The sequence below is a fragment of the Variovorax sp. GW822-FHT04E09 genome (assembly GCF_058800845.1).
Map to the genome: position 1 here is coordinate 277770 of NZ_JBXAMR010000005.1, position 112851 is coordinate 390620.

Annotated in this window: 98 protein-coding genes (2 of these 98 running past the window's edge); 54 read left to right on the forward strand and 44 right to left on the reverse strand. The window is 68.7% G+C overall.

The genetic code is table 11. From position 1 onward, the window contains the following. The 3 genes in view from otsB to otsA are tightly spaced (each overlapping or abutting the next) and all read left to right on the forward strand, a layout consistent with a single transcriptional unit that may run on beyond the window. Positions 1-597: the 3' portion of a trehalose-phosphatase gene (otsB, locus tag AC1RL8_RS21480; protein ID WP_447741195.1), read on the forward strand. The gene continues 195 nt to the left of window position 1, outside the view; only the last 597 of its 792 coding nucleotides appear in the window; the start codon falls outside the window, past its left edge; the stop codon is at positions 595-597. Continuing rightward, on the forward strand, positions 594-2516 hold the full coding sequence (locus AC1RL8_RS21485) for a glycoside hydrolase family 15 protein (protein ID WP_492686264.1): 1923 nt from the start codon (positions 594-596) through the stop codon (positions 2514-2516). Before otsB ends, AC1RL8_RS21485 begins: the two co-directional genes overlap by 4 nt. Beyond that, complete coding sequence (gene otsA, locus AC1RL8_RS21490; RefSeq protein ID WP_062481194.1) at positions 2513-3898, forward strand: alpha,alpha-trehalose-phosphate synthase (UDP-forming); 1386 nt, start codon at positions 2513-2515, stop codon at positions 3896-3898. The genes AC1RL8_RS21485 and otsA overlap by 4 nt, the downstream gene beginning before the upstream one ends. A gap of 18 nt (positions 3899-3916) precedes the next feature. On the opposite strand, the gene AC1RL8_RS21495 is transcribed toward otsA, so the two are convergent. After that, positions 3917-4399, reverse strand: a complete 483-nt coding sequence (locus tag AC1RL8_RS21495; protein WP_139705322.1) for an Lrp/AsnC family transcriptional regulator — start codon at positions 4397-4399, stop codon at positions 3917-3919. Between the two features lie 141 nt (positions 4400-4540). On the opposite strand from AC1RL8_RS21495, the gene glmS reads away from it, so the two are divergent. Next, a complete protein-coding gene (gene glmS / locus AC1RL8_RS21500; RefSeq protein ID WP_062481190.1) occupies positions 4541-6421 on the forward strand; it encodes a glutamine--fructose-6-phosphate transaminase (isomerizing) in 1881 nt (626 codons plus the stop codon). 245 nt (positions 6422-6666) lie between these two features. Here the strand turns inward: glmS and AC1RL8_RS21505 are convergent, their stop codons facing one another. Together AC1RL8_RS21505 and AC1RL8_RS21510 are read right to left on the reverse strand one after the other, a co-directional pair. Then, on the reverse strand, positions 6667-7473 hold the full coding sequence (locus AC1RL8_RS21505) for a DUF1266 domain-containing protein (protein ID WP_492686263.1): 807 nt from the start codon (positions 7471-7473) through the stop codon (positions 6667-6669). A gap of 3 nt (positions 7474-7476) precedes the next feature. Beyond that, positions 7477-7998, reverse strand: a complete 522-nt coding sequence (locus AC1RL8_RS21510) for a hypothetical protein (RefSeq protein ID WP_095743658.1) — start codon at positions 7996-7998, stop codon at positions 7477-7479. Between the two features lie 315 nt (positions 7999-8313). Here AC1RL8_RS21510 and AC1RL8_RS21515 point away from each other — a divergent pair, with 315 nt between their 5' ends. The 5 genes from AC1RL8_RS21515 to AC1RL8_RS21535 all read left to right on the forward strand — a co-directional run bounded on the left by AC1RL8_RS21515 (position 8314) and on the right by AC1RL8_RS21535 (position 13159). Next, positions 8314-8700: a hypothetical protein gene (locus tag AC1RL8_RS21515; protein ID WP_492686262.1), complete on the forward strand. Its 387-nt coding sequence runs from the start codon at positions 8314-8316 to the stop codon at positions 8698-8700. A 233-nt stretch (positions 8701-8933) separates the two neighbouring features. Beyond that, the gene (locus AC1RL8_RS21520) at positions 8934-9617 is read left to right on the forward strand and encodes a response regulator transcription factor (RefSeq protein ID WP_159274070.1); all 684 of its coding nucleotides are present in this window, start codon (positions 8934-8936) and stop codon (positions 9615-9617) included. After that, positions 9614-10987 (forward strand): sensor histidine kinase, encoded by a 1374-nt coding sequence (locus tag AC1RL8_RS21525; RefSeq protein ID WP_492686261.1) that lies wholly within the window; start codon positions 9614-9616, stop codon positions 10985-10987. The genes AC1RL8_RS21520 and AC1RL8_RS21525 overlap by 4 nt, the downstream gene beginning before the upstream one ends. A gap of 138 nt (positions 10988-11125) precedes the next feature. Beyond that, positions 11126-11614 (forward strand): tripartite tricarboxylate transporter TctB family protein, encoded by a 489-nt coding sequence (locus AC1RL8_RS21530; protein WP_062481184.1) that lies wholly within the window; start codon positions 11126-11128, stop codon positions 11612-11614. Between the two features lie 33 nt (positions 11615-11647). Beyond that, positions 11648-13159, forward strand: a complete 1512-nt coding sequence (locus AC1RL8_RS21535; protein ID WP_070060062.1) for a tripartite tricarboxylate transporter permease — start codon at positions 11648-11650, stop codon at positions 13157-13159. A 29-nt stretch (positions 13160-13188) separates the two neighbouring features. Here the strand turns inward: AC1RL8_RS21535 and AC1RL8_RS21540 are convergent, their stop codons facing one another. After that, a complete protein-coding gene (locus tag AC1RL8_RS21540) occupies positions 13189-13701 on the reverse strand; it encodes a bacteriohemerythrin (RefSeq protein ID WP_307695548.1) in 513 nt (170 codons plus the stop codon). Positions 13702-13819: 118 nt separating this feature from the next. Between AC1RL8_RS21540 and AC1RL8_RS21545 the strand changes: the two genes are divergently transcribed. Then, a complete protein-coding gene (locus AC1RL8_RS21545) occupies positions 13820-14251 on the forward strand; it encodes a YbaN family protein (RefSeq protein WP_492686260.1) in 432 nt (143 codons plus the stop codon). Here the strand turns inward: AC1RL8_RS21545 and AC1RL8_RS21550 are convergent, their stop codons facing one another. Continuing rightward, positions 14252-14659, reverse strand: coding sequence for an outer membrane protein assembly factor BamE (locus tag AC1RL8_RS21550; protein ID WP_062481176.1), 408 nt, complete (start codon positions 14657-14659; stop codon positions 14252-14254). It abuts the gene before it with no gap. A gap of 53 nt (positions 14660-14712) precedes the next feature. After that, positions 14713-16182 (reverse strand): YadA family autotransporter adhesin, encoded by a 1470-nt coding sequence (locus AC1RL8_RS21555; RefSeq protein WP_492686259.1) that lies wholly within the window; start codon positions 16180-16182, stop codon positions 14713-14715. Between the two features lie 166 nt (positions 16183-16348). Here AC1RL8_RS21555 and AC1RL8_RS21560 point away from each other — a divergent pair, with 166 nt between their 5' ends. Further along, positions 16349-16741, forward strand: coding sequence for a carboxymuconolactone decarboxylase family protein (locus tag AC1RL8_RS21560; protein ID WP_062481171.1), 393 nt, complete (start codon positions 16349-16351; stop codon positions 16739-16741). Between the two features lie 6 nt (positions 16742-16747). On the opposite strand, the gene putA is transcribed toward AC1RL8_RS21560, so the two are convergent. Further along, on the reverse strand, positions 16748-20488 hold the full coding sequence (gene putA, locus AC1RL8_RS21565) for a trifunctional transcriptional regulator/proline dehydrogenase/L-glutamate gamma-semialdehyde dehydrogenase (protein WP_492686258.1): 3741 nt from the start codon (positions 20486-20488) through the stop codon (positions 16748-16750). A 159-nt stretch (positions 20489-20647) separates the two neighbouring features. On the opposite strand from putA, the gene AC1RL8_RS21570 reads away from it, so the two are divergent. Genes AC1RL8_RS21570 through AC1RL8_RS21580 form a run of 3 tightly spaced genes read left to right on the forward strand, consistent with a single transcriptional unit; the run spans position 20648 to position 22213 of the window. Then, positions 20648-21250, forward strand: a complete 603-nt coding sequence (locus tag AC1RL8_RS21570) for a helix-turn-helix domain-containing protein (protein WP_492686257.1) — start codon at positions 20648-20650, stop codon at positions 21248-21250. A 2-nt stretch (positions 21251-21252) separates the two neighbouring features. Further along, a complete protein-coding gene (locus AC1RL8_RS21575) occupies positions 21253-21783 on the forward strand; it encodes a GNAT family N-acetyltransferase (RefSeq protein WP_492686256.1) in 531 nt (176 codons plus the stop codon). Between the two features lie 46 nt (positions 21784-21829). Next, positions 21830-22213: a PaaI family thioesterase gene (locus tag AC1RL8_RS21580; protein WP_095743667.1), complete on the forward strand. Its 384-nt coding sequence runs from the start codon at positions 21830-21832 to the stop codon at positions 22211-22213. A gap of 7 nt (positions 22214-22220) precedes the next feature. Here the strand turns inward: AC1RL8_RS21580 and AC1RL8_RS21585 are convergent, their stop codons facing one another. Beyond that, a complete protein-coding gene (locus AC1RL8_RS21585; RefSeq protein ID WP_492686255.1) occupies positions 22221-23195 on the reverse strand; it encodes a DMT family transporter in 975 nt (324 codons plus the stop codon). Positions 23196-23338: 143 nt separating this feature from the next. On the opposite strand from AC1RL8_RS21585, the gene AC1RL8_RS21590 reads away from it, so the two are divergent. The 4 genes from AC1RL8_RS21590 to AC1RL8_RS21605 all read left to right on the forward strand — a co-directional run bounded on the left by AC1RL8_RS21590 (position 23339) and on the right by AC1RL8_RS21605 (position 31082). Next, entirely contained in the window at positions 23339-24217 is an 879-nt protein-coding gene (locus AC1RL8_RS21590) for a LysR family transcriptional regulator (RefSeq protein WP_492686254.1), read from the forward strand. Positions 24218-24298: 81 nt separating this feature from the next. Beyond that, the gene (locus AC1RL8_RS21595; RefSeq protein ID WP_492686253.1) at positions 24299-29086 is read left to right on the forward strand and encodes a CapA family protein; all 4788 of its coding nucleotides are present in this window, start codon (positions 24299-24301) and stop codon (positions 29084-29086) included. Beyond that, positions 29083-30033, forward strand: a complete 951-nt coding sequence (locus AC1RL8_RS21600) for an alpha/beta hydrolase family protein (RefSeq protein WP_492686252.1) — start codon at positions 29083-29085, stop codon at positions 30031-30033. Before AC1RL8_RS21595 ends, AC1RL8_RS21600 begins: the two co-directional genes overlap by 4 nt. Then, entirely contained in the window at positions 30030-31082 is a 1053-nt protein-coding gene (locus AC1RL8_RS21605) for an aldose epimerase family protein (protein ID WP_492686251.1), read from the forward strand. Before AC1RL8_RS21600 ends, AC1RL8_RS21605 begins: the two co-directional genes overlap by 4 nt. Positions 31083-31089: 7 nt before the next feature. Here AC1RL8_RS21605 and AC1RL8_RS21610 read toward each other — a convergent pair whose 3' ends face one another. Beyond that, on the reverse strand, positions 31090-31335 hold the full coding sequence (locus tag AC1RL8_RS21610; protein WP_070060049.1) for a DUF2798 domain-containing protein: 246 nt from the start codon (positions 31333-31335) through the stop codon (positions 31090-31092). Positions 31336-31576: 241 nt separating this feature from the next. Here AC1RL8_RS21610 and AC1RL8_RS21615 point away from each other — a divergent pair, with 241 nt between their 5' ends. Continuing rightward, positions 31577-32491, forward strand: coding sequence for a LysR family transcriptional regulator (locus tag AC1RL8_RS21615; protein WP_492686250.1), 915 nt, complete (start codon positions 31577-31579; stop codon positions 32489-32491). Here AC1RL8_RS21615 and AC1RL8_RS21620 read toward each other — a convergent pair. Next, a complete protein-coding gene (locus tag AC1RL8_RS21620; RefSeq protein WP_492686249.1) occupies positions 32488-33432 on the reverse strand; it encodes an SMP-30/gluconolactonase/LRE family protein in 945 nt (314 codons plus the stop codon). The genes AC1RL8_RS21615 and AC1RL8_RS21620 overlap by 4 nt on opposite strands. A gap of 135 nt (positions 33433-33567) precedes the next feature. On the opposite strand from AC1RL8_RS21620, the gene AC1RL8_RS21625 reads away from it, so the two are divergent. Next, on the forward strand, positions 33568-34341 hold the full coding sequence (locus tag AC1RL8_RS21625; protein WP_492686248.1) for an SDR family NAD(P)-dependent oxidoreductase: 774 nt from the start codon (positions 33568-33570) through the stop codon (positions 34339-34341). Here AC1RL8_RS21625 and AC1RL8_RS21630 read toward each other — a convergent pair whose 3' ends face one another. Continuing rightward, positions 34342-35301 (reverse strand): LysR family transcriptional regulator, encoded by a 960-nt coding sequence (locus AC1RL8_RS21630; protein WP_062480583.1) that lies wholly within the window; start codon positions 35299-35301, stop codon positions 34342-34344. Between the two features lie 144 nt (positions 35302-35445). Between AC1RL8_RS21630 and AC1RL8_RS21635 the strand changes: the two genes are divergently transcribed. The 10 genes from AC1RL8_RS21635 to AC1RL8_RS21680 are packed head-to-tail and all read left to right on the forward strand — an operon-like array spanning position 35446 to position 47989. Beyond that, entirely contained in the window at positions 35446-36900 is a 1455-nt protein-coding gene (locus AC1RL8_RS21635; RefSeq protein WP_062480581.1) for an aldehyde dehydrogenase family protein, read from the forward strand. A gap of 37 nt (positions 36901-36937) precedes the next feature. Then, complete coding sequence (locus AC1RL8_RS21640) at positions 36938-37903, forward strand: ABC transporter substrate-binding protein (RefSeq protein ID WP_492686247.1); 966 nt, start codon at positions 36938-36940, stop codon at positions 37901-37903. 12 nt (positions 37904-37915) lie between these two features. Then, positions 37916-38986: a multiple monosaccharide ABC transporter substrate-binding protein gene (gene chvE / locus AC1RL8_RS21645; RefSeq protein WP_492686246.1), complete on the forward strand. Its 1071-nt coding sequence runs from the start codon at positions 37916-37918 to the stop codon at positions 38984-38986. A gap of 32 nt (positions 38987-39018) precedes the next feature. Beyond that, the gene (mmsA, locus tag AC1RL8_RS21650; RefSeq protein WP_492686402.1) at positions 39019-40545 is read left to right on the forward strand and encodes a multiple monosaccharide ABC transporter ATP-binding protein; all 1527 of its coding nucleotides are present in this window, start codon (positions 39019-39021) and stop codon (positions 40543-40545) included. After that, on the forward strand, positions 40532-41740 hold the full coding sequence (mmsB, locus tag AC1RL8_RS21655; protein WP_492686245.1) for a multiple monosaccharide ABC transporter permease: 1209 nt from the start codon (positions 40532-40534) through the stop codon (positions 41738-41740). The genes mmsA and mmsB overlap by 14 nt, the downstream gene beginning before the upstream one ends. Positions 41741-41744: 4 nt before the next feature. After that, the gene (locus tag AC1RL8_RS21660; protein ID WP_492686244.1) at positions 41745-43265 is read left to right on the forward strand and encodes a sugar ABC transporter ATP-binding protein; all 1521 of its coding nucleotides are present in this window, start codon (positions 41745-41747) and stop codon (positions 43263-43265) included. Beyond that, on the forward strand, positions 43262-44296 hold the full coding sequence (locus tag AC1RL8_RS21665; RefSeq protein WP_492686243.1) for an ABC transporter permease: 1035 nt from the start codon (positions 43262-43264) through the stop codon (positions 44294-44296). The genes AC1RL8_RS21660 and AC1RL8_RS21665 overlap by 4 nt, the downstream gene beginning before the upstream one ends. Then, positions 44293-45315, forward strand: coding sequence for a galactofuranose ABC transporter, permease protein YjfF (yjfF, locus tag AC1RL8_RS21670; protein ID WP_492686242.1), 1023 nt, complete (start codon positions 44293-44295; stop codon positions 45313-45315). The genes AC1RL8_RS21665 and yjfF overlap by 4 nt, the downstream gene beginning before the upstream one ends. A gap of 10 nt (positions 45316-45325) precedes the next feature. Next, positions 45326-47062: an IlvD/Edd family dehydratase gene (locus tag AC1RL8_RS21675; protein ID WP_487848028.1), complete on the forward strand. Its 1737-nt coding sequence runs from the start codon at positions 45326-45328 to the stop codon at positions 47060-47062. Between the two features lie 9 nt (positions 47063-47071). After that, a complete protein-coding gene (locus tag AC1RL8_RS21680; protein WP_492686241.1) occupies positions 47072-47989 on the forward strand; it encodes a dihydrodipicolinate synthase family protein in 918 nt (305 codons plus the stop codon). A 48-nt stretch (positions 47990-48037) separates the two neighbouring features. On the opposite strand, the gene AC1RL8_RS21685 is transcribed toward AC1RL8_RS21680, so the two are convergent. The 5 genes from AC1RL8_RS21685 to AC1RL8_RS21705 all read right to left on the reverse strand — a co-directional run bounded on the left by AC1RL8_RS21685 (position 48038) and on the right by AC1RL8_RS21705 (position 54517). Next, positions 48038-48307: a hypothetical protein gene (locus AC1RL8_RS21685; RefSeq protein ID WP_062480564.1), complete on the reverse strand. Its 270-nt coding sequence runs from the start codon at positions 48305-48307 to the stop codon at positions 48038-48040. Positions 48308-48455: 148 nt separating this feature from the next. Further along, on the reverse strand, positions 48456-48947 hold the full coding sequence (locus AC1RL8_RS21690; protein WP_095747442.1) for a hypothetical protein: 492 nt from the start codon (positions 48945-48947) through the stop codon (positions 48456-48458). 47 nt (positions 48948-48994) lie between these two features. Further along, positions 48995-49411, reverse strand: coding sequence for a hypothetical protein (locus tag AC1RL8_RS21695; RefSeq protein WP_062481303.1), 417 nt, complete (start codon positions 49409-49411; stop codon positions 48995-48997). 207 nt (positions 49412-49618) lie between these two features. Continuing rightward, positions 49619-52186: a cyanophycin synthetase gene (gene cphA, locus AC1RL8_RS21700; protein WP_492686240.1), complete on the reverse strand. Its 2568-nt coding sequence runs from the start codon at positions 52184-52186 to the stop codon at positions 49619-49621. Positions 52187-52273: 87 nt separating this feature from the next. Further along, a complete protein-coding gene (locus tag AC1RL8_RS21705; protein ID WP_260685188.1) occupies positions 52274-54517 on the reverse strand; it encodes a cyanophycin synthetase in 2244 nt (747 codons plus the stop codon). A 139-nt stretch (positions 54518-54656) separates the two neighbouring features. On the opposite strand from AC1RL8_RS21705, the gene AC1RL8_RS21710 reads away from it, so the two are divergent. From AC1RL8_RS21710 to queC, 3 genes are all read left to right on the forward strand, one after another. Further along, complete coding sequence (locus tag AC1RL8_RS21710) at positions 54657-56945, forward strand: cyanophycin metabolism-associated ABC transporter (protein WP_492686239.1); 2289 nt, start codon at positions 54657-54659, stop codon at positions 56943-56945. Beyond that, complete coding sequence (locus tag AC1RL8_RS21715) at positions 56945-57427, forward strand: cyanophycin metabolism-associated DUF1854 family protein (RefSeq protein ID WP_492686238.1); 483 nt, start codon at positions 56945-56947, stop codon at positions 57425-57427. The genes AC1RL8_RS21710 and AC1RL8_RS21715 overlap by 1 nt, the downstream gene beginning before the upstream one ends. Positions 57428-57513: 86 nt before the next feature. Further along, positions 57514-58218 carry a 7-cyano-7-deazaguanine synthase QueC gene (gene queC / locus AC1RL8_RS21720; protein WP_095743689.1) on the forward strand — a complete coding sequence of 235 codons (705 nt, stop codon included), beginning with the start codon at positions 57514-57516 and terminating at the stop codon, positions 58216-58218. Here the strand turns inward: queC and AC1RL8_RS21725 are convergent. Continuing rightward, entirely contained in the window at positions 58200-60011 is a 1812-nt protein-coding gene (locus AC1RL8_RS21725) for an ABC transporter ATP-binding protein/permease (RefSeq protein ID WP_492686237.1), read from the reverse strand. The two genes, queC and AC1RL8_RS21725, sit on opposite strands and share 19 nt — an antisense overlap. A gap of 115 nt (positions 60012-60126) precedes the next feature. Further along, complete coding sequence (locus AC1RL8_RS21730) at positions 60127-60687, reverse strand: phosphonate degradation HD-domain oxygenase (RefSeq protein WP_492686236.1); 561 nt, start codon at positions 60685-60687, stop codon at positions 60127-60129. A 207-nt stretch (positions 60688-60894) separates the two neighbouring features. Here AC1RL8_RS21730 and AC1RL8_RS21735 point away from each other — a divergent pair, with 207 nt between their 5' ends. From AC1RL8_RS21735 to AC1RL8_RS21760, 6 genes are all read left to right on the forward strand, one after another. Next, on the forward strand, positions 60895-61929 hold the full coding sequence (locus AC1RL8_RS21735) for a putative 2-aminoethylphosphonate ABC transporter substrate-binding protein (RefSeq protein ID WP_095948258.1): 1035 nt from the start codon (positions 60895-60897) through the stop codon (positions 61927-61929). Between the two features lie 118 nt (positions 61930-62047). After that, positions 62048-63121, forward strand: coding sequence for an ABC transporter ATP-binding protein (locus tag AC1RL8_RS21740; protein ID WP_070060031.1), 1074 nt, complete (start codon positions 62048-62050; stop codon positions 63119-63121). A 327-nt stretch (positions 63122-63448) separates the two neighbouring features. Then, complete coding sequence (locus AC1RL8_RS21745) at positions 63449-65158, forward strand: putative 2-aminoethylphosphonate ABC transporter permease subunit (protein ID WP_159278489.1); 1710 nt, start codon at positions 63449-63451, stop codon at positions 65156-65158. After that, positions 65158-66291 (forward strand): TIGR03364 family FAD-dependent oxidoreductase, encoded by a 1134-nt coding sequence (locus AC1RL8_RS21750; RefSeq protein ID WP_223301286.1) that lies wholly within the window; start codon positions 65158-65160, stop codon positions 66289-66291. Before AC1RL8_RS21745 ends, AC1RL8_RS21750 begins: the two co-directional genes overlap by 1 nt. 40 nt (positions 66292-66331) lie before the next feature. Then, positions 66332-67165, forward strand: coding sequence for a phosphonoacetaldehyde hydrolase (gene phnX, locus AC1RL8_RS21755; protein WP_492686235.1), 834 nt, complete (start codon positions 66332-66334; stop codon positions 67163-67165). 81 nt (positions 67166-67246) lie between these two features. Next, entirely contained in the window at positions 67247-67396 is a 150-nt protein-coding gene (locus tag AC1RL8_RS21760; RefSeq protein WP_167394971.1) for a hypothetical protein, read from the forward strand. 40 nt (positions 67397-67436) lie between these two features. Here AC1RL8_RS21760 and AC1RL8_RS21765 read toward each other — a convergent pair whose 3' ends face one another. Further along, the gene (locus tag AC1RL8_RS21765) at positions 67437-67889 is read right to left on the reverse strand and encodes a GNAT family N-acetyltransferase (protein ID WP_492686234.1); all 453 of its coding nucleotides are present in this window, start codon (positions 67887-67889) and stop codon (positions 67437-67439) included. A 98-nt stretch (positions 67890-67987) separates the two neighbouring features. Here AC1RL8_RS21765 and AC1RL8_RS21770 point away from each other — a divergent pair, with 98 nt between their 5' ends. After that, complete coding sequence (locus tag AC1RL8_RS21770) at positions 67988-69256, forward strand: MFS transporter (RefSeq protein ID WP_492686233.1); 1269 nt, start codon at positions 67988-67990, stop codon at positions 69254-69256. A gap of 21 nt (positions 69257-69277) precedes the next feature. Here AC1RL8_RS21770 and AC1RL8_RS21775 read toward each other — a convergent pair whose 3' ends face one another. After that, a complete protein-coding gene (locus tag AC1RL8_RS21775) occupies positions 69278-69643 on the reverse strand; it encodes an Imm1 family immunity protein (RefSeq protein ID WP_492686232.1) in 366 nt (121 codons plus the stop codon). A 46-nt stretch (positions 69644-69689) separates the two neighbouring features. Further along, positions 69690-70079, reverse strand: a complete 390-nt coding sequence (locus AC1RL8_RS21780) for an energy transducer TonB (protein WP_492686231.1) — start codon at positions 70077-70079, stop codon at positions 69690-69692. 224 nt (positions 70080-70303) lie between these two features. Here AC1RL8_RS21780 and AC1RL8_RS21785 point away from each other — a divergent pair, with 224 nt between their 5' ends. Further along, the gene (locus tag AC1RL8_RS21785; protein WP_354345540.1) at positions 70304-70726 is read left to right on the forward strand and encodes a tripartite tricarboxylate transporter TctB family protein; all 423 of its coding nucleotides are present in this window, start codon (positions 70304-70306) and stop codon (positions 70724-70726) included. A 10-nt stretch (positions 70727-70736) separates the two neighbouring features. Beyond that, on the forward strand, positions 70737-72260 hold the full coding sequence (locus tag AC1RL8_RS21790) for a tripartite tricarboxylate transporter permease (protein WP_492686230.1): 1524 nt from the start codon (positions 70737-70739) through the stop codon (positions 72258-72260). 51 nt (positions 72261-72311) lie between these two features. Here the strand turns inward: AC1RL8_RS21790 and AC1RL8_RS21795 are convergent, their stop codons facing one another. After that, positions 72312-73733: an aminotransferase-like domain-containing protein gene (locus AC1RL8_RS21795; protein ID WP_492686229.1), complete on the reverse strand. Its 1422-nt coding sequence runs from the start codon at positions 73731-73733 to the stop codon at positions 72312-72314. Between the two features lie 99 nt (positions 73734-73832). Between AC1RL8_RS21795 and AC1RL8_RS21800 the strand changes: the two genes are divergently transcribed. The 3 genes from AC1RL8_RS21800 to AC1RL8_RS21810 are packed head-to-tail and all read left to right on the forward strand — an operon-like array spanning position 73833 to position 76049. Further along, entirely contained in the window at positions 73833-74021 is a 189-nt protein-coding gene (locus tag AC1RL8_RS21800; protein ID WP_056573062.1) for a DUF2970 domain-containing protein, read from the forward strand. Beyond that, positions 74021-74743, forward strand: coding sequence for a c-type cytochrome (locus tag AC1RL8_RS21805; RefSeq protein ID WP_492686228.1), 723 nt, complete (start codon positions 74021-74023; stop codon positions 74741-74743). The genes AC1RL8_RS21800 and AC1RL8_RS21805 overlap by 1 nt, the downstream gene beginning before the upstream one ends. A gap of 7 nt (positions 74744-74750) precedes the next feature. Further along, positions 74751-76049: a c-type cytochrome gene (locus AC1RL8_RS21810; RefSeq protein WP_492686227.1), complete on the forward strand. Its 1299-nt coding sequence runs from the start codon at positions 74751-74753 to the stop codon at positions 76047-76049. Positions 76050-76070: 21 nt separating this feature from the next. Here AC1RL8_RS21810 and AC1RL8_RS21815 read toward each other — a convergent pair whose 3' ends face one another. The 19 genes from AC1RL8_RS21815 to gspG form a co-directional block, all read right to left on the reverse strand. Further along, entirely contained in the window at positions 76071-77507 is a 1437-nt protein-coding gene (locus AC1RL8_RS21815) for an 8-oxoguanine deaminase (RefSeq protein WP_492686226.1), read from the reverse strand. Beyond that, positions 77504-78919, reverse strand: coding sequence for a nucleobase:cation symporter-2 family protein (locus AC1RL8_RS21820; protein ID WP_369631325.1), 1416 nt, complete (start codon positions 78917-78919; stop codon positions 77504-77506). The genes AC1RL8_RS21815 and AC1RL8_RS21820 overlap by 4 nt, the downstream gene beginning before the upstream one ends. A 119-nt stretch (positions 78920-79038) precedes the next feature. Further along, positions 79039-79941 carry a LysR substrate-binding domain-containing protein gene (locus AC1RL8_RS21825; protein WP_492686225.1) on the reverse strand — a complete coding sequence of 301 codons (903 nt, stop codon included), beginning with the start codon at positions 79939-79941 and terminating at the stop codon, positions 79039-79041. Between the two features lie 48 nt (positions 79942-79989). Then, the gene (locus tag AC1RL8_RS21830) at positions 79990-82233 is read right to left on the reverse strand and encodes a phosphocholine-specific phospholipase C (RefSeq protein WP_492686224.1); all 2244 of its coding nucleotides are present in this window, start codon (positions 82231-82233) and stop codon (positions 79990-79992) included. Between the two features lie 15 nt (positions 82234-82248). Further along, positions 82249-84468 carry a phosphocholine-specific phospholipase C gene (locus AC1RL8_RS21835; RefSeq protein ID WP_492686401.1) on the reverse strand — a complete coding sequence of 740 codons (2220 nt, stop codon included), beginning with the start codon at positions 84466-84468 and terminating at the stop codon, positions 82249-82251. A 32-nt stretch (positions 84469-84500) separates the two neighbouring features. Continuing rightward, positions 84501-84677, reverse strand: a complete 177-nt coding sequence (locus AC1RL8_RS21840) for a hypothetical protein (RefSeq protein ID WP_159273959.1) — start codon at positions 84675-84677, stop codon at positions 84501-84503. Positions 84678-84727: 50 nt separating this feature from the next. Beyond that, positions 84728-86785, reverse strand: coding sequence for a LamG-like jellyroll fold domain-containing protein (locus AC1RL8_RS21845; RefSeq protein ID WP_492686223.1), 2058 nt, complete (start codon positions 86783-86785; stop codon positions 84728-84730). A gap of 492 nt (positions 86786-87277) precedes the next feature. Next, entirely contained in the window at positions 87278-88177 is a 900-nt protein-coding gene (locus AC1RL8_RS21850; RefSeq protein ID WP_070060017.1) for a 5'-nucleotidase, read from the reverse strand. 22 nt (positions 88178-88199) lie between these two features. After that, a complete protein-coding gene (gene gspF, locus AC1RL8_RS21855) occupies positions 88200-89444 on the reverse strand; it encodes a type II secretion system inner membrane protein GspF (protein WP_144004530.1) in 1245 nt (414 codons plus the stop codon). A gap of 9 nt (positions 89445-89453) precedes the next feature. Beyond that, entirely contained in the window at positions 89454-90845 is a 1392-nt protein-coding gene (locus AC1RL8_RS21860; protein ID WP_062472610.1) for a GspE/PulE family protein, read from the reverse strand. Positions 90846-90872: 27 nt separating this feature from the next. After that, positions 90873-93206 (reverse strand): type II secretion system secretin GspD, encoded by a 2334-nt coding sequence (gene gspD, locus AC1RL8_RS21865; protein ID WP_492686222.1) that lies wholly within the window; start codon positions 93204-93206, stop codon positions 90873-90875. Positions 93207-93213: 7 nt separating this feature from the next. After that, positions 93214-94017, reverse strand: a complete 804-nt coding sequence (gene gspN, locus AC1RL8_RS21870) for a type II secretion system protein N (protein WP_492686221.1) — start codon at positions 94015-94017, stop codon at positions 93214-93216. Between the two features lie 23 nt (positions 94018-94040). Then, positions 94041-94592 (reverse strand): type II secretion system protein M, encoded by a 552-nt coding sequence (locus tag AC1RL8_RS21875; protein WP_095948277.1) that lies wholly within the window; start codon positions 94590-94592, stop codon positions 94041-94043. Beyond that, positions 94589-95800 (reverse strand): type II secretion system protein GspL, encoded by a 1212-nt coding sequence (gspL, locus tag AC1RL8_RS21880; RefSeq protein ID WP_492686220.1) that lies wholly within the window; start codon positions 95798-95800, stop codon positions 94589-94591. Before gspL ends, AC1RL8_RS21875 begins: the two co-directional genes overlap by 4 nt. 131 nt (positions 95801-95931) lie before the next feature. Continuing rightward, entirely contained in the window at positions 95932-96978 is a 1047-nt protein-coding gene (gene gspK / locus AC1RL8_RS21885; protein ID WP_492686219.1) for a type II secretion system minor pseudopilin GspK, read from the reverse strand. Continuing rightward, the gene (locus AC1RL8_RS21890; protein ID WP_062472621.1) at positions 96975-97655 is read right to left on the reverse strand and encodes a PulJ/GspJ family protein; all 681 of its coding nucleotides are present in this window, start codon (positions 97653-97655) and stop codon (positions 96975-96977) included. The genes gspK and AC1RL8_RS21890 overlap by 4 nt, the downstream gene beginning before the upstream one ends. Continuing rightward, positions 97655-98035 (reverse strand): type II secretion system minor pseudopilin GspI, encoded by a 381-nt coding sequence (gene gspI / locus AC1RL8_RS21895; RefSeq protein ID WP_492686218.1) that lies wholly within the window; start codon positions 98033-98035, stop codon positions 97655-97657. Before gspI ends, AC1RL8_RS21890 begins: the two co-directional genes overlap by 1 nt. Beyond that, positions 98032-98538 carry a prepilin-type N-terminal cleavage/methylation domain-containing protein gene (locus tag AC1RL8_RS21900; RefSeq protein WP_492686217.1) on the reverse strand — a complete coding sequence of 169 codons (507 nt, stop codon included), beginning with the start codon at positions 98536-98538 and terminating at the stop codon, positions 98032-98034. The genes gspI and AC1RL8_RS21900 overlap by 4 nt, the downstream gene beginning before the upstream one ends. Then, entirely contained in the window at positions 98513-98953 is a 441-nt protein-coding gene (gene gspG, locus AC1RL8_RS21905; protein ID WP_056573020.1) for a type II secretion system major pseudopilin GspG, read from the reverse strand. Before gspG ends, AC1RL8_RS21900 begins: the two co-directional genes overlap by 26 nt. A 50-nt stretch (positions 98954-99003) precedes the next feature. Between gspG and AC1RL8_RS21910 the strand changes: the two genes are divergently transcribed. After that, a complete protein-coding gene (locus AC1RL8_RS21910; protein WP_492686216.1) occupies positions 99004-99636 on the forward strand; it encodes a type II secretion system protein N in 633 nt (210 codons plus the stop codon). 33 nt (positions 99637-99669) lie between these two features. On the opposite strand, the gene ilvA is transcribed toward AC1RL8_RS21910, so the two are convergent. Next, positions 99670-101235 carry a threonine ammonia-lyase, biosynthetic gene (gene ilvA, locus AC1RL8_RS21915; RefSeq protein ID WP_493196605.1) on the reverse strand — a complete coding sequence of 522 codons (1566 nt, stop codon included), beginning with the start codon at positions 101233-101235 and terminating at the stop codon, positions 99670-99672. Positions 101236-101308: 73 nt separating this feature from the next. Here ilvA and AC1RL8_RS21920 point away from each other — a divergent pair, with 73 nt between their 5' ends. Next, positions 101309-102439 (forward strand): site-specific integrase, encoded by a 1131-nt coding sequence (locus AC1RL8_RS21920; RefSeq protein WP_492686215.1) that lies wholly within the window; start codon positions 101309-101311, stop codon positions 102437-102439. A 94-nt stretch (positions 102440-102533) separates the two neighbouring features. On the opposite strand, the gene AC1RL8_RS21925 is transcribed toward AC1RL8_RS21920, so the two are convergent. Continuing rightward, positions 102534-103817 (reverse strand): porin, encoded by a 1284-nt coding sequence (locus AC1RL8_RS21925; RefSeq protein ID WP_492686400.1) that lies wholly within the window; start codon positions 103815-103817, stop codon positions 102534-102536. Positions 103818-104089: 272 nt separating this feature from the next. Here AC1RL8_RS21925 and AC1RL8_RS21930 point away from each other — a divergent pair, with 272 nt between their 5' ends. Then, positions 104090-104539 carry an OsmC family protein gene (locus AC1RL8_RS21930; protein ID WP_062472691.1) on the forward strand — a complete coding sequence of 150 codons (450 nt, stop codon included), beginning with the start codon at positions 104090-104092 and terminating at the stop codon, positions 104537-104539. Positions 104540-104567: 28 nt separating this feature from the next. On the opposite strand, the gene coq7 is transcribed toward AC1RL8_RS21930, so the two are convergent. Next, positions 104568-105197 carry a 2-polyprenyl-3-methyl-6-methoxy-1,4-benzoquinone monooxygenase gene (gene coq7 / locus AC1RL8_RS21935; RefSeq protein ID WP_095948284.1) on the reverse strand — a complete coding sequence of 210 codons (630 nt, stop codon included), beginning with the start codon at positions 105195-105197 and terminating at the stop codon, positions 104568-104570. A gap of 282 nt (positions 105198-105479) precedes the next feature. On the opposite strand from coq7, the gene AC1RL8_RS21940 reads away from it, so the two are divergent. From AC1RL8_RS21940 to AC1RL8_RS21965, 6 genes are all read left to right on the forward strand, one after another. Further along, positions 105480-106724: a porin gene (locus tag AC1RL8_RS21940; RefSeq protein ID WP_492686214.1), complete on the forward strand. Its 1245-nt coding sequence runs from the start codon at positions 105480-105482 to the stop codon at positions 106722-106724. Between the two features lie 184 nt (positions 106725-106908). Further along, positions 106909-107889 carry an ABC transporter permease gene (locus tag AC1RL8_RS21945; protein ID WP_056573001.1) on the forward strand — a complete coding sequence of 327 codons (981 nt, stop codon included), beginning with the start codon at positions 106909-106911 and terminating at the stop codon, positions 107887-107889. Between the two features lies 1 nt (position 107890). Continuing rightward, positions 107891-109165, forward strand: coding sequence for a M20 aminoacylase family protein (locus tag AC1RL8_RS21950; RefSeq protein WP_492686213.1), 1275 nt, complete (start codon positions 107891-107893; stop codon positions 109163-109165). A gap of 31 nt (positions 109166-109196) precedes the next feature. After that, positions 109197-110777, forward strand: coding sequence for an ABC transporter substrate-binding protein (locus AC1RL8_RS21955; RefSeq protein ID WP_070060000.1), 1581 nt, complete (start codon positions 109197-109199; stop codon positions 110775-110777). Positions 110778-110881: 104 nt separating this feature from the next. Beyond that, positions 110882-111793: an ABC transporter permease gene (locus AC1RL8_RS21960; protein WP_062472638.1), complete on the forward strand. Its 912-nt coding sequence runs from the start codon at positions 110882-110884 to the stop codon at positions 111791-111793. Between the two features lie 20 nt (positions 111794-111813). Next, a protein-coding gene (locus AC1RL8_RS21965; protein ID WP_492686212.1) for an ABC transporter ATP-binding protein crosses the window boundary here: on the forward strand, positions 111814-112851 show its 5' portion. 33 nt of this gene lie beyond the right edge of the window; only the first 1038 of its 1071 coding nucleotides appear in the window; its start codon is at positions 111814-111816; the stop codon falls past the right edge of the window.

The window sequence follows — 112851 nt, forward strand, 5'->3', positions numbered from 1 at the left end:
CGCCAGATCGATGCCATCGACCGCTTTCTCGCGCCGCTGCGGCTGCCCGCGGCCGGCGAGCACGGCGTGCAGCGCCGCGATGCCAAAGGCGGCATGCAGGAGCAGCGCCCGCCCGACCTCGTGCCGATCCTGGACGTGGCCAACGAACTCGCGCGCATCCACGAAGGCCTGCTGGTCGAACGCAAGCACGGCGCCATCGCGCTGCACTACCGGCTCGCGCCGCAGCTGGAGGCCGTGTGCCGCGACGCGATGGCGCGCGCCATCGAAGGCCGTCCGCAGCTCGAGCTCATGCACGGCAAGTTCGTGTTCGAAGTGAAGCCTTCGGGCGTCAACAAGGGCCTCGCGATCGAAGCCTTCATGACCGAAGCGCCGTTCGCGGGCCGCACGCCGGTCTTCGCGGGCGATGACACCACCGACGAGAGCGGCTTTGCCGTCGTGCAGCCGCGCGGCGGCGTCGCGATCAAGGTCGGCGCCGGGCCGAGCCTGGCGCTGCACCGGCTCGAATCGCCGCGCGCGGTCTACGAATGGCTGGTGCAGGCCCGCGACCTGCTGGCCGCACCCGACCATCCCCAGACACCACCGAGGAGCCCCGCATGAGCGAACAACAACTGCCGGTGGCCCCCGAGGACCGCGCGGGCAACGCCCTGGCCGGCGCGGCGGGCCCTGACGACCAGGCACCGATCGATGCGGCGAAAGTGGCTGCGGCCCCGCCGCGCGGCTTCGCGCCGCCGGCCGAGCCTTCGCTCAATGTCGGCGTGATCGGCAACTGCGCCTACAGCGCGCTCATCGATGCCCGCGCCCGCGCCGTCTGGTGCTGCCTGCCGCGCTTCGACGGCGACCCGGTCTTCAACGCGCTGCTGCACCCCGGCGAGGAGGCCGGCGCCTGGGCCATCGAGATCGAGGACTTCGCCTCCAGCAAGCAGTGGTACGAGCCCAATACCGCCGTGCTGCGCACGCAGCTGTTCGACAGCGCGGGGCAGGGCATCGAGATCACCGACTTCGCGCCGCGCTTTCACAGCCGCTCGCGCTACTTCCGTCCGCTCATGATGGTGCGCCGCGTGCGCCCGATTGCCGGCGCGCCGCGCATCCGCGTGGCGCTCGACCCGCGCTTCCAGTGGGGCGCCTCGGCGCCGACCGAGGTCACGCGCGGCAGCAACCACATCCGCTACGTCGGGCCCGACGTGACCTTGCGGCTGAACACCGACGCGTCGATCTCGCACATCCTGTCGCGCCAGCCCTTCGTGATCTCGCGCGAGTACAACTTCATGTTCGGCGTGGACGAGACGCTGCTCGAAGGCATCGCCGACACCGCGCGCAAGTTCGAGCAGGAAACCATCGCCTACTGGCGCACCTGGAGCAAGCGCCTGGCCATTCCCTTCGAGTACCAGGACGCGGTGATCCGCGCGGCCATCACGCTCAAGCTCTCGCTGTACGAGGACACCGGCGCCATCGTGGCCGCCATGACCACCAGCATCCCCGAGGCGCCGGGCAGCCAGCGCAACTGGGACTACCGCTACTGCTGGCTGCGCGACGCCTTCTTCGTGGTGCGCGCGCTCAACTCGCTGAGCGAAGTGGGCACGATGGAAGACTACCTGCGCTGGCTCGGCAACGTGGTGATCGGCTCGCACGGCGAGCACATCCAGCCGCTGTACGGCATCGGGCTGGAGCGCGAGCTGCCCGAGTCCTTCGTCGAGGGCCTGCCCGGCTACCGCGGCATGGGCCCGGTGCGCGTGGGCAACCAGGCGCAGGAGCACTTCCAGCACGACGTGTACGGCAACATCGTGCTCGGCGCGGCGCAGGCTTTTCATGACCACCGGTTGCTGAGCCGCGCAGGCGTGGCGGAGTTTCCGCACCTGGAAGCGGTGGGCGAGCAGGCGGTGCGCGTGTACGGCACGCCCGACGCCGGCATGTGGGAGCTGCGCACGCGCGCCCGCGTGCACACCAGCTCGGCGCTCATGAGCTGGGCCGCCTGCGACCGCCTCGCCAAGATCGCGCGCACGCTGGAGTTGCCCGAACGCGCCGCCTACTGGCACGGCCATGCGGCGCGCATGAAGGAAGAGATTCTTGCCAAGTCATGGTGCGAAGAGCGCCAGGCCTTTGCCGAAAGCTTCGGCGGGCACGAGCTCGACGCGAGCATCCTGCTGATGGTCGAGGTGGGCCTGATCGATGCGCGCGACCCGCGCTTCATCTCCACCGTCGACGCCATGGAAAAGTCGCTCTGCGACGGCCCCTACATGCGCCGCTACGAAGCGGCCGACGATTTCGGCAAGCCCGAGACCGCCTTCAACATCTGCACCTTCTGGCGCATCGACGCGCTGGCCAAGATCGGCCGCAAGGCCGAAGCGCGGCAGATTTTTGAAACCATGCTCGCCGCGCGCAACCCGCTGGGCCTGCTGTCGGAAGACACGCACCCGGTCACGGGCGAGATGTGGGGCAACTTCCCGCAGACCTATTCGATGGTCGGCATCATCAACGCGGCCGTGCGCCTGTCCGCTCCCTGGGATTCGTGCATATGAGTCGTCTCGTCGTTGTTTCGAACCGCGTGGCCGACCCGCGCAAGCCCGCCGCCGGCGGCCTGGCCGTGGCCCTGGGCGAGAGCCTGCAGCAAAGCGGCGGCCTGTGGTTCGGCTGGAGCGGGCAGATCGTCGAAGGCGGCCCCACGGGCGAAGGTGAGCTGCACAAGCAGCAGGCCGGCAAGGTGACGCTGGCCACGCTCGACCTGAGCCGCGACGACCACGACAGCTACTACCTGGGCTACAGCAACGACGTGCTCTGGCCGGTGTTCCACAACCGCCTGGACCTGGCGCATTTCGATGCCGGCTTCATCGGCGGCTACCGGCGTGTGAACCAGCTGTTCGCGCGCAAGCTGATGCCGCTGCTGAAGGACGACGACATCATCTGGATCCACGACTACCACCTGATGCCGCTGGCCGCCGAGCTGCGCGCCATGGGCTGCAAGCAGCGCATCGGTTTCTTTCTGCACATTCCGCTGCCGCCGCAGATCATCATCGCGGCCATTCCGCAGCACGAATGGCTGATGCGCTCGCTGTTCTCGTACGACCTGATCGGCTTCCAGGCGCAGCAGGACGTGCAGCACTTCGAGCACTACGTGCGCAACGAGGCCCACGGCGAGTACCTGGGCAACGACATGTACCGCGCCTACGGGCAGACGGTGCGCTGCAACGCCTTCCCCATCGGCATCGACGTGGACGAGTTCGCGGCGCTCACGCACGCCAAGGAATCGCGCGACATGTACGAGACCATGAAGCGCGAGTACTCGAGCCGCCGGCTGTTGCTGGGCATCGACCGGCTCGACTATTCGAAGGGCATCCCGCAGCGCGTGCGCTCGTTCCGCGAGCTGCTGGCCAACTACCCCGAGAACCGCCGCAGCGCCACGCTGATCCAGATCGCTTCGCCCACGCGCGAGACCGTCGATGCCTATGCCGACATCCGCAAGGAACTCGAATCGCTGTGCGGCGCCATCAACGGCGACTACGGCGAGCTCGACTGGATGCCCGTGCGCTACATCCACCGCATGGTGGCGCGGCGCCGCGTGCCCGGCCTGTGCCGCGCGGCGGCCGTGGGGTTGGTGACACCGCTGCGCGACGGCATGAACCTCGTGGCCAAGGAATACATCGCGGCGCAGGACCCGGCCGACCCCGGCGTGCTGGTGCTGTCGCGCTTTGCCGGCGCGGCCGAGCAGCTGAAGGAAGCGCTGCTGGTGAATCCGTACGACACGCACGGCACGGCGGAGACGGTGCAGCAGGCGCTGCAGATGCCGCTGGAAGAGCGGCGCGAGCGGCACCAGAAGCTGCTGTCGCGCATCCGGGCGCAGGACATCCACTGGTGGCGGCGCACGTTCCTCGAAGCGTTGCGCGAGGCGGCGAGCGAGCGCTGATCGGGTCGGGAACCCGCGTCAGCCCAGCGGCACGCGGGCCCCGAACTTCGCGCGCTTGAGGCTGAAGAACGCCTTCACGTTGCGCACGTTGGCGTCGGCCGTGAACAGCCGCTGCGTCAGCGCGCCGTAGCCGGGCATGTCGCGCGCCACCACCACCAGCACGAAATCGGGCCCCGGCGACACGCGCCAGCACTGCTGCACCGCGTCGTCCGCGATCACGCGGGCCTCGAAGGCGTCGAGCGCGGCGGCGTCCTGCCGGTCGAGCGAAATCTCCACCACCGCCTGCAGGCCGTGGCCCAGCACCGTGGCGAGCCGGTCGGGCGAGAGCAGGGCGACCTGGCGCTCGATGAGCCCTTCCTGGCGCAGCCGCTGCACGCGGCGCAGGCAGGTCGGCGGCGAGATGCCCACCTCGGCGGCCAGGCGCTGGTTGGTCTGCGAGGCGTCGTTCTGGAGCGCGTCGAGCAGCTTGAGGTCGATGGCATCGAGGGAGATTGATTCCATATTGGTTGAAATTATGAAATAAAACGCCATCTATGGGTTTCGGTGAAATAAAAGTCCGAAACTGAAGAAATTTAGACGCCATATTTCTTGGTCGTCTCCCTACCATCGAGCCCTTCTGTTCTTCAAGACAAGGTACATCCTATGTGCGGCATCGTCGGCGCAGCCTCCCATCGCGACATCGTTCCGGTCCTGGTCCAGGGCCTTCAGCGGCTCGAATACCGCGGCTATGACTCCTGCGGCGTCGCGGTGCATGCCGGCGGCCTGAGCCGCGCACGCACCACCTCGCGCGTGGCCGACCTGCTGACGCAGGTGCGCGACGACAAGGTCGAAGGCCTCACCGGCATCGCCCACACGCGCTGGGCCACCCACGGCGCACCGGCCGTGCACAACGCGCACCCCCACTTCAGCCACGGCGTCGGCGCCGACGCGCCCGCCGCGCGCCCGGGCCGCATCGCGCTCGTGCACAACGGCATCATCGAGAACCACGAGCCGCTGCGCGCTGCGCTCGAAGCCAAGGGCTACGTGTTCGAGAGCCAGACCGACACCGAGGTCATCGCCCACCTCGTCGACAGCCTCTACAACGGCGACCTGTTCGAAGCCGTCAAGGCCGCCGTGCTGCAGCTGCACGGCGCCTACGCCATCGCCGTCATCTGCCGCGACGAACCGCAGCGCGTGATCGGCGCGCGCGCCGGCTCGCCGCTGATCCTGGGCGCCGGCAAGGACGGCACCGAGAACTTCCTGGCCAGCGACGCGATGGCGCTGGCCGGCGTGACCGACCAGATCGTGTACCTCGAAGAAGGCGACGTGGTCGACCTGCAGCCGGGCAAGTACTGGATCGTCGACAAGAACCACAAGCCCGTCACCCGCACCGTGCGCACCGTGCACGCCCACAGCGGCGCGGCCGAGCTGGGCCCGTACCGCCACTACATGCAGAAGGAAATCTTCGAGCAGCCGCGCGCCATCGGCGACACGCTCGAAGGCGTGGAAGGCATCGTGCCCGAGCTGTTCGACGGCATCGGCCAGGACGGCGCCACCGGCGCGAGCGCGCACCGCGTGTTCCAGGACATCGACAAGATCCTCATCCTGGCCTGCGGCACCAGCTACTACAGCGGCTGCACCGCCAAGTACTGGCTCGAGAGCATCGCGAAGATCTCTACCCAGGTCGAGATCGCCAGCGAGTACCGCTACCGCGACTCCGTGCCCGACCCCAAGACGCTGGTCGTCACCATCAGCCAGTCGGGCGAAACCGCCGACACGCTGGCCGCGCTCAAGCACGCGCGCTCGCTCGGCATGGAACAGACGCTGACCATCTGCAATGTCGCCACCAGCGCCATGGTGCGCGAGTGCAAGCTGGCCTACATCACGCGCGCCGGCGTCGAAATCGGCGTGGCCTCGACCAAGGCCTTCACCACCCAGCTCGCGGGCCTGTTCCTGCTCACGCTGGCCATCGCGCAGTCCAAGAACCGCCTGAGCGCGCTCGACGAGGCGCGCTACCTGAAGGAAATGCGCCACCTGCCCGTCGCGCTGCAGTCGGTGCTCGCGCTCGAGCCGCAGATCATCGGCTGGGCCGAAGACTTCGCGCGCAAGGACAACGCCCTGTTCCTGGGCCGCGGCCTGCACTACCCGATCGCGCTCGAAGGCGCGCTCAAGCTCAAGGAAGTGACCTACATCCACGCCGAGGCCTATGCCGCCGGCGAACTCAAGCACGGCCCGCTCGCGCTCGTCACCAGCGAGATGCCCGTGGTGGCCGTGGCACCGAACGACGCGCTGCTCGAAAAGCTCAAGAGCAACCTGCAGGAAGTGCGCGCCCGCGGCGGCGTGCTCTACGTGCTGGCCGACGGCGACACGCAGATCGCCAGCGGCGAAGGCCTGCACGTGATCCGCATGCCCGAGCACTACGGCGCGCTGTCGCCGCTGCTGCACGTGGTGCCGCTGCAGCTGCTGGCGTATCACACGGCGTGTGCGCGCGGGACCGACGTGGACAAGCCGCGGAACCTCGCTAAAAGCGTGACGGTGGAGTGAGCGTGCGTGGGTGGCGCGATCCTGATGTTCTCGCCAAATAAAGTCTTGAACACGCAAATAGCGTCGTAAATACTTTGAATTTGTTGATTTCCGTTTACGAGTAATCCAGTCCTCCATGCGAACAACGGCCGCAAGACATTGCGGCCGGTCAGTTCGCGACGGACAGGTGGATCAAACGTCCACGGAAATCAGCATGGAGCGATCCGACGAACTGGATCTTTTTCAGCGCTGTCGTCGAATGCGACTCACAGAGGCGACAGCACCCAAGGGCTCCGTTCATCGGTCATGAGATCTTCGGCAATACCGATGATTCCGCCCAGCGTCATATTCTGACCCGCCCAGCTGGCCCGGCCGATGATGTAGCTCTTTGCAAACTGCGGCCAGGACGAAAAATTCGAGCGCAATTCTTTGTCTGCATGCGAAAGAATGCGATCGAATTCAGCCTGCTCGATGTATTTGCGGTCCAATGACATTCTTGCAACCGTGACGAGGCGGCCCAGATCCCAGGCGAGAATTCCGGCGCTGTAATCCTTGGGAAGGTACGAGCCATTGACCTTGTCTTCGAGAAGACGAAAAACGGATCGCAGATTCTCCAGCATCTCCATCGCCTGCGCCAAAGCCGAGAAAACGAGGTCTTTTTTCTCGCTCGGCCCCTGCACAGCAATCTGCTCGCGCACCGTTTCCGGGGAGCCGTACCGCCCGCTGGCTATCAAGGCCTCGAGAACCTCCTGGCGCTCGTCTCCCGAAGCACCATCGCTGTAAATACGAAAAACAATGTCGTAAAAAAAGCGATGGCCATGGCGGCCGAGTGACGCCAGGGTTTCAGCAGCCTCCTGGGGCGAGCGTATGCCCCAGTGCGAGCCAAGTCCCTCGGCGAGCGCATCGTCAGACAACCCCGTTGCGTAGCTGTCGCAATACGCCATGATCTGTTCGGAGTTGATGAGCCCTGCTTGAAGTGCGCGCTGCGCCGCCGGATCCGCTGCGGCCCCATCGGGGCAGTTTCTGTATTTTTTGCCAGAAACTATCTGGAACAACTTCTTCAAGAAACCCATGGGTCAGATTTGCTTGAAGGTGGCATTGACGGCGCGATGCTTGAGCGCATTCACAAGAACTTCAAAGTCTGAATCCTTCACCATGTGAATGGCATCGAACTCATGCTTCTTGGGTGCCATCGACGGCGTGCTGATTTCTATTGTTTTCTCTGCACTCGATGTGGAGGTTTCCGGGATGTCCGTGATGGTGACTTGATTGATGGCGTCATAGCCCACGGTGGTCAGTACGCCCGAAAATTTCTTGACGGTCGTGAAAGACATGCCTTTCTCGTCAAGAACAATGCTGGCGCCCTGGCTGTTGGCTGCGCGTTTCTTGAAAAGTGTTCCCACCGTAAGATACGTGACATAAGCCCCGATCAACATGAGAACGCCATTGGCCACGCCGGTCGGCAGGTGAAGCCGAAGGGTGCCTATTTTCAGATCTGCAATCGGATAAAAAATGGCGGCAATGATAATTGCCGGGCCAATCAGGCCGAAAACGTACTCGAGAATCGAGTACTCCATCTTGTAATTGATGGTGTGCATGTAGCATTTTTCCTTATAGTTGATTTGGCCGGGCGATCGCCCGGTAGGTAGTCGGTCCTGCAAAATTCCTCCAACCCCCGGACTAATGTAACAAATCGCGTCTTGGTGCCGCCGGCCTGCTTTACTTCCAATGCGCCTGCAGACGCTTCGCCTGCCTTCGTGCGCAACACGTGCATCGCGATGGCGGTAAGCGCACTTCTGGCTGCTTGCGGTTCACACGATTCCCAGCCGCCCGAGCGAACGCGACCCGCGCCTGCTGCCCCCACCACGGTGATGCTGCCGTCCGTCGTGTACGGGCATGACCAGGGCCGCCGGATGTCCGAAGCCGATGACGCGTGCGGCGTGCCGGACCCGCTGCGTCAGGCCGTGCAAGATCAGTTGACGGCGCGGTATGAGGTTGTGCGCCCTGTGCCGGGTCCCGGCAGGGAGGCCGCCCTTTTGCTGAAGATCGACATCATGGACATCGTGACCGTCAGCGCAGGCGGCCCCACGATCGTGGTCATCCGTGCGGTGCTTGAACGACCGGGACTGCCCACTGCGCAATTCAAAGCTCTGCGCCAGGTGCACACCCCGTACGCTGATATCACGGCGGAGACGACCGAATGCAGCGCAATGGATGCAGTGATTCAGGGGTTGGGCGTGGACGTTGCGAAATGGATGCGCAAGCCGGTGGACGGGGTGTCTCTGGTGAACGGAGAGTGAGCGTGGTCTTCGATTTGATGGGGCCAGATCAGCTCCTCGCACACGCGACCCCCGACCGCGCGGCTTCATGGACAAACGGTAATGAAACGTGGGTCTTTCCCGCTTCCAGCTGGGCTAGGATTTGTGTCGCACGCCCCTGCATTCCAGGGGCCGCAATGTGAGCACAACCGCACCGCCATCCATGGGTATTTCTTGCCGTGGCCGCACCGACTGACGTGCTCGGCCCCACCGTCATCTGGAACTGCCTCATCGTCGAGGACGATGCCGACAACGCGCGCTACATCGCCGAAGGCTTCCGTTCGCTCGGCCATGTGGCGGTGATCAGCCGCGACGGCGCGGATGCGTTCGCGCGTGCCACGGGCGAGACGTGGGACCTGGTCATCCTCGACCGCATGCTGCCCAACGACGTGGACGGCCTGTCGATCCTCACCACGATGCGCGCGCTCGGCAAGAAGACGCCGGTGCTGGTGCTCAGCGCATTGAGCGCGCTCGACGAGCGCGTGCGCGGGCTCAAGGCCGGCGGCGACGACTACCTGGCCAAGCCCTTCGCCTTCTCCGAACTCGCGGCGCGCGCCGAGGCGCTGGTGCGCCGCTCGCGCAGCGGGCCCGAGATCCGCACGCTGCAGCTGGCCGACCTCACGCTCGACCTGGCGCGCCGCCACGTGGAGCGCGGCGGCCGGCCCATCGCGCTGCAGCCGCGCGAGTTCAGGCTGCTGGCCTATCTCATGATGCATCCGGGCCAGGTGGTCACGCGCACCATGCTGCTCGAAGCCGTGTGGGACTACCAGTTCGATCCGCAGACCAACGTGATCGACGTGCAGGTGAGCCGCCTGCGCGGCAAGCTCGATGCGGGCGGCGCGCCGACGCTGATCCACACCGTGCGCGGCGTGGGCTACACGCTGGCCGCGCCGCAATGACCTGGGCCCTGCGCCAGCTGTGGCGCTCGGTCGGCTTTCGGCTCGCCTTCTACTACGGGCTGCTCGTCGCGATCACCATGCTGGCCGCGCTGGCCATCGTCTACATGCAGACCGTCGGCGTGCTGCAGCAGCGCATGGTGCGGCAGGTGGCCGCCAGCGTGCAGCAGCTGGTGGTGCGCTACGAAGCGCGGGGCGCCGAAGGCGTGGCGGGCGAGATCGCCCATGCGCTTTCCGACGGCCGCAACTCCGACAACGAGATCTACCTGCTCACCGACCGCGAGGGCCGCAAGCGCGCGGGCAACCTCGACCAGATGCCCTCGCTGGCGCCCGACGCCGGCGACGGCGTGCACCGCCGCGTGGTGCGCGCGGGCCAGACCGTCATCGCCTACCTCGTGATGCGCCCGCTGCCCGACGGCGGCATGCTCGTGGTGGGGCACGACCTGCGCGACCAGGAGTCGATCGAATCATTGGTGGCGAGCGCCAGCGCGGCGGCGGGCATCGTGGCGGTGCTGCTGCTCATCGGCGGCACCTTCGTCTTCCGCCAGGAGCTGGAGCGCAGCGTGGGCGCGGTGCGGCGCACGGCCGCGCGCATCGCGGCGGGCGAGCTGCAGGAGCGCGTGGCGCCTTCGGGCCAGGAGGACGAGTTCGCGCTGCTGGAGGGCGACATCAACGCGATGCTCGACCGCATCCAGTCGCTGATGGACGGCGTGCGCCATGTGTCCAACACCATCGCGCACGACCTGCGCACGCCACTCACGCGCGTGCTGGTGCGCCTGCGTGCGGTGGAGGCGGGGCTCGGCGACGCCCACCATCCGCAGCGCGAGCCCGTGGCCACCGCCATCCGCGAGCTCGAGGAGCTGGCGGTGATGTTCGAGAAGCTGCTGCAGATCGCCGAGGTCGAGGCCGGTGCGCGGCGCCAGCAGTTCGCGCCGGTGGCGCTGCATGTCATCGCCGACGACGTGGCGGAGCTGTACGAGGCGGTGGCCGAGCTGCGGGGCATCGCGCTGCTGCGCGAGCCGGCCGACCGCGCCATCGCGCTCGGCGACCGCGACCTGCTCGCGGGCGCGGCGGCCAACCTGCTCGACAACGCGCTGAAGTACGGCGGGGCCGGCGCCACCGTGCGCATCGGCACGCACACGGTCGACGGGCGTGCGCAGCTGTTCGTGCAGGACGACGGCCCCGGCATTCCGAGCGCCGAGTACGAGCGCCTGGGCGTGCGCTTCCACCGGCTGGACCACAGCACGCCGGGCCACGGCCTGGGGCTCGCGAGCGTGCAGGCGGTGGTGGCGCTGCACGGCGGTCGCCTGCAGTTCGGCGATGCCCGCCCGGGCCTACGCGCCTGCATCGACCTGCCGACGGCGGACGCCTGAGCGGCGCCTTCTTCGCCTCGTCGCGCCTCGAACATTGCCGAATGGCAATGCTTTGTTCATACACACCGCGGCGCTGAATTCCTAGGATCGCTGACGCACATCCTGTGCCGATCAACGCAGTTCCAGGAGACATCAACGGTGAGAATCAAGAGTCAGAGAGACTTCTGCTCGGGCGTGCTTTTCAGCGCCTTCGGCGTGGCCTTCGCATGGGGCGCCACGACCTACAACGTGGGCACCGGCGCCCGCATGGGCCCCGGCTACTTTCCGCTCATCGTGGGCATCCTCATCGCGTGCATGGGCGTGCTGATCACGTTCAAGGCCCTCACGGTCGAGACCGCCGACGGCGAACCGGTGGGCCGCATCGCATGGAAGCCGCTGCTGTTCATCATCGGCGCCAACCTGGTGTTCGGCGTGCTGCTCGGCGGGCTGCCGAGCATCGGCCTGCCGTCGATGGGGCTCATCGTCGCGATCTATGCGCTGACCTTCATCGCGAGCCTGGCGGGCGACAGCTTCGGCTGGAAGGGCGTGACCCTGCTCGCGACCGTGCTCGCGCTCGGCAGCTACCTGGCCTTCGTGGTGGCGCTGAAGCTGCAGTTCCAGGTGTGGCCCACCTTCATCGCCGGCTGACCCGCGCAGAACAACAAGAAATCCAAGAGAACAATGGACCTGATTACCAACCTCTCGATCGGCTTCGGCGTGGCCTTCACCGCGCAGAACCTTGTCTATGCCTTCGTCGGCTGCCTGCTGGGCACGCTGATCGGCGTGCTCCCGGGCATCGGCCCCGTGGCCACCATCGCGATGCTGCTGCCCGCCACCTACGCGCTGCCGCCCGTGTCGGCGCTGATCATGCTGGCCGGCATCTACTACGGCGCCCAGTACGGCGGCTCGACCACCGCCATTCTGGTGAACCTGCCGGGCGAATCGTCGTCGGTGGTGACCGTGATCGACGGCTACCAGATGGCGCGCAAGGGGAGGGCCGGGCCGGCGCTCGCCGCGGCGGGCCTGGGCTCGTTCTTCGCGGGCTGCGTCGGCACGCTGATTCTTGCGGCCTTCGCGCCGCCGCTGACCGAGCTGGCTTTCAAGTTCGGTCCGGCCGAATACTTCTCGCTGATGATCCTGGGCCTGATCGGCGCCGTGGTGCTGGCCTCGGGATCGCTGCTCAAGGCCATCACGATGATCCTGCTCGGGCTGGCACTGGGCCTCGTGGGCACCGACGTGAACTCGGGCGTGGCGCGCTACAGCTTCGACATTCCCGAGCTCACCGACGGCATCGGCTTCATCGCGATTGCGATGGGCGTGTTCGGCTACGGCGAGATCATCGCCAACCTGGCCGTGCCCGAGCACGAGCGCGAGGTGTTCACCGCCAAGGTCAAGGGCTTGTGGCCCACCAAGGAAGACTTCCGGCGCATGACGCCTGCGGTGCTGCGTGGCACCGCGCTGGGTTCGGCCCTGGGCATCCTGCCGGGCGGCGGCGCGCTGCTGTCGGCCTTCGCGGCCTACACGATCGAGAAGCGCATCAAGCTCAAGCAGGGCGAGGTGCCCTTCGGCAAGGGCAACATCCGCGGCGTGGCGGGGCCGGAGTCGGCCAACAACGCCGGCGCGCAGACCTCGTTCATTCCGCTGCTGACGCTGGGCATTCCGCCCAACGCGGTGATGGCGCTGATGGTGGGCGCGATGACCATCCACAACATCCAGCCCGGCCCGCAGGTGATGACCAGCAACCCCGAGCTGTTCTGGGGCCTCATCGCCTCGATGTGGATCGGCAACCTGATGCTCATCGTGCTGAACCTGCCGATGATCGGCATCTGGATCAAGCTGCTGACCATTCCCTACAAGTGGCTCTTTCCGTCGATCGTGCTGTTCTGCGCGGTGGGCGTGTACTCCGAGAACAACAACACCTTCGACGTGTGGATGGTCGCGATCTTCGGCATCGTGGGCTACCTGTTCCTCAAGCTCAAGTGCGAGCCCGCGCCGCTGCTGCTGGGCTTCATCCTCGGGCCGATGATGGAAGAGAACCTGCGACGCGCACTGCTGCTGTCGCGCGGCGACTGGAGCGTGTTCGTCATGCGGCCGCTGTCGGCGGGGCTGTTGGCCGCCGCGGCGCTGCTGCTCATCGTGGTGCTGCTGCCTTCGGTGAAGGCCAAGCGCGAAGAAGCCTTCGTCGAGGAGTGACACGGCCGGGGCGCGGCATCAGGGCCGCGTCACCCGCCGAACAAGCGCCGCATCCAGCCCATCTTGACCTGCCCCGCGGCGCCGCCTTGCTGCACTGCCTTGCGCACCTGCGCATGCACCAGCACTTCCGCTGAAGAATCCGTCGTGTGCAGGTGCGCCTTCACGGTCGGCACGTACGCGCCGTCTTCATGGCGGATGTGATTGAACAACCAGCGCGAGAGCATGTCGTGCAGCTCGGCCAGCACCTCTTCGCCGTGCTCGAAGCGCGTGCGGAATTCGGTGACGCGGCGCACGAAGATCTCGTGCACCTTCCGGTGCGGGCCGGTGAAGGGGTAGCCCGCGTCCTCGATCATGGCCTCCTCGAACGCGAAGTGCGAGGCGGTGTAGTCGATGGTCTCTTCGATGATCCGGCCCACGACCTTGCGGTCGTTCGTGCGGCGGGCATCGTCCAGCGCATTGATGTACTGCACGATGCGCTGGTGCTGCGTGTCGATCTCATGGATCCCCGTATTGAGCTCGGTCTTCCATACAAGGTGGGCCATGGTCTTCAGAACTTTGCAGGTGGATGTAAAAGTCCAGTATCGGCAGCCGAAAGCGGCGCGCGGTTGATCTGAATCAAGCGCGTCGGTGCGGTGAAAGAGAAAGAAAGACAATCGGCCCGTGACCCCCGCCGAAGACCCCCAGAACCCGCCCGCTGTCGTGGAGCCCCGGCCGTTGCCGCTGGTCGTGCGCTGGCTGCTGATGGTCTTTGCCGCGCTGTGCCTCGTGCTGGCCGCCATCGGCGTGGTCGCGCCGGGCATGCCGACCACGGTCTTCGTGCTGATGGCCGCCTGGGCCGCGGCGCGCAGCTCGCCGCGGCTGCACCGCTGGCTGCTGAACCACCGGCTCTTCGGGCCGCTGCTGCGCAACTGGGAGAACGGCCGCACGGTGAGCCGGCGCGCCAAGTGGAGCGCCACCGCGGCGATGGCGTTTTGCGCGGTCGTCATCGTATTGACGGCGCACAAGCCGTGGCTCGCGTGCGTCGCCATCGGCTCGATGGCGGTCGTGCTGGCGTGGCTGTGGCGGCGGCCGGAGCCGCCACAGGGCGGCTGATCAGCCCTTGGCCAGCTCGGCGCAGATCGCCGGGTTCCAGTGGAAGCTGCGCGCCTTGTAGGCCGTGTCGAAGATCACCTTGTAGCGGCAGCTCGTCGCACCGCCGCCCGAGCGGAAGTGAAAGACGTAGTCCCACTCGCGCACGGCGGCCATGCCTTCGTCGAAGTGCGGGCGGCCGATGAGCGCGTACAGCTGGTCCTTGGTGGCGCCGGGGCCGATGGCGCGCAGGTTCTCGCGGTTCGGAAAGCTGCCTTCGGTCTGCCAGGTCTGCTGCTGGTCGGCGCCGGGCCAGACGAGTTCGGTGGCCTTGCCGTCGCTGTCGATGCCGCGGCTCACGTACGAGGTGCAGCCGGCGAGGGTGAGCAAGGCCAGCAGCGCGGCGGTGGGCAGAAAAAAGGTGCGTGTCATGAAGGAAGAATGCGTGGGGCCTGGAGCGATGGCGGTTCTGTGGTTCATGCGGCTCACCACTGGTAGCCCGCGCCGGCCGAGACGCCGACCTTGCCGCGCGAGTTGGCCGAGCCGGTGAACTTCATCACCCACTTGCCGTTGTCCGAGATGCTCGAGAAGCCGACCGCGAGGGCGCTCTGGCCCTCGTAGCCGGCGATGCCGGCCGCGATCATGTTCTTGCCCGGCATGTAGGCCTGCGGCATGCCCGCCATGGCCATCGCACCGGCGGTGCCGGCGTTGGCGTCGCGCTGGTTCACGCGGATGGCGTCGCGCCACTGCGCACTCTGTGCGTTCAGCTGGTTCACGTTCACGGCGTCGGTGCCGGCCACGCCGGGCGCCACGTTGGACACGGTGGTGCCGTTGGGCGCCTGTCCGTTGCCCAGCACGATCTGGTTGTGGTTCACGCTGCCGTCCACGTTGGTCACGTAGTTGACCGCGCCGGCCTGCACGGCCTGCAGCTGGCGCACGTTGACCGCGTCGGTCGCCTGCGTGCCGCCCGCCACGTTTGTGATCTGCCGCTCGCCGCCCGCGCTGCCGACCGAGACCGCGCCCTGCGTGGAGCCCACGGCGACGTTCGAGAAGCGCTCTTGCTGGCCGTTCATGCCCGCGCGGTCGGCGACGGCGCCGGCGCCGAGTGCCACGCCATTGACGGCGCTCGCTGTCGCGCCCGTGCCGATAGCCACGGCGGACGCGGCCGATGCCGTGCTCTGGCGGCCCACGGCCACGGCCGACTCGGCACCCGCGGTGGCGCGGTCGCCCACGGCCACGGCGCTGTCGGCCAGCGCCTGCGTGTTCGCGCCCAGCGCGGCGGCGTTGATGCCGTCGGCGATCGCCTTGTCGCCGGCCGCCAGGCTGCTCTTCTTGCGCGCCTGCGTGTTGGCGCCGAGTGCGGTCGAATTGATGTCGCTCGCGGTGGCGCGGTCGCCCACTGCGACGCTGCTGGTGGCCACGGCCGTGCTGTTGGCGCCGATGGCGGTAGCGTTGGTGCCGAAGGCCTGGGCCACGTTGCCCACGGCCGTGCTGCTGACGCCCGCGGCCACGGTGGTGGAGCCGATGGCGGTGGCGTAGGTTTCGGTGGCGCGCGCGTCGGAGCCCGCTGCCACGCTGCCGAAGCCGGTGGCCTTGGCGGCCGTGCCGCCGAGCAGCAGCGCGTCGCCGCCGAGGTTGCCGCTCACCATGCCTTGCAAGGCCGCGGCATCGGGGCCGCCGTTCACGGGGTCGGTCGGCACGCCGGTGATGAGCGCGAAGCCGCCGCTGCCGTTGGGCACCTGGCAGGCCCACGTGGGACCGGCGCCGCCCGAACTGCATACTGCGCCCGATCCTGTGGTGTAGCTGGTGCCGCCCAGGCTCACATCGGCCCAGGCCGACGGGCCTGCGAGGCCGGCGGCCAGTGCGAGCACGGCGCCCGCGATGCCTCGGGTTTTCTTCTTGCAGACGAATGCGGCGCGCGCACCGCCCCCCACGTGCTGTGTGACGTGTTCCATGGTTCTCTCTTCTCCCTGAGATGGCGCCTGATGGCGCGCTTGATGTGTGACGCTTCGACTGTATGAACCGCAGGGCGCGTGAACCTAGGACCTAATTCACAATAAATGTGAAGGTACCGAAAGCAAATGTTGCTTTGCATCGCACATTCACACTTCAGGAGATCGCATGAAACCCCAGCCCATCGAGCACGCCGCCGCTTCCGACGAGGTCCGCGCGGTGTTCGACGACATCAAGGCGTCGCGCAACGTGCCCGACGTCAACAATTTCTGGAAGTACCTGGCCAACGACCCGGCCACGCTGAAGCGCACCTGGGCCAGCCTCAAGGAGGTGATGGCGCCGGGCGCGCTCGACCCGGTGGTGAAGGAAATGATTTACCTGGCGGTGAGCGTCACCAACAACTGCGGCTACTGCATCGCGAGCCACCACGCGGGCGCGGAAAAGGCCGGCATGACGCCGGCCATGTTCGCCGAGCTGATGGCCGTGGTGGGCATGGCGAACGAGACGAACCGGCTGGTCAACGGCTACCGCGTGCCCATCGACCCGGCGTTCGACAAATAAGCCCGTTCACCCGATCGTCATCAGGCTCGCATTGCCGCCGGCCGCGGCCGTGTTGACGCTCAGCGCGCGCTCCAGCACCAGGCTTTCGAGCGGAATGCCGGTGTCGCCCGGCGCGAAGCCGCGCACGCCGACGAGGGGGCCGGGCCGCGCCGCCACCTGCTGCAGCACGCCGGCAAGGTGGCCGGCGTCGCCGTGGTGCAGCACGGCGTCGAAGACCACGGTGGGCGCGCGCCAGTCGTTGGCGAGCACGACCGCGTGGCGTGCTTCGTCGGGCAATGCGGCCAGCAGCGCGTGCGCGCCGGGCGCATCGGCCGGCCAGATGGCGGTGCTGCCGACCGACAGCACGGCCGCCAGTTGCACGAGCCGGTCGGCTTGCGCATCGGCGAGGCACAGCACGGCCTCGCGCGGCTGCAGCGTGTAGACGTTGCGCTCGCCGGTCGGGCCGGCCAGCGTGCGTGCACGGCCGACGTGCGCCAGGCCGGCGAAGCGGCGGCACTGCGCGGCCAGCGCGTCGCGGCCCGTGTCGCGCGCCCAGCCTTCGAGCGCCGCGAGGCCGGCCGATGGTGAGACGGGTGCGTCGTCCGCCACGGCGCGCGCCAGCACGTCGTCGGGCCGCGCCGACAGCAGGCGCGCCATGTACAGCGGCCCGCCGGCCTTCGGCCCGGTGCCCGACAGCCCTTCGCCGCCGAAGGGCTGCACGCCCACCACGGCGCCGACCATGTTGCGGTTCACGTAGACGTTGCCGGCCTGCGCCTGCGCCACCACCTGCGCGATGGTCTCGTCGATGCGCGTGTGCACGCCCAGCGTGAGGCCGTAGCCACTGCCGTTGATCTGGCCGATGAGCGCGCCCAGGTCGCGGCGGCGGTAGCGCAGCAGGTGCAGCACGGGGCCGAACACCTCGCGCTGCAGCTCGCCCAGGTGTTCCAGCTCGACCAGCGTGGGCAGCACGAAGGTGCCGTGGCGCGTGTCGTGGCCGAACTCGCGGCCCTGGCGGAACACGCGCCGGCCGCGCCCGCGCATGCCGGCGATGTGGCGCTCGATGCCATCGCGCGCCTCGTCGTCGATGACGGGGCCCACGTCCACCGCGAGCCGCGCGGGGTTGCCGATGCAGCTCTCGGCCATCGCGCCCTGCAGCATGGCGACGAGGCGGTCGGCCGCCTCTTCCTGCACGCACAGCACGCGCAGCGCCGAGCAGCGCTGGCCCGCGCTGTCGAAGGCCGAGGCCATCACGTCGGCCACCACCTGCTCCACGAGCGCAGACGAGTCCACGATCATCGCGTTCTGTCCGCCGGTCTCGGCGATCAGCGGCACCGGCGCGCCGTGCGTACCCAGGCGCGTAGCCAGCGTCTTCTGCAGCAGGCGCGCGACCTCGGTCGAGCCCGTGAACATCACGCCCTGCACGAGCGCGTCGCCGACCAGCGCGGCGCCGACGGTCTCGCCGCGCCCCGGCAGCAGCTGCACCGCCGCGCGCGGCACGCCCGCTTCCCACAGCACGCGCACCGCTTCGGCGGCGACCAGCGGCGTCTGCTCGGCCGGCTTGGCCAGCACCGGGTTGCCGGCCGCGAGTGCGGCGGCCACCTGGCCGGTGAAGATCGCCAGCGGAAAGTTCCACGGGCTGATGCACACCACCGGCCCGAGCGGGCGGTGCGTGGCATTGGCGAAGTCGGTGCGCGCCTGCGCCGCGTAGTAGCGCAGGAAGTCGACCGCCTCGCGCACCTCGGCGATGGCATTGGCGCCGCTCTTGCCGGCCTCGCGCATCAAGAGGCCGAGCAGGCGCGGCTGCTGCGCTTCGAGCAGGGCGGCGGCGCGCTCGAGCGCGGCGGCGCGTTCGGCCGGCGGCGTGGCGGCCCACGCGGCGGCGACGGCTTCGGCCCGCGCAATGGCCGAGGCCACGTCGCCCGGCACCGCGTCCTGCACCTGGCCGACGAGGTCGCGGCGGTCGGCGGGGTTGCGCACCTCGGCCCAGGTGCGACTGGCTTCGTCTTCGGCGCGTGGCGCGGCGAGCATCGGCGTCGCGCGCCACGGCTCGGTCGCGCTGGCCTGCAGCGTGGCGGCGAGCGCATGCAGCGTCGCTTCACTCGCGAGGTCCAGGCCCTGCGAGTTCGCGCGCTGCGCACCGTAGAGCGCGGCCGGCAGCGGAATGGCCGCGTGCGGCAGGCCCATCGCACCTTCCTGCGCAGCCATGCGCTCGACGGTCGCGACCGGGTCTTCCACCAGCGTGTCGAGCGGAATCGACGCATCGGCGATGCGGTTCACGAACGAGGTGTTGGCGCCGTTCTCCAGCAGCCGCCGCACCAGGTAGGCCAGCAGCGTCTCGTGCGTGCCCACCGGCGCGTAGATGCGGCAGGGCCGCCCGAGCGGGCCCACCACCTGCTCGTACAGCGGCTCGCCCATGCCGTGCAGGCACTGGAACTCGTACTGGCCCGGCGTGTAGCGCGACGGGTCGGCCATCGTGTAGATCGCGGCCAGCGTGTGGGCGTTGTGCGTGGCGAACTGCGGGTACACCGCGTCGGGCGCATCGAGCAGCCGGCGCGCGCACGCGAGGTACGACACGTCGGTGTAGGCCTTGCGCGTGTAGACCGGGTAGCCCGCGAGCCCGTCGAGCTGCGCGCGCTTGATCTCGCTGTCCCAGTAGGCGCCCTTCACGAGCCGCACCATGAGCCGGTGGCCGCTGCGGCGCGCGAGGTCGATCACCCAGTCGATCACGAAGGGGCAGCGCTTCTGGTAGCCCTGCACCACGAAGCCGATGCCCTGCCAGCCCGCCAGCGCGGGCTCGAAGCACAAGCGCTCCAGCAGGTCGAGCGAGAGTTCGAGCCGGTCGGCTTCTTCGGCGTCGATGTTCAGGCCGATGTCGTAGTGCAGCGCCAGCAGCGCCAGGTCGCGCAGCACCGGGTACAGCTCGGCCATCACGCGCGTGTACTGCGCGCGGCTGTAGCGCGGGTGCAGCGCCGACAGCTTGATCGAGATGCCCGGCCCGCCGTACACGCCGCGCCCGTTCGAGGCGCGGCCGATGGCGTGGATGGCGTCTTCGTAGGCCGCGCGGTAGCGGCGCGCGTCGTCGGCCGTGAGCGCGGCCTCGCCGAGCATGTCGTACGAATAGCGAAAGCCCTGCGCCTCGAGCGTGCGCGCATGCGCCAGCGCCTGGGCGATGGTTTCGCCGGTGACGAACTGCTCGCCCATCATGCGCATCGCCATGTCCACGCCCTTGCGGATCAGCGGCTCGCCGCCCTTGCCGATCAGTCGCGTGAGCGTGGCCGACAGGCCCGTCTCGCTGTGCGTGGCCACCAGCCTGCCCGTGAGCAGCAGGCCCCAGGTGGCGGCGTTGACGAACACCGACGGGCTGTGCCCCGCGTGCGCCTGCCACTGGCCCTGCGCGATCTTGTCGCGGATGAGCGCGTCGCGCGTGTCGGCGTCGGGAATGCGCAGCAGCGCCTCGGCCAGGCACATCAGCGCCACGCCTTCCTGCGACGACAGCGCGTACTCCTGCAGCAGGCCCTGCACGAGGCCCGAGCGACCGCCGCCGTTCTTGCGCTGGCGCAGCTGGTGGGCGATGCGGTGGGCCAGGGCGTGGGCTTCGGCGGCCTGATCGGCCGGCAGCCGGGCCTGCGTGAGCAGCGGTGCCAGCGCCTGCGATTCGGGCGGCCGGCAGGCGGCCGTGATGCGGGTGCGCAGCGCGGAAGGCGCGGAGGGGCCGTCGGCGAAGGTGGCAAACGTCGAGGGCAGGGGGGCGGGATCGTTGGCGCTCATGGTGCGTCGATGGTGGTGATGTGTTGGATGATTTCAGCGATTGGCATGAATATTTCTCCAAAGAACAGTCACTTCGACGAGCAAGTCTCTGCGGCCGAGACGGCCAGCTTTCAGCCTGGGGTTGACTGCATTTCTATTTCATTGGATATTTAATCCAATATGAAAGAAGAATCAGCGTCACCCCCCAGCCTCAACGACCGCATCGCCCAGCGTGTGCGCGCCCTGCGCGCCGCGCGCGATCTCTCGCTCGACGCCCTGGCCACGCACTGCGGCGTCAGCCGCTCCATGATCTCTCTGATCGAGCGCGGCGAGAGCAGTCCGACGGCCGTGCTGCTCGAAAAACTCGCGACCGGCCTGGGCGTGCCGCTGGCCTCGCTGTTCGAGTCCGACGCGCCCACCGCCAGCCCGGTGTCGCGCCGCGCCGACCAGCTCGAATGGCGCGATCCGCATTCGGGCTACCTGCGCCGCAACGTCTCGGCCGGCGGCGACGCCTCGCCGATCCAGATCGTCGAGGTGCTGTTTCCGCCCGGCGCGCGCGTGGCCTACGAAACCGGCGCGCGCGAGCCGCGCATCCACCAGCAGGTGTGGGTGCTCGAAGGCTGCATCGAACTCGCGGTCGGCGACCAGCAGCACCGGCTCGAGGCCGGCGACTGCCTGGCGCTCGTGCTCGACCAGCCGACGAGCTACTTCAACCCCACCCGCGAGACGGCGCGCTACGCGGTCGTCATCACCAGCGCGCCTTCCCACGCCAACCGGAAATGACCATGACTGCTGCCACCACTCCGCGCCTGCGCGCCCTTTCTTCCGTCAGCGAGGCCGAGCTGAACGCGCTGGCCGACGTGCTCATCGATTGCGTCGACGGCGGCGCCTCGGTGAGCTTCATGCAGCCGCTCACGCCCGAGCGCGCGCGGGCCTTCTGGCGCCACGTGGCCGACGGCGTGGCGCGCGGCGAGCGCGAGTTGCTCGTGGCCGAGGACGACGCAGGCATCGTCGGCACCGTGCAGCTGGTGCTGGCGCAGCCCGAGAACCAGCCGCACCGCGGCGAGGTCGCGAAGATGCTGGTGCACCGCCGCGCACGCCGCCACGGCCTCGGCGCGCTGCTGATGAAGGGCGCCGAACAGCGCGCGCGCGACCATGGCAAGACCCTGCTGGTGCTCGACACCTCCAGCCCCGAGGCCGAGCGGCTGTACACCCGCTGCGGCTGGCTGCGCGTGGGCACCATCCCCGGCTACGCGCTGCTGCCCGACGGCACGCCGTGCGGCACCACCTACTTCTACCGCGCGCTCGGCGACTGACGGCCGTGCGGTCTACAGTCGGCCGGTCCGTTCATTTCCCGTCGCCATGAAACACCCCTTCGCCGAACTGATCGACCTGCATTGCGAGCAAGCCACCGCCGGCGCCAGCACCATGACGCTGGTCGTCGCGCCGCAGCACCTGAACCCGCACGAGGTGGTGCACGGCGCCGTGCTGTACGCGCTGGCCGACACGGGCATGGGCACGGCGCTGTACCCCACGCTCGAGGCGGGCGAGATCTGCGCCACCATCGAGATCAAGATGAACTACTTCAAGCCCGTGTTCGAAGGCCAGGTCGTCTGCAGGACCACGCTGCTCAACCGCGGGCGCACCGTCGCCAACCTGGAGTCGCGGCTGTACGTGGGCGAGGTGCTCGTGGGGATGGCGAACGGCAACTACGCGATCTTCCGGCGCAGCCGCGCCGAGGGCTGAGCGCTGTTCATGGCGTGACGCCGCAGGTGCGCTGGCCTGGCGACGGCACGCGAACCGGCGCCACCGGCGTTGCCGCGCGCTTCGCTGCCGCCACATGCAGCAGCAGCGCCACCACCACCATCGCCACGCCGACGATCTCGTGCGTCGCGGGCGGCTTGCCCAGCGCCACGCCCATCAGCAAGGCCGATACCGGCACGAAGTTCAGGAAGGCCGTGCCCGTGACCGCGCCGAGCGCGCGCACGCCGTGGTTGAAGGCCAGCACCGCGAGCGCCGACGGCACCAGCCCCACGTACAGCAGCACCTGCCACGACAGGCGCAGCCCCTGCGCGTCGGGCGCGGGCGAGGCGCCCAGCACGGTCATGCCCACCGCCACGGCCAGCAGCAGCGGCCACGAGGCCAGCACCGTGAGCGCGGTGTAGTCCACCGTGTCCAGCGTCGGGAAGCGCGCCGCGCCGCGCGTGTAGACGACCCAGCCCAGCGTGCCGACGAAGGCGATGGCGTCGCCGAGCAGCGTGTCGTGCGACAGGCCTGCGCCGCCGGGCGACAGCAGCCCGGCCACCGTCGCCACACCGGCCAGCGCCAGCGCGGCGGTCAGCAGCGTCGTGCGCGTCGGGCGCACGCCGTCGAGCCACCAGCGCAGCAGCTGCGTGGTGATCGGCGTGGTGGCGATCAGCACCGCGCCGTGCGAGGGCACCGAGTGCGAGAGCCCGACGAACAGCAGGATGCTGAACACGCCGAAGCCCGCAAAGCCGTGCAGCGCCAGCGGCACCGCATGCTGCCGCAGCTTGTGCCAGCCGCCGTTGCCGCGCAGGCCCAGCAGCGCGGCGAACACCAGCGCCGACAGGGTGTAGCGGATGAGCGTGAGCCACACCGGCGCCACGTGCTGCAGCACGCCCTTGCCGACGAGGAACAGGCTGCCCCAGCTGGCGGTGGCGAAGAGCAGGGCCGCGATGCCCGGCAGGCGTGAGGAAGGGGAGGACACGGGAAGGCCTTTCAAGAAAAAAGAGGGAGCGCGTGGCCTGAAGGATGGGGACGCCTCGCCGCGAAGGCCATTCGTTTCTTTGGACAGGGGCTTCCGAAAAAGCGAACGGACGACCGCGTCGCACGCGCTCACAATCCGCGGTCATGGAGCTGTACCAACTGAAGACCTTCGTCGCCATCGCGAAGGAGGGCAACCTGACCCGCGCCGCCGAACGCGTGTTCACCAGCGCCCCGGCCGCCAGCGCGCAGCTCAAGGCGCTGGAAGACGAACTCGGCGTGCGCCTGTTCGAGCGCACGCCGCGCGGCATGTCGCCCACCGCGGCCGGCCGGCGCCTGCTCGAAGAGGCCGAGCGCACCCTGGCCTCGGCGATGCGCATGCAGTCGGCCGCCGACCAGTTGCGCGGCGCGGCGCAGGGCGTGGTGCGCTTCGGCACGGTGGTCGATCCGGTGGCGCTGCGCCTGGGCAGCGTGCTGGTCACGCTGGCGCAGCAGCACCCGCAGGTCACGCTGCAGCTCAAGCAGGGGCTGTCGTACGAAACCCTGGCGGCCGTGCAGCGCGGCGAACTCGACTGCGCCTACGTGCTCAGCGACGCCGAGCGGCTCGAAGGCTTCGAGCTGCGGCGCCTGGGCGTGGTCGACCTGGCCGTGGGCCTGCCGCTGTCCGTGGCGCAGGCGCACCCCGAGCTCACGCTCGCGCAGCTCACCGACCTGACCTGGGTCGGCACGCCGCCCTCGTGCATCCTGCGCGCGCACCTCGAAAAGCTCTTCGCTTCGGCCGGGCGCGACTACCGCCAGGGCGTCACCGCCGACGGCGAGAGCGCCATCCGCAGCATGGTCGCCAGCGGCATGGGCGCGGGCCTGATGCGGCTGGACCAGGCCGAGCAGGGCGAGCGCCAGGGCGAACTGAAGATCTGGAACGGTTGGCGCTCACACACCTGGCTGTGCTGGATCGCGCCGGCCGGCGGCCAGCGATCGGCGGCGGTCGAGGCCGTGCGCGGCGCGGTGTTCGACGCCTGGGCGTGACCCGGGCCTGATCCGGGTCTGACGCCGCCCCGGATTTCCGCAGTGGCAGGCCGCGCCGGGGCCTGTCATCATTCGCGGCGCATGACTCACCAAGCTCCCGTCCCCCTCGCCGATCTGTTGAACCGCGCCAGGCAGGCCCTGGCCACCCCGGACGGGGCGCTGCCCCCGGCCCCGCCCGCCACCGACGAGGCCGGCTGCGTGGTGTTCCTCGCGATGGGCGAGGGCGAAAGCCGCGCCCGCGTGGTCATGGGCCGCGGCCCCGACACCGAGGCCGCATGGCAGGCCGCGGCCGAGGCGCTGGCCGTGAAGGCCAAGCGCGCCGAGCGGCCCGCGCAACGGCTGCGCGCGGAGATCGTCGAGCACGCCACGCCCATGACCTGGGGCGAACTGAAGGCGCGGCTGGCGCAGACCAAGCGCAACTACTTCAACGAAGGCATCGCGCTCGACGCGCGCTTCGAGACCGCGCTGCTCGCGCAGGAGATGCACGGCAGCGCCGTGCTCTACAACGGCACGGTCGACCACGCGGAGCCCAACAACGGCAACCTGCGCACGCACACCAAGCGCCGCTTCGGCGACGAGCGCGACTTTCCCACCGACGACGCCGCGCCCGTGTGGTGCTTCACCACGCGCGCCGTGTACGTCGACGCCGACGGCGCCTGGCCGCTCACCGCGCAAGGGCAGGCCGCGGGCTTTCGCACGCTCACCGACTGGAACGCGGCGCAGGTGCGCACGCTGGTCGACTCGGCGAGCGACTACCTGGCAGAACAGGTCAAGCCCACGGGCGAGTTCCACTACGGCTGGTTCCCCTGCTTCGACCGCGCGATCCCCACCTACAACACGCTGCGCCACGCCAGCTCCACCTACGCCATGCTCGAAGGCTGGGAGCTCACGCGCAGCGACGTGCAGAAGGCCGCCATCGACCGCGCGCTGACCTTCCTGAGCCAGCGGCTGATCCGCCGCGCCACGCTGGCCGACGGCACGCAGGCCGCGTTCCTGGTCGACATCGGCAACGAGATCAAGCTCGGCGGCAACGCCGTGTGCCTGCTGGCGCTGGTGAAGTACACCGAGCTCACCGGCGATGCGCAGTACCAGCCGCTGATGGAGCAGCTCGCGCTGGGCATCCGCTCCATGCAGGACCCCGAGACCGGGCGCTTCGTGCACGTGCTCAACCACCCGGGGCTCGACGTGAAGGAGCCCTACCGCATCATCTATTACGACGGCGAAGCGGCCTTCGGGCTGATGCGGCTGTACGGCCTCACGCGCGACGCGCGCTGGCTCGCAGTGGTCGAGACGGCCTTCGAGCATTTCATCGCCGCGGGCCACTGGCGCGCGCACGACCATTGGCTGAGCTACTGCGTCAACGAACTCACGCGCTTCAAGCCCGAGACGCGCTACTACCAGTTCGGCCTGCAGAACATGGCGGGCCACCTGGACTTCGTGCTGGAGCGCATCACCACCTTCCCCACGCTGCTCGAGCTGATGATGGCCGCGCGCGAGATGGTGCTGCGGCTCGAAGCCGACCCGGCCCTGCGCCCGCTGCTTGCGGGGCTGGATCGCCACAAGTTCGACCGCGCGCTGGAGCACCGCGCGCGCTACCTCGCCAACGGCCACTTCTGGCCCGAGCTGGCGATGTTCTTCCGCCACCCCGACCGCATCGCGGGCTCGTTCTTCATCAAGCACCACAGCTTCCGCGTGCGCATCGACGACGTGGAGCACTACCTGTCGGGCTACGTGGCCTACCACCGCCTGCTCGAAGCGCGCGAGGCGCAGCAGCAGAGCGCGCAGCTCACGCAGGCCACGGCCGAACCGGCCGCGCCGCGCGGTGCCGAGGGCATCGTGCTGTGGGGCGGCGACGTCAACCTGGGCCGGCGTCAGCACTACCGCATGCACGACCTCGGCGGCCCCGCCCGCATGCTGGGCGACATCGCCGCGCTGCGCGAGGCCGACCTGCGCATCGTGAACCTCGAATGCGTGGTCGCCACCACGGGCGCGCAGGGCGTCGAGAAGGACGAGGGCGGCCCGTATTACTACCGTGCGCGCCCCGAGATGCTCGCGGTGCTGACCGAGGCCGGCATCGACATGGTCGCCACGGCCAACAACCACAGCGGCGACTACGGCCCCGAGGCGCTGCTGGAGCAGCACGGGCTGCTGAACGCCGCCGCCATCGCGTTCGCTGGCACCGGGCCTGATCTCGACTCGGCACTGCGCCCCGCCTTCCGCCAGGCCGGTGGGCTGCGCGTGGCGCTGTTCTCGCTCGACGCCACGCAGCCGCGCTTCGCCGCCACCGCGCAGCGCCCCGGCGCGGCCTGGCTGTCGCTCGATGACCCGGCGGCCTGGCGCGCCACGCTCGCGCCGCGCATCGCCGCCGCGCGCCAGGAGGCCGACGTGGTGCTGGTCGCCGTGCACTGGGGCGAGAACCTGGAGACCGCGCCCTCGCGCGCCGAGATCGCCGTCGGCCATGCCATCGTCGAAGCCGGCGCCGACGCGGTGCTCGGCACCTCGGCGCATGTGCTGCAGGGCATCGAGGTGCACCAGGGCCGGCCGATCCTGCACGACGCGGGCGACCTGCTGTTCGACGCGATCCGCAACGATCTCGCGGACTCCGGCGTGTTCTCGCTGCGCCTCGGCCCGCACGGCGTGGAAGAGGTGGTGTTCACGCCGGTGGGCGTGGGCTTCGGTTTCTCGCAGCAGCTCGCGGGCGAGGCGGCGCAGGCCGCGAGCGCGCGCTTTGCCGAACTGTGCCGCGCGCTCGGCACCGAGATGACGCCGCGGCCCGACGGGCGTTGCGCGCTGCAGCTGTCGCCGCCCGAACGCACCGCGCCGGCCGGGCGCCCGCCGCTGGCGCCGCTGTCGGCCTCGCGCCCGCCCGCGCTGGTCGGCCCCGTGCTCGCGCCCCGGCCCGAGTGGTCGGTCGATGCCGTGCCCGAGGACGCCAGGATTCGCCCGCTGCAGTTCGGCCCGCTGCGCCTCGTGGGCATCCGCCTCGCGCCGACGCAGATCATTGGGCGGCGCCTGCTGTGGGTCGAGTCGTTCTGGACCGCCGATGCGCCCGTGAGCGCCGACCTGCGCGTGCAGTTCCGCGCGCTGCCGATGCGCAGCACCACCATGCCGGCCTGGGGCGAAGCCATGGACCACGACCCCTGCGACTGGATGTGGCCCACCAGCCGCTGGACGCCGGGGCGCATCTACCGCGACCGCTACGGCCTGCGCGCGCCGCGCCTGGGCCTGCTCGAGAACGACGTGCTGCAGATCGAGGTGCGCGTGCGCGGCAGCATGCCCGACCTGCCGGGCGCGCGCCGGCTGCCCGTGTGGTGCGGCCTGCGCGTGCCGAAGTTTCCGACGCCGCTGCCCGAGCGCCCCGCGCCCGTGCTCGCGGCGCTGCGCCCTGGGGCAACGCCGCAGGCGTCGCCCGTGTGGACTGCCGACGACCTGCAGCGCGTCACCGGCGGGCAGTGGCTGGTGCCGCCGCCGCCGGGCTGGTTCGTCAACGCGGTGGTGCGCGGGCCGACGCACATGGCGCGGCTGCCGAAGCCGGCGCTGTTCATCGCGTCCGACTACCGCACGCTCGCCAAGCACGAGAACTACAGCAAGCCGCGCGCCGACAACCCCGACCGCCATGAAGACGTGCCCGTGCTGCAGCACGCGCTCGCGGGCGCCGTGGTCGCGCACCCGGTGGACGGGCTCGACCCGTCGTTCCCGCTGCTGCAGGTGGAGGACCCGATCCGCGCCATGATCGACCTGGGCGTGGCCGCGCGTGCGCGTTTCCAGGGGCGCGTGGTGGGCGTGACCGGCACGGTCGGCAAGTCGTCCACCATCGCCATGCTGCGCGACCTGCTGCCCGAGGCGGCGCGCGTGCACACCACCATCGACAACTACAACTCGCGCGTCGGCGTGCCGGCGATGCTGGCCAACCTCGCGGCCGATGCCGACGTGTGCGTGCTCGAGATGGCACAGAGCGCGCTGTGGATGGACCGCGGACCGATCTCGCTCGTGGCGCGCCCGCACGTGGCCATCCTCACCGAGATCGGCCTGTCGCAGACCCGCCAGACCGCCACGCTCGAACAGACGGCCGAGTTCAAGTCGCGCATCTTCCTCGGGCTGGAGCCCGGCGGCGTGGCCATCGTGCCCGACCACATCCCCTGCCTGATGGAGGTGGTGCGGGCGGCCGCGCGCACGGCGGGCGCCATCTGGGTGGTGGGCAGCAGCCCCGACGCCAACATCCGCATCGTCGACACGCAGCCCGAGCCCGACGGCGGCTGCCGTGTGCGCATCGCGCTGCCGGGGCGCACGGTCGAGTACCTGTTCCCGATCGCGAGCGCCGGGCTGGTGCGCAATTCGGCGCTGGCCTTCGCGGCGCTGCTGGCGCTGGGCTTCGATGCCGAGGCCGCGTGCGCGCGCATGCCTTTCGTGCGCCTGCCGGCCTCGGTGATGCAGCTGCGCCCGCTGCGCACGCAGGGCGGCGTGCAGGCCACGCTGATCGACGACAGCTGGAACGCCGAGGTCATGTCGATGCGCAACGCGATGGAGTTCGTGCGCACCTGCCAGCATGCGGCGCACGGGCCGGTGACGCGCAAGATCGGCGTGCTCGGGCGCATCATCAACCTCGACAAGGAAGCCGAAGCGATGCACCGCAGCCTCGCCGCGCCGCTGCTGGCCTCGGGCATCCAGCACCTCGTGACGCACGGCGCCGAGATGCGCTGGCTGCGCGAGGAGGTGCCGGCCGAGCTGCTCGGCCCGCACTTCGAAGACGCCGCGCAGCTCACCGGCTACCTCGGCGAATTCCTGCGCGACGGCGACCTGGTGCTGGTGAAGGGCGACCGCCAGCAGTCGGACTTCGGCCTCATCTCCGAACTGCTGCAGAAGCTATGAGCCCGCGCGCGCGCCTGGCCTGTGTGCTCCTTGCCCTCGTGCAGACGGCCTGCGCGCAGCGTGCCGATGCGCCGAAGGCCGCAGCGCCGCGCGAGCCCGCAGCCTCCGCGTCGGCCGAGGGCGCACTGCTGCACTGGAACCAGCCCGCCGTGCGCGCCAACTGCCCCGACCGCCCCGGCTTCCTTTGGGTGCAGGCGGTCGAGGGGCCGTCGTGCATCCGCTACTTCGCGAGCCGCGACATCGACGACGCGCGCATCGCCATCGTGCAGTTCTCGGGCGACCGCGACAGCGTAATGAACCTGTCGCCCACGCGCATTCCCGGCAACACCGAACCGCTGCGCACGCTCGACGCGCAGGCCGCGAGCGACCGCGCGGGCATGCCGTGGATCTTCATGGCGCGCCCCGGCACCTACGGCTCGTCGGGCGACCACCGCCAGCGGCGCGAGGCGGTGGAGTTCCATGCGCTCGACGCGGCGCTCGAAGCGCTGATGCAGCGCCACCGGCTGCAGCGCGTGGTGCTCTTCGGCCACAGCGGCGGCGCCACGGCCGGCGCCGCGCTGCTCACGCTCGGGCGCACGCGCGTGGCCTGCGCGGTGCTCACCTCGGGCGCCTTCGACCTGCTGGAGCGCGCGCGGCTGCTCGGCCGCTCGAAGAACGGGCGCACCGACACCACGGGCAGCGCGCAGGTCTACGACCCGCTGGACCATGTGGCCGGCATCCCGCGCGACCCGCAGCGGCGCATCGTGCTCATCGGCAACCCCGGCGACCGCAACACGCCGTTCGCGCTGCAGCAGCGCTTTGCCGATGCGGTGGGCAAGGCGGGCCACCGCGTCGAGGTGATGACGCACGACGCCGAGCCACCGACCTTCCACGACCTGAAAGACCGCATCGGCCTGCGCACCGCATCGCAGTGCGCGCGCGAGGCGCTGCAGTCGCAAGCCCGATGATCGAAGCTCTCACCTCGCGCCCCTTCGGCGCCATGCCCGACGGCCGGCCCGTCACCGAATACACGCTCGACAACGGCCACGGCCTGCGCCTGAGCGCCATCAACCTCGGCGGCATCGTCACCGCGCTGCACGTGCCCGACCGGCAGGGTCGCAGCGCGAACGTGGTGCTGGGGCTGCCCTCGCTGGCCGATTACCTGAAGCCGCATCCGCACTTCGGCACCATCGTCGGCCGCTACGCGAACCGCATCGCGGCGGGCCGCTTCACGCTCGATGGCACCGCTCACCAGCTGGGCCTGAACGACGGCGTGAACACGCTGCATGGCGGCGCCACCGGCTTCGGCAAGCGCTACTGGGAGATCGTGCCGGTGCCTCACGAACTCGCCCTCGAGCTGCGCTACACCAGCGCCGACGGCGAAGAGGGCTACCCCGGCGAGGTGCAGCTGACGGTGCGCTACACGCTGGGCGCCATGGCCAACACCTGGCGCGTCGACTACCGCGCCACCACCGACCGGCCCACGGTGCTCAACCTGAGCCACCACGACTACTTCAACCTCGCCGGCAGCGGTTCGGTGATGGACCATGTGCTGACGCTGCCCGCGAGCCGCTACTGCCCGGTGGATGCCACGCTCATTCCGCTCGGGCTGGGCGAGGTGGCCGGCACGCCTTTCGATTTCCGCACGCCGACGCGCATCGGCGAGCGCATCCGCGATAGCCACGAGCAGTTGCTGCGCGCGCATGGCTACGACCACAACTGGGTGCTTGATCGCAGAGGTAACGGGCTGGCGCTGGCCGCGCGCCTCGCCCACGAGGCCTCGGGCCGCGTGATGGACGTGCACACGACCGAGCCCGGCGTGCAGTTCTATTCGGGCAACTTCCTCGACGGCAGCCTGCTCGGCAGCGCGGGGGCGAGCCTGCGCCAGGGCGACGGCCTGTGCCTGGAGACGCAGCACTTTCCCGATGCGCCGAACCAGCCGGAATTCGCGTCGACCGTGCTGCGTCCCGGCGAGGTGTTCGCCAGCGCGACCGAGCACCGCTTCGGCATCGGCTGACCACGGATCAGCGCTGCGGGCTCTGCACCGTCGCCGCGACGATCCGGCGCACCACCGGCAGCACCACGAGCAGCGAGGGAAACGCGGCCAGCCACGACACGCCCCATGCGGCCATCCACATCTGGAAGAGGCCCGAGGCCAGCCCCACGCTCTTGAGCGTGGAGATGCCCGCCACGATGCACGACATGAAGATCGACAGCAGGAAGGGCATGGCGATGCCCGCATAACGGGCTGGCAGTTTTCGGGTGGTCATGATGGGGAAAGCTCCTGGATGTCGTTGTTGTTCAATGTGCGCGGACGAGGTTGCAGCCCCTCTGCGCCGTCGGCGCCGACCACCCGCACGGTGGGTCTGTGTCGTTGTTTCATGGAATGATTCCTTCGCTTCGTTTGTGGCCATGCGGCCTGCGACCGCGAGGCCTCGAAGATACGAACGGCAGGCACCATCGGGAATCCACGCGCGCCGCCATAGACCTTCATCCAGACCGAGAGAATCCATGGACCAGATTCAGGACATCCGGGCCTTCGTGGCCATCGTCGACCACGGCAGCCAGAGCGCGGCGGCCCGGCAACTGGGGCGCTCGGTGCAGTCCATCAGCCGCTCGCTGAGCGTGCTCGAGCGCAGCCTGGGCGTGCAGCTCCTTCGCCGCACGACGCGGCAGTCGTCGGTCACCGAAGTGGGGTTGGCCTACCACCGCCGCGTGCGGGCCGCGCTGGCGGAGTTCGATGCGGCGGCGGTCGAGGCCAGCAGCCAGCTCGACTCGCCGCGGGGCCTGCTGCGCGTGGCCGCGCCGGTGCAGTTCGCGCCGGCCTTCGTGGTGCCGCTGATCGGCGCGTTCATGCAGCGCTACCCGGACATGGAGGTCGAGCTCACGGCCTCCGACCGTTTCGTGGACCTGATCGAAGGCGAGCTGGACCTGGCCATCCGCATCGGCGAGCTGCCCGATTCCGAACTGGCGGCCAAGCCGCTCGGCGAGCTGCGGCTGGTGGTGTTCGGCTCGCCGGCGTACTTCGCGCGGCACGGGCGGCCGCAGCGGCCCGAAGACCTCGCCGACCACCAGTGCGTGGTGCGCACCACGCACGGCAGCGACGCGCACTGGCCTTTCACGGTCGACGGCACGCTGCAGCGCGTCAAGGTGACGGGGCGCTTCCGGGCCGACAACACGGCCGCGATCTATGCGGCCGTGCTGAGCGGGCTGGGCCTGTTCTTCACGCCGCTGTGGCAAATCCGCGACCTGCTCGACAACGGGCAGGCCGAACTGGTGCTGACCGAGTTCGAGTCGCCGAGGATTCCGGTCCACGCGGTGTGGCCTTCATCCCGTGGCAGCTTTGCGCGGGCCAGGCTGTTCGCCGATTTCGCGGCGGCGCACCTGCCGTCGCTGCAGCCGCGCGAGGGGCCCGGGGCGGGCTAGCCTGCGAACAGCGCCGCCGGCACGCCCGGGCTGTCGATGCGCACCGAGAAGAGCCCACCGGCCAGCGGCTCGCTCTGCAGCTGTGCTTCGGTGCGGCCGTTGCGCGCCGTCGTGATGTAGAGCGTCTGCATGTCCGCGCCGCCGAAGGCGCAGTCGGTCACGTTGCTCGCGGGCAGCGCGATGCGGCACAGCTCGACGGCGCTCACCGGGTCGTGGCAGGTAATGCACGCGCCGTCCCAGTGCGCGATCCACAGCCGGCCGGCCGCGTCGGTGGTCATGCCGTCGGGCAGGCCGTCGCCCTTCGGGAAGCGGTGCCACACACGCTTGTTCGACACCGCGCCGGCGTCCATGTCGAAGTCGTAGGCGTACATCGTGTTGATCGCCGTGTTGTTGAAGTACATGGTGCGGCCGTCGCCCGACCACGTCGGCCCGTTGGTCACCTCGAAGCCGTCGTCGTGCCGCGTGCAGTGGCCGTCGGCGTCGAAGCGGTAGAGCGCGCCGGTGGGCGCCTTGCAGTCGAAGTCCATGCTGCCGGCCCAGAAGCGGCCGCGGCTGTCGCACTTGCCGTCGTTGAAGCGGTTGCCGGTGCGCTCGGGTTCGGGCTGGTGCAGGTAGCGCGGCTTGGTGGTGTCACCGGGCGCGGTGGTGTCGAACAGCGCGAAGCCGCGGCGCAGCGTGAGGAACAGGCCCGGCGCCGACGCGCGCTCGGAAATCGCGGTGATCTCTTCGTCGAAGTGCCAGGTGCGCTGCGCGCCCGTGGCCGGTTCGTAGCGAAACAGGCGCGGCTGCAGGATGTCGATCCAGTACAGCGCCTGCTCGCGCACCGACCACAGCGTGCCTTCGCCGAGGTCGGCGGCGGCCGGCCAGAGGCATTCGGGGGTGCCGAGCGCGCGGGGCGCTGCGAGCGGCGAAGAAGGGGCGCTTGTCTCTTGCATGGTCATTTGTTCTTCCTGTAGGTCATGTCGCCTTGACGCGGCGGATCGTATCAAGGCATATTGATAATAGAAATTGAAAATAACTGCATTGATTGATATGTTTTTTGCAATGTCACGAGATGCCCCCTGGAGACCTTGTCCTTGAATTCCCCCCAGCTTTCCATCCATCCCAGCCTGAAGGGCCGCACCGTGTTCGTCACCGGCGGCGGCAGCGGCATCGGCGCGGCCATCGTCGCTGCTTTCGCGGCGCAGGGCGCGCGCGTGGCCTTTGTCGATATTGCAGAAGCCGCCAGCGCGGTGCTCGCCGCGCAGATCGCCGAAGCCGGCCACGCCGCGCCGTGGTGGCGCGCCTGCGACGTGCGCGACATCGGCGCGCTGCAGCAGGCCATGGCCGACGCGGCCGCCGAGCTCGGCGACTTCGCGGTGCTGGTCAACAACGTGGCCAGCGACGACCGCCACACGCTCGCATCGGTCACGCCCGACTACTACGACAACCGCATGGCCATCAACGAGCGGCCCGCGCTGTTCGCGATCCAGTCGGTGGTGCCGGGCATGAAGCGCCTGGGCTTCGGCTCGGTGATCAACCTCGGCTCCACGGGCTGGCAGACCAAGGGCTCGGGCTACCCCTGCTACGCGATCGCCAAGTCGTCGGTGAACGGCCTCACGCGCGGGCTCGCGGTGGAGCTGGGCCGCGATCGCATCCGCATCAACACCGTGTCGCCCGGCTGGGTGATGACCGAGCGGCAGGTGGCGCTGTGGCTCGACGAGGAGGGCGAGAAGGCGCTGCACCGCAACCAGTGCCTGCCCGACAAGCTGATGCCGGAAGACATCGCGCGCATGGTGCTGTTCCTCGCGTCGGACGACGCGAAGATGTGCACGGCCCAGGAGTTCACCGTGGACGCCGGCTGGACCTGATCAGTCCATCTCGAGCTTGCGTCCGTAGACGCTCATGCTCGCCGTCTTCAGCGCCTTCATCATCACCTTCGCGGCCGGCGACAGCAGCCGGTCGGTGCGCGTGATGATGCCGAAGGCGTCCATGTGGCAGGGCATGTCCAGCGGCAGCAGCGACACGATGCCGTGCGCCGCGTAGTAGCGCGCCACGTCGGTCGCCAGCACCGCGACCATGTCGCTTTGCTGCAGCATGCGCGTGATGAAAAGCAGCGCCGGGCTCTCGATGATGTTGCCCGGCGGCGCCAGGCCTTCTTCCTGGAACATCAGCTCGAAGCGGTGGCGCAGCACGCTGCCCGCGGGCGGCACGATCCAGCCGGCGCCCACCACGTCGCGCAGCGTGAGGCCGCTCACGCCCAGCAGCGGATGGCCGGGGCGCACCAGCGCGCACACGGGCTCCTCGGTGAGCGCCTCGTAGCGCAGCTGCGACTTGTCGTGCTCGGCGAACAGCCGCGCCACGAGGATGTCGAGCTTGCCCTGCTCGAGCCGCTCGAGCAGCACCGGGCTGGTCTCGATCTCCAGTGACACGCGCAGGTCGGGCTGCTCGCGCTTGACCATCGCCACGGCCGGCGGCATCAGCGTGAGGCCCGGCGCGGTGATGGCGCCCACGTTCACCTGGCCGAGGCGCCCGGCCTTCAGCGCGGTGAGCTCGTCGTGCGCCTGGTTCAGGCTGGCCAGCGCCACGCGAGCGTGGCGGATCATGGTCTCGCCGTACCAGGTGGGGCGCATGCCGCGCGGCAGCCGCTCGAACAGCGGCACCTCCAGCACGTCTTCCAGGTCCTTCAGCAATTTCGACGCGGCGGGCTGCGTCATGTTGAGCACCTGCGCCGCGCGGTGGATGTTGCCTTCCTCGGCCAGCGCCACCAGCAACAGCAGCTGGCGGGTCTTGAGGCGGGCACGGATGAACCAGTGGTTGTAGGTGTTCATGAAGCTGCGAACGAAGGTCTGACGGGGTTTTCCAGAATCCACCGATTGATATGCATTTTGTCTAAAAAACGATTGGATCGATATCGAAATCATTCCTAGACTTCCGCCCCAGTCCCATAACAACAGAGACAAGGCAGCGCCACGGTGATCCACGGCGAGCTTCGGCAGAGCGTGCGCCAGTACATCAACGGCCGCTGGGAAACCAGCGCAACCACCGGTGTCAGCGTCAATCCATCGGACACCAGCGAAGTGGTGGCCGAGTACGCACGTGCCGACCGGCGCCAGGTCGAGCTGGCGATCCGCGCGGCCAGCGAAGCCTTTGTGCACTGGAGCCACAGCACGCCGCAGCGGCGTGCCGACGTGCTCGACCGCATCGGCGCCGAGCTGCTCGCACGCAAGGACGAGCTGGGCCTGCTGCTGGCGCGCGAGGTCGGCAAGACCCTGCCCGAGGCCGTGGCCGAGGTGGCGCGCGCCGGCCAGATCTTCAAGTTCTTCGCGGGCGAGGCCCTGCGCGGCGGCGGTGGCGAGAACGTGGCCTCGGTGCGCGCCGGCGTGCAGGTCGACGTGACGCGCGAGCCGGTCGGCGTGGTGGGCCTCATCACGCCGTGGAACACGCCCTTCGCGGTGCCGGCCTCCAAGATCGCCGCGGCGCTGGCGCACGGCAACAGCGTGGTCTTCAAGCCGGCCGAACTGGTGCCGGCCTGCGGCTGGGCGCTCACCGACATCATCGGCCGCGCCACGCTGCCGGCCGGCGTGTTCAACCTCGTGATGGGCAGCGGGCGCGAAGCGGGCCAGGCGCTGGTCGACAGCCCGCTGGTCGATGCGCTGAGCTTCACCGGCTCGGCCGCCAACGGCGAACGCGTGCTGCAGGCCGCGGCCGCACGGCGCGCCAAGGTGCAGCTGGAGATGGGCGGCAAGAACGCGCTGGTGGTGCTGGCCGACGCCGACCTGGACCGCGCCGTCGACTGCGCGGTGCAGGGCGCCTACTTCTCGAACGGCCAGCGCTGCACCGCATCGAGCCGCCTCATCGTCGAAGCCGCCGTGCACGACGCCTTCGTGGCGCAGCTGCGCCAGCGCCTGAAGACACTGAAGATCGGCCACGCGCTGGAGCGCGGCATCGACATCGGCCCCGTGGCCGACGAAGAGCGGCTGGCGCAGAACCTCGCGTGGATCGACATCGCGCGCGAAGAGGGCGCGGAGCATGTGTGGGGCGGCGAAGCACTGCAGCGCGCCACCGCCGGCCACTACATGAGCCCCGCGCTCTTCCTGGCCCAACCCGAACACCGCATCGCGCGCGAAGAGATCTTCGGGCCGCTGGCCTGCGTGCTGCGCGCCGCCGATTACGACGAAGCGCTCGCGCTGTGCAACGACACGCCCTTCGGCCTGTGCGCGGGCATCTGCACCAACTCGCTCAAGCACGCGATGCACTTCAGGCGCCATGCCGTGGTCGGCATGACGATGGTCAATCTGCCGACCGCGGGGGTGGACTTTCATGTGCCCTTCGGCGGCCGCAAGGGGTCGGGCTACGGGCCGCGCGAACAAGGGCGCCACGCCGCGGAGTTCTACACGACGGTGAAGACCGGCTACATGCTGGCCTGACCGAACACATCACAGACTCATCAAGAAGGAGACAACCATGACCATGAATCGCCGCACCCTCAACACCGCGCTCGCCGCCGCAGCCCTGGGCAGCATGCTGCCCATGTCCGCCCTCGCGCAGAAGAAACTCGTGCTCGGCTTCGCGCAGGTGGGCGCCGAGAGCGAATGGCGCACCGCCAACACCGAGTCGATCAAGTCCTCGGCCAAGGAGGCGGGCATCGAGCTCAAGTTCTCCGACGCGCAGCAGAAGCAGGAGAACCAGATCAAGGCCATCCGCTCGTACATCGCGCAGAAGGTCGACGTGATCGCGTTCTCGCCCGTGGTCGAGTCGGGCTGGGAAACCGTGCTGCGCGAAGCCAAGGCCGCCAAGATCCCGGTGGTGCTGACCGACCGCTCCGTGAACACCAAGGACGACTCGCTCTACGTGACCTTCATGGGCTCCGACTTCACCGAGGAAGGCCGCAAGGCCGGCCGCTGGCTCGTCGAGAAGATGAAGGACCAGAAGGGTGACGTGAACATCGTCGAGCTGCAGGGCACCGTGGGCTCGGCCCCCGCCATCGATCGCAAGAAGGGCTTCGAGGAAATCATCAAGGCCGACCCGAAGTTCAAGATCACCCGCTCGCAGACCGGCGACTTCACGCGCGCCAAGGGCAAGGAGGTGATGGAGGCCTTCCTCAAGGCCGAGGGCAAGAAGATCAACGTGCTCTACGCGCACAACGACGACATGGCCATCGGCGCGATCCAGGCGATCGAAGAGGCCGGCATGAAGCCCGCGAAGGACATCACCATCATCTCCATCGACGGGGTGAAGGGCGCCTTCGAAGCCATGATCGCCGGCAAGCTCAACGTGTCGGTGGAATGCAGCCCCCTGCTCGGGCCGCAGCTCATGAGCGCGGTGAAGGACATCAAGGCCGGCAAGACGCTGCCCAAGCGCATCGTCACGGAAGAAGGCATCTTCCCGATGGAAGTCGCGGCCAAAGAGTTTCCGAACCGCAAGTACTGAGGACCGACCGACATGAAACGCAACTTCCTCAAGGCCTCGCTCGCGGGCCTGGCCTTCGCCGTCGTCGGCTTCACGCCGCTGGCCCAGGCGCAGGACAAGGGCCTGATCGCCATCTCGATGCCCACCAAGTCGTCGGCGCGCTGGATCGCCGACGGCGCCAACATGGTCAAGTACTTCAAGGACAAGGGCTACAAGACCGACCTGCAGTACGCCGACGACGACATTCCGAACCAGCTCGCGCAGATCGAGAACATGGTGACCAAAGGCTCGAAGGTGCTGGTCATCGCGGCCATCGACGGCACAACGTTGTCCGACGTGCTGCAAAAGGCGGCTGACAAGGGCGTGAAGGTCATCGCCTACGACCGGCTCATCAAGGGCTCGAAGAACGTCGACTACTACGCCACCTTCGACAACTTCCAGGTCGGCGTGCTGCAGGCGCAGTCGATCGAGGCGGCGCTCGGCCTGAAGAGCGGCAAGGGCCCGTTCAACATCGAGCTGTTCGGCGGCTCGCCCGACGACAACAACGCCTTCTTCTTCTACAACGGCGCGATGTCGGTGCTCGACCCGTACATCAAGAGCGGCAAGCTCGTGGTGCGCAGCAAGCAGATGGGCATGGACAAGGTCGGCACGCTGCGCTGGGACGGCGCGGTGGCGCAGGCGCGCATGGACAACCTGCTGTCGGCCTACTACACGAAGGACCGCGTCGATGCGGTGCTGTCGCCGTACGACGGCCTGTCGATCGGCATCCTCTCGTCGCTCAAGGGCGTGGGCTACGGCTCGGGTTCGCAGCCGATGCCGGTGGTGTCAGGGCAGGACGCGGAGATTCCGTCGGTCAAGTCGATCCTGCGCAAGGAGCAAAGCTCCACCGTGTTCAAGGACACGCGCGAGCTGGCCAAGGTGACGGTCGCGATGGTCGACGCCATGCTCTCGGGCAAGGCGCCCGAGGTGAACGACACCAAGACCTACAACAACGGCATCAAGGTCGTGCCCTCGTACCTGCTCAAGCCGGTGAGCGTCGACGGCTCCAACTGGAAGCAGGTGCTGGTGGACAGCGGCTACTACAAGGAAAGCCAGGTCAAGTGAGCCCGGCCGGCGAAGCGCGCACGATCCTCGCGATGCGCGGGATCACCAAGACGTTCCCGGGCGTGAAGGCCCTGAGCAACGTCAACCTCGCCGTGCGCGCGGGGGAGATCCACGCGGTGGTGGGCGAGAACGGCGCGGGCAAGTCGACGCTCATGAAGGTATTGAGCGGTGTCTACCCGTGCGACTCCTACACCGGCGAGATCCATTTCGAGGGCGAGCTTCGCCGCTTCAAGGGCATCGCCGACAGCGAGAAGCTGGGCATCATCATCATCCACCAGGAGCTGGCGCTGGTGCCGCTGCTGTCGATTGCCGAGAACATCTTCCTGGGCAACGAGATCGCGAGCGGCGGCGTGATCGACTGGTTCGCCGCCTATGCGAAGACGCGCGAGCTGCTTGCGAAGGTGGGTCTGAAGGAGCCGCCCACCACGCTCGTGACCGACCTGGGTGTGGGCAAGCAGCAGCTGGTGGAAATCGCCAAGGCGCTGGCGAAAGAGGTGAAGCTGCTGATCCTCGACGAGCCCACCGCGAGCCTGAACGAGAACGACAGCGATGCGCTGCTCGCGCTGCTGCTCGAACTCAAGCGCCAGGGCATCGCCTCGATCCTCATCTCGCACAAGCTCAACGAGATCGCCAAGGTGGCCGATTCGATCACCGTGCTGCGCGATGGCGCGACGGTGGAGACGATGGACTGCCGCATCGCGCCGATCAGTGAAGACCGCATCATCCGCGGCATGGTGGGACGCGACATGGAACACCGCTATCCGCAGCGCTCGCCGAAGATCGGCGAGACGGTGCTGGAGGTGCGCGACTGGCGCGTGCACCACGCGCTGCATGCCGACCGCGAGCAGATCAAGGGCGTGAACCTGCACGTGCGCCAGGGCGAGATCGTCGGCATCGCGGGTCTCATGGGCGCGGGGCGCACCGAGCTGGCGATGAGCGTGTTCGGCAAGTCGTACGGCCAGCGCATCAGCGGCTCGGTGCTGATGCACGGCCAGCCGGTGGACGTGAGCACGGTGCGCAAGGCCATCGACCACGGCATCGCCTACGTCACCGAAGACCGCAAGGGCCTCGGGCTGGTGCTGGAGGAAGGCATCCGCAAGAACATCAGCCTCGCGAACCTCGATGCGATTGCCGAGCGTGCGGTGATCGACGACGGCCGCGAGTTCAAGGTGGCCAATGACTTCAAGAAGGCATTGAACATCCGTTGCTCGGGCGTCGAGCAGCTGGTGGTCAACCTGTCGGGCGGCAACCAGCAGAAGGTGGTGCTGAGCAAGTGGCTCTTCACCAAGCCGGAACTGCTGATATTGGACGAACCCACGCGCGGTATCGACGTGGGCGCCAAGTACGAGATCTACACCATCATCGACCAGCTCGCGAGCGAGGGCAAAGGCATTCTCATGATTTCTTCCGAACTTCCCGAGCTGCTGGGCATGTGCGACCGCATCTACGTGATGAACGAGGGCCGCTTCGTGGCCGAGTTCACGGCGGCCGAGGCGTCGCAGGAACGCATCATGCATGCGATCGTGAGCGCAGGGAGTTCCGTTCATGTCGCTGCCTGAAGCCAACGCGGTGCAGGGCGCCGCACCAGCCGCTGCACCGAAGCTCCATGTGGGCTTCCTGAAGAACAACCTGCGCGAATACGGCATGCTGATCTCGCTGGTCGCGATCATGGTGCTGTTCCAGGTGCTGACCGACGGCACGCTCTTGCGCCCGCTGAACCTCACCAACCTGCTGCTGCAGAACAGCTACGTGGTCATCATGGCGCTGGGCATGCTGCTGGTGATCGTGGCGGGGCACATCGACCTGTCGGTGGGCTCGGTCTGCGGCTTCATCGGCGCGCTCGCGGCGGTGCTGATGGTGGAGTACGAGTGGCACTTCGTGCCGACCGCGATCATCAGCATCGCGGCCGGCGCGGTGATCGGCGCCGCGCAGGGCTGGTTCGTGGCGTTCCGCAAGATCCCGTCATTCATCGTCACGCTCGCGGGCATGCTGGTGTTCAAGGGGCTCACGCTGGCGCTGCTGGCGGGGCAGTCGGTGGGGCCGTTTCCGGTCGAGTTCCAGCGCCTGAGTTCGGGCTTCATTCCCGATCCGCTCGGCGGCGACACGCTACGCACCACCTCGCTGATCGTGGGCGCGCTGGCGGCCGCGGCGCTGGTGTTCTTCAAGCTGCGCGGTCGTGCCAAGCTCAAGGCGCATGGCATGGAGCAGGAGCCGTATGCCTTCTTCCTCGTGAAGAACCTGTTCTTCGCGGCGATCATTCTTTTCTTCAGCTACCTGCTCTCGACCTACAAGGGCCTGCCCAATGTGCTGGTGGTGATGGCGGTGCTGATCGTGGTGTACGACTTCGTCACCAACCGCACGACCATCGGCCGGCGCATCTACGCGCTGGGCGGCAACGAGAAGGCCGCGCGGCTGTCGGGCGTGAAGACGCAGCGGCTCGCGTTCCTCACCTTCGTGAACATGGGGGCGCTGGCCGCGTTGGCGGGGCTCGTGTTCGCGGCGCGCCTGAACACGGCCACGCCCAAGGCGGGCCTGGGTTTCGAGCTCGACGTGATCGCGGCCTGCTTCATCGGCGGCGCCTCGGCCTCGGGTGGCGTGGGCCGCGTGATGGGGGCGGTGATCGGCGCCTTCATCATGGGCGTGATGAACAACGGCATGTCGATCCTGGGCATCGGCATCGACTACCAGCAGGTCATCAAGGGGCTGGTGCTGCTGGCAGCGGTGTTCATCGACGTCTACAACAAGAACAAGTGAACGCATGACCGACAGCGGCGTCACCCCCGTGCTGGAGTTGCGGGGCATCCACAAGCAGTTCGCCGGCATCCCGGTGCTCAACGGCGTGCAGCTGAAGCTCTACCCGGGCGAGATCCATGCGCTGATGGGGCAGAACGGCGCGGGCAAGTCGACGCTCATCAAGGTGCTCACGGGTGTGCTGCCATCGAGCGGCGGCGAGATGTTCCTGGGTGGCGAAGCCATCCGGCCCGCCTCGCCGCTGGAGGCGCAGAAGCTGGGCATCAGTACGGTCTACCAGGAGGTGAACCTGTGCCCGAACCTCTCGGTGGCGGAGAACGTGTTCGCGGGGCGCTATCCGCGCTGCGGCGCGCTGCAGGGCTTTCGCATCGACTGGGCGTCGGTGAACCGCCGGGCGTCTGAGCTGCTCGCCCGCATCGGGCTCGACATCGACGTGACGCGGCTCCTGTCGAGCTATTCGGTCGCGGTGCAGCAGATGGTGGCGATCGCGCGGGCGCTCGGCGTGTCGTCGAAGGTGCTGATCCTTGACGAGCCGACCTCGAGCCTCGATGACGATGAAGTCGAGAAGCTGTTCGAGGTGTTGCGTCGGCTGCGCGGCGAGGGCCTCGCCATCGTTTTCGTGACGCACTTCCTGAACCAGATGTACGCGGTGTCCGACCGCATCACCGTGCTGCGCAACGGCAACTGGGTGGGCGAGTGGAAGGCTGCAGAGCTTGGTCCGCAGGCGTTGATCGCGGCGATGCTGGGTCGCGAGTTGGCTGCGCAGTCGGCACGACCCGCCGCGCTGCCTGCATTCGATGAAGCAGCGCCCGCGTTGCTGCAATCGGAAGGACTGGGGCAGGCCGGCCAGTTGCAGGCCACCGATCTGCGCGTGCGTGCCGGCGAGGTCGTCGGCATCGCCGGCCTGCTCGGCGCGGGCCGTACCGAACTCGCGCGCCTGCTGTTCGGCCTCGAATCGCCCGACCGTGGCGTGCTGAAGATCGACGGCCGCTCCGTCAGCTTTTCGAATCCGGCCGATGCGATCCGCGAAGGGCTCGCGCTGTGCCCTGAAGAGCGCAAGACCGACGGCATCGTGGCCGAGCTGTCGGTGCGCGAGAACATCGCGCTGGCGCTGCAGGCCAGGCTCGGCACACGGAAATTTCTCTCGCACGCGGAGCAGACCGCGATGGCCGAGCGCTTCGTCGCCTCGCTGGGCATCAAGACGGCGAGCGTCGAAACCCCCATCGGCCTGCTCTCGGGCGGCAACCAGCAGAAGGCCATGATCGCGCGCTGGCTCGCGACCGAGCCGCGCCTGCTGATCCTGGACGAACCCACGCGCGGCATCGACGTGGCTGCCAAGCAGGAGATCATGGAAGAGATCCTGCGGCTCGCGCGCGCTGGCATGGCGGTGATCTTCATTTCGTCGGAGATGAGCGAGGTGGTGCGTGTCGCGCATCGCATCGTGGTGCTGCGCGACCGGCAGAAGGTGGGCGAACTGCCGGGCGGCTCGACCGAGGACGAGGTCTACGAAATGATCGCTGCAGCATGAACCGCCTTTCGTCCCTCATGAGCCACCGGCTCGCCTGGCCCGTCATCACGCTGCTGTTGCTGCTCGCGATCAACACCGCGTTCAACGCGAGCTTCCTGCACCTCGAATGGCGCGACGGCCATCTCTACGGCAGTCTCATCGACATCGTGAACCGCGCGGCGCCGCTGGTGCTGGTCTCGCTCGGCATGACGCTGGTGATCGCCACGCGCGGCATCGACATCTCGGTGGGTGCGGTGGTGGCCATTGCAGCATCGGTCGCGGCCTGGATGATCGGCGGCTCGGTGTCCAGCGACGTGAGCCGCTTCCCGATGCCGCTCGCGATCCTCGCGGCGCTCGGTGTCGCGCTGTTGTGCGGCCTGTGGAACGGCCTCTTGGTCGCCAAGGTCGGCATGCAGCCGATCATCGCGACGCTGATCCTCATGGTGGCGGGGCGCGGCATCGCGCAGCTGGTCGCGGACGGGCAGATCATCACGATCTACTACAAGCCCTTCTTCTTCCTCGGCAGCGGCTACCTGCTGGGGCTGCCGTTCTCGCTGTTCATCGTGGCGGCGGTGTTCGCGCTGCTGTACCTGGCGATCACGCGCACGGCGCTCGGCCTGTTCATCCAGGCGGTGGGCATCAACCCGACGGCCGCGCGCGTGGCGGGCATCCAGGCACGGCGGCTGGTCGTCGGCGCGTATGCGTTCTGCGGCGTGTGCGCGGGCGTGGCGGGCCTGTTGATCAGCTCGAACGTGAAGAGCGCGGACGGCAACAACGCCGGCCAGCTGCTGGAGCTCGATGCGATCCTCGCCGTCACGCTCGGCGGCACGGCGCTCACGGGCGGGCGTTTCAGCCTCGTGGGCAGCGTGATCGGCGCGCTCATCATCCAGACGCTGACCTACGCGATCTACTCGTTGGGCGTGCCGCCGGAGATCAACCTCGTGGTGAAGGCGGTGGTGGTGTTCGTGGTGATGCTGATGCAGTCGCCGGAGTTCAGGGCGGAGGTTCGCACGTTGGTGCAGCGGCCGGTGCATGACGGGGGCAGGGCATGAGCGCGGTGATCGAGGCGGCGCCTTCAGTCCAGACCGCGCCTACGCGCGGGAGCAAGACAAGGCTCAATCCGAAGTACCTGCCGCTCACCGCGACCATCTCGCTGTTCGTGCTGATGGCCACGCTGGGCTCGGTGTTCTACGACGGCTTCTTCTCGGCGCAGGTGTTCCTCAACCTGCTGATCGACAACGCGTTCCTGATCGTCGTCGCGGTCGGCATGACCTTCGTGATCCTCTCGGGCGGCATCGACCTCTCGGTGGGCTCGGTGATCGCGCTCACGACGATGGTGTCGGCCTCGCTGGTCGAGAAGCACGGGTGGAGCCCGGCCATCGTGATTCCGCTGGTGCTCGCGATGGGCACGGCCTTCGGCGCGTTCATGGGCCTGCTCATCGAGCGCTTCCGGCTGCAGCCCTTCATCGTCACGCTGGCGGGCATGTTCCTCGCGCGGGGTCTCTGTTACCTCATCAGCATCGACTCGATCAGCATCACCAACGCGTTCTATTCGGAGGTCTCGCAGATCCGCATTCCGATCTGGGGCGAGGCTTCGGTCTCGGTCAGCGCGGTGATCGCCATCGCCGTGCTGCTGGCCGCGATCTTCATCGCGCACTGCACGCCGTTCGGGCGCGCGGTGTACGCCATCGGCGGCAGCGAGCATTCGGCCATGCTCATGGGCCTGCCGGTGCGCCGCACGCTCGTGGGCGTGTACACGCTCTCGGGTTTCTGCTCGGCGCTGGCGGGGGTGATCTTCACCTTCTACATGCTCTCGGGCTACGGCCTGCATGCGCTCGGGCTGGAGCTCGACGCCATCGCGGCGGTGGTGATCGGCGGCACGCTGCTCACGGGCGGCGTGGGCTACGTGGCGGGCACACTCTTCGGCGTGCTCATGCTCGGGATCATCCAGACGCTGATTTCCTTCGACGGCACGCTGAGCTCGTGGTGGACGCGCATCGTGGTCGGCGCGCTGCTCTTCGTGTTCTGCCTGCTCCAACGCTTCTTCACCTCGCGCGCCCCGCGCCGCTGACCACTTCCCCATGACAAAGAAACTGCGCTCGACCGAATGGTTCGGCTCCGCCGACAAGAACGGCTTCATGTACCGCAGCTGGATGAAGAACCAGGGCATCCCCGACCACGAGTTCGACGGCCGCCCGATCGTCGGCATCTGCAACACCTGGTCGGAACTCACGCCCTGCAACGCGCACTTCCGCAAGATCGCCGAGCACGTCAAGCGCGGCATCTCGGAGGCGGGCGGCTTCCCGGTCGAGTTCCCGGTGTTCTCGAACGGCGAATCGAACCTGCGGCCCACCGCGATGCTCACGCGCAACCTCGCGAGCATGGACGTGGAAGAAGCCATTCGCGGCAACCCGGTCGATGCGGTGGTGCTGCTCACGGGCTGCGACAAGACCACGCCCGCGCTGCTGATGGGCGCGGCCAGCTGCGACATCCCGGCCATCGTGGTCACGGGCGGGCCGATGCTCAACGGCAAGCTCGACGGCAAGGACATCGGCTCGGGCACGGCCGTCTGGCAGCTGCACGAATCGCTGAAGGCGGGCGAGATCAACCTGCACCAGTTCCTCTCGGCCGAGGGCGGCATGTCGCGCTCGGCGGGCACCTGCAACACGATGGGCACGGCCTCCACCATGGCCTGCATGGCCGAGGCGCTGGGCACCTCGCTGCCGCACAACGCGGCGATTCCGGCGGTCGATGCGCGGCGCTATGTGCTCGCGCAGATGTCGGGCGCGCGCGCGGTGCAGATGGCCAAGGACGGGCTCACGCTGTCGAAGATCCTCACGCGCGAGGCCTTCGAGAACGCGATCCGCGTGAACGCAGCCATCGGCGGATCGACCAATGCGGTGATCCACCTGAAGGCGATCGCGGGGCGCATCGGCGTCGAGCTCGAGCTGGAAGACTGGACGCGCATCGGCAGCCACACGCCGACCATCGTGGACCTCATGCCCTCGGGGCGCTTCCTCATGGAAGAGTTCTATTACGCGGGTGGCCTGCCCGCCGTGCTGCGCCGCCTCGGCGAGCACGGGCTGCTGCCGCACCCCGGCGCGCTCACCGTGAACGGCCAGTCGCTCTGGGACAACGTGCGCGAGGCGCCGAGCCTCAATGACGAGGTGATCCGTCCGCTCGACAACCCGCTGATCGCCGACGGCGGCATCCGCATCCTGCGCGGCAACCTGTCGCCGCGCGGCGCGGTGCTCAAGCCCTCGGCCGCCACGCCTGAGCTGCTCAAGCACCGAGGCCGCGCCGTGGTGTTCGAGAACCTGGAGCACTACAAGGCACGCATCGTCGATGAAGACCTCGACATCGACGCGAGCTGCGTGATGGTGCTGAAGAACTGCGGCCCCAAGGGCTACCCCGGCATGGCCGAGGTGGGCAACATGGGCCTGCCGCCGAAGCTGTTGCGCCAGGGCGTGAAGGACATGGTGCGCATCTCCGACGCGCGCATGAGCGGCACGGCGTATGGCACGGTGGTGCTGCACGTCGCGCCCGAAGCCGCCGACGGCGGGCCGCTCGCGGCGGTGCGCGACGGCGACTGGATCGAGCTCGATTGCGATGCGGGGCGGCTGCACCTGGACATCAGCGACGAGGAACTCGCGTCGCGCCTGGCCTCGTTGTCCGCGTCCGATGCGCAGCCGATGAGCACGCGCGGCGGGGGCTACCAGAAGCTCTACGTCAACCATGTGCTGCAGGCCGATGAAGGCTGCGACTTCGATTTCCTGGTCGGCTGCAGAGGCTCGGCCGTTCCCCGCCACTCCCACTGACCCCACACCATGACCCCCCGATACCGCGGCATCTTCCCGGTGGTGCCCACCACCTTCACCGAACAGGGCGCGCTCGACCTGGAGAGCCAGAAGCGCTGCGTCGATTTCATGATCGACGCGGGCTCCGACGGGCTGTGCATCCTCGCGAATTTCTCCGAGCAGTTCGTGCTGTCCGACGAGGAGCGCGAGGTGCTCACGCGCACGATCCTCGAGCACGTGAAGGGCCGCGTGCCGGTGATCGTGACGACCACGCACTACAGCACCCAGGTCTGCGCCGAGCGCAGCCGTCGCGCGCAGGCGATGGGCGCGGCGATGCTGATGGTGATGCCGCCGTACCACGGCGCGACCTTCCGCGTGCCCGAGCCGCAGATTTACGAGTTCTACGCGCGGCTCTCGGATGCGATGACGATTCCGATCATGATCCAGGACGCCCCCGCCAGCGGCACGGTGCTGTCGGCGCCGTTCCTCGCGCGCATGGCGAAAGAGATCGAGCAGGTCGCGTACTTCAAGATCGAAACCGCTGGCGCCGCGTCGAAGCTGCGCGAGCTGATCCGTTTGGGCGGCGATGCCATCGAAGGGCCGTGGGACGGCGAAGAAGCGATCACGTTGATGTCCGACCTCGACGCCGGCGCGACCGGTGCGATGACCGGCGGCGGTTATCCCGACGGCATTCGCCCGATCATCGAGGCGCACCGTTCAGGCGACCGCGACCAGGCCTTCGCGCTGTACCAGCGGTGGCTGCCGCTCATCAACTGCGAGAACCGCCAGGCGGGCCTGCTGGCCTGCAAGGCGCTCATGAAGGAAGGCGGCGTGATCGCCTGCGAAGCGCCGCGGCATCCGCTGCCCGCGCTGCATCCCGAGACGCGCGCGGGCCTCATCGAGACCGCGCGGCGGCTCGATCCCTTGGTGTTGCGCTGGGGGAAATGAAACAGGCGGGCCCGGGTACGCCAGGTACCGGACCGCCATGGGACGGGCTCAGGAAGCGGCGCTGTTGCCCGCTTCGAGCTCGGTGACTTGCAGCGAGAGATCGAACAGCTTGGACTTGCTGGCGTAGTAGCGGTCCAGGCGCCACTCCTTCAGGATGTCCATCGCAAGCTGGAAGCTCTTGTAGTCGAGGCTGTAGAGCGTGATCAACTCGAAGCTGCGTTCGGCTTCGAGCGCCAGCACGAGTTGGGCAAGGATCTTGGCCGATTCGTTGGCCGGGTCCGTTTCAATGAATCGGCGAGCGACCTTGATGGCATTCATGGGAAAGTGTTCCTCGGTTGGCAGGGACCGGGAACTATAGCTAGCACATGCCTGTATTTTGTGACGATTTGATGACAAACGAGGGCATCGCCCGCGAACGTGTCGTCGGTGTTATCACCGAGGCGCATTCCGGGCGATGCGCACCGGGTCACTGCACCGGCACGGGGCGCGGCATGGGCATCGGCATCGGTTCCGCAGGCATCGGTGCCGGCATCGGGGCGGCCATCGGCGGTGGCAATGTTGCGGCCGGTATGTTCACGACGCGGGTCGAGACCGATTCGCGGATCACGCCGCCACCCATCACGCTGCCATCGACATTGCTGCGGATGTTGCCCGCGCTGCCCAGCACGCGGGCCTCGCAGTCGGCACGCTCGGCCGGCGGCTGCAGGCCGCAGCGGGCCACGGCGTTGGCGCGGTAGTCGGGCGCGGAGGTGAGGCCGCCGCGCGCCGCGGCCTGGCGCGCGGCGCCGGCTTCGCGGATGCAGGCGGCACGGTCCTGCTGGTTGTGGCCGCAGACCGCAATCTCCTGCTGGTAGGTGCTGCCGCCGCCGTCGCCACGGGCGGCCGTGGCGATGGTGGTGGTGGCCAGCCCGCTGAGTGCGAGCAGGGCAAAGATCATCGAACGCGCATTGTTTGGCATGGTGTGCTCCTTGTTGGCGTATCGGGGTGAAGGCCGGCCTCGCGCGATCAGCGCACCGGCTGCACGGGCTGCGGCGGCAGCGGGGTGACGGTTTCGCGGATCACGCCGCCGCCCATCACGCTGCCTTCGGTGGAGGTGCGTGCACCGCCGCGGATGCGCGCTTCGCAATCGGCGCGGTCGGCCACGGGTTGTTCGCGGCAGCGTGCGAGCGCGTTGGCGTCTTCGCGTTCCGCACCGGGGGTGGTCAGGCCGTGGCGACCGGCTTCCTGGCGCGCGGCGCCGGCTTCGCGCAGGCAGGCCGCGCGGTCCTGTTGCACGCCGTCACAGGTGGCGCGTTCCTTTTGCATCCGCGCGTCGCTGCCGGGCGCCTGGGCCGAGGCCAGCGGCGCACAGGCCATGAAGAAGCCGCCGAACGCCACGAGGGCGGCGGTCGACACGGTGGAACGGAGGGAATGGGTCGTCATCGGGGCTCCTGGAAAGGCGCGCCGTGCGAGCGGACATGAGGAAGACAAAAGCACGCAGGGCGCGACCGGTCCCCAGTGTGGGGCGGGCGCCCGGGCCGGGCTGTGGGACAAGCCGCACGCCGTGGAGCGGGCCGGACGCGCCCCTGCGTGTGGGACACGTCCGTCAGCGCAAGGAGGGCGGGCCTCCCGCGCTGCGGGGCGGGCGGATCAGCCCTGCGCGATGCGCTGCGCGAGGTGGGCCAGCGCCTCTTCGACCTGGTCGACCAGGATGAGCGACAGGTCGCCCGGCTGCAACCGCGCCAGCGCCGTGTCGATGGCGACGAACTCGCCGCGGATCTCGTCGATCTGGCGCGTGCGCGAGGCGCCCTGCAGGCCCTGGCGCAGCAGCGCCATGACTTCGCCGTCGGCCCGGCCGCGCTGCGCCGCGTCCTGGTACAGGATCACGTCGTCGAAGGCCTGGCCGAGGATCGCGGTCTGGTCGCGGATGTCCGAATCGCGCCGGTCGCCCGCGCCGCTGATGACCACCGAGCGTTTGTTGGCGGGCATGGTGTCCACCGCCGACACCAGCGCCTTCATGGCGTCGGTGTTGTGGCCGTAGTCGGCGATCACGGTGGCGCCGCGGTAGTCCATGACGTTGAAGCGCCCGGGCACGCCGGCCGCGTCGTTCATGAAGCTCGACAGGCCGCTGCGGATGGTGTCCCAGTCCAGGCCCACGGCCCACGCGGCGGCCACCGAGGCCATCACGTTGTCGACCTGGAAGCCGATGGTGCCGCCGCGCGTGATGGGCACGTCGCGCAGCGCGATGCGTTCGCGCCACGAGCCTTCGGCGGCCACCAGCGTGTCCTGGTCGACGTACACGGTGCGCTTGCCCTGCGCGCGGTGCGTGGCCATCACCGGGTGCATGCGGTCGGCGGTGAAGAAGATGACGTTGCCGGGGCAGCCGGCGGCCATGGCGGCGACGTTCACGTCGGCCGCGTTGAGCACCGCGTAGCCGTCGGCGGCCACGTTGCGCACGATCACGCGCTTGAGCACCGCCAGGTCTTCCACCGTGGTGATGTAGTTCAGGCCCAGGTGGTCGCCGCTGCCGATGTTGGTGACCACGGCCACCTCGCAGCGGTCGAAGCCCAGGCCTTCGCGCAGCACGCCGCCGCGGGCCACTTCGAACACGGCCGCGTCGACGTCGGGGTGCATCAGCACGTTGCGCGCGCTCTTGGGGCCGCTGCAGTCGCCGCTGTCGGTCTGGCGGCCGTTGACGTACACGCCGTCGGTGTTCGTCATGCCGGTGCGCAGGCCGCTGGAGGCAATGATGTGGTTGATCAGGCGCGCGGTGGTGGTCTTGCCGTTGGTGCCGGTGACGGCCACCACGGGAATGCGGCCGTCGTCGCCGGGGGCGAACAGCGTGTCCATCACCGCCTCGCCGACCGCGCGGCCGCGGCCGAACGAAGGCGAGATGTGCATGCGCAGGCCGGGCGCGGCGTTCACTTCGACCACGCCGCCGTGCTGTTCTTCGAGCGGGCGCAGCACGTTCTCGCAGACCATGTCGACGCCGCAGATGTGCAGGCCGACCATCTGCGCCGCATCGACGGCGCGCGCCGCCACTTCGGGGTGCACGGTGTCGGTGACGTCGGTGGCGGTGCCGCCGGTCGAGAGGTTGGCGTTGTTGCGCAGCACCACGCGCTGGCCCAGCTCGGGCACGCTCTCGGGCGTGAGGCCCTGCGACTCGAGTCGGCCGATGGCGATGTCGTCCAGGCGGATCTTGGTGAGCGAGGTGGCGTGGCCCTCGCCGCGGCGCGGGTCGAGGTTCACGGTGTCGACCAGCTGGCGCACGGTGGAGCTGCCGTCGCCGATCACCTGCGGCGGGTCGCGCCGCGCGGCGGCCACGAGGCGGTCGCCCACCACCAGCAGGCGGAAGTCGAAGCCGGGCAGGAATTTCTCGACCATCACCTCGCCGTACGCGGCGGCCGAGTCGTAGGCCGAGTTCAGCTGCTCGCGCGTGGTGATGTTCACCGTCACGCCCTTGCCCTGGTTGCCGTCCTGCGGCTTGACCACGACCGGCAGGCCGATTTCTTCCGCGGCGGCCCAGCCGTCGTCGGCACTGGACACGGGGCGGCCCAGCGGCACCGGCACGCCGGCGGCGTTGAGCAGCTGCTTGGTGAGTTCCTTGTCCTGCGCGATCGATTCGGCCACGCCGCTGGTGCTGTCGATCTCGGCGGCCTGGATGCGGCGCTGCTTGGAACCCCAGCCGAACTGCACCAGGCTGCCGCTGGTGAGGCGGCGGTACGGAATGCCGCGCGCCACGGCGGCGTCGACAATGGAGCCGGTGCTCGGGCCCAGGCGTTCCGACTCGTCGAGGTCGCGCAGCTCGGTGATGGCGGCGTCGGCGTCGAAGGCGGTGTCGGCCAGCGCGGCCTGGATCAGCGCTTCGGCCAGCGCGAGGGCGCGGCGGCCCACGTCTTCCTCGGTGTACTGCACGGTGACCTGGTAGACGCCTTCTTCGGTCGTGGGCGCGGTGTTGCCGAAGTTGACGGCGCAGCCGGCCTGGGCCTGCAGCGCCACAGCGGCGTTCTCGAGCACGTGGGCCAGCGCCAGCGGCTGGCCGAGCACCATCGGGTGCAGCTCGCCGATGGTCGGGAAGCGGGCGCGCAGGCGGGCTTCGAACCCGTCGAGCTTGCCGACGGCGTTCTCGTCGCCTTCGCAGGCCACGACGGCCTCGATGGTGGTGTGGCGGCTCCAGAGATTGGGGCCGCGCAGGGCGCGGATGCGGGTGACTTTCATGGGGCTACGGCACGGGGCGCGCGGTTGCGGTGATCTTGCGGTGTGACCAGGGCGCCGGCCCCGCGGGTGGCGGGGCGGCGCATCGTGTCATGCCAGTTGTAGTTGGGGCGAAAGGGGCGAGGCCTGCGACAGCTGCAGCGAGGCCAGGGCCGCCTGCAGGTCGGCTTCGAAGGCCTCGACGCCGGCGCCGATCAGGTTGAGCGGAATGCCCATGGCCCAGGCGGCGGCCACGGCGGCCAGCAGGCTTTCGAGGCTCACGCCGACGTGGGTCGCGCGCCAGATGGTCAGGCGGCCCAGGCCGGGCAGGAACGATTCGCTCGTGCCGTTGGCCAGCACCACGCGGTCCTGGCGCACCAGCACGGCCTTGCCGCCTTCGGCCTGGTGCGCGGCGAGCGCGGCGGCCTGCGGGTCGGCCGCATAGAGGATGACGGCGCCATCGCACAGCGGCGCCAGGGCGGCGATGCGCGGCTCGTCGGCGTTCAGCACGGCCGTGCCTTCGCCCAGCACCACGTCGACCTGGGTGCGCAGCACCTTGACCATCTGGTCGCTCTCGGTGATGTCGTAGTCGGCCAGGGCTTCGCAGCCTTCGAGGTCGGTCACGATGCCGACTTCGCAGCGGTCGTAGGCCAGGCCGTCGCGCAGGATGGTCTCGGCGCCGTTCTCGATCACCACGGCCTCGACGGCGCGGTTCACGAGCAGGCGGTGGCCGGCGTCCCAGTTGGCGCTGTCGCGTGCGTCGACGCGGCGGCGTTCCAGGAACAGGCCGTCGCGGCAGGCCAGGCCGGTGTGGCGCCCGCCGAGGTTGATGAGCCAGGCCACCAGCCGCGCGAGCACGGCGGTGTCGCGCGAACCGGCCACGCCCACCACGGGGATGCGGCCGGGCGCGTCGTTCGGGAACAGGTGGTCGCAGATGGCGCGGCCCACGGGGCGCGGCGAGCCGATGGCCGGCTTCAGGTGCATCAGCAGGCCGGGGCCGGCGTTCACCTCGACGATCGCACCGCCCTGCGGGCCCAGCGGCTTGGAAATATCTTGCGCGACCATGTCGATGCCCGCGATGTCCAGGCCGACCACGCGGGCGGCGAGCACGGCGGCGTGCGCCACCTCGGGGTGCACGAGGTCGGTGCAGTCGTAGGCCATGTTGCCGTTGCGCTGGATCGTCACCACGCGCCCGGCGGCGGGCACCGAGTTGCCGTCCAGTTCCTGGCGCTTGAGCTCCAACTGCAGCTTGGCGTCGGTGGCCAGCACGATCACGTCGAGCGGGAATTCTTCTTCGGCGCCGCGGCGCGGGTCGCTGTTGAGCTGCTTGTCGATCAGCCCGGCCACGGTGCTGGTGCCGTCGCCGGTCACGGTGATGATCTCGCCGCGCGCGGCCGCCACCACCTCGCCGCCCACCACCAGCAGGCGGTGTTCGTGGCCGCGGATGAAGCGCTCGACCATCACGTCGCTGCCTTCGGGCTCGGCGACCGCGAAGGCGGCCATGACTTCCTCGCGCGTGGTCAGCTCGAGCGACACGCCGCGGCCATGGTTGGCGTCCGACGGCTTCACGACCACGGGCAGGCCGATGTCCTCGGCGGCTTCCCAGGCTTCTTCGGGCGACTCGACCACCTGGCCGTGCGGCACGGGCACGCCGCAGCTGGCGAGCAGCGACTTGGTCAGCTCCTTGTCGCTGGCGATCGATTCGCCGATGGCGCTGGTGTAGTCGGTCTCGGCGGTCCAGATGCGCTGCTGGTTGGCGCCGTAGCCCAGCTGCACCAGGTTGCCGCTGTTCAGGCGCATGTGCGGAATGCCGCGGTCGGTGGCGGCGGACACGATGGCCGCGGTGCTCGGGCCGAGGTAGCAGTCCTCGACCTTGGCCTTGACGGCCTCGACGGCGGTCTGCACGTCGGCGGCGGTGAACGGGTCGTTGTTGATGGCCGCCATCAGCAGGCGGTGGCCTTCTGTGAGCGCCACGCGGGCGACCTGCTCGTCACGCGCGCGGAACACCATGCGGTACACGCCGTGCTCCGAGGTGCTGCGCGTCTGGCCGAAGCCGGTCGGCATGCCGGCCAGGTTCAGCAGCTCGATCACGACGTGCTCCAGCACGTGGCCCGACCAGGTGCCTTCGGTCAGGCGCTGGATGAAGCCACCGCGCTCGCCCACGCCGCAGTGGTGCTCGATGAGCGCCGGCAGCAGGGTGGTCAGCCGGTCGGTGAAACCGTCGATCTTGTTGGAGGGGAAGTCTTCCAGTTGACCCAGGTCGAGCCAGACTTCGAGCACCGGACGGTAGGTCCAGAGGTTGGGACCGCGCAAATAGTTGATGCGCAGCAATTGGATGTCGTCGAAACGGGTCATGCAAACGTTCGATGTGCTTTGGCCGAGCACCACGGCGCCTTCAAGCGCACCCATGGCGATCGGTCAGAATCGGCGCCCGACCAAGGACGCCATGACGCGGTCCCAGCGGCCCGCGACGGGCAAGAGTCAAATAAACACAATGCAACATCACGATCCAGTCGGCGCCCAGGCGGGCGAAACGGAGGCGGTCTCAGGCGTGCTGAAAAGCCGACTCGCAGGCGCTGAAAACGTTTCGGTAACACTTGCGGTTGACCTCGACGACCAACTTCGCTTCGCCACCGGCCTCGTCGCCCTGACCGATCAGCGGCTCATCGCCCTGGAACCCGGCGGCGAGTGGCGTGAGTGGCCACTCACCGATCAAGCCTTGGAAATGCGTCTTTCCGACCACGCAGGCGTCGGAACCCTCGACCTCATCGGCCCCGCCGGACAGCTCGCCCGCTGGCGCTACACCCTGGCCGGCCAGCCGGCGGCGCTGAAGCTGCTCAAGCTGTTCGGCCAGCGCGCCGCGCCCGCTGTCGCGAAGGCGACAGAAGAGGTGCCCGAACTTCTCGACGTCGACGGCACCGACACCGAGCTCCAGACCCCGCCCTCGACCTGGGTGCTGCTGCGCCTGGGCCGCTTCGCCGGGCCGTACCGCAAGCAACTGATCCTCGGGTTTGTCCTGACCCTGATCTCCACCGCCGCCACGCTGGTGCCGCCGTACCTGACCATCCCGCTGATGGACGACATCCTGATCCCGTTCCAGAACGGGCAGAAGATCGATTCCGGGCGGGTCGGCCTCTACCTGGGTGGCCTGCTGATCGCGGCGCTGGTCGGCTGGGGGCTGGGCTGGGCGCGCACCTACCTGCTGGCGCTGGTCTCGGAACGCATCGGCGCCGACCTGCGCACCACCACCTACGAACACCTGCTGACCCTGCCGCTGGACTACTTCGGCGGCAAGCGCACCGGCGACCTCATGGCGCGCATCGGCTCGGAAACCGACCGCATCAACGTCTTCCTGTCGCTGCACGCGCTCGATTTCGCCAACGACGTGCTGATGATCGTCATGACGGCGGCCATCCTGATCTCGATCAACCCGCTGCTGGCCGTGGTCACGCTGGTGCCGCTGCCCTTCATCGCCTGGATGATCCACGTCGTGCGCGACCGCCTGCGCACCGGCTTCGAGAAGATCGACCGCGTCTGGTCCGAAGTGACCAACGTGCTGGCCGACACCATCCCCGGCATCCGCGTGGTGAAGGCCTTCGCGCAGGAGCGCCGCGAGGCCGAGCGCTTCCGCGTCGCCAACGCCTACAACCTGCAGGTCAACGACAAGCTCAACCGCACCTGGTCGCTGTTCACGCCGACCGTGTCGCTGCTCACCGAAATCGGCCTGCTCGTGGTCTGGGCCTTCGGCATCTGGCAGGTGGCGCGCGGCAGCATCACCGTGGGTGTGCTCACCGCCTTCATCGCCTACATCGGCCGCTTCTACACGCGGCTCGACTCGATGAGCCGCATCGTCTCCGTCACGCAGAAGGCCGCGGCCGGCGCCAAGCGCATCTTCGACATCCTCGACCACGTGAGCAACGTGCCCGAGCCGGCCAACCCCGTGAAGGTGGAGCGCGTGCAGGGCCGCATCGAGATGAGCGGCCTCGGCTTCCGCTACGGCTCGCGCGCCGTGATCCACGACCTCGACCTGACCATCGAGCCGGGCGAAATGATCGGCCTCGTGGGCCACAGCGGCTCGGGCAAGAGCACGCTGGTCAACCTGATCTGCCGCTTCTACGACGTGACCGACGGCGCCATCAAGGTCGACGGCACCGACATCCGCCGCTTCGCCGTGGCCGACTACCGCCGCCACGTCGGGCTGGTGCTGCAGGAGCCGTTCCTGTTCTTCGGCACCATCGCGCAGAACATCGCCTACGGCAAGCCCGACGCCACGCGCGAAGAGGTGGTGGCCGCCGCCCGCGCGGCCCACGCGCACGACTTCATCCTGCGCCTGCCGCACGGCTACGACTCGCTGGTGGGCGAGCGCGGCCAGGGCCTGTCGGGCGGCGAGCGCCAGCGCATCAGCATCGCGCGGGCGCTGCTGATCGACCCGCGCATCCTGATCCTCGACGAGGCCACCTCGGCCGTCGACACCGAGACCGAAAAGGAAATCCAGAAGGCGCTCGACAACCTCGTGCAGGGTCGCACCACCATCGCCATCGCCCACCGTTTGTCCACGCTGCGCAAGGCCGACCGCCTCGTGGTCATGGACCGCGGCGAGGTGGTCGAGGTCGGGCCGCACGACGCGCTCATGGCCAAGCAGGGCGCCTACTGGCGCCTCTACCAGGCGCAGCTGCGCCAGGGCGACGAAGACGATGTGAGCGAAGGCGCCGCCGACGAGCGCGCCAACGCCCAGGCGCCGCTGGCCGTGAGCCACGCCGCCCATCCGGCAGGGGACGTGTGATGAGCACCAACACCAACAACATGAGCTTTGAACTCGCACGCGACACGTTCGGGCGCCTCGTGCTGACCGACGCACAGGGCGAGCACCATGTGGGCGTGACACCCGTGCGCGCCTTTCCGCTCAGCGCGCCCAACGAGGGCGTGTCGCTCGTCGGCAGCGAAGGCCGCGAACTCGTGTGGGTCGACCGCGTCGACCAGCTGCCCGCGCCCACCCAGGCGCTGCTGACCGAAGAGCTCGCGGTGCGCGACTTCGCGCCCACCTTGCTGAAGCTGCACGGCGTGTCCAGCTTCGGCGTGCCCAGCACCTGGACCGTGAGCACCGACCGCGGCGACACCAGCTTCGTGCTCAAGGCCGAGGAAGACATCCGCCGTCTCGAAGGCGGCGCGCTGCTGATCGCGAGCGCGCACGGCGTGCAGTTCCGCATTCCCGATGCGAAGGCGCTGGATCGCGCTTCGCGCAAGCTGCTGGAGCGCTTTCTCTAGAAGCGCCGCAGAACAGGGCGGCCCGCAGCACCGATCGGCTGCGAAAATCGCGCATTTGCACTACAACGGCCCCGCCGTTGACGGACATGCCCCTGCACACCACCGCCCTCGTTCTCTTCTCCGGCGGCCAGGACTCGGCCACCTGCCTGGCCGAGGCCCTGTCCAAGTACCAGCGGGTCGAAACCCTGGGCTTCGACTACGGCCAGCGCCACCGCGTCGAACTCGACGTGCGCGGCACCGTGCTCGCCAAGATGCGCGAGCGCTTTCCCGAATGGGCGCCGCGCCTGGGCGAAGACCACGTGCTCACGCTGGCCGCGCTGGCGCAGCTCGGCGGCTCGTCGCTCACCGAAGAAGTCGCCTTCGCCATGCAGGCCGACGGCCTGCCCAACACCTTCGTGCCCGGGCGCAACCTGCTGTTCCTCACGCTGGCGGGCGCGCTGGCCTACCGGCGCGGGCTGCAGGTGATCGTCACCGGCGTGTGCGAAACCGACTTCTCGGGCTACCCCGACTGCCGCGACGACACCATGAAGGCCATGCAGCTGGCGCTGTCGCTCGGCCTGGAGCGTCGCCTCGTGATCGAGACGCCGCTCATGTGGATCGACAAGGCCGAGACCTGGGCGCTGGCCCACCGCCTGGGCGGCCAGCCGCTGGTCGACCTGATCGTGGAAGAAACCCACACCTGCTACCTCGGCGACCGCGAGCACCGCCAGGCCTGGGGCTACGGCTGCGGCGAGTGCCCGGCCTGCGATCTGCGCAAGAAGGGCTGGGAGCGTTACGTCGCTGCGGCCTGAGCCGCTGTAGAGGTATCGAGCCGGTAGCGCGCGCCGCCGGCTGCGCTTTCGTCCTGCGGCACCAGCGTCCACCGCTGGCCGTGGAAATCGCCCACCGCCGGACGGTGCGCGATCGACACCATCGCACCGCCGCCCGCGCGCACCGTGTCGGCCAGCCGCTGGTAGAGCACGGCTTCGGCCGGCGCATCGAGCGCGCTGGTCACTTCGTCGGCGAAGAGCCACGCCGGCTTCTTCAGCAGCACCCGCGCGATGGCCAGCCGCTGCTGCTCGCCGCCCGAGAGCTTCTGACTCCAGGCGTCGCTGTCGTCGAGCCGGTCCACCAGGTCGGGCAGCAGCGCATCGGCCAGGGCCTGGCGCAGCTGGTCGTCGCTGAAGCCGGAGGCCGGGTGCGGGTAGGTCAGCGCCTCGCGCAGCTTGCCGTCGGGCAGGTAGGGGCGCTGCGGCATGAAGACCGCGTCGGCCGGGGCCTGCACCTTGCCGCGCGCAAACGGCCAGATGCCCGCAAAGGCGCGGAACAGCGTCGACTTGCCGCTGCCCGAGGGGCCCTGCAGCAGCACGCTGTCGCCGGGGCGCACCGCCAGCGCGGCACCGGCCAGCAGCTGCGTGCCGTTGGGCAGCGCGAGCGTGAGGTCGCTGGTGCCCAGCGTGGTGGCGCCTTCTTCGCGCTGCAGGCCGTCTTCGCGTGCGGCGTGGGCGCGCATCGCGTCGTCGAAGCTGATCAGGCGGTCGGTGGTGGCGCGCCAGACGGCCACCTTGTCGTAGTTTTCGACGAACCAGCTCAGCGATTCCTGCACCTTGTCGAAGGCCGAGGAAATCTGCATGAGGGCACCCAGCTGAATGGCGCCGCTGAAGAAGCGCGGCGCTGACACGAGGAACGGGAAGATCAGCGAGGCCTGACCGAACATCGCGGTGAAGGTGACCAGGTTCTTCCGCTTCTTGATCAGCTGCAGGTAGTTGCGCAGCACCGCGCCGAAGCGCGTGTCGAGCTGGCCACGCTCCACTGTTTCGCCGTGGTCGAGTGCGATCGCTTCGCTGTACTCGCGCACGCGCACCAGGTGGTGGCGGAAGTCAGCCTCGAAGCGCTGCTGGCGGAAGTTCAGGCCGATCAGCGGCCGGCCGATGAAATGCGTGATGACCGTGCCGACCACGCAGTAGACCAGCGCCAGCCACACCATCGAGCCGGCGACCTGGTAGGTGCTGCCGCCCAGCGACAGGTCGAAGGTGCCCGACAGGCCCCACAGGATGCCGATGAAGCTCAGCAGCGTGACCACCGCGTTCAGCAAATCCATCGACAGCACCATCGTGGCATTGGTGAACATCTGCATGTCCTCCTGGATGCGCTGGTCGGGGTTGTCGGGCGTGACGCCGTCGGCCTGGGCGTAGCGCGCCAGCTCCAGGTGATAGAAGGTCCGGTCGGCCATCCAGCGGTCGAGGTAGTTCCGGGTCATCCAGGCGCGCCAGCGCAACTGGAGCATCTGCGTCACGTAGAACTTCGCCACCTGGATCGCGATGTTGAAGAAGGCCAGCACGGCGAACACGCGGATTTCGCGCCAGAAGACCACCGCGTCCTTGTTCTGCAACGCATCGTAGAAGCGGCCGTACCACTGATTGAAGAGCACCAGCGCGTACACGTACGCCAGGTTCAGCGCCACGATGCCCGCGAACATGAGGCGCGCCCGCCATTTCTCCTCGTCCGAGTTGAAGTAGGGCGCCGCGAGCCGCAGCACGCGGCGCACGACCTGGACGAACGTGCTGACACGCGCCGCGACAGTGGGGGATGGAGCAGATGACATGCGGATTTCCTCGCAGGCGCCGATGCGCCGGACCTCGTGAGGCGCCCATCGTAGACAAGTGCGTCTTAAGCGGGGCTGAAGGCGGCTCCTTCCGCCCGGAGCGATGCGCCGGCCCTCAGCGCAGCATCACGCGCGCCGCCGTCGCCAGGAAATGCGCCAGCGGCGGCGTTCGCAGCCCCTCGGCCTTGGCGGCCTCGTCCCACAGCCGAAGCCGCACCGCGTCGCCCGACCACGGCAGGCCCGCAAAGCGCTGCGCCGCGTCATCGTCCATCACGCCGCCCTGCAGCGCCAGGCTGCGCACCGAATCGGGCGAGAGCTTCGACACGTAGCCTGGCCGCGTCGCGCACAGGTAGCGCTTGGCGTCCACGTGCAGCCGGATCGGCTCGCGCACCGCCACGTCGAAGGCGCCGCGCAGCAGCGGCAGCGCGATGTACTGGTGGCGGTCGTCAATGCCCAGTTCGGTGGGCGAGCGCGACAGCGTCTGGTGCTCGGCGATCAGCAGGTGCCCCAGGTCGTGCAGCAATGCGGCCGTCACGAGCGTGTCGCCGGCGCCGGCCTGTTCGGCCAGCCAGGCGCATTGCAACGCGTGTTCGAGCTGCGACACCGGCTCGCCCGCGTACGCCAGGCCGCCGCGTTCGGCGAACAGGCGAGCGATCTCGGCGAGGTCGAGTGTCATGGGATTGCAAAAGAACGGTGTGCGACAGCCTGTACAGGCTCGCGTCGCTCGATGACAACCGTGTGACGAAAGTGCAAACGCCGCGGCGCGGGTACGGCCGTGTGACAAACCTTTGTCACATAGCGCTGCGAGCATCGCTGCGTTCACGGCCCTGGCCGTGTTTTCTTTTTGCGTACACCGCCTGTTCTTACCTCGAGGGAATCTCCCATGCTGCATCGTCGTCTGATGTGGGCCGCCGTGCCCGCCGCCTTGTTCTCGCTGGCTTTCGCCGCCTCGGCCCAAGGCCGCACCGAGCTGCTGGTCTACACCGCGCTCGAAGCCGACCAGGTGCAGGCTTACAAGGCCGCCTTCGAAAAGGAGAACCCGGCCATCGAACTGAAGTTCGTGCGCGACTCCACCGGCATCGTCACCGCCAAGCTGCTGGCCGAAAAGGCCAACCCGCAGGCCGACGTGGTGTGGGGCCTGGCCGCCACCTCGCTGATGCTGCTGGACAAGGAAGGCATGCTCCAGCCCTACGCCCCCAAGGGCCTGGACGCCATCAAGCCCACCATGCGCGACACGGCCAACCCGCCCAAGTGGGTCGGCATGGACGTGTGGTCGTCGGCCATCTGCTTCAACACCGCCGAAGCCACGAAGAAGAACCTGCCCAAGCCCACCAGCTGGGCCGACCTGACAAACCCGGTCTACAAGGGCCAGATCACCATGCCCAACCCGGCCGCCTCGGGCACCGGCTACCTCATGGTGTCGGGCTGGATCCAGATGATGGGCGAGGACAAGGCCTGGAAGTACATGGACGCGCTGCACCAGAACATCGGCGTGTACAGCCTGTCGGGCAGCAAGCCCTGCCGCCAGGCCGGCGCCGGCGAGTTCGCGCTGGGCATGTCGTTCGAATACCGCGCCAACAAGACCAAGCGCGACGGCGCCCCCATCGACATCGTGCTGCCCAAGGAAGGCCTGGGCTGGGACATGGAAGCCACCGGCATCATGAAGACCAGCAAGAAGCAGGACGCCGCCAAGGCCCTGGCCGACTGGGCCGTGACGAAGCAGGCCAACGAGCTGTACGCGAAGAACTTCGCCGTGCTCGCGCTGCCGGGCATCCAGGAAAAGCTGGAGTTCGTGCCGGGCGACGTCGAGAAGCTGCTGGCCAAGAACGACTTCAACTGGGCTGCCGCCAACCGCGACCGCATCCTGACGGAATGGTCGAAGCGCTACGACGCCAAGGCTGAAAAGAAGCCGATGTAATGGGCTCTCCCCCAGTCTTCGCGCACTTCGTGTCGCTACGCCAACCCCCTCACCGGGGGCAACACCAGCGGCCCGGCAAAGCCGGTTCCGCGGTGTTTCTCGACTGGGGCTATTGAATATGACCAGCTTTCTTTCCCTTCGCGGCATCGGCAAGTCCTTTGGCGCCACGCGCGTGCTCGACGGCATCGACCTGGACATCGAGCCCGGCGAGTTCGTCTGCCTGCTCGGTCCTTCGGGCTGCGGCAAGACCACGCTGCTGCGCATCGTGTGCGGCATCGAGCGCGCCGACAGCGGGCAGATCCTGCTCGGCGGTCAGGACATCGCGGGCCTGCCGCCCGCGGCGCGCGGCTTCGGCGTGGTGTTCCAGTCGTACGCGCTGTTCCCCAACCTCACGGCGGCGCAGAACATCGCCTACGGCCTGCACCCCACGGGCGCCCTGGCACGCGAGATGGCCAAGCGCTCGCGCGAAATGCTCGACCTCGTCGGCCTCACCGCGCATGCCGACAAGTACCCCGTGCAGCTCTCGGGCGGCCAGCAGCAGCGCATCGCGCTGGCGCGCGCCCTGGCGCCCAACCCGCGCCTGCTGCTGCTCGACGAGCCGCTCTCCGCGCTCGACGCACAGGTGCGCGCCACGCTGCGCAGCGAGATCCGCGCGCTGCAAAAGCGCCTGGGCATCGTCACCATCATGGTCACGCACGACCAGGAAGAAGCCCTCTCGATGGCCGACCGCGTGGTGCTGATGCACAACGGCCGCATCGAGCAGGCCGGCACGCCCGACGAGCTGTACCGCAAGCCGCGCACCCGCTTCGTGGCGGGTTTCGTGGGCCGCATGAACATGCTGCCCGCCACCGTGCTGGCCGACGGCAAGGTGCGCGTGCGCGACAGCGAACTGTTCTGCGCGCCCGGCAGCCTCAGCGTCGGTTCGCAGGCCACCGTGGGCATCCGTCCCGAGCATGTGGTGGTGAAGCGCTTCGGCTCCGAACTCGGCACCAACAGCTTCGCCGCGCGCCTGCTCGACACCGAGTTCTTCGGCAACCGCACCTCGGCCCGCCTGGCCTGCGAGCCGCTGGGCATCGAGATCGAGGCCGAACTGCCCGCCGATGCACGCAGCGGCGGCGAAGAGCCGCTGGTGCCCAGCAGCATGGTGCACATCCAGCTTCCCTTGAACGCGCTGTCGGTCCTGGCGCAATGAAATGACATCGGGCTTGTCGGTGCCTTGTCGTTGGGAGCGCAGTCCTTCAGGGCGCGCTCCCGCCGACGGGGTACCTTGCTCCGCGAATGTCCCCCGGCCTGCGGCCTCCTCCTTGATTTCGCTGCGCAAGGCACCCCATCGGCGTGAGCGTTGGGCAGTGCGGCTGTTGATCGAACAGCACAACGACCGCGCCCATCATGCGCAGGACACCGGGTGCTTCCCGCAGCGAAATCAAGGAGGAGGGCGAAGCCCGGGGGACATTCGCGGAGGGAAGTACCCGGTGGCCTGTGCACACGCCCTGAACAACGACACCAAAAGAACAACAACATGAGCACCCCTTCCGAAGCCCTCGCCCCGATCGCCATCCCGCGCTCGAATCACTTCGACCGCGAACGCTGGCTCACCGGCGCCGCCGTGCTGCTCGTCGTGCTGCTGCTCGTCGTGATCGTCGCGCTCCCCGTCGGCGCGCTCGTCGGCCAGAGCTTCTACGACCGCGCAGGCAGCTTCGTCGGCCTGACCAACTTCGCGCGCTACCTCGAGAGCCCCGCGCTCGTGCAGTCGGCCTTCAACAGCGTGCTGCTCGCGGTGATCAGCGCCGTGCTGTGCACCGCCATCGCCTACGTGTACGCCTACGGCCTCACGCTCTCGTGCATGCCCGCCAAGGGCCTGCTGCGCGCCGTGGCGCTCATGCCGCTGCTGGCGCCTTCGCTGCTGCCGGCCATCAGCCTGATCTACCTTTTCGGCAACCAGGGCCTGTTCAAGGGGCTGCTGGGCGACCTGTCGATCTACGGCCCGCTGGGCATCGTGCTCGGCTCGGTGTTCTGGACGCTGCCGCATGCGTTGCTGATCCTCACCACCGCCATGGCCACGTCCGACGGGCGTTTGTACGAAGCCGCGCAGACGCTGGGCGCTTCGCGCTGGCGCATCTTCCGCACCGTCACGCTGCCCTCGTCGCGCTACGGCCTCATCGTGGCCGCGATGGTCGTGTTTGTGCTCGTCATCACCGACTTCGGCGTGCCCAAGGTCGTGGGCGGCCAGACCGGCGTGCTCGCGACCGACATCTACAAGCAGGTGGTCGGCCAGCAGAACTTCCAGATGGGCGCGGTGGTCGGCCTCGTGCTGCTGATTCCGGCGGTGCTGTCGTTCCTCGTCGAGCGGCGCGTGCGCCGCAAGCAGGCCGCTGCGCTGTCGGCGCGCGCCACGCCCTACCAGCCCGAGCCCGTGAAGACGCGCGACCGCGCACTGCTCGTGTTCTGCACGCTCACCGCCATCGCCATCGTCGTGATGATCGGCATGGCCGTGTTCGCCTCGCTCGCCAGCTACTGGCCCTACAAGCTCACGCCCTCGCTGAAGAACTACGACTTCAGCAACATGGACGGCGGCGGCTGGGGCAGCTACGGCAACTCGCTGCGCCTGGCGCTGTGCGCGGCCGTGGCGGGCGCGCTCGCCACCTTCGTGTCGGCCTACTTCGTGGAGAAGCCGCGCCACTTCGGCCTGCTGCGCGAGCTGCTGAACCTGCTGGCCAACCTGCCGCTGGCGGTGCCGGGGCTCGTGCTCGGCGTGGGCTACATCTTCTTCTTCAACTCGGCGGCGAACCCGCTGCACGGCCTGTACGGCGGCATGGCGATCCTGGTGATCTGCACCGTGGCGCACTTCTTCTCGGTGGCGCACCTCACCTCGCTCACCGCGCTGCGTCAGCTCGACCGCGAGTACGAGCTGGTGTCCGAGTCGATGGGCGTGCCGTTCTGGCGCACGCTGTGGCGCGTGCACCTGCCGGTGGCGCTGCCCACCGTGCTCAACGTGGCCGGCTACTTCTTCGTCAACGCGATGACCACCGTGTCGGCCGTCGTGTTCCTCTATTCGCCGCAGACCACGCTGGCCGCCATCGCCGTGCTCAACATGGACGATGCCGGCGACGTGGCACCCGCCGCCGCCATGGCCTCGCTCATCATGCTCACGGCCGCCGTCGGCCGCGGGCTGTTCGCGCTGGCCGGGCACTGGGCGCTGAAGCGCACGCAAGCCTGGAGACAACGTTGATGAACCCCAGCATGTCCGTCGACAGCTTCGATGTGATCGTGGTCGGCGCCGGCATCGTCGGCCTGGCCCACGCCTACACCGCCGCGCAGCGCGGCCTGCGCGTGTGCGTGGTCGAGCGCGATGCCGCGTGCCTGGGCGCATCGATCCGCAACTTCGGCTTCATCACCGTCACCGGCCAGGCGCCGGGCGACATGTGGCGCCGCGCCATGCATTCGCGCGACGTGTGGCAGGCCATCGCGCCGCAGGCCGGCATCGACATCGTGCACCGCCACCTCTGGCTCGCGGCCTACCGCCCCGAGGCGCATGCCGTGCTCGAAGCCTTCCTGCGCACGCCGATGGCCGAGGCCTGCGCGCTCATCGACGCCGCCGACGCGCAGGAGCGCGCGCCCGGCCTCAACCTCGCGCAGGCGCGCTCGGTGCTGTTCAGCCCGCACGAGTTGCGCGTCGAATCGCGCACCGCCGTCGGCCTGCTCGCGCGCTGGCTGGCCGAGGTGCACGGCGTCGTGTTCCGCTTCGGCGAGACCGTGCACGAGGTCGAAACCCCGCGCGTGCGCACCTCGCGCGGCACCCTGCGCGGCGAGCGCGTGGTGGTCTGCACCAACACCGAGTTGCACGGCCTCTTCGCCGGCCGCATCGCCGCGCACGACCTCACGCTGTGCCGCCTGCAGATGCTGCGCGTGCAGCCCGAGGCCGGCTTTCGCCTGCCGGGCGCGGTCATGACCGACCTGAGCCTGGTCCGCTACGAGGGCTACAGCAGCTTGCCCGAAGCGGCGGCGCTGCGCGAACGGCTGATGCAGGAAGAGCGCGCCTCGCTCGACCACGGCATCCACCTCATCGTCGTGCAGAGCGCCGACGGCTCGCTGGTGGTCGGCGATTCGCACCACTACGGCGATGCACCCGAACCCTTCGCCATCGAGGCGGTCGACCAGCTCATCCTGCGCCACCTGCGCAGCACGCTCGACCTCGAGACCGCGCAGGTCACCGAACGCTGGACCGGCGTGTACCCGTCGTCGAAAACCACGCCCTGCGTGATCGACGCGCCCGACGACGCCACGCGCGTGGTGCTGGTCACCAGCGGCAGCGGCGCGAGCACGGGCTTCGGCATTGCCGCCGACGTGTTCGACGCGTGGTGAGCATCACCGCCTTCTTCATCCCTTTTCTTCTTTCGTCGCCATGAACGCCCATCACCATGCCAGGCTGCAGGCCGTCGTCTTCGACTGGGCCGGCACCATCCTCGACTTCGGTTCTTGCGCGCCCATGGGCGCTTTCGTGAAGCTGTTCGCACAGTTCGGCATCGACATCACCATCGACGAGGCACGCGCCCCGATGGGCATGGCCAAGTGGGACCACATCAAGGCCCTGGGCACGCAGCCGCGCATCGCCGCGCAGTGGGAAGCCAGGCACGGCCATGCCTTCAGCGACGCCGACGTCGACCGCCTGTACGAGGTGTTCACGCCCATGAACGCGGCCAGCGTGCGCGACCACACCGACTTCAATCCGGGCGCGATCGAGGCCGTCAACGCGGCGCGCGAGCGCGGCCTGAAGATCGGCTCCACCACCGGCTACAACCGCCCGATCATGGACGTCGTCACGCCCATCGCCGCGGCCGGCGGCTATGTGCCCGACAACCTCGTGTGCGCGGGCGACCTTGCGGCGGGGCGCCCGTCGCCGCTCATGATGTACCGCTGCTTCGCCGACCTCGGCGTGTGGCCGCCGCACGCCGTCGTCAAGGTCGACGACACCGGCGTGGGCCTGCAGGAGGGCCTGAACGCCGGCACCTGGGCCGTGGGCGTGTCGGTCAGCGGCAACGTCAACGGCCTGACGCTGGCCGAATGGCAGACGCTCGACGCCGACAGCCAGCAGGCCCGCCGCGCCCGTGCCACCGCCGAGCTGCAGGCCGCCGGCGCGCACTACGTGATCGACAGCGTGGCCGACCTGCCGAACGTGCTGGAAGACATCGAGCGCCGCCTGCAGGCCGGCGAGCGGCCGGAAGTCCTTTTGCGCTGAAGCAGAAAGCTCGCTTTACCGACGGTGGCTGGCGCTGCCGTCCGACTTGACGCGTCACTTCGCGGGCTTAGCATGCGCCGCATGCGAAGCACAGCCTTTGTTCTTCTGCTCTGTCTCGGCCTGCTGACCGCGGCCTGCGACGGCAAGCGCAAGCCCGGCATTCCGATGCCGAAGGCCTTCTTGTCGTCGAGCGTCGTGGTGGTGATGGCACCTGCGCCGTTCGTGGGTTGAGGCTGCCGGAGCGTTCAGCGCACCGGCCGCGGCGAACGTCTCAGGACGGGACGTACGCCAGCACTTCATCGCCCGCCGCATCGAAGGCGCCCGTGGGCTTCCAGCCCAGGTGCCGGTAGAAGCCGTGCGAGCGCACCTGCGGATCGGGCGAGCAGCCCAGGAAGAGCCGCTGGAAGCCCAGCCCCTTGAACTCTTCGACCATCAGCGCGAGCAACGCCTTGCCGATGCCCTGGCCTTCGTACGCAGGCAGCAGGGCCAGCACCGCGATCTCGCCGGTGTCGCGGTCGCCGAAGCAATAGCCCGCCAGCTCGCCGTCGACGAGCGCGACGTAGCCGGGCAGGGAACCGTCGGCAATGCCGGCCCGCCAGCTCTCCAGGGTGATGCCGAGCGCCTCGAGCTCCGCGACCGAGAAGGCGTTCTCTCGCGTGCGGCCTCGCAGGTCGAGGCACGCGGGCGTGTCTTCGGGAATGGCTTGTCTGTAGGTGATGGGCATGCGTCGGGTGCTCGAGGGCGCGCGCAGCAGGCGGCGCGGCCTTCCGCGAGAATGCCACACGACGTGCGCCACCCGATGCACGCGTGGAGACAAGAAGAATGAAGACGACCCCAGAGACAACCATCGTCCACCAGCCCGACTCGCGCTATGCCATGGTGCGCCTGGCGCTCACGCTGCTGGTCATGACGGTCGGCAGCAGCGGCATGTACGTGGTGTCGGTCATGCTGCCCGCCGTGCAGGCCGAGTTCGGCGTGGCGCGCGCCGATGCCTCCATGCCCTACACGCTGCTGATGCTGGGCTTCGGTTTCGGCGGCGTGCTCATGGGCAAGCTGGCCGACCGCATCGGCGTGATGAAGCCGTTGCTGATGGGCTCGGTCTTCCTGGCCGCCGGCTACATCGCCACGGGCCTGTCGCAAGGCATCGTGTCCTTCACCATCGCGCAGGCGCTGCTGGTCGGCCTGCTCGGCAGCTCGGTGGCCTTTGCGCCGCTGGTGGCAGACACCTCGCTGTGGTTCGTCAAGCGGCGCGGCATCGCGGTGGCGGTGTGCGCCAGCGGCAACTACCTCGCGGGCGCGGTGTGGCCGCCCATCGCGCAGCACTTCGTCGAACAGGTGGGCTGGCGCCAGACCTACATCGGCATGGGCATCTTCTGCGGCCTGACGATGGCGCTGCTCGCGCTGTTCTTCCGCGCACGGCCGCCGGCACTGGCCGAGGTGGCGCCGGTGTCGCAGGTGGCGGGCAGCACCCTGGTGCGCGACATGACGCGCCCCTTCGGCTTGAGCATGGGCACGGCGCAGGGCCTGCTGTGCGTGGCGGGCGTGGCCTGCTGCGTGGCGATGGCGATGCCGCAGGTGCACATCGTGGCCTACTGCGGCGACCTGGGCTACGGCCCGGCGCAGGGCGCGATGATGCTGTCGCTGATGCTGGGCTTCGGCATCGTGAGTCGGCTGGTGTCGGGCGCCATCTGCGACCGCATCGGCGGGCTGCGCACGCTGATGCTGGGTGGCGTGCTGCAGTGCGTGGCGCTGCTGCTGTTCCTCCCCTTCGACGGGCTGGTGCCGCTGTACGTGATCTCGGCGCTGTTCGGCCTGTTCCAGGGCGGCATCGTGCCCTCGTACGCGATCATCGTGCGCGAGCACTTCCCGCCCAGGGAAGCTGGTGCGCGCGTGGGCACGGTGCTGATGTTCACGCTGTTCGGCATGGCGCTGGGCGGCTGGATGTCGGGCAAGGTGTTCGACCTGACGGGCAGCTACCACGCGGCCTTCCTGAACGGCATCGGATGGAACCTAGTGAACGTGAGCATCGCGGCGTTCCTGCTGTTCAGGGTGCGCCGGATGCGGCGGGGTGGGGTGGCGGTGGCGGCCTGAGGCCGTGAAAGATCGCGCCGCCTAGCTTTCGCACCACGTGATCGATTCGGGCCGCGCGCCGTTGCGGTCGCGGAAATCGACGAGGGCCTGGCGGCAGTGTGCGACGTCGCTGCACCACGCGAGCGGGTACTCGTCGACCTGTCCGTTGCTCAACGTGAAGACTCCCAGGCCGGGCCGGTGTGGGTCGCCCGACGACCTGAAGCCGCTGTCACCCGGCTCTCGGAGGTACATCAGCCAGGCGTTCTCGCCATTGCGCAGCATGCACATCGAAGGGCCGTCCGGCACGCAGACCCACAACTCGAACCGGGAGGTCGACTGGATCAGATCGAGCGCACGGGCCCACGGGCCCGGCGCCGAAATGTCCAGCAAACGATCGTCGAGCGTCATCTGAATCACGTGCGGCATCTCGTGTCTTGCGTCCGGACGGGCGTTCCTAATTCATCGTCGGCTGCTGCGGCGGCGACGTGATGAAGAACCGGATCGGCACCTCGCGCCACACCACCGTGCCGTCATCCGGCGTCGGCTTGAAGCGCCATGTGCGGACGGTCTCGACGGCCGAGCGGTCCAGCCGTGCGTGGCCGCTCGATTCCTTCACCTCGACGCTCGCGGGCAGGCCGGCCGGCGTGGTGCGCACGCGCAGCAGCACCATGCCTTGCTCCCCGTTCATCCGCGATTCGGCGGGGTAGGGCGCGTTCGGGTTGGGGGGCTGCGGCGACCATTCGCCGGGCGCTGGCGGCGGCGGTGCCGCGCAGGCGGCGAGCAGCGCGGCGGTGGTGGCGACCGCCAGGAGCGCGTGTCGGGGAGCGTGGCGTGGTGTCTTCATCGGTGTTCCGCAATCCTTCGAAAGGAGGCCCCGCGCATTGTGACCCGGGCGCGTTCACCGCCTTCGCGCCCGGTACGTAGTTCCCCTCGCGGCGTCGTCAGATTCCGATCAGCTTGCAAAAAGAGCATCGATCCGTCCGGAACTTTCCTCCGGACGGAGACACGCCCGCGCCGGTTCCACCGGTCGCGGGCGCATTCGAATCACAACACTCCGTGAGCGTATGAATGAAAAATAGAAACCTTGTCAGAGGTCTGTTCCTCATGGCGATCGCGCTGGCCTTCGGCCTGACCGCGCTGCGCTATCCCATCGGCGACTTCAGCCGGGCGGGGCCGGGCCTGTTCCCCGTGATGGTGAGCAGCCTGCTGCTGCTGATCGGCGTGGCCACCGTGGTCCGGTCGTTCGTGGTGGCGCCGGTGACGCTGGACCTGAACTTCAAGAACATCGGACTCATCCTGTCGAGCCTGTGCGGGTTCGCGCTGATCTCGATGTACGTGAACATGATCGCGGGCATCGTCTTCATGGTGTTCTGTTCGGCCTTTGCGGGCAGTTCCAACTCGTGGCTGCGCAACGTGAAGATCTCGGCGGGCCTGATCGCCATGGCGCTGGCGCTGCAGAAGCTGCTCGGCCTGAACCTGCCGCTGTTCTGAGGCCACGACCATGACGGAAGTTTTGAACAACCTGGCGTTCGGTTTCTCGCACGCCCTGACACTCCACAACCTGATGTACTGCGCCATCGGCTGCACGGTGGGCACGCTGGTCGGCCTGCTGCCGGGCCTGGGGCCGCTGGCCACCATCAGCCTGCTGCTGCCGCTGACGTATTCGATTCCCACCACCGGCGCGCTCATCATGCTGGCCGGCATCTACTACGGTGCGCAGTACGGCGACAGCGTGAGCGCGATCACGATGAAGATCCCGCACGCCAGCAGCATCGTGGCCTGCATCGACGGCTATGCGATGACGCTCAAGGGCAAGACGGGCCTGGCGCTGTTCACGGCGGGCTTCTCCAGCTTCATCGGCGGCACGGTCGCGATCCTGGTGCTGTCGTTCCTGGCGCCGACGCTGGGCGAGGTGGCCTTCCTGTTCGGCCCGGCGGACTACGTCGCGATGATGCTGGTGGGCTTCGTGTGCGTGAGCTTCGTGACCACGGGCAGCCTGCTGAACGGGCTGGCGATGTGCATGATCGGCGTGCTGCTGGGCACCATCGGCACCGACGTGAACAGCGGCATGGCGCGCTTCACGATGGACATGCCGTTCCTGACCGACGGCGTGGGCATCGTGAGCATTGCGCTGGGCTGCTTCGGCATCGCCGAGATCACCAAGAACCTCGACTCGCGCGAGGAGCGCTCGCCCTTCAACGGCAAGATCAACCTCATCCCGACCTGGGCGGAGTTCAAGCGGATCATTCCGAGCGCCTTGCGCGGCAGCGTGGTCGGCTCCATCCTGGGCATCCTGCCCGGCGGCGGCCCGACCATTGCGCAGTTCGCGGCGTACGCGCTGGACAAGAAGGTCAGCAAGTACAAGCACGAGATCGGCACCGGCTGCATCGAGGGCGTGGCCGGCCAGGCGGCGGCCGACGAGGCGGCAGCGCGCACGAGCTTCATTCCGCTCATGAGCATCGGCATTCCCGAGAACGCGGTCATGGCGCTGATGCTGGCGGCCTTCATCATCAAGGGCATCCAGCCGGGCCCGAACATGATCGCCAGCCACCCCGAGCTGTTCTGGGGCCTGGTGGCCAGCATGTGGATCGGCAACGTGTTCCTGCTGGTGCTGAATGTGCCGCTGGTGCGCTACTGGCTCTCGGTGTTCAAGATCCCGTACAGCGTGCTGTTCCCGTCGATTTTGTTCTTCTGCTGCATCGGCACCTACAGCGTGAACAACAACCTGCAGGACGTGTTCATCACCGCCGCGTTCGGCTTCATGGGCTACATGTTCATGCGGCTGGAGCTCGATGCCGCACCGCTCATGCTGGGCTTCATCCTCGGGCCGATGTTGGAGGAGAACTTCCGCCGCGCGATGCTGCTCAGCCGCGGCAGCTTCGGCACCTTCGTGTCGCGGCCCATCAGCGGCACGCTGCTGGGGCTGATCGCGGTCTTCGTGGTGTGGCAGCTCGTGGCGTTCGTGCTGCAGGCGCGCAGGAAGAGCGAGGCGCCGGCGCCGGTGGCGCTGGAACCGCAGGAGTAAGCGACGCGACAGCGCTGAACAACGCCCGCCCCTTCGGCGGGCGTTGTCGTTTCAGCTCGCTTCTTCTGCCACCAGCCGCCCGAGCGTCTGCAGGGCCCGCTCGCTGTGCGCGTCCCACGCGTGGCCGTAGTTCAGCCGCAGGCAGTTCGAGAACGCGCGCGTGGCCGAGAAGATCGGGCCGGGCGCGACGCTGATGCCGCGCTCCAGCGCGAGGCGATGGATCTCCAGCGCGTCCACCTGCGCCGGCAATTCCACCCACAGGAAGTACCCGCCCAGCGGTCGCGTGGCGCGCGTGCCGGCTGGAAAGTAATGGCCCACGGCCTGCGTGAAGCTGGCCTGCTGCATCGCCAGCGTCTGGCGCAGCTTGCGCAGGTGCTTGTCGAAGCCGCCCTTCTCGAGGTAGTCGGCCAGCGCCAGCTGCGCGGGCACCGAGGTGCTGAGCGTGGTCGTGAGCTTCTGGCGCGCCACCGTGCGCGCGAAGCGCCCGGCCGAGGCCCAGCCGATGCGGTAGCCGGGCGCGAGGCTTTTCGAGAACGATGAACAGTGCAGCACCAGCCCCTGCGTGTCGAAGGCCTTGGCCGGCGGCGGGCGGCGCTCGCCGAAGTACAGCTCGGCGTACACGTCGTCCTCGATGAGCGGCAGTTCGTGGCGCGCGAGCAGTTCGACCAGCGCCTTCTTCTTCGCGTCGGGCATCAGGCTGCCCAGCGGGTTCTGGAAGGTGGTCATGAGCCAGCAGGCGGTCGGCTTGTGCGCGGCGATGGCCTGCGCCAGCGCGTCGAGGTCGATGCCTTCGCCCGGGTGCGTCGGCACCTCGATGGCGCGCAGGCCCATGCGCTCGAGCGCCTGCAGCGCGGCATAGAAGGTGGGCGACTCGACGATCACCGCGTCACCGGGCCGCGTCACGGCCGAGAGGCACAGGTTGAGCGCCTCGAGCGCGCCGTTGGTGACCACGATCTCCTCGGCCGGCACCGGCAGGCCGTCGGCCAGGTAGCGCAGCGCGATCTGCCGGCGCAGGGCCGCGCTGCCGGGCGTGAGGTCGTCCACGGTGCGCCACGGGTCGAGCGACTTGGCGCTGGCCGCCATGAACTGGCCCAGCCGCGCCAGCGGAAACAGCAGCGGGCTCGGAAAGGCCGAGCCGAAGGGCACGACCTGGCGCGACATGCTGGCTTCGAGGATGTCGAACACCTGGTCGCTCACCTCGAGCGCGCGCGGGCCTTCGGCGGGGCGCGAGGTCAGGGTGGTCTCGGGCGGCGCGTCGCGCAGGCCGCCGCCGGCCACGTAGTAGCCCGAGCGGTCGCGCGCGCGCACCAGCCCGCGCGCCTCGAGCAGGTAGTAGGCTTGGAACACGGTGGAGGCGCTCACGCCGCGGCTGCTGCCTGTGTGGCGCACGGAGGGCAGGCGGTCGCCGGTCTTGAGGGTGCCGTTGCGGATCGAGGCCTCGATGTCCGAGGCCAGTGCTTCATAACGCTTCATCGGTGGGCCGTTGTCATTCGCGGGGACTCTAATCTGATATGGTGAATCGAGCTGGATCTGCATCTGTTTTTTTTGCCCCGTTTGCGCGACAGTGGACCCATGTTCAATCTGATGCGCGCGGTGCGCGCCGTACTCTGGAGCTTCATCGGGCTGGGCGGCCGCCGGGCCGACGCCGACAAGCGGACCGCCCAGCTGGGCATCCTGCCGCTGATCGGCGTGGGCCTGTGCATGGCCCTGCTGCTGATCGCGGGCCTGTTGGCCCTGGCGCATTTCGCGGCAGGCACGTGATGAAGGCCGTGCTCCACCGGGCAGCGCTGGCCCTGGCGCTGCTGTTGCCGCTCGCGCCCATCGCCGCGCAGGCCGCCACCACCGTGCCCGACACCATCGAGCAGCGCGTGGCCGCCTGCATCGCCTGCCACGGGCGCGAGGGCGCCACCACCAACGCCGGTTTCTTCCCGCGCCTGGCGGGCAAGCCCGCGGGCTACCTGTTCAACCAGCTCGTGAGTTTTCGCGACGGGCGCCGCTTCAACAGCGACATGACCTACATGGTCCAGCACCTGTCGGACGACTACCTGCGCGAGATGGCCGAGTACTTCGCCAACCTGTCGCTGCCGTACGCGGCGGTCTCGCCGCAGAGCGACGCCTCGCCCGAGCAACTGCGCCGTGGCCGCCAGCTGGCGCTCGAAGGCGATGCCGCGCGCCAGATTCCGGCCTGCGTGCAGTGCCACGGCGCCGCCCTCACGGGCGTGCAGCCGGCCATTCCGGGCCTGCTGGGCCTGCCGCGGCTGTATGTGTCGTCGCAGCTGGGCGCCTGGCTCACCAAGGAGCGCCATGCGCCCGCGCCCGACTGCATGGCGCAGATCGGCCAGCGCATGACCACCGCCGACATCAACGCCGTGGCCAGCTGGCTGGCCGTGCAGCCGATGCCGGCCGACACCCGCCCGGCGGCCTCGCTGCCCGCGCCGCTGCCCGTGACCTGCGGCGGCATGCCCACCGCGGCGAAACCCTGAGAACCCGATGACCGCGCGACTGAGACATTTCGGCTGGGCCCTGCTGGGCCTGGTCACCCTGGCGGCCGTGCTGGCCGGCGTCGTGCTGGCGCTGAACCTGCGCGGCGAAGACCCGCTGCCCGAACGCGCCGAAGCCTTCGAGGCCACGCCGCAACTGATCGAGCGCGGGCGCTACCTCGCGCTGGCGGGCAACTGCGCCGGCTGCCACACCACGCGCGGCGGCCAGCCCTATGCGGGCGGCGTGCCGCTCGAAACGCCGTTCGGCACCATCTACGCGACCAACCTCACGCCCGACCCGACGCACGGCATCGGCGGCTGGAGCAGCGCGCATTTCTGGCGCGCCATGCACAACGGCCGCAGCAAGGACGGGCGCCTGCTGTACCCGGCCTTCCCGTACCCGAACTTCACGCAGGTCACGCGCGAAGACTCCGACGCCCTGTACGCCTACCTGCGCAGCGTGGCGCCCGCCGACACGGAAAACAAGGCGCACCGCCTGCGCTTCCCGTACGACACGCAGGCCGCGCTCGCGGTGTGGCGCGCGCTCTCGTTCAAGCCGCAGCCCTTCGTGGCGAACGCGAACAAGCCGGCTGAATGGAACCGCGGTGCTTACCTGGTCGGCGGGCTGGGCCACTGCATCGCCTGCCACGGCAGCCGCAACTCGTTGGGAGCCACAGAAACCAAGCTCGGGCTGTCGGGCGGCCTGATCGCGGTCGAGAACTGGTACGCGCCCTCGCTGGCCGATCCGCACGAAGCGGGCGTGGCCGACTGGCCCGCGGCCGATGTCGTGGCGCTGCTCAAGAGCGGCACCGCCCCGCGGGGCTCGGTGATGGGCCCGATGGCCGACGTCGTGTTCCGCAGCACGCAGTACCTGAGCGATGCCGACCTGGGCGCGATGGCCATCTACCTGAAGGACCTGCCCGAGGCCGTGAAGCAGGACGCGCCCGCAGCCCAGAAGGCCCCCGCCGTGCCGGTGCGGCGCGACGCCGGCGCGATGGTGCGCGGCGCCAAGATCTACGACCAGCGCTGCGCCTACTGCCACGGCGACCAGGGCCAGGGCGCGGCCGGTGCCTACCCACCGCTCGCGGGCAACCGCGCGGTGACGATGGCGCGGCCCACCAACTTGATCCAGGTGGTCGCGCACGGCGGCTTCCTGCCTGCAACGGCCGGCAACCCGCGCCCCTACGGCATGCCGCCGTTCGGGCACGCGCTCGACGCCACCGAGGTGGCCGAGGTGCTGACCTACATCCGCGGGTCGTGGGGCAACAACGCCGCGCCGGTCACGCAGCTGGACACGATGCGCCGCTGACGCGCAGGGCGCACCGCTTTTTCAGGCGGTGTGCGGATGCCGCGCACTCTCGTACAGCGTGCGCGCCAGGTCGCGGTGTGTGGCCAGCAGCGGCGCCAGCTCGAAGCCCGTGAAGCGCCCGTCGCGGATGCGGACCACGCCGTCGATCACGCTCAGCGCCGCCGCCACCGGCGTGCAGAACACCAGCGCCGCCACCGGGTCGTGCCAGGCGCCCGCGTGGTCCACGCCGCGCATGTCGAAGGCCACGAGGTCGGCCGACATGCCCGGCGCCAGCGCGCCGATGTCGTCGCGCCCGAGCACGCGGGCGCCGCCGAGCGTGGCGATCTCCAACGCCTCGCGCGCGGTCATGGCGGCGGGGCCGTAGCCCACGCGCTGCAGCAGCATCGCCTGGCGCGCTTCGCCCAGCATGTGGGCGCCGTCGTTCGACGCGCTGCCGTCCACGCCCAGGCCCACGGGCACGCCTGCGCGCCGCATCGCGCCGATGGGCGCGATGCCCGAGGCCAGCCGCATGTTCGAGCACGGGCAGTGCGCCACGCCGGTGCCGGTGCGCCCGAAGAGCGCGATGCCGGCGTCGTCCAGCTTCACGCAGTGCGCGTGCCACACGTCGTGGCCGACCCAGCCCAGGTCTTCGGCGTACTCGGCCGGCGTCATGCCGAACTTCTCGCGCGAGTAGGCGACGTCGTTGTCGTTTTCGGCCAGGTGCGTGTGCAGTGACACGCCGCGTTCGCGCGCCAGTTCGGCCGACAGCCGCATCAGGTCGCGCGACACCGAGAACGGCGAGCAGGGCGCCAGCACGATGCGGCGCATCGAGTGGCGCGCGGGGTTGTGCCAGCGGCCGATGAGGCGCTCGCTGTCGCGCAGGATCGCGGCCTCGGTCTCCACCACCTCGTCGGGCGGCAGGCCGCCGGCGCTGCGGCCCACGCTCATGCTGCCGCGCGCCGCGTGAAAGCGCATGCCCATGGCGTCGGCCGCTTCGATCGAGTCGTCGAGCCGCGACCCGTTGGGGAACAGGTAGAGGTGGTCGCTGGTGGTGGTGCAGCCCGAGCGCATCAGCTCGGCCATGGCGGTCTGCGTCGACACGCGGATCATCTCGGGCGTGAGCCGCGCCCACAGCAGGTACAGGTTCGTGAGCCAGCCGAAGAGCTCCGCGTCCTGCGCCTCGGGCACGGCGCGCGTGAGGCTCTGGTACATGTGGTGGTGCGTGTTGACCAGCCCGGGCATCACGACATGGCCGTGCATGTCGATGGCCTCGGCCTGGCCGCTGCGCAGCGCGTCGAGGTAGGGCGCCGGCAGCTCGGCCGTGGCGCCCACCCAGGCGACGGCGGGGCCGTCCATCACCACGGCGCCGTCGGCGATCTCGCGACGGGCGGCGTCCATGGTGACGAGCACGTCGGCGTGGCGAACGATCAGCAGCGGCGGGCGCTGCGGTGAAGGGGACGAAGGGTTCTGGAAGGTCATTCGGTACCGTGCGAAGTGCGCGCCGCCATCGCGAAGGAGCGTTCCTTCGACAGCACGCCGTTGTAGAAAAGATTGAGCAGCACTGCGGCCAGCGTGCCCAGCACGATGCCGCTGTGCGTCAGCGGATGGGTCCAGGCGGGGAAGTGCTGGAAGAAGTTCGGCGACAGCGTGGGGATCAATCCGAGCCCGATGGAAATCGCGATCACGTAGAGCGCATGGCGGTTGTGCGCATAGTCGATCGCGCCCAGGATGCGCACGCCCGTGGCCGCCACCATGCCGAACATCACGATGCCCGCGCCGCCGAGCACGAACTGCGGCACCGAGGCCACGATGTGCGCGATCTTCGGAAAGAGCGCCAGCGCGATCAGCATCAGGCCACCGCCCGCCGCCACGTAGCGCGAGCGCACGCCCGTCACCGTGACCAGCCCCACGTTCTGCGAGAACGAGGTGTAGGGAAAGGTGTTGAACACACCGCCGATGACCGTGCCCAGCCCGTCGGCGCGCAGCCCGCGCGTGAGCGCGTCGGTCGTCACCTTGCGGCCGGTGATCTCGCCCAGCGCGAGGAACATGCCGGTCGATTCGACCAGCGTGATGAGCATCACGATGCACATCGAGGCGATGGCCGTGAGCTCGAAACGCGGCAGGCCGAAGTGGAAGGGCGTGGTCACGGCCATCCAGCTGGCTTCCTCGAGCCCGTCGAAGTGCATGCGCCCGAGCGCCAGCGACAGGCCCACGCCGAACACGATGCCCAGCAGCACCGCGATGTTGGCGATGAGGCCTTTGCCGAAGCGCGTGATCGCGATGATCACCGCCAGCACGGCCGCGGCAATCGCGAGGTTCACCGGCTCGCCGTAGGCCGGGTTGGCCACCGCGTGCGCCACGCCGTCGACCATGCGGGTCGCGGTGGGCTGGCCGCCGGCGGCCCAGTTGATGGCCACGCCCATGAGCGACACGCCGATCAGCGTGATGACCGTGCCCGTGACCAGCGGCGGAAACACGCCCAGCACGCGCCCCATGAGCGGCGCGACGAGCATGCCGAACACGCCCGCCACGATGGTCGCGCCGTAGATCGCGGGCAGCCCGAGCGAGGGGTCCATGCCGATGGCGATCATCGGTCCGACGGCCGCGAAGGTCACGCCCATCATCACCGGCATGCGGATGCCGAAGCGCCAGAAGCCGATGGCCTGCACCAGCGTGGCGATGCCGGCAGCGAACAGGTCGGCGTTGATGAGGAACGCGATGTCGGCCTTCGAGAGGCCGAGCGCGCCGCCCACGATGAGCGGCACGGCCACCGTGCCCGCGTACATCACGAGCACGTGCTGCAGGCTCAATGCGCCGCAACGGGCGAGCGGAAGCTTCTGGTCGACCCCTTCGCCGTCTCCTGCGGGGGTCTTTTTATCGTTCGAGAACATGGGAACCTTTCCTGCCGATGAACCGGCGCGGCAGTCTAGGAGCGATGTCTTTGCCCATGCAAAGTCAATAAATGACGCGCCCTGTGCACAAAAAGTGGACGGTCATCGAAGGGCGAATGTCAGGGCGCCAACAGGTCGTCCAGGCAGGCCACGACATGGTTCGCGAACAGCTCGGCCGCGGCGCTCGGCGGCTGCGCGGCGCGGGTCTCGAGCGTGAGCGTCTGGGCGCGCAGCGTGGTGTCGCGCAGCGGCACGAAGACGAGGGTGCCGTCGTTGCGCTCCTCGTCGACGTCCAGGCGATTGAGCAGCGTGATGCCGCCGCCGTCGCGCACCAGCCGGCGCATCAGCGCGGTGGAGGTGGTCTCGACCACCGGCGACACGCGGATGGCCGAGCGCTCGAAGGCGGCATCGAGGATCGGGCGGATCGACAGCGAAGGCGCGGGCAGGATCAGCGGGTAGCCCACGCACTCGGCCAGCAGCGCGGTCGCATGCGCCGTGAGCGGATGGCCCGGCGGCACCACCGCGCCGATCGGCCACTCGCTGCTGAACAGCGTGCGAAAGCCGGCCGTGCCGGGCACGTCGTAGGCCAGCGCCAGGTCGGCATCGCCTTCGGCCACGCTGCGCAGCACAGCCGCGATGGGCAGGCCCAGCAGCTTCAGCTGGATGCCCGGGTGCGCCGCGCGAAAGCGCTGCACCACGGCGGGCAGGAAGGCGTCGGCCAGGCCGGCCGTGGTGGCCAGCGTGACCTCGCCCTGGCGCAGGCCGCGCACGTCCTCGATGCGCTGGCGCACCAGGTCGAACTCGCGCAGCGTGCCGCGCGCATGCGCCAGCACGATCTCGCCCACGGGCGTGAGCTTGAGCGTGTTGTGGATGCGCTCGAACAGCGGCGCGCCCAGCTCTTCCTCAAGGTTGAGGATCTGGCGGTTGACGGCCGTGGGCACCACGTGCAACTGCTCGGCCGCCTTGCGGATCGAGCCCGCGCGAACCACTTCGACGAAGTACCGGATGACCTTGGCGTGCATGAATTCCCCCGCGCCGCTGGCGGGCGCGGGGGGATCATGCCTACGTCTTCAGAGGTCGGGCAAGCCCATGGCCGGATCGCTGACCGTGTGCTTGCCGGTTTCCACGCGGCCGGCGAAGCGGCGGTAGAAGGCCGGGTCGCTGTCGCAGGTGACGGCGAAGTCGTACCACTGGCCGCTGGCGGCCAGTTCCCAGTGCTGCTCGGCCTGGGCGCCGCCGTTCACCGTCGCGTTCCACGGGCCGTCGTCGCGGTAGGCCTTGGCGCGCACCGTGAACTTGCAAGGGGCCTTGCCGTCGTTGCGCATCTGCAGGTAGACGTTGCCGTTGGCGATGTCGTAGCAGACACGCACCTCGGGCGCGGCCACGCCGCCGGCGCGCAGGCGGTTGAGGTCGCCCTTGAAGTGGCGGTGGTAGCCGTTGGGGCCGAGCACCCAGAGGTCGTAGAAGCCGCTGTTGTCGATCGCAGCGGTCCAGCTGTCGTCGAGTGTCTTGCCGGGCTCGACCATGTAGCGGCGCGGCAGGCGGTCGAGGTTGAGCTTGTCGTACACATGGAACACGGCGGCGGCCTTGCCGGTGTTCGAGAAGACCAGCTTCACGGTGCCGGCGAGGGTGTCGGCCTTGGCGCTCGTGTGCAGCTCGTAGGGCAGGGCGCGCGACGGCCGCGTGCCGGTGGCCTGGCGCGGCAGCTGCGGATCGGTCGGCAGCGGCACCAGCGGCAGCGCCTGCTGGTCGTTGCGCACCTTGTCGGCGTCGGTCCGGCTCAGTTTGCCTGCGAGTGCGGGCAGGGCCTCGGTGTTCGGCGTGGCGAAGTTGAAGGCGCTCGTGAGGTCGCCGCACACCGCGCGTCGGAAGGGCGAGATGTTGGGCTCCTTTACGCCGAAGCGCGTCTCGAGGAAACGCAGCACCGAGGTGTGGTCGAAGGCCTGCGAGCTGACCCAGCCGCCGCGGCTCCAGGGCGAGATCACGTACAGCGGCACGCGCGGGCCGGGGCCGAACACGCGGTTGTCGGGCGTCGGCTGCGAGGTGCTGCCGTCGGGTGCCGGCTGCGTGAAGTACTCGGGCTTCAGGGCGTCGGCGGCGAGCGTGGTCTTGCCGGCCGGCGTCTTGTCGGGGTTGAGCGAAGGCGCCGAGGGCGAGGGCATGTGGTCGAAGTAGCCGTCGTTCTCGTCGAAGTTGACCAGCAGCACGGTCTTGCTCCACACCTCGGGCACGGCGGTGAGCGCATCGAGGATTTCCTGGAGGAACCATGCGCCCTGCACCGGGCTGGACGGGCCCGGGTGCTCGCAGTAGGCCGAGGGCGCGTTGATCCAGCTGACCTGCGGCAGGCGGCCGGCCTTGATGTCGCGCCGGAACGCGTCCAGGTAATCCTCGGGCTTGTCGCCGGGCAGCGTGTTGGCGATGCCCTTGTACAGCGGGTTGCCCGGGTTGTCGCTGGCCGCGTCGTAGGCGTGGAAGGGAAGCTTCTGGCCCGTGTCGGAAAACGGCGCCTTGTAGTAGCCGCTGGTCACCGGGTAGGGCGACGCGCGGTTGGCGCGGCGGAACTGGCGGAACGCGCCCAGCATGTTGTCGCCCCATTCGTCGGGCATGTTCTGGTAGCAGATCCAGCTCACGCCGGCGTCTTCGAGGCGCTCGGCGTAGGTCTTCCACGTGTAGCCGGTGTCGACCTTGCTGGGGGTGGCGTCCAGCCAGTCCCACTCGTTGCTGACGAAGGCCACGTTCTGCGCGGTCGGGCCGTTGGTGCCGGTGATGTGGAACGAGCGGTTCGCGTCGGTGCCGGTGTGCATCGCGCAGTGGTACGCGTCGCACAACGTAAAGGCATCGGCCAGCGCGAACTGGAACGGGATCTCGGCCTGCTTGTGGTAGCCCATGGCCTTGGGCGTCTTGTAGCGCGCCCATTCGTTCATGCGGCCGCCGCCCCAGGCCTGCTGGCTGTCGTCCCAGTCGTGCGGCGTGCCGCCGTCGCGCTGCGCGTTGCCCTTGCGGCTGTCGAAGTGGTACGGCAGCACCACGTTGCCGTTGGCATCGCTTTGCTGCCAGACGTTGAGGCCCTTGGGCAGCGGAATGGGGAAGCGGTCGCCGAAGCCACGCACGCCGGCCAGCGTGCCGAAGTAGTGGTCGAACGAACGGTTCTCCTGCATCAGGATCACGACGTGTTCGACGTCCTTGATCGTGCCGGTCTTATTGTTGGCCGGAATGGCCAGTGCGCGCCGGATGCTCGGCGGAAAGGCCGAGAGCGCGAGCGCGGCGGCACCGGTGGTGGCGGTGCCGGTGAGGAAGTTGCGGCGGGAGGTCATGGTGTCACCCCGGCCTCAGGCGGCGGCCGTGCCCATGGCCGGGTCGCTCACCGAATGCCGGCCGGTTTCCACGCGGCCCGCGAAGCGCCGGTAGTAGCTGGTGTCGGCGTCGCAGGTCACTTCGAAGTCGTACCAGGCGCCGCTGGCGGCCAGGTCCCAGTGCTGCTCGGCCGAGGTGCCGCCGGCCACGGTCGCGGTCCACGGGCCGTCGGTGCGGTAGGCCCGGGGACGCACGGTGAACTTGCAGGCGTTGCGACCGCCGTTGAGCATCTGCAGGTAGACATTGCCGTTGGCGATGTCGTAGCACACGCGCACTTCGGGGTTGGGCGCATCGCCGGCGCGCAGGCTGTTCAGGTCGCCGCGGAAATGGCGGTGGAAGCCGTTGGGGCCGAGCACCCACAGGTCATAGAAGCCCGTGTTGTCGAGCATCGCGTTCCAGGTGTCGTCCAGCGTCTTGCCGGCCTCGACCATGTAGCGGCGCGGCAGGCGTTCCAGGTTGAGCTTGTCGTACACGTGGAAGACGGCGGCGGCCTTGCCGGTGTTGGCGAACAGCAGCCGCACCTTGCCGCTGGTGGCGTCGTTGCGTGCGCTCACGTGCAGCTCGTAGGGCAGGGCGCGCGAGGGGCGCGTGCCGGCGGCCTGGCGCGGCAGCTGCGGCGTGGCAGGCATCGGGACCTGCGCCTGGGCTTCCTGCGCCGCGCGCTTGTCGTTCGCCTGCGTGCGACTCGTGCGGCCGGCCAGCGTCGGCAGCACTTCGTTGTTGGGCGTGGCGAAGTTGAAGGCGCTCGTCAGGTCGCCGCACACCGCGCGGCGGAACGGCGAGATGTTCGGCTCCTTCACGCCGAAGCGCGCCTCGATGAAGCGGATCACCGAGGTGTGGTCGAAGGCCTGCGAGTTCACCCAGCCGCCGCGGCTCCAGGGCGAGATCACGTACATCGGCACGCGCACGCCGGGGCCGTAGACGCGGCCGTCGGGCGCGGGCTGCCTGGTGGTGCCCGGCGGCTTGGGGTGCGTGAAGCGCTCGAAGGCGATGTCGGCCTCGGGCAGCGTCGTCTTGCCCGCGGCCGAGCCGTCGGGGTTGAGCGAGGGCGCGGCGGGCGAGGGGTAGTGGTCGAAGTAGCCGTCGTTCTCGTCGAAGTTGATGAGCAGCACGGTCTTGCTCCACACCTCGGGCACGGCGGTGAGGGCATCGAGCGTTTCCTGGATGTACCAGCCGCCTTCCACCGGGCTCGACGGTCCGGGGTGCTCCGAGTAGGTGGCGGGCGCGATGATCCACGACACCTGCGGCAGCTTGCCGTTCTTCACGTCGTTGCGGAAGGCGTTCAGGTACTCGTCCACGTTGGCGCCGGGCATCGTGTTGGCGATGCCCTTGTACAGCGGGTTGCCGGCGTCGTCGCTGGCCGGGTCGTAGGCCGGCACCGGGCCGGTGTTCTTGATCGGCTTGCCCGAGGCCTCGCTGGCCTGGCGGTACTGCTTGAAGCCGACCAGCGGGTTGTCGCCGAAGTTGTCGCGCATGTTTTCATACACGATCCAGCTGACACCGGCGGCCTGCAGGCGCTCGGGGAAGGTCTTCCACTCGTAGCCGGTGGTCGAGGGCGGCGTGTAGCTGTCGTCCCACTCGTTGGTGACCGAGGCCACGTTCGCACCCGTGGGGCCGTTGGTGCCGGTCCAGTGGAACATGCGGTTGGAGTTGGTGCCCGTGTGCATGCTGCAGTGGTAGCCGTCGCACAGCGTGAAGGCGTTGGCCAGCGCGAACTGGTAGGGCAGCTCGGCCTGCTCGAGGTAGCCCATGGCCTGGGTGTAGGGCGCGGTGCCGGTCTTCTTGTACTTCACCCACTGGTACGCGCGGCCGCCGTCCCAGGCGTTCTGGCCGTCGTTCCAGTCGTGCGGCGTGCCGGCGACGCGCTGTGCGTTGCCCTTGGTCTGATCCAGGTGGTAGGGCAGCACGGGCGTGCCCGTCTCGTCGGCCTGCTGCCAGACGTTGCGACCGCCCGGCAGCGGAATGGTGAAGCGGTCGCCGAAACCACGTACGCCCATGAGCGTGCCGAAGTAGTGATCGAACGAGCGGTTCTCCTGCATCAGGATGACGATGTGCTCGACGTCCTTGATGGTGCCGGTCTTGTTGTTGGCCGGAATGGCCAGCGCGCGGCGGATGCTCGGCGGGAAGGCCGAGAGGGCGAGGGCGGCCGCGCCGGTGGTGGCGGTGCTCGTGAGGAATTTGCGGCGTGAATTCATGGTCTTGTCGTGGGATGTCATGACGTCGCGGGTCACGGTGCGCAGCGCATTTCGGGCTTCACGCCGGGCTCGGGCTGGGGCTGCGGTGGCGGCGTGATGACGGGCGGAATGCCGCCGCCGCCGTTGTCGCTGCCGCCGCAGGCGGACAGCGTGCAGGCCAGGAGGAAGGCGGCCAGCAGGCGCGCGGGGAGGGAAGCTTGGAGCAACATGGGGTGATCCTCTCTTTGTGATGTCGTGGAGATCGGGGTGATCGGAGTAATCAGGGAGCCAGTGCCGACAGCGGCTGGCCCGAGGTGTAGATGGCCGTGAGCTCTTCGGCGGTGAGCGCGCGGTTCCAGATCGCGAAGTCGTTGAAGTCCATCGCGCCGCGCGGCGAAGCCGACCAGCGCTGGTAGTACAGGCCGGTGGCGTCTTCGTTCAGGGCGATGCCCTTGCCCAGGCCGCCGAGCGCGGCGACCAGCGCATTCGAGAGCGCGACGCTGCCGGTCTGCGTGCCCTTCACGGGGTCGAACACGTAGCCGCTCATGTTCTTGCCGGCCTTGTCGACGACCATCGCCACGTAGGCCCAGCGGCCCGCGCTCAGGAAGTGCTTGCCCTTGATCTCGCCGCGGCCGCTGCCGGTGCCGGTGTTGAAGCGCAGCTCGCAGTTGCTGAACAGGCCGAGCGCCAGGCCGGCGTTGTCGCCGGTGTCGTAGTTCTTGTTGGCGATGACCGAGGCGCCGTTGCTCACTCCCTGGCTGCAGGTGGCGTCGATGCGCAGCCAGAAGCCGAAGGTGAAGGCGGCCACGGCGGGCGACGTGGTCACGTCGCGCGTCTGCAGCAGCTTGTAGCCGGCCATGCCGCTCGCGTTCTTGATGCGGCTGTCCACGCGCAGCGCCTGCACGCGGTAGGGCGGCAGGAAGTTGTCGTCGGCCACGAGCGAACCGCCATCGGCATCCGCGGCCATGGGCACGAGCGTCGCGGTCGCGTTGAGGTCCAGCGCGGGCAGCGCGTCGAGCGGGAAGAGGTTGACCAGGCCCACCTTCACGTAGGCGATCTGCGCGGAGACCGAGACGTTGGCGCCACCGGCCGCGACCGTGTACTGGAACGCGTAGAGGCCGTCGGTCGCGGCCTTGACGGGGTCGGTGTAGCGTGTGGCACCGGCCGGCAGCGTGGCGATGGGCTTGCCGTCGCGCAGCACCTGCACCGGGCCGCCGAGGTCGCCCGCGAGCGTCCACGAGAGTTCGATGCTGCTGCGGTCGGCGCTGGTGCGGGCCGCGAGCTGCTGCACGGCGGTGGTGGCCTGCAGGGCCTGGCCGTTGAGGTTGTAGGCCGCGGTCGCGGGCAGTGCGCCAAGGTGGCGCAGCACCGTGGGCGCGATGTCGGTCGCGGCGGCCGACTGGCGCAGCGCGGTGTCGTCGGCCGGCGAGGCGGCGCCGACGGCGGGCAGCGCGGGCAGGGTCTTGTTGCTGGCGATGAAGACGGTCTTGTTGTCGACGTCCTTCAGGCTGGTGACGCCGCCGAAGGCATCGAGGCCGTGGCCGGTCGTGAGGATCACGAGCCAGTCTTCCTTCGCGTCGTTGGCCGTGCGTTGCGCGATGCGCGCGAGCAGCTGGCCGACGGCCGTTGCGGTGTCGGAGACGGCGCGCTGGTAGCTGTCGCTGCGCAGGCCGTTGGCGGCCGCGGCGGCGGGCGCGCTGTACTGCGCCACGAGCAGGTCGTAGCCTGCGCCGATGAGGCGCGTGGTGTTGGCGGTCACGCAGGCGTCGGCGCCGGCGCAGTCGACGGCGGTGTCGAGCGTGCCGGTCTCTGCGAGCAGCAGGTTCGGATAGAGCGCGTTGGCGGTGACCGATGCGGTCAGGTAGCCCGCGTCCTTCTTCTGCTTCGCGAAGGCGAAGACCGAGGGCGCGAGCTTGGCGTCGATGCGCTGGTCCGCGGTGTCGGCGCGCACCGCATGGCGCGGCACCCAGGTGCCGGTCAGCAGCGTGGCCCAGCCGGGGCCGTCGGTGGCGGGCTGCTCGCTGAGCGCGCCGTCGGTGCCGCCGGTCCATGCGGGAGCGAGTTGCAGCGACTGCAGCGCGGCCGGCACCTTCTTCTGTGCGATGGCGTCGCGCAGGACGGCATGCGTGAGCCCGTCGATCTCGACGATCAGCGCCTTGGGGCCGCTCTTGCCTTCGTTGGGCGTGTTGCTCGGGGGCGGCGTCGGGGTGCCGCTGATCGGGGGAAAGGCAACGCCACCGCCGCCTCCACCGCCGCAGGCCGCGAGCGCGGCGGAAATCGCAAGGGGCAACAGCCAGCGCGTGAGAGGCGCGGCGTGCGTGAGGGAGTTCGGACGCATCGGAAAAGCCGTTCGGTTCTTGTTGTCTGTCGAAGGAGGTGAAAGGCCGGCGCGAAAAAAAAGTGCCACGAAGGCACTGCGCACCGGACAGGCGACAAGACTAGGGAGAACCCGTTACTCGGCAGTGAACGAGCGATGACAGTGGGACGAAACGCGTGTGACAACGCGCTGGTCTTTGAGGTGGCGAGAGAAGGGCTGGGGCGCGTGCCCAGGCCACCGGGTACTTCCCTCCGCGAATGTCCCCCGGCCTGCGGCCTCCTCCTTGATTTCGCTGCGGGGAGCACCCAGTGCCCTGCGCACGAGGCACGTTGCTGGTGTGCGGCCGATCAACGACCGCACTGCCCATCGATCACGTCGATGGGGTGCCTTGCGCAGCGAAATCAAGGAGGAGGGCGAAGCCCGGGGGACATTCGCAGAGCAAGGTGCCCCGTCGGCGGGATCGCGCCCTGAACAGCATCACTCAATGCGACCCAACAGATCGCAAGGAGGTTTTCAGGGCTCGTTACTGATGCCGCTCGACACATGCCCCGCAGGCACATGCCGCGAGGCTGCGTCGACGTGACCGGTCTGGTCGTCGAAGAAGAAGTCGGGCTCGAACTCGCGCAGGAACTCGCCCTTGGGCAGGCCGCCGAGGAACATCGCTTCGTCGACGCGGATGTTCCACTTCATGAGCGTGCGGATCGCGCGCTCGTGCGCCGGTGCGCTGCGCGCCGTGACCAGCGCGGTGCGGATGCGCATCTGTGCATTGCCCGCCATCTGCAGGCGGTGCAGCGCCATCAATAGCGGCTTGAATGGGCCTTCGGGAAGGGGCAGGTCGGCCTTGCTGAGTTCGTGGGCCTGGAAGGCGTCGAGGCCCTCGGCCTGGAACACGCGCTCGGCTTCGTCGCTGAACAGCACGGCATCACCGTCGAAGGCGATGCGCACTTCGTTGGGCCACGCGTCACTGGCCTTCACCGATTCGACCAGCACGCGTGCGGCGGGGAAGCCTGCGGCGAGTGCCTCGCGCACGTCTTGCGCGTTGACCGACAGGAACAGGTGCGCGCGCAGCGGGCGCAGGTAGCCGAAGGGCGGGCGGCCCTGGGTGAACACGCCGCGCTGCAGCTTGATGTCGGCCGCGGCGCTTGACTTGAAGATGCGCATGCCCGACACCGGGTCGTTGCGCGAGAGGATGACCACCTCGACGCGCTGCACGCCGTCTTCGTTGAAGCGCAGCAGCTTGCGGATCAGCGACGACGCGATGCCGGGCGCGGCCGGTTCATCGATGCGGTCGAGCTGCAGCTTCATGTAGCCCTCGTTGTCGCCGGCCTCGAAGATCTTGTTTTCTTCTTCGAGGTTGAACAGGGCCCGCGAGGAGATCGCGACCACGAGTTTGTCTTCGAGCGTTACGGGCATGTGAGGGGCTCCCCGTCCGTCGTCACTTGACGAACTGGTTCAGCTGAATGATGGGCAGCATCACGGCCAGCACGATGAGCATCACCACGCCGCCCATGGCGACGATGAGCAGCGGCTCCAGGATGGTGGCCAGGTGCATGGCGCGGCGCTGCACTTCGGCGCCGAGCTGGTTGGCGGCGCGTTGCAGCATCACGGGCAGCGTGCCGGTCTGCTCGCCCAGGCGCGCGAACATCGACACCAGCCCCGGGAAGCGTTTCTTCTGCGCCAGCGCGGAGGCCAGCGGCGCGCCTTCGCGCACCAGCACCAGCGCGTCGAGCGCGTCGGCGCGCATGGCGCGGTTGCCCAGCGTTTCGGAGGCGGCCTGCAGCGCGCGCAGGATCGGCACGCCGGCCGTGGCCAGCATGGCGAGCGTGCTGGCGAAACGCGCCGCGTTGTAGCCGCGCGCGAGCTTGCCGACCAGCGGCAGCTTGAGCCAGGCGGCGTCGAACTTGAGGCGGAAGGCTTCCTGTGCCAGCGCGACACGCACGCCGATGGCTGCGATCACGATGGCACCCAGCATCCACCATCCGTAGTTGCGCACGGCGGCGCTCAGCGACAGCATCACGGTCGTGAGGAAGGGCAGCGAGCGCTTGGTGCCCGCGAACACCTGCGCCACCTGCGGCACCACGTAGCTCACGAGGAAGATCACGATCACGATCGCCACCAGCGTGACGATGGCCGGGTACAGCGCCGCGCCGATCAGCTTCTGCTGCAGCACCTGGCGCTCTTCGAGGTCGTCGGCCAGGCGTTCGAGCACGAGCCCGAGGTTGCCGCTTTGCTCGCCGGCGCCGATCACGGCGGTGTAAATGGGCGAGAACTCGCGCGGGTGCGCCGACAGCGCGCGCGCGAAGGGCGAGCCCGCGTTGACCTCGGCGCGCAGCGAGGCGACGAGGTTGCGCTGCGGTTCCGATTCGGCTTCGTCGGTGAGGGCTGTGAGCGCGCGTTCCAGCGGCAGGCCGGCCGAGATGAGGCCGGCGAGCTGGCGCGTCCACACGGCGAGGTTCGTCGAGTTGAAGACCCGCTTGCCGCCGCCAAGCCAGCGCGTGAGCGTGCTGCCGGCGCTGCCGCCACCGCCGGCCGCATCGCCGCCGCCGACCGGCTTGACCGACAGCGGAATGAGCGCCTGAGCCCGCAGCAGGCCGCGTGCGGCGCGCGCGGTGTCGGCCTCGAGCACGCCTTCGCGCGACTGGCCGCTGGCATCGATGGCTTCGAAGGAATAGGCGGGCATCGCGGGTCGCTACTCGCGGGTGACGCGCAAGAGTTCGGCGCGCGAGGTGATGCCGGCCTGCACCAGCCGTTCGCCGTCTTCGCGCATGGAGCGCAGGCCGCCGCGCGCGCCGGCTTCGAACAGCGCGCTCTCGGCGGCCTTGCCGTGGATGAGCGCCTGCACCTCGTCGTCGGCTACGAGCAGCTCGAAGATGCCGGTGCGGCCCTGGTAGCCGGTCTGGCCGCAGGCCTCGCAGCCCGCGCCGCCGCAGGCGGTGCAGACCTTGCGCACGAGGCGCTGCGCCAGCACGCCGAGCAGCGACGAGCTCAAGAGGAAGGGCTCCACGCCCATGTCGGTCAGGCGCGTGACGGCGCTCACCGAGTCGTTGGTGTGCAGCGTGGCCAGCACGAGGTGGCCGGTGAGCGAGGCCTGGATGGCGATCTGCGCGGTCTCGAAGTCGCGGATTTCGCCGATCATGATCACGTCGGGGTCCTGCCGCAGGATGGCGCGCAGGGCCTTGGCGAAGGTGAGTTCGATCTTGGCGTTGATCTGCGTCTGGCCCACGCCCGGCAGCTCGTACTCGATCGGGTCTTCCACCGTCATGATGTTGCTGCGGCTCGCGTCGAGCCGGGCCAGCGCGGCATACAGCGTGGTGGTCTTGCCTGAGCCGGTAGGGCCGGTCACGAGGATGATGCCGTGCGGCTGTGCAATGAGTTTTTCGAAGCGCGCCAGCGAGTCGCCCTGCATGCCGACCGATTCGAGCGTGAGCTTCGACTCGCTTTTGTCCAAAAGGCGCAGCACGGCGCGTTCGCCGTGCGCGCTGGGCAGCGTCGACACCCGCACGTCGACCGCGCGCGTGCCGATGCGCAGGCTGATGCGCCCGTCCTGCGGCAGCCGCTTCTCGGAGATGTCGAGGTCGGCCATGATCTTCAGGCGCGAGATGAGCGCCGCGTGCAGCGCGCGGTTGGGTTGCACCACCTCGCGCAGCGTGCCGTCGATGCGAAAGCGCACCGACGACGTGCGCTCGTAGGGCTCGATGTGGATGTCGCTGGCGCCGTCGCGCGCGGCCTGCGTGAGCAGCGCGTTCAGCATGCGGATGATGGGCGCGTCGCCGGCGCTGGCCAGCAGGTCTTCGACGGCCGGCAGCTCCTGCATCATGCGCGAGAGGTCGGCGTCGTTCTGCACTTCGCTGACCACCGCGGCGGCGCTCGATTCGCCCTGCGCGTAGGCGGCGCTGATGCGCTGCGCGAGCGGGCCGTCGTCGAGCACCTCGAAGGCCTGCACGCCGTACTTGCGGGTCACTTCACCGACCGCGCTGCGTGCCGGATGGGAAGACATCCACAGCGTGTGGCGGCCGTCGTCCGTGGCCTCGAGCAGCAGTTGCTGGCTGCGTGCGAACGCGTAGGGCAGGGGATAGCGCATGGGGGGATGGCGTGTGCGGGACGGGGTTCAGGGCGACTCGCGCGAGCTGGTCGGGTCGGAGGTGGGCGGCAGCGCGCCGCGCAGCGGGCTGGGGGCGAGCCGGCGGGTGTCGGTGGCGGGGCGCGGCGGCGGGATCAGCTGCGTGCCTTCCATGCGGGTCTCGCTGGTCTTCTTGCCGCTGTCGCTGCTGTTCAGGCGGTTGATGCGCACCAGCGGCGCCTCGGGCAGCACGGGCGCCGAGTCGACACCGCGCAGCATGATGTTGTCGGTGTTGGGCTGCGTGCGCTGCTGCATGCCGCGGATCTCGTCGTAGCGGTCGTAGGCGAAGGCTTCGGTGGAGGCGCCGTCGCGCATCACGGCGGGGCGCAGGAACATCATGAGGTTGCTCTTGTCGCGCGTGCGCACCTCGTTCTTGAACAGGTTGCCGAGCACGGGGATGTCGCCGGCCACGGGCACCTTCTCGACGGTGTTGCCGTAGTTGTCCGACAGCAGGCCGCCGAGCATCACGAGGCCGCCGTCTTCCACCAGCACGCTGGACTCGATGGAGCGCTTGTTGGTGGTCGGGCCGTTGGGGTCCTTGGCCGTGTTCTGGTCGACCGTGGAGGTCTCCTGGAAGATGGTCATCTTCACGGTGCCGTTCTCGTTGATGGTCGGTCGCACGCGCAGCGTGAGGCCCACGTCCTTGCGCTCCACCGTGGTGAACGGGTTGATGCCGACCGAGCCCGAGGTGCTGGCGTACTGGCCGGTCACGAAGGGCACGTTCTGGCCGATGACGATCTTGGCTTCTTCGTTGTCCAGCGTCAGCAGGTTGGGCGTGGACAGCACGTTGGCGTCGCCGTCGCTGTTGAAGAAGTTGGCGATGGCGCCCAGGATGTACTGGCCGCCGATCTTGCCGGCGATGCCCAGGTTCAGGCCGGTGGACGGCCGCACGTTGGCGACGTCGCGCGTGGCCAGGGCCTGCGTCAGCGCCAGGATGTTGGCGCTGGCCAGGCTGGAGTTGGTGCCGATGACGGCGTTGTTGCCCAGCGCGCTCTGCCACTGCACGCCGAAGTTGGCGGCCTTCTTGGCGCTGACCTCGACGATGAGCGCCTCGATCATCACCTGCGCGCGGCGCCCGTCGAGCTTGTCGATCACGGCGCGCATCTGGCGGTACTGCGGCTCGGGCGCGGTGATGATGAGCGAGTTGGTGCTCGGGTCGGCCTGGATCTGGCCGCCGGTGGACGGCTGGTTGGCGTTGTTCAGCGGCGCGTTGGCCGCGGCCGAACCACCGCCCTGGGTGTTGTTGCCGCCGAAGCCGGCCTGCGTCATCGGCATGCTGGCCGGCGGCACCGACGAACCGGCGCTGCCCGCGGCGCCGGGCGCGCCCGGCACCTGCGACTGCTGCTGGCTCGCGGCCATCGCGGCGCGCAGCGTGGCTGCGAGGCGCACCGCATCGGCGTTCTTCAGGTAGACCACGTAGATGTTGCCGGCCGCGCCGTTGCTGCTTTCGGCCGGCGCACGGTCGAGCTTCTCGACCAGCGTGCGCACGAGCTGCGCGCGCGCGGGGTTGGCGGCGCGAAGAATCAGCGAGTTGCTGCGCGGGTCGGCCATCAGCGTGGTGCGGAACGAGGCATCGGCCCCGCCCGGTGCGGCGGCGCCCGGCGCACCCGCGCCGCCGCCTTCGACCAGCCGCGTGACCAGCGGCACCATGTCGGTGGCCACCGAATGCTTGAGCTGGATGACTTCGATGTCGGACGCGTTGGGCACGTCGAGCGACGCGATGATGCGCGCCAGCCGGCGCATGTTGTCGGCGTAGTCGGTGATCACGAGCGAGTTGTTGCCCGGGTTCACGTTGATGGTGTTGTTCGGCGGGATCAGCGGGCGCAGCACCGGCAGCAGGCTGTTGGCCGACTCGTAGTTCAGGCGAAAGATCTGCGTGACGATCTGGTTGCCCGCGGCCGCGCTGGCGCCGCCGATGGAGGTGTTGACGGTGCTGGTCTGCAGCTTGGCGTCGGCCTCGGGCACCACCTTGTACAGGCCGTCGGCTTCCACCACCGCGAAGCCCTGCAGGCGCAGTGCGGCGGCGAACTGGTTGAACGCGGCGGCCGGCGCCAGCGGGCGGTCGGTGACCAGGTTCATGGTGCCCTTGACGCGCGGGTCGACCACCACGTCGCGCCCGGTGACCACGGCCATGGTGCGGGCCACGGCCTCGATGTCGGCGGCGGCAAAGTTCAGCGTGATCGGTTCGCCGCGCCGCGGGGCGTCACCGGTCTGCGCGTAGGCGGGCGGCAGCACCGGCACGAACGACGCCGCGATCAGCAGGCGTACCGCGAGCGCGACGAGGCCGGGGCGGGCGCCGGACGAGGACAGAGGCTTCTTCATGGTCGGATCAACCCAGGGTGATGATCGAGCGCGCACCGTCGCGCCGCCCGATGATGTTCAACAAATTGGAAAGTGCGTCTTCGCGGCCCGGTGCCGCGCTGGCTTCGCCGTTGAAGCGCAACGCGGTGCCGCTCCAGTCGCCGCTGCCGTTCAGTTCGAGGCTGCCTTCGCGCGTGCTCAGCAGCAGTGTGGGGCGCGCGCCGCCTTCGAGCGACAGGCGGTAGCTGCCCATCGGCCGAAGGGTCGACAGGGCGGACGACACATCGGTGGCGTCGAGCGTGGCCTGGCCCTCGATGCGCAAGGCGGGGCCGTCCCACTGCATGGCGAAAGCGCGGGTGTTGAGGTCGAGCGCGCCTTCGAGCTTGAGCGTGTTCCAGGGCGCGCCCAGGCCGGTGAGCAGCGTGGCGGGCCAGCGCGAGCGGGCGTCCTGCCAGGCGAGCTGCAGGCCGTTGGCGCGCGGGCTGGCCTGCAGGCCGAGCGGTTGCGCCGCGCAGCAAGAGAGGTCAAGTCGCGCCGACAGACCGCGCCAGTTCGGCCACATGCGCCAGTTCAAGAGGCCCGGCAACGAGACGGCCTGCGTGCCGCCCGCGCCACTGGCGAACACGACGGCGGCGGTGCCGTTCCAGACCGTGCCGCGCGGGTTGACCAGCAGCAGGCGGCCCTGCGTCCAGCCCGAGAGTGCCGAGGCGAGCCAGCGTGCCGGTGCGAACAGCACGACCGCGACCAGCATGCCGGTCGCGGCGCCGAGCACGGCCCAGCGCCAGCTGCCGCGGCGCGGCTGGAGGTCGGGGACCGGGGGACGTCTCGCCATGCCGTGCGGTGCGTGGGGCTGCTTCAGCGCGGGGCGGGCAGCGCCATCACGAGCGTGCCGTCCCAGCGGGGTTGCGGAGGTTGGTCGGGCGTGGCGGGCGCGGGCTTGGCGCCCGGCGGCGGCGGTGCGACGGGCGCGCGCGTCAGGTGCACTTCGCGCGGCACGGCGTGGGCGTTGCCGCGCGCCTGTGCGAGCCATTGCGCCAGGTTCTGGGCGGGCGCGCCGCGCAGCGTGACGGTGGCGGCGCCGTCGCCGCCGGCCGTCATGAGCTGCGCGTTCGTGACGCCCAGGCCGTCGCGCACCGAGCTTTCGAGCGCGCGCAGGGCGTCGTCGCGTGCCAGGCGCGGTTGCGACTGCAGCGCCTTCGCGCGGTTCTGCAAGGTGGCCATCTGCTGGAGCTGGGCGTCGAGCCGCGCGTGTTCGGCCGGGGCCGCGGCCAGCGTGCGCAGCGCGGGGGCGAGCGCGATCCACCAGAGCAAGGCCAGTGCCACCAGCGCGACGGCGCCGATGACGAGGCGGCGCTCGCGCATCCCGAGGACGGCCCAGCGGGCCTTGAGTTGTTCGCTGAAGTTCATCGGTTGGCCTCGGCCTGCACCAGCAGCAGGTCGCCTTCGGTGCGCACCTGGTAGCCGCGCGGCGACAGCGCGGCGGTGATCTGCGTGACCTCCTGCGGCTGCAGCCCGAGGCCACGCAGGCGCAGCTGGCCGGCGCTGAAATCGATCGCGCTCGGGGAGCGGCCGGACGGCAGGGCGGCGGCGATGGCGCCGACCATGGGTTCGAAATCGCTCGGTGCCACGTCGCCCACGGCCTGCTGCAGCGCGGCGACTTCGCGGCCCATCTGCAGCGGCGCGTCGACCACGATCTTCACCGAGGGGAAGGTCTGCGTCAGGATGGCGCGCGTGGCCTGGCGCTTGGATTCGAGCGCGTTGCGCTCCTTCCAGGCCCAGGCGTTCAGGCCGATCAATTGCGTCAGCAACAGCACCACGACGCCCCAGCGCGCGGCGCGCCATTCGGGCGCGAAGCGCAGCGTCTGCAGCACCGAGGCGAATTTCTTGCCGGCGCGCGCGCGGCCCGTCACGGCCAGGTCGAACTGCGCGAGCTCCCAGGGCGTGCGCGTGGCGTGCAGCCAGCGCTGCGGCGCCTGCACGATCGGCACGCGGCGCTGCAGCAGGTGCTCGGCCGCTTCGGCGACGGCGGGTTCGGTGGTGATGACGGCGGTGTCCAGCGGCAGGCCGTTCGACAGGGCCAGGCCCGCGCCGGCCAGCGGCAGCGAGACCACGCCGTCGCCGTCGCACACCGTGAGTTGCGGCGCCTCGGGCTCGCCCGTGACCTGCAGCAGCGGCGGCGCGTCGGCGGGCTGCGGCGTGAATTCGGGAACGATGCGCACGACGCGCCGGCCGGCGGCTTCGAGCCCCTGCACGACGCTGCGCAGCCAGATGCGGTTGCAGGCCGCGACCCACACCGGCTCGCCAGCCTTGGCGTCGGGCGCGAGCGCGAAGTGCAGGGCTTCCGGGTCGTCGAGCAGGTGTTCTTCGAGCAGGCCGTCGAGCACGGCGCGCAGCTTCGAGGTGCTGCCCATGCTGCCCTTGGGCAGCGTGACGCGGTGCCACGACAGCGCCGAGGACGGAATGCCGAGCGTGACTTCAGGGCCCGACGGCAGCAGCGTCAGCAGCGCGCGGCCCTGGTCGCGCAGGGCGATGCCGTCCTCACCGGCCTGGGCCCAGTCGTACTCGCCCGCGGCATCGGCCGGAGGGAGGGGGGCAAGGAGCAGCAGCGGGGTCATGTCGGGGGGTGTCGGAAAAGCCGGTGATTGTAGGAGGGTGGCTTACAAGTTGTTGCTATTGTTTGAATAGCATATCTTGCAGAGACTACGTGCGTTTGACGGTGTTTTGATCAGAGAAAAGGAAACCGGCGTCAGGGTTTTGCCGGGGGCATGGTGGCGCCCGCGCCACGGGTGCGCCAGACGGTGGTCACGGCCAGGCCCTTGCGAAAGAGCAGCGAATGCTCCTCGACCCAGGTGCGGTCCAGCCGCAGCCGGCCGTAGACCTCGAAGTACTGGGTGCCCACGCCGTGCTGGGCTGCGTTGAAGCGCGAGCCGCCGCTGGGCAGGCCGGCGTTGGCTTCCTCGATGTTCTTGAAGAAGGAGCGGGTGCGCCGCTCCACCAGCTGGCGCGCGCTGGCGATGCCCAGCGATTCGACGCTCGCGCTGATGGCCTCGGCGCTGGCCGTGTTGAGGTTGAGCGTGGTGCGCTCCGGCAGGATCGTCACGTAGGGTTCGAGCGCGGCGGCGGTGGCGGGCGAGAGGCCGAGCCAGACCAGTTGCGCGACTTCCTGCGGCATCAGCGGGGCGGCGCCGGTGTCGGCGCTGGCATCGCTGCTGCCGCCACCGCCGCCACCGCCGCTACCGCCTGAGGCGGCGTCGGTGCTGCCGGTGTGCAGCGCGCTCGCGAGCCGCGCGGTCATCTGGGTCAGCTCGCCCGCCGGCAGGCCCAGCAGGTTGAAGAGGCGCGTGAAGGTCGCGACGCTGGCCGGCACCGGCTTGCCGGCGTCCACCAGCGACAGCACGTTGAGCTTGGACTGCGCATCGACGATGCGGCCCGACAGGAAAGCATCGGGCAGGCCTTCGAGGTTGTCGCTCGCCACGTTCTTCTCAGCCGACAGGAAGCTGGTGAGGCGGGCCTCTTCGAGCGGCACGGCCCACGGTTCGCCGAGGTGGTCGGGGCCGCCGGCGCGGCCGTCTTCGCCGAGGATCAGGCGCGACCAGTCGAGCGCGCCGATCAGCACCCAGGCCGCCTGCACGCGCGCGCGCTCAGCGCCTTCGACCTCGGCCGAACGCCACTGCTGCCAGAGCGCGGCGGCGGAGAAGGTGGCGACCAGCATCACGGTCAGCATGGCGGCGAGCAGCGCGGCGCCGCGCTGGCGGCGCGTGCTGGTCACGCGATGGCGTTGCGGCGCGGTCATGAGCGCGGCCCCCCGAGCGTCGGGCGCACCCAGTCGCGCGTGAGCGTGCCCGAGAGCCCGTCGCCGGGCGGCAGGGTCAGCACCAGCCGCACGCCGTCGGGCATGGCGATGAGCGCGCCGGCCGGGTTGGACGGGTTCGCCGCCGCCACGGGCAGCGGCTCCGCCGGCACCCAGGCGTTGTTGCGGAAGTACGCGAGCTGCCAGCTGTTGACCGGCATCAACGCCACATCGGTGGCGCCGCCGGTGGGCGCGGCGCCGTCCTGCGCCCACGCGGCCGCGAGGTTCCAGGCCTGCACCCATTCGCCGCGCGTGGCGAAAGGCGCCGACTGCCAGCGCCGCCAGCGCGTGCCGTCGGCACCGGGGCGCAGCGTCCAGGCGACGACCTGCACGGTCGGCGTGCTGGTGTCGCTGCCGCGGCGCGTCATGCGCAGCACGCGGCCGTCCCAGTCGATCGGGCGGGTCTGCGCGAGCAGGGTGATGGCGTCGAGGTCGGCGCTCCACTGCGCGAGCGTGGCCTGCAGTGTGAGCACCGCGTCGGCGCGCAGCTGGTTCTGCGTGGTGGCGCGCGACATGCTGTCCAGGCCGCGCCAGCTCACGAGCGCGAGCAGCGCCATCACGGCGATGGCGACCAGCAGCTCGATCAGCGTGAAGCCGCGTGCGCGCGAAGGCTTCGTCATCAGACGCGCCCCACCACGGTCGACACGCGCAGCAGCGGTGCGCTGCCTTCGTCGCGCACCTGCACGTCGACGCGCCGGAAATTCGGGTTGAGCGTGGGCACCGTCGTGGTCGTCACCAGGAAGGTGAGGCCGGCCTGCAGGCAGATGGAGCCCGAGTCGCCGATGGCCGGCATCTGCCGCGACAGGCGCGCCTTGGCGAGTTCGTTTTCGGCGCACAGGCCGGCCAGCACGAGGTCGGACTGGCGCTGCGCATTGCGCGTGAGCGACATCGTGGCCTGCGAGCCGGCCGCCAGCGCGAGCGCGACGATGCCCAGCGCGATCAGCACCTCGACCAGCGTGAAGCCGTGGCTGGAGCCGGCGCGCCGCAGCCGTTGCGTCATGGCACGGCGAACACGGTGAAGGGCCGCAGCCCGTCGGTCGCGACGCGCAGCACGCGCGCGGGCGGGCCGTCGCTGTGCAACATGACCTGCTGCGCCGGAATGATGGGGTCGGGCCCGAGCTGCAGCGCTGCCACCGGCGTGTCGCCGCCCAGCATGGGCTGGGCCGTGATGCCTGCGTGGGTCCAGCCGGTGGGCAGCGCGTCGGCGGGCAGGCCGTCGAAGACGAAGCCGCCGCCTTCGACGAGACGCCAGCGCACCATGACGCCGCTGGCGCGCGACTGGGCGCGGGCCGATTCGAGCAGGGCGGCGAGGCGGTCGGCCTCGCGGTCGAGCGCGGCGGCGTTGGTGTCGCGCATCGCGAAGCTCACGCTGGCGGTCGCGATGGCGATGATCGCGATCACCACGATCAGCTCCAGCAGCGTGAAGCCGCGCGCTGCGTGAGGCGGTGGCAGCACCACGCGGCCGGGGGCGATGCGCTTACTGCCAGCTGCCGATGTCGGCATTCTTGCCCTCGCCGCCGCTCTGTCCGTCGGCGCCGAAGGAGAGCACGTCGATTTCGCCCTTGATGCCCGGGTTCATGTACTGGTACGGATGGCCCCAGGGGTCGTTGGGCAGCTTCTCGACGTAGGGCTTCCAGTTGGGCGCGGCCGGGCCCGCGGTGGGGCGGGTCAGCAGCGACTGCAGGCCCTGCTCGGCGGTCGGGTAGCGCTGGTTGTCGAGGCGGTAGAGCTTGAGCGCCTGCATCAGGTTGTTGATGTCGGTGCGGGCGGCGGTGACGCGGGCGTCGTCGGCGCGCTCGATCACGTTCGGCACGATCAGCGCAGCGAGCACGCCGATGATGACAAGCACCACCATGAGTTCGATCAGCGTGAAGCCGCGTTGTGCGGTGCGGGAGACGGAACGAAGGAGTTTGTTCATAGCTTGCGGGGACATGAGGCGGTAAGCGCGCTGCATGATAATCCGCGGCCATGACAAGTCCTTACTCCGCAGCCCGCTGGCATGCCCCACTTGCAACGACGGGGCTTTGGGCGTTGGCCGCGGGCGCCGCGGTGTTCTGGGCGCTGCGGCTGGCTTCGCCGGCCGACGCCGTGGCCGCTGCGGCCACGATGCCGCGCGCACCGGTCGCGGCCGATGCCGAGGCGGTGGCCCGGTTGCTGGGCGTGGTCACGGTGACGTCGAACGCCCCCGTGGCGCCGGAGGCCGCGAGCCGCTTCGCGCTGTCGGGCGTGGTGGCGGACCCGTCGAACCAGGGCGCGGCGCTGATCTCCATCGACGGCAAGCCGCCGCGGCCGTTCCGCGTCGGCTCGAAGGTCGGCGAGAGCTATGTGCTGCAGTCGGTGGGCGTGCGCGCGGCGACGCTCGGTGCCCAGCGCGACGGGCCGGCGGCGTTCACGCTGCAGCTGCCGGTGCGTGCGCCGCTGAGCATGGGGCTTCCGACGCCGCCTGCCGGTCTGCCATCGGTGCAGTCACCTGCGCCAGCCGGACCGTTGCCGGCCACGATGCCGACGATGGTGATGCCGCCGCCGCAACAGCAGCAACTTCCTGCAACGGCGGGCGCCGCGATGGAGCCGCCGCCGCAGGCGCAGACCCCTGCGCAGTAAGCGCAGCGGTCGCTTTCTCTTTTCTTCTTTTCTTCAGGCCTGAAGGAACAGGCGGTAGGCCGGGTTGGCCGTTTCCTCGACACAGGGATAGCCCAGGGTTTCGAGGAAGCTGTCGAAGGCCGCCGACTCCTCGGCCGGCACCTGCAGTCCCACGAGGATGCGCCCGTAGTCGGCACCCTGGTTGCGGTAGTGGAACAGGCTGATGTTCCAGTTCGGCCGCATCAGGCTCAGGAACTTGAGCAGCGCACCGGGACGTTCGGGGAACACGAAACGCAGCAGGCGCTCGTCGTGCGCCAGCCCCGTGCGGCCACCCACCAGGTGGCGCAGGTGCTCCTTGGCGAGCTCGTCGTGCGTGAGGTCGAGCGCGTCGAAGCCGTGTTCGATGAAGACCTTCGCGATGGTGGCCGACTCGCCACGCGCCGAGGTCGTGAGGCCGACGAACACGTGGGCCTTGGCGGCATCGCTGATGCGGTAGTTGAACTCGGTCACGTTGCGCGGTGCGCCGCCGGCCGGCAGCTGGCTGATGAGTTCGCAAAAGCGACGGAAGCTGCCGCGCTCTTCGGGGATGGTCACGGCGAACAGCGCTTCGCGTTCCTCACCGACCTCGGCCCGCTCGGCCACGAAGCGCAGCCGGTCGAAGTTCATGTTGGCGCCGCACAAGATCGCCGCGTAAGTCTCGCCTTGCCGGCCATGCTCGGCCGCGTACTGCTTGATGGCCGCCACGGCCAGCGCGCCGGCCGGCTCGACGATGCTGCGCGTGTCGACGAACACGTCCTTGATGGCGGCGCACACGGCGTCGGTGTCGACCGAGATGTAGCCGTCGACCAGGTTCTGCGCGATGCGGAAGGTTTCCTCGCCGACCAGCTTGACGGCCGTGCCATCGGAGAACAGGCCGACGTCGGGCAGGTTCACGCGCTGGTGCGCGGCGACCGATTGCATCATCGCGTCGGAGTCGTTCATCTGGACGCCGATCACCTTGATCTCGGGCCGCACGGCCTTGATGTAGTTGGCCACGCCGGAGATGAGGCCGCCGCCGCCGATCGCCACGAACACCGCGTCGAGCGGGCCCTGGTGCTGGCGCAGGATTTCCATCGCGATGGTGCCCTGGCCCGCGATGACGTCGGGATCGTCGAAGGGATGGACGAAGGTCAGGTTCTGCTGCGTCTGCAATTCGAGCGCATGCAGGTAGGCGTCGGAATAGCTGTCGCCATACAGCACGATCTCGCCGCCGAAACCACGCACCGCATCGATCTTCAATTGCGGCGTGGTCACAGGCATCACGATCACGGCGCGCGTGCCGAGCTTGCGCGCACCGAGCGCAACGCCTTGCGCGTGATTGCCGGCCGATGCGCAAATCACACCGCTCGCCAATTGCGCTTTGCTCAGGTGCGCCATCTTGTTATAGGCACCGCGCAGTTTGAAACTGAATACGGGTTGCTGGTCCTCGCGCTTGAGCAACACGGTATTGCCAAGTCGCTCGCTGAGCGCGCGCGCTTTCTCCAACGCAGACTCGACGGCCACGTCGTAGACCCGCGCATTGAGGATTTTTCTGAGATAGTCGGCGGGCGTTAACGCCGCAGTAACAGGTGCATTGCGCAAGATCTTTTCCAGGGAGTTTTCATTTGCTAACCATCAATCATAAGAGGCATCGGTATTGCATGCGGGGAATGGCATGGACACAAATGTCATAAACCTATTCCGCAAGGCTCCTGCTGCAAATGATTCCGGTTTTTTTGCGCGCACCTATCCCGCGATTCATACGCCCGCTAATTCAATAACAGTTGGGCAGAATTTGTTATCAGTTTCTGTCAGTGACCTTTCGAAGGGACTGATGCAGGCCGAGGCCGCGCGCGTGCAACGCGGCGAAATCGGACGGCCCACATGGCAGGTCATGGGCAACAGATTGCGTGCGCACATCGTTCCGTTGCTGGGCGATGTGCCGGTGGCTGTGTTCGCGACCACGGACGTGCAGCGCCTGATCGATCACCTCGGCGAACAAGGCTTTACGAGCACGACGATCGCGCAGTACCTCGTCTTGCTCCGCAAGGTGGTCATGCATGGCGTGCACGTCGGTGCGTTGCGCGAGGCCCCCGTGTTCCCGAAGGTCAAGGTGCGCAGCCAGCCGCGCGGCAGCTTCAGCGTGGCGGAGTACCGTGCGCTGATTGCGGCGGCGCGCAGCTTGCGCGGCCATTCGCACCCGGTGCTGGACCGGTTGACGGCTGGCGAACGTTTCTGGATCGCTCGCGAATTGCTCGTCATGCCCGACGAGTTGCCGTGGCTGATCCGCTGGATGGTCAACACCTTCGTGCGTCCCAGCGACATCAAGCTCATGAAGCACAAGCACATCGAGGTGGTGCGCGGCAAGCATGTCTACCTGCGGATGAACCTGCCGGAGACCAAGCGGCACAGCCAGCCCATCGTGAGCCTGCGACCTGCCGTTCGTGTCTATGAATGCTTGGTCGCGTACCGCGAGACCCATGGTTTCGGCGGGGCGGAAGACTACATCTTCATGCCGCATCTGAAGAACCGCGAGCACGCGCTGGCGGTTCTCAATTTCTTCTTTCACTGGGTGCTCGAAAAGACCGGTCTCGAGAAAGGACCGCTGGGTCAGTCGAGGACGCTGTACTGCTTGCGCCATACGGCCATCACGTTGCGGCTCTTGTATGGGCAGGGGATCGACATGCTGACGCTGGCACGCAATGCGCGAACGAGCGTCAACATGGTTGAGCGTTTCTACGCATCGGTGCTGAGCGGAGAAATGAATGTGGGGCTGCTGCAGAGCAGGCGTGGCCGGATGAATTGAGGAAGGACAAAAAGCCGCCCGGCTTGAACCGGGCGGCTTGAGCGTTTGCAGATTCAAACTGGCGTGGGCCAGCATGTGAATCGACAGCGAACGATCAGAAGGCGTGACGGATGCCGAAGTCGTAGCCCGTCGAGGTCTTCGGCGTGAAGCCGTTCCCGGTGCCTTGGAAGCCCGGGCCGCCGACGGTCAGCGATGCGCCGTTCTTGTTGCTCACACGGGCAACGGTGGCGTACAGGGCCGTGCGCTTCGACAGGTTGTGCACGTAGCCGATGGCCAGCTTGTTGGCCTTCTTGTCGGCGGGCAGCACTTCCCAGGGGTTGCGGGCAACCAGGTTCTCGTCGTACTTGACGCTCGAGTACGAAGCGCGGATCAGGCCGGCGCCGACCGGCACGGTCACACCCAGCAGGTAACCGGTCAGGTCGATGTCCGGACGGCCGCCGAGGTACGGTTCGACTTCGTAGTCAACCTTGTTCTTGGCGCGCGACAGTTCACCGAACAGCTTCACGGGGCCGAAGTCGTACGAAGCGCCCAGGTTCAGTGTGTTGACCTTGGTGGTCGTGCCGACATAGAACTGGTCACCCACGGTGCTGCTGCCGTAAGCCAGCGCAACATCCAGCGGACCGTTGGCGTAGCCGAAGCGACCGCCGACATAGCGACCGGTGCGCGAGGCGTTTTCGGCGAGGGGCGGCGTTGCGGTGCCCGGGCTGTACTTGGTCTTCTCGTGGAAGCCGTACATCACCTGGCCGTAGAAGCCGCCCAGGTTCGGCGGCAGGAAGTAGCCGATGCTGTTGCCGGCGCGAACGTAGTTGCTGCCACCAGCATCGGGGAGCTGCGGTACGTTCTTGAGGGCGTCGGGGAGCTTCTTGCCGTCGGCATAGCCGGTGAAGCCGCCGAATGCGCCATTGGCTGTGTTGACCAGGTTGGAGCCGACGCCATTGGTGCCGAACGGATCGAACACGGTGTCGTTCCAGAACGTTGGGGTGTAGTCGCGGCCGAGACGGACTTCACCGAAACCACCCGACAGGCTCACGGTCGAACGGCGCGTGAATGTCGAGAGGCCCGTCTGGCCATCGTCGTTGCTGATCGGGGCTTCGAGCCAGAAGCTGGCGGCCAGGCCACCACCGAGGTCTTCCGTGCCACGGAAGCCCAGGCGGCTGGAGTTGTAGCCCGAGTGGGCCAGTTCACGGCGGCTCGCCTTGATGCTGCCGCGGTTCAGGTAGAACGGGTTGTAGATGGGGAAGCCGAGCCGGTCGTACGTGACGCCGTTGCCCAGGTCCCGCGAGGTGGACGAGTAGCCGCTGATCGACGCGTCGACCACACCAAACAGCGTGACGGACGACTGAGCCGAGGCAACACCGGCAACAGCCAGGGCAGCCAGAGCAGTTGCCCTTTCGCAGTGGGCGGCTAGAGTGGCGCGGCCATCGGGGCGCACAAAGAAAAAAGCCCCGAGTCTTGCGACTCGGGGCTAAATCCACCAATTGGAAGGGTGGAGGAGACAACTGGGTGCGCACCATGAAGTGCGCAGCAATGAAATAGAGTATACCCACCCTTTGTTGCAATGCAACAAGCAGGCGATGCTTTTCCCACACACAAGTTGATGTTTGGTGCGCATTTTTCCGCACGAATTCATCCCAATTGGAGCTGAACACCATGGAATGCACAGTAAGTTGGACCGGTGACGCAGGCACCCGATCGGCCATGGGCTTCGTGGCCGAGACCGGCAGCGGCCATGTCCTGATGATGGACGGCGCTCCGGATGCGGCCAAGCCCGAGAACGGCGGTCAGAACCTGGCGGCGCGGCCGATGGAAACCGTGCTCGCGGGCACGGGCGGTTGCACCGCCTACGACGTGGTGCTCATATTGAAGAGGGGGCGCCATCGCGTCGAGCGCTGCAGCGTCAAGCTGACCAGCGAGCGCGCCGAGAAGGATCCCAAGGTCTTCACGAAGATCCACATGCACTTCACCGTGGCGGGCAAGGGCATTCCGGCGACCGCCGTGGAGCGGGCGATCGCGCTCAGCCACGAAACCTACTGCTCCGCCAGCATCATGTTGGCGAAGACGGCGGAAATCACGACCAGCTTCGATCTGATCGAAACCTGAAAACCCCGTTGGACGGCGGCCGAAGGCCCTAGATTCGGTGGGCGACGGTCGTCATGACCCGCGATGCCAGGCGCATCAGGGCCTTGGCCGGGGCCGGCAGTTCCGCTGCGCCCGCGTCGACGGCCTGCGTGGCGTGGCGGGCCTCGTCAATCTTCATTTGCTCGACCACGGCGCGGGACGCGTGATCGGTCGACGGCAGGCGGTCCAGGTGGCTTTCAAGGTGCGCTTCCACCTGCCGTTCGGTTTCGGCGACGAAGCCGAGGCTTAAGGGGTCGCCCAGGCGTCCGGCAATCAGGCCAAGACCGAAGGCGCCTGCATACCAGAGTGGATTCAGCAGGGACGGGCGGGCGCCCAGGTCGTCCAGCCGTTGCCGGGTCCAGGCCAGGTGATCGGTTTCTTCATGCGCGGCTTCCAGGAAGTGCGCGCGCAACGCCGGGTCCCGCGCCACGGCGGCCTGGGCGGTGTACAGCGCCTGGGCACAGACTTCGCCGACATGGTTCACGCGCATCAGCGCACCGGCCTCGCGGCGCTCTGATTCGCTCAATTCACCTTGCGGCTGGATCGCGGGCGGAAGCGCCCGGGTGGCGTGAGATCGGGCAAAAAGCGTGCGCAAAGCCGCATCGGCGGCTGTGAGGGCAGGGTCGAGCAGGGCGGTCATGGGTCTATTTGAACGCACCTGTCCGGCGATGCAAGGACAGCACATTTCGTTTCATATCGTGGCAAAACCACCCGTCTAAGTCCTTTGTTGCACGACTGCAACGAAACACACGGGGCTTCCAAGATTTAGGGCGATTTGTTTTGCCCTGCCGCAGCGGCTCTGGTGCAATAGCATCAACTTCCCAAAAGGAGGTTGGCCCGGGGTCCGGTGGGAGCACAAAAGTGCCAGTCACGGTGAGCCCTTCGCACCGGAGCCCTATGTTTAACCTTGGAGAAACTTGCAATGAAAAAATCTCTAGTTGCTCTGGCTGCCCTGGCTGTTGCCGGTGTTGCCTCGGCTCAGTCGTCCGTCACGCTGTTTGGTGTGGTCGACGCGTCGATCAGCGGCTACTCGTCCACCTCGCGTGACCTGAACGGTGCCACCTTCCTGAACCCGTTCTACCTGAACAAGGGCAGCGTCAAGGCAAGCCGTCGCGAACTGGCTAACTCGGGCTACAACTCCAGCCGTCTGGGCTTCCGTGGTACGGAAGACCTCGGTGGTGGCCTGGCAGCCAGCTTCTGGCTCGAAGCTCCGATCAGCAACGACAACGGCCAAGAAGGCATCGCCACGTTCGCACGTCGTTCGACCGTGAGCCTGTCGGGCGGTTTCGGTGAAATCCGTCTGGGCCGTGACTACACCCCGACGTTCTGGAACGACACCGTGTTCGATCCGTTCGGCACCAACGGCGTTGGCACCAACCTGATCTCGACGGCTAGCGGCTCGTTCGGCGCATTCGGCACCCCCGCTGCTTCGACCGCTCCGTTCACCAACGTTGGCACCAGCAACTACGTTCGCGCCAGCAACACCATCGGCTACTTCCTGCCGCCGAACCTGGGTGGTTTCTACGGTCAAGTGCAGTACGGCTTCGCTGAGAAGACCAAGTACAGCCCTGGCTTGGCAACGCCTGATGTGGCTAACAGCCAGCGTCAAGGTCGTTACGTCGGCGGTCGCTTCGGCTACGCCAACGGCCCCCTGGACGTTGCTCTGGCTTACGGCAGCAGCACCGTGGGTGACCAGTTCTACGTCGGCACGACCACCAAGGTCAACACGCTGAACCTGGGCGCTTCGTACGACTTCGGTCCCGTGAAGCTGTTCGGTGAACTGTCGCGCGCCAAGAACAAGGTTGACTACGAAGTCACCCCGTTCGCCGGCGGCCGTCCTGACATCGACCTGACCGGTTACCTGCTCGGCGTGACCGTGCCGGTCGGTGCTGGCCTGATCCGCGCTTCGTACTCGAGCGTCAAGTACGACTACAACCAGCCCGCAGTGCTGTTCCAGCCCGCAGTTGCTGACCCGAAGGCCAACAAGCTGGCTATCGGCTACGTGCACAACCTGTCGAAGCGCACGGCTCTGTACGCTACCGTTGCTCGCGTGAGCAACAAGAACGGTGCTTCGCTGACCGTCGGCGGCCCGGCTTTCGTGACCACGGGTGGCTTCACCCCGAAGACCTCGACCGGCTACGACTTCGGTATCCGTCACGCTTTCTAATTTGATGCTGGCGCAAGCCAGCTTCGAATCGAAAGACTAAAAGCCACCCGGCGCAAGCCGGGTGGCTTTTTCTTTTGGCGCGCGCCTGTTCTCACTCGTAAAAATTGCGCCTCCACCCCCGGGGAACCCCCGTGCGGGCACGCTGCTTGCACTGCTAGCATGCCGCGATCACTCTTGTTGCTGAATGACTGCCTTTGTACTGCGCCGCCTGATCCAGGCCGTGATCGTGATGATCGCGGTTGCGTTCATTGCCTTCCTCCTCTTTCAATATGTCGGCGACCCGGTCGTGTTCCTGCTGGGGCAGGATGCCAAGCCCGACCAGATCCGTGAAATGCGCGCCGCATTGGGGCTCGACCGACCCTTCTTCGTGCAGTTCTGGCACTTCCTCGTCAACGCCGCGCAAGGCGAATTCGGACTGAGCCTGCGCCAGGGCGCCAAGGTGTCGCGCCTGATCGGCGAGCGCTTCCCGGCCACGCTCGAACTCGCGCTCGTGGCCGCGGCCCTGGCGTTGTTCGTCGGCATTCCGATGGGCGTGTACACCGCCCTGCGCCGTGGCACCTTCATGAGCCAGGTGTTCATGACCGTCTCGCTGCTCGGCGTGTCGCTGCCCACCTTCCTGATCGGCATCCTGCTGATCCTCGTCTTCGCCGTGACGCTGGGCTGGTTCCCGAGCTTCGGGCGCGGCGACACCGTGCAGTTCGGCTGGTGGACCAGCGGCCTGTTCAAGGCCGACGGCTGGCACCACATCATCCTGCCCGCGGTGACGCTGGCGATCTTCCAGCTCACGCTGATCATGCGGCTGGTGCGCGCCGAGATGCTCGAGGTGCTGCGCACCGACTACATCAAGTTCGCGCGCGCACGGGGCCTGTCGAACCGCGCGATCCACTTCGGCCACGCCCTCAAGAACACGCTGGTGCCGGTCATGACCATCACCGGCCTGCAGCTCGGCGGCCTGATCGCCTTCGCGATCATCACGGAGTCGGTGTTCCAGTGGCCCGGCATGGGGCTGCTCTTCATCCAGGCCGTGACCTTCGCGGACATCCCCGTGATGGCCGCCTATCTGTGCCTGATCGCACTGATCTTCGTGGTGATCAACCTCGTGGTCGACCTGTTGTACTTCGTGGTCGATCCCCGGCTGCGCGTGGGCAAGGCGGGAGGCCATTGAGGTGAGTGCCGCAACAGCCGCCGCAGCGCCGCGCCTGCAGGCCTCCGGCCGGGCCTTCGCGCACATCGCCAGCTTCTACCCCGAGATCACGGCCTTTCGCCGCGACCTGCACGCCCACCCCGAGCTCGGCTTCGAAGAGGTCTACACGGCGGGCCGTGTGCGCGAGGCGCTGCGCGCCTGCGGCGTGGACGAGATCCACGAGGGCATCGGCAAGACCGGTGTCGTCGGCGTCATCCGCGGCAAGTCGACGGCCAGCGGCCGCATGATCGGCCTGCGCGCCGACATGGACGCGCTGCCGATGCGCGAGGACAACGACTTCGGCTGGCGCTCCGCCAACGACGGCCTGATGCACGGCTGCGGCCACGACGGCCACACCGCCATGCTCGTCGGCGCCGCGCGCTACCTGGCCGAGACGCGCGACTTCGACGGCACCGCCGTGCTGATCTTCCAGCCCGGCGAAGAAGGCCTTGCCGGTGCGCGCGTGATGATCGAAGACGGCCTGTTCGACCGCTTCCCGGTGAACGCCGTCTACGCCATGCACAACTGGCCCGCGATGCCGGCCGGCACCGTCGGCATCAACCGCGGCGCGATGATGGCCGCGGCCGACCGCGTGACGATCGAGATCAAGGGCAAGGGCGGCCACGGCGCGCATGCCTACCAGACCATCGACCCCGTCGTGGTGGCCGCGCACATCATCACCGCGGCGCAGACCATCGTGTCGCGCAGCGTGCGGCCCATCGACGCAGCCGTCGTCAGCATCTGCGCCGTGCAGGCCGGCGATCTCGGCGCGATGAGCGTGATCCCGGGCGAGGCCACGCTGGTCGGCACCGTGCGCACCTTCAGCGCGCGCGTGCAGGCGCAGGTCGAGCAGCGACTGAGCGAGCTGTGCACGGCCATTGCCGCCGGCTTTGGCGCGACCGCGACGATCAAGTACGAACGCATCTACCCGGCCACGATCAACACCGCGCCCGAAGCGATGTTCGCGGCCGACGTGGCGCAGGCGCTGGTCGGTGCGAAGAACGTCGATCGCAACCTGGAGCCCAGCATGGGCGCCGAAGATTTTTCCTTCATGCTGCAGAAGAAGGCCGGTGCCTATCTGCGCATCGGCCAGGACGCCCGCAGCGGCGCCTTCCTGCACAACAGCCGCTACGACTTCAATGACGAGATCCTGCCGCTGGGCGCCGCTTTGCATGCGGGCCTGATCGAGCAGGGCATGCCGCTGGCTGCTACCCGCAGCCTGCAGCCAGGGAAAGCCGCCGCCACCGCGGCGCCGTGATGTGTTCGATTTCAACCCGAGGAGTGTTCCCATGAGTTTCAAGAAGCAAGCGGCTGCGGTCGCTGTCCTGTGCGCCCTGGGCGCCGTCAGCATGGTCGCCAGCGCGCAGACCATCCGCATCGCGAACCAGGGCGACGCCCTGTCGCTCGACCCGCACTCGCTCAACGAGTCGCTGCAACTGAGCGTCACCGCCAACGTCTATGAAACTCTCGTGGGCCGCAACAAGGACCTGAGCCTGGCGCCGCTGCTGGCCACGAGCTGGAAGCAGACCTCGCCGAACGTGTGGCGCTTCGAACTGCGCAAGGGCGTGGTGTTCCATGACGGCACGCCGTTCAGCGCCGACGACGTGGTGTTCAGCTTCGCGCGTGCGCAGGGCGACGGCTCCGACATGAAGGCCACGCTCAGCGAGATCAAGGCCGTGCGCAAGGTCGGTGACCTCGCCGTCGAAATCGAAACCAACGGCCCCTTCCCGATCCTGCCCGACGTGATCTCGCTCACCATGATCATGAGCAAGAAGTGGTGCGAGGAAAACCAGGCCACCAAGCCGGTCGACCGCCGCAAGGGCATCGAGAACACCGCCTCGTTCAAGGCCAACGGCACCGGCCCGTTCCGCGTGCGCGAGCGCCAGCCCAACGTGCGCACCGTGTTCACGCGCAACGGCACCTACTGGGGAAAGATCGACGGCAACGCGCAGGAGATCGTCTTCACGCCCATCGCCAACCCCGCGACCCGCGTGGCCGCGCTGGTCTCCGGCGAAGTCGACGTGATGGAGCCCGTGCCCGTGCAGGACATCGCGCGCATCAACGCCGCGCCCAACGCCCGCGTCATCACCGGCCCCGAGATGCGCACCATCTTCCTGGGCATGGACCAGAAGCGCGACGAGCTGCAGTACTCGAACGTGAAGGGCAAGAACCCCTTCAAGGACAAGCGCGTGCGACAGGCCTTCTACCAGGCCATCGACATCGCCGGCATCCAGCGCACCGTGATGCGCGGCGCCTCCAAGCCCACTGCGCTGCTCGTCGGCCCGGGCATCAACGGCTGGACCGCCGACCAGGACAAGCGCTTGCCTTTCGACGTCGATGCCGCCAAGAAGCTGCTGACCGAAGCCGGCTACCCCAACGGCTTCGAAGTCTCGATGAACTGCCCGAACGACCGCTACGTCAACGACGGCCAGATCTGCCAGAGCGTGGCCGCCAACCTGGCCAAGATCGGCGTGAAGATCAACCTCGTGGCTGAGACCAAGGGCACCTACTTCCCGAAGATCCTGCGCCGCGACACCAGCTTCTACATGCTGGGCTGGACCCCGACCACCTACGACTCGCACAACGCGCTGAGCTCGCTCACCTCGTGCCCCGACGACAAGGGCACGGGCCAGTTCAACCTGGGGGCCTACTGCAATCCGAAGCTGGACGAGCTGACCAAGAAGATCCAGTCCGAGTCGGACAAGGCCAAGCGCAACGAGATGATCAAGGAAGCCTTCAAGGTCCACACCGACGACATCGGCCACCTGCCGCTGCATCAGCAGTCGCTGGCCTGGGGCGTGAGCAAGAAGGTCGAGCTGGTGCAGCTGGCCGACAACTTCATGTACTTCAAGTGGATGAGCATCAAGTAAGTCGACCGTGGGCCGCTGCCTGAGCGGCCCGACCATGGGCCCGCTTCTTGCGGGCCCATTCTTTTTTGCTTCACGATGAAAAATAACTCCCACGCGGCCCGGCGATGAAAAAAACCCTTGCTCGCTGGCTCGACAGCGATGTCGGCTACAGCTTCCGCACCTCGCCGGTGGCGATCGCCGCCGCCGTCATTGCGCTGGTGTGCGTCTTCTGTTCGGTGTTCGCCGGATGGGTGTCGCCGCACAACCCCTTCGACCTCGCCACCCTCGAACTTGGTGACGCCCGCCTGCCACCGGCGTGGAGCGCTGAAGGCTCCACCAAATACATCCTCGGCACCGACGACCAGGGCCGCGACATTCTTTCGGCCGTGATCTACGGCGCGCGCATCTCGCTGATCGTCGGCGTGGTGTCGGTGGTGCTGTCGGTGGCCGTCGGCGTGGTGCTCGGCCTGCTGGCCGGCTTCTTCGGCGGCTGGCTCGACTCCTTCCTCATGCGCGTGTGCGACGTGATGCTGTCGTTCCCGCCCATCCTCGTGGCGCTGCTCATCGCCGGCGTCGGCCGCGCGCTCTTTCCGGGCGCGCACGAGTCGCTGGCCTTCGGCGTGCTGATCATTTCGATCTCGCTCACGGGCTGGGTGCAGTACGCGCGCACCGTGCGCGGCTCCACGCTGGTGGAGCGCAACAAGGAATACGTGCAGGCCGCGCGCGTCACCGGTGTGGCGCCGCTGCGCATCATGCTGCGCCACGTGCTGCCCAACGTGATGGGGCCGGTGATGGTGCTGGCCACCATCCAGGTCGCGACCGCGATCATCACCGAGGCCACGCTCTCGTTCCTGGGCGTCGGCGTGCCGCCGACCTCGCCTTCGCTGGGCACGCTCATCAGCATCGGCAACCAGTACCTGTTCTCAGGTGAATGGTGGATCACGGTGTTCCCGGGCCTGATGCTGGTGCTGATCGCACTCAGCGTGAACCTGCTCGGCGACTGGCTGCGCGACGCGCTCAATCCGCGCTTGCGCTGAACAGAAAAGGAGAACGCCTCATGACGCTGCTCCAGGTCAAAGACCTCATCGTCGAATTTCCGAACCGCCGCGGCACGCTGCGCGCGCTCGACCGCATTTCCTTCGACATCGCGCCCGGTGAAATCCTCGGCGTGGTGGGTGAATCGGGTGCGGGCAAGTCGCTCACCGGCGCGGCCATCATCGGCCTGCTCGAACCGCCGGGCCGCGTGGCCGGCGGCGAGATCCTGCTCGAGGGCCAGCGCATCGACAACCTCGGTTTCGATGCGATGCGCCCCATCCGCGGCCGCAAGATCGGCGCGATCTTTCAAGATCCGCTGACCTCGCTGAACCCGCTGTACACCGTGGGCCGCCAGCTCATCGAGACCATCCGCACCCACTTGCCCGTGACCGAATCGGAAGCGCGCAAGCGCGCCATCGGCCTGCTGCAGGACACCGGCATTCCCGCCGCCGAACAGCGCATCGACCACTTCCCGCACCAGTTCTCGGGTGGCATGCGCCAGCGCGTCGTGATCGCCCTGGCGCTCGCGGCCGAACCCAAGCTCATCGTGGCCGACGAGCCGACCACCGCGCTCGACGTGTCGATCCAGGCGCAGATCATCCAGCTGCTCAAGCAGGTCTGCAAGGAACGCGGCGCGGCGGTGATGCTCATCACGCACGACATGGGCGTGATCGCCGAGACCTGCGACCGCGTGGCCGTGATGTATGCGGGCCGCATCGCCGAGATCGGCCCGGTGCACGAGGTGATCCACCAACCCGCGCACCCCTACACCTCGGGCCTGATGGCGTCGATCCCCGACATGACGAGCGACCGCGAACGGCTCAACCAGATCGACGGCGCCATGCCGCGGCTCAATGCCATCCCGACCGGTTGCGCCTACAACCCGCGCTGCCCGCGCACCTTCGCACGCTGCCTGACTGAACGGCCCGAGCTGATGCACGCGGGCGCCACGCGCGCTTCCTGCTGGCTGCACGACGCCGCCGACCCGCATGCGGGGCAGGCCGAGATCGCCGCGCAGCACCACGACGCCCTGGCGGCCGGCGAGCGCGCCACGCCCGAG

Excerpts from the sequence above, each read along its gene's own strand:
- AC1RL8_RS21485 (WP_492686264.1), top strand. The coding sequence starts at position 594 with ATGAGCGAACAACAACTGCCGGTGGCCCCCGAGGACCGCGCGGGCAAC.
- otsA (WP_062481194.1), top strand. The coding sequence starts at position 2,513 with ATGAGTCGTCTCGTCGTTGTTTCGAACCGCGTGGCCGACCCGCGCAAG.
- AC1RL8_RS21495 (WP_139705322.1), bottom strand. The coding sequence starts at position 4,399 with ATGGAATCAATCTCCCTCGATGCCATCGACCTCAAGCTGCTCGACGCG.
- glmS (WP_062481190.1), top strand. The coding sequence starts at position 4,541 with ATGTGCGGCATCGTCGGCGCAGCCTCCCATCGCGACATCGTTCCGGTC.
- AC1RL8_RS21505 (WP_492686263.1), bottom strand. The coding sequence starts at position 7,473 with ATGGGTTTCTTGAAGAAGTTGTTCCAGATAGTTTCTGGCAAAAAATAC.
- AC1RL8_RS21510 (WP_095743658.1), bottom strand. The coding sequence starts at position 7,998 with ATGCACACCATCAATTACAAGATGGAGTACTCGATTCTCGAGTACGTT.
- AC1RL8_RS21515 (WP_492686262.1), top strand. The coding sequence starts at position 8,314 with ATGTCCGAAGCCGATGACGCGTGCGGCGTGCCGGACCCGCTGCGTCAG.
- AC1RL8_RS21525 (WP_492686261.1), top strand. The coding sequence starts at position 9,614 with ATGACCTGGGCCCTGCGCCAGCTGTGGCGCTCGGTCGGCTTTCGGCTC.
- AC1RL8_RS21535 (WP_070060062.1), top strand. The coding sequence starts at position 11,648 with ATGGACCTGATTACCAACCTCTCGATCGGCTTCGGCGTGGCCTTCACC.
- AC1RL8_RS21540 (WP_307695548.1), bottom strand. The coding sequence starts at position 13,701 with ATGGCCCACCTTGTATGGAAGACCGAGCTCAATACGGGGATCCATGAG.
- AC1RL8_RS21550 (WP_062481176.1), bottom strand. The coding sequence starts at position 14,659 with ATGACACGCACCTTTTTTCTGCCCACCGCCGCGCTGCTGGCCTTGCTC.
- AC1RL8_RS21555 (WP_492686259.1), bottom strand. The coding sequence starts at position 16,182 with ATGGAACACGTCACACAGCACGTGGGGGGCGGTGCGCGCGCCGCATTC.
- AC1RL8_RS21560 (WP_062481171.1), top strand. The coding sequence starts at position 16,349 with ATGAAACCCCAGCCCATCGAGCACGCCGCCGCTTCCGACGAGGTCCGC.
- putA (WP_492686258.1), bottom strand. The coding sequence starts at position 20,488 with ATGAGCGCCAACGATCCCGCCCCCCTGCCCTCGACGTTTGCCACCTTC.
- AC1RL8_RS21570 (WP_492686257.1), top strand. The coding sequence starts at position 20,648 with ATGAAAGAAGAATCAGCGTCACCCCCCAGCCTCAACGACCGCATCGCC.
- AC1RL8_RS21575 (WP_492686256.1), top strand. The coding sequence starts at position 21,253 with ATGACTGCTGCCACCACTCCGCGCCTGCGCGCCCTTTCTTCCGTCAGC.
- AC1RL8_RS21580 (WP_095743667.1), top strand. The coding sequence starts at position 21,830 with ATGAAACACCCCTTCGCCGAACTGATCGACCTGCATTGCGAGCAAGCC.
- AC1RL8_RS21590 (WP_492686254.1), top strand. The coding sequence starts at position 23,339 with ATGGAGCTGTACCAACTGAAGACCTTCGTCGCCATCGCGAAGGAGGGC.
- AC1RL8_RS21595 (WP_492686253.1), top strand. The coding sequence starts at position 24,299 with ATGACTCACCAAGCTCCCGTCCCCCTCGCCGATCTGTTGAACCGCGCC.
- AC1RL8_RS21600 (WP_492686252.1), top strand. The coding sequence starts at position 29,083 with ATGAGCCCGCGCGCGCGCCTGGCCTGTGTGCTCCTTGCCCTCGTGCAG.
- AC1RL8_RS21605 (WP_492686251.1), top strand. The coding sequence starts at position 30,030 with ATGATCGAAGCTCTCACCTCGCGCCCCTTCGGCGCCATGCCCGACGGC.
- AC1RL8_RS21610 (WP_070060049.1), bottom strand. The coding sequence starts at position 31,335 with ATGACCACCCGAAAACTGCCAGCCCGTTATGCGGGCATCGCCATGCCC.
- AC1RL8_RS21615 (WP_492686250.1), top strand. The coding sequence starts at position 31,577 with ATGGACCAGATTCAGGACATCCGGGCCTTCGTGGCCATCGTCGACCAC.
- AC1RL8_RS21620 (WP_492686249.1), bottom strand. The coding sequence starts at position 33,432 with ATGACCATGCAAGAGACAAGCGCCCCTTCTTCGCCGCTCGCAGCGCCC.
- AC1RL8_RS21630 (WP_062480583.1), bottom strand. The coding sequence starts at position 35,301 with ATGAACACCTACAACCACTGGTTCATCCGTGCCCGCCTCAAGACCCGC.
- AC1RL8_RS21640 (WP_492686247.1), top strand. The coding sequence starts at position 36,938 with ATGACCATGAATCGCCGCACCCTCAACACCGCGCTCGCCGCCGCAGCC.
- chvE (WP_492686246.1), top strand. The coding sequence starts at position 37,916 with ATGAAACGCAACTTCCTCAAGGCCTCGCTCGCGGGCCTGGCCTTCGCC.
- mmsA (WP_492686402.1), top strand. The coding sequence starts at position 39,019 with ATGCGCGGGATCACCAAGACGTTCCCGGGCGTGAAGGCCCTGAGCAAC.
- mmsB (WP_492686245.1), top strand. The coding sequence starts at position 40,532 with ATGTCGCTGCCTGAAGCCAACGCGGTGCAGGGCGCCGCACCAGCCGCT.
- AC1RL8_RS21660 (WP_492686244.1), top strand. The coding sequence starts at position 41,745 with ATGACCGACAGCGGCGTCACCCCCGTGCTGGAGTTGCGGGGCATCCAC.
- AC1RL8_RS21665 (WP_492686243.1), top strand. The coding sequence starts at position 43,262 with ATGAACCGCCTTTCGTCCCTCATGAGCCACCGGCTCGCCTGGCCCGTC.
- yjfF (WP_492686242.1), top strand. The coding sequence starts at position 44,293 with ATGAGCGCGGTGATCGAGGCGGCGCCTTCAGTCCAGACCGCGCCTACG.
- AC1RL8_RS21675 (WP_487848028.1), top strand. The coding sequence starts at position 45,326 with ATGACAAAGAAACTGCGCTCGACCGAATGGTTCGGCTCCGCCGACAAG.
- AC1RL8_RS21680 (WP_492686241.1), top strand. The coding sequence starts at position 47,072 with ATGACCCCCCGATACCGCGGCATCTTCCCGGTGGTGCCCACCACCTTC.
- AC1RL8_RS21685 (WP_062480564.1), bottom strand. The coding sequence starts at position 48,307 with ATGAATGCCATCAAGGTCGCTCGCCGATTCATTGAAACGGACCCGGCC.
- AC1RL8_RS21690 (WP_095747442.1), bottom strand. The coding sequence starts at position 48,947 with ATGCCAAACAATGCGCGTTCGATGATCTTTGCCCTGCTCGCACTCAGC.
- AC1RL8_RS21695 (WP_062481303.1), bottom strand. The coding sequence starts at position 49,411 with ATGACGACCCATTCCCTCCGTTCCACCGTGTCGACCGCCGCCCTCGTG.
- cphA (WP_492686240.1), bottom strand. The coding sequence starts at position 52,186 with ATGAAAGTCACCCGCATCCGCGCCCTGCGCGGCCCCAATCTCTGGAGC.
- AC1RL8_RS21705 (WP_260685188.1), bottom strand. The coding sequence starts at position 54,517 with ATGACCCGTTTCGACGACATCCAATTGCTGCGCATCAACTATTTGCGC.
- AC1RL8_RS21710 (WP_492686239.1), top strand. The coding sequence starts at position 54,657 with ATGCAACATCACGATCCAGTCGGCGCCCAGGCGGGCGAAACGGAGGCG.
- AC1RL8_RS21715 (WP_492686238.1), top strand. The coding sequence starts at position 56,945 with ATGAGCACCAACACCAACAACATGAGCTTTGAACTCGCACGCGACACG.
- queC (WP_095743689.1), top strand. The coding sequence starts at position 57,514 with ATGCCCCTGCACACCACCGCCCTCGTTCTCTTCTCCGGCGGCCAGGAC.
- AC1RL8_RS21725 (WP_492686237.1), bottom strand. The coding sequence starts at position 60,011 with ATGTCATCTGCTCCATCCCCCACTGTCGCGGCGCGTGTCAGCACGTTC.
- AC1RL8_RS21730 (WP_492686236.1), bottom strand. The coding sequence starts at position 60,687 with ATGACACTCGACCTCGCCGAGATCGCTCGCCTGTTCGCCGAACGCGGC.
- AC1RL8_RS21735 (WP_095948258.1), top strand. The coding sequence starts at position 60,895 with ATGCTGCATCGTCGTCTGATGTGGGCCGCCGTGCCCGCCGCCTTGTTC.
- AC1RL8_RS21740 (WP_070060031.1), top strand. The coding sequence starts at position 62,048 with ATGACCAGCTTTCTTTCCCTTCGCGGCATCGGCAAGTCCTTTGGCGCC.
- AC1RL8_RS21745 (WP_159278489.1), top strand. The coding sequence starts at position 63,449 with ATGAGCACCCCTTCCGAAGCCCTCGCCCCGATCGCCATCCCGCGCTCG.
- AC1RL8_RS21750 (WP_223301286.1), top strand. The coding sequence starts at position 65,158 with ATGAACCCCAGCATGTCCGTCGACAGCTTCGATGTGATCGTGGTCGGC.
- phnX (WP_492686235.1), top strand. The coding sequence starts at position 66,332 with ATGAACGCCCATCACCATGCCAGGCTGCAGGCCGTCGTCTTCGACTGG.
- AC1RL8_RS21760 (WP_167394971.1), top strand. The coding sequence starts at position 67,247 with ATGCGAAGCACAGCCTTTGTTCTTCTGCTCTGTCTCGGCCTGCTGACC.
- AC1RL8_RS21765 (WP_492686234.1), bottom strand. The coding sequence starts at position 67,889 with ATGCCCATCACCTACAGACAAGCCATTCCCGAAGACACGCCCGCGTGC.
- AC1RL8_RS21770 (WP_492686233.1), top strand. The coding sequence starts at position 67,988 with ATGAAGACGACCCCAGAGACAACCATCGTCCACCAGCCCGACTCGCGC.
- AC1RL8_RS21775 (WP_492686232.1), bottom strand. The coding sequence starts at position 69,643 with ATGACGCTCGACGATCGTTTGCTGGACATTTCGGCGCCGGGCCCGTGG.
- AC1RL8_RS21780 (WP_492686231.1), bottom strand. The coding sequence starts at position 70,079 with ATGAAGACACCACGCCACGCTCCCCGACACGCGCTCCTGGCGGTCGCC.
- AC1RL8_RS21785 (WP_354345540.1), top strand. The coding sequence starts at position 70,304 with ATGAAAAATAGAAACCTTGTCAGAGGTCTGTTCCTCATGGCGATCGCG.
- AC1RL8_RS21790 (WP_492686230.1), top strand. The coding sequence starts at position 70,737 with ATGACGGAAGTTTTGAACAACCTGGCGTTCGGTTTCTCGCACGCCCTG.
- AC1RL8_RS21795 (WP_492686229.1), bottom strand. The coding sequence starts at position 73,733 with ATGAAGCGTTATGAAGCACTGGCCTCGGACATCGAGGCCTCGATCCGC.
- AC1RL8_RS21800 (WP_056573062.1), top strand. The coding sequence starts at position 73,833 with ATGTTCAATCTGATGCGCGCGGTGCGCGCCGTACTCTGGAGCTTCATC.
- AC1RL8_RS21805 (WP_492686228.1), top strand. The coding sequence starts at position 74,021 with ATGAAGGCCGTGCTCCACCGGGCAGCGCTGGCCCTGGCGCTGCTGTTG.
- AC1RL8_RS21810 (WP_492686227.1), top strand. The coding sequence starts at position 74,751 with ATGACCGCGCGACTGAGACATTTCGGCTGGGCCCTGCTGGGCCTGGTC.
- AC1RL8_RS21815 (WP_492686226.1), bottom strand. The coding sequence starts at position 77,507 with ATGACCTTCCAGAACCCTTCGTCCCCTTCACCGCAGCGCCCGCCGCTG.
- AC1RL8_RS21820 (WP_369631325.1), bottom strand. The coding sequence starts at position 78,919 with ATGTTCTCGAACGATAAAAAGACCCCCGCAGGAGACGGCGAAGGGGTC.
- AC1RL8_RS21825 (WP_492686225.1), bottom strand. The coding sequence starts at position 79,941 with ATGCACGCCAAGGTCATCCGGTACTTCGTCGAAGTGGTTCGCGCGGGC.
- AC1RL8_RS21830 (WP_492686224.1), bottom strand. The coding sequence starts at position 82,233 with ATGACCTCCCGCCGCAACTTCCTCACCGGCACCGCCACCACCGGTGCC.
- AC1RL8_RS21835 (WP_492686401.1), bottom strand. The coding sequence starts at position 84,468 with ATGAATTCACGCCGCAAATTCCTCACGAGCACCGCCACCACCGGCGCG.
- AC1RL8_RS21840 (WP_159273959.1), bottom strand. The coding sequence starts at position 84,677 with ATGTTGCTCCAAGCTTCCCTCCCCGCGCGCCTGCTGGCCGCCTTCCTC.
- AC1RL8_RS21845 (WP_492686223.1), bottom strand. The coding sequence starts at position 86,785 with ATGCGTCCGAACTCCCTCACGCACGCCGCGCCTCTCACGCGCTGGCTG.
- AC1RL8_RS21850 (WP_070060017.1), bottom strand. The coding sequence starts at position 88,177 with ATGCCCGTAACGCTCGAAGACAAACTCGTGGTCGCGATCTCCTCGCGG.
- gspF (WP_144004530.1), bottom strand. The coding sequence starts at position 89,444 with ATGCCCGCCTATTCCTTCGAAGCCATCGATGCCAGCGGCCAGTCGCGC.
- AC1RL8_RS21860 (WP_062472610.1), bottom strand. The coding sequence starts at position 90,845 with ATGCGCTATCCCCTGCCCTACGCGTTCGCACGCAGCCAGCAACTGCTG.
- gspD (WP_492686222.1), bottom strand. The coding sequence starts at position 93,206 with ATGAAGAAGCCTCTGTCCTCGTCCGGCGCCCGCCCCGGCCTCGTCGCG.
- gspN (WP_492686221.1), bottom strand. The coding sequence starts at position 94,017 with ATGGCGAGACGTCCCCCGGTCCCCGACCTCCAGCCGCGCCGCGGCAGC.
- AC1RL8_RS21875 (WP_095948277.1), bottom strand. The coding sequence starts at position 94,592 with ATGAACTTCAGCGAACAACTCAAGGCCCGCTGGGCCGTCCTCGGGATG.
- gspL (WP_492686220.1), bottom strand. The coding sequence starts at position 95,800 with ATGACCCCGCTGCTGCTCCTTGCCCCCCTCCCTCCGGCCGATGCCGCG.
- gspK (WP_492686219.1), bottom strand. The coding sequence starts at position 96,978 with ATGACCGCGCCGCAACGCCATCGCGTGACCAGCACGCGCCGCCAGCGC.
- AC1RL8_RS21890 (WP_062472621.1), bottom strand. The coding sequence starts at position 97,655 with ATGACGAAGCCTTCGCGCGCACGCGGCTTCACGCTGATCGAGCTGCTG.
- gspI (WP_492686218.1), bottom strand. The coding sequence starts at position 98,035 with ATGACGCAACGGCTGCGGCGCGCCGGCTCCAGCCACGGCTTCACGCTG.
- AC1RL8_RS21900 (WP_492686217.1), bottom strand. The coding sequence starts at position 98,538 with ATGCCGACATCGGCAGCTGGCAGTAAGCGCATCGCCCCCGGCCGCGTG.
- gspG (WP_056573020.1), bottom strand. The coding sequence starts at position 98,953 with ATGAACAAACTCCTTCGTTCCGTCTCCCGCACCGCACAACGCGGCTTC.
- AC1RL8_RS21910 (WP_492686216.1), top strand. The coding sequence starts at position 99,004 with ATGACAAGTCCTTACTCCGCAGCCCGCTGGCATGCCCCACTTGCAACG.
- AC1RL8_RS21920 (WP_492686215.1), top strand. The coding sequence starts at position 101,309 with ATGGACACAAATGTCATAAACCTATTCCGCAAGGCTCCTGCTGCAAAT.
- AC1RL8_RS21930 (WP_062472691.1), top strand. The coding sequence starts at position 104,090 with ATGGAATGCACAGTAAGTTGGACCGGTGACGCAGGCACCCGATCGGCC.
- coq7 (WP_095948284.1), bottom strand. The coding sequence starts at position 105,197 with ATGACCGCCCTGCTCGACCCTGCCCTCACAGCCGCCGATGCGGCTTTG.
- AC1RL8_RS21940 (WP_492686214.1), top strand. The coding sequence starts at position 105,480 with ATGAAAAAATCTCTAGTTGCTCTGGCTGCCCTGGCTGTTGCCGGTGTT.
- AC1RL8_RS21945 (WP_056573001.1), top strand. The coding sequence starts at position 106,909 with ATGACTGCCTTTGTACTGCGCCGCCTGATCCAGGCCGTGATCGTGATG.
- AC1RL8_RS21955 (WP_070060000.1), top strand. The coding sequence starts at position 109,197 with ATGAGTTTCAAGAAGCAAGCGGCTGCGGTCGCTGTCCTGTGCGCCCTG.
- AC1RL8_RS21960 (WP_062472638.1), top strand. The coding sequence starts at position 110,882 with ATGAAAAAAACCCTTGCTCGCTGGCTCGACAGCGATGTCGGCTACAGC.